The following is a 111072-nucleotide window of genomic DNA, read 5'->3' on the forward strand; positions in this document are numbered from 1 at the left end:
GGGACGCGGAAACACGAAGCGCTCCGGATTGCCGTGCGCGGCAGCGCGCTCGACCTGCGGCCCGCCGGGATAAGGCAGGTCCAGCATCTTCGCGACCTTGTCGAAGGCTTCGCCCATGGCGTCATCGACCGTGGTGCCAAGCCGGACATACTTTCCGACGCCGAGCACCGCCACGATCTGGGTGTGGCCACCCGATGCGAGAAACAGGCAATAGGGAAACATCAGGGGCACGTTGAGGCGAGGGGTCAGCGCATGCGCCTCAAGATGGTTGACCGCGATCAGCGGCGTGTTGTGAACCAGCGAGATCGCCTTCGCCGTGGTCAGGCCGACGATCACGCCGCCGATCAGGCCGGGACCTGCCGCCGCGGCGACGGCGCTGAGATCGCCGAAGCCGACATTCGCCTCTTTCATCGCTGCGCGGATAATACCGTCGAGCATGTCGACATGGGCGCGGGCGGCAATCTCCGGCACAACGCCGCCGAACGGTGCATGTTCATCGATCTGCGAGCGCACGATGTTGGACAGAATTCGCCCCGATCCGTCGCGCTGCCGTTCGATCACGGCGGCCGCGGTCTCATCGCAGGTGGTCTCGATCCCCAACACCAGCTTGCCTGCCAATTTGGTCCCTGCTTTCTTCCAGCTCTTGCTTCGATCGCCGATCCGGCGTCATTCAAGGGGTTCATAACGTGGAATCGTCAGGCGGGCTATCGTGATTCAGCACAGCATCGACCCGCGCGGAGCATCTTGAATGGCCATTCTTGTGACACGTCCCGTTCCGGACAATGAGAGAACGGCGGCTGCCCTGCGGGCGCGGGGCTATGACGCGCTGTTGTCGCCAATGCTGCGGTTCGAGGAAATTCCGTTTCATGATGAAGACGACGCGGTTTATGACGCCGTGATCGTGACCAGCGCCAATGCGATCCGCGCCATCCTGGATCACTCTTCCCGCACCCATCTGTTCGGACTGCCCGCCTTCGCGGTCGGGGAGCATACCGCGTCCGCCGCGCGAGCGGCAGGGTTCCGTGAGGTCGCCAGCGCGCAGGGCAACGCGCAATCGCTCGTCGATCTTGTCATCAAGACGCTGAAGAAAGGGGCGACGCTTTGCTATCTCGCCGGCGCCGACCTCGCGCACGATCTTGCCGCCGATCTTGGTGCGCGCGGATTTACGGTGATCACCCATACGACCTACCGGATGATTCCGGTGACCGGATTTGCCGCGCGCGTCGGTGATGCGTTCCGCGCGGGCGGGATTCAGGCGGTGTTGCATTATTCCCGGCGCAGCGCGCGCGCCTATCTTGATGCGGCGCGGGCAGACGGCGTTGAAATTTCTGCCCTCGCGGTGCCGCAATGTTGCATCTCCGAGACGGTGGCGGGTTTGCTTCGCGAGTCGGGGGCAACGCAGGTGGCGGTGGCGCGTACGCCGGATGAGAATGCGATCTTCGATGTGCTGGACAGGACGCTCAAAGCATCGTCCAACTAGCTTTCAGGTAACCGGCAGGTAACCTTCCGGATGGCTTCTGGACGCGAGCGGCGTTCGCAGAATCTGCTAGAGTCCGCCGCGAGCGTGACAGGAGTGAGTTCCGATGGACGACGACAAGCAGGACAAGGCCGGTATCTTGCCCGGTGGCGATGTCAACAAGCGGCCCCCGCCCACCATCGACCTGACAGCGTCCGACGTATCGGAAAGTCCGTCTGCGCCGGACGCAGATGCCGGCGCGCCGAAGCAGGATCAGTCTGAGCCGTCTTCCGATGCGTCTGCTGAACCTGTTGTTGCGTCGTCGCCCAATCCATCGCGCGTTTCGTCGGTATTTCTTTCCGCTGTTTCGGGCGCGGTGGCCGCGTTGCTTGCGATCGGCGTGGCCACGCTCGCAGGCTGGCCCCCGAAGCCCGCGCCGGTCTCAACCGCGCCGCTCACGGACGGTATCGCAGCGAACACGGCCGACATCACCAATCTTGGCACGCGCCTGGCGAAGGTTGAATCGGATGCGGCAAAGCCCGCGCCGCGTCCGGTTGCCGATCCTGCGATCATCGCGCGTATCGACGCAGTCGAGAAATCGCTGGCATCGTTGCGCAGCGATCTCGCCGCCGTACGCGGGCAAAACGAGAAGGCTGCCGCCGCAATCAGCGAAATCAAGTCCGCATCACCGCAAGGCGTTATGACAGGAGAGCCAAAGACCGCTGCTGTCGATACGTCGGCTATTGAAGAGCGTCTTGCCAAGATCGAACGTGCCACCGCGGCGCTGAGCGCTGCCGCTGTGCCTCCGCCTGCACCGCAACCGCCGGCGGAAGATCCGAAGGTGCGCAAGCTCGATGCGCTGATCCACCTCGATAAAGCCGTGACCCGTGGCTTGCCCTACGCCGCCGAACTTGCTGCTGCGCGTGCTGTTGCCGGTGATGCCGATGCGCTGAGGGCGCTCGACGGCTTTGCGACGGCGGGTCTCCCCACCGACGATGCCCTGAGCAAGGAACTGCTTGCGCTGCTGCCGCAACTCGCGCCGAAGCCCGCAGCACAGCCCGCGCCGTCCGGCATTGTCGAGCGCCTACAGCAAAGTTTCGCAAAGCTGATACGCATTCAGCGCACCGATGCGCTGGCCAGCGGCCCTGCAGGCGTCATCGCGCGTGCAACTGCTGCCGCACAGCGCGGTGATGTGAACGAAGCGAAGCGGGAGCTGCTACAGTTGTCGCCGTCGGATCGCGTCCCGGTGCGGCCTTGGATCGCAAAGGTCGAGGGCCGCGACAAGGCGCGCGCGGCGTTTGAGCAGTTCACCATGGACACACTGGCCGCGATCTCGAAATAGGCAGTTTCATGATCCGTATCATTCTCTTTCTGTTTCTGGTCGGTGTCGTCGCGCTCGGCGCTGCCGTGATCGCCGACCAGACCGGTGATGTCACGCTGTCGTGGAATGCCTGGCGCATCGATACGTCATTGCCCGTGCTTGTGCTGGCGCTCGTGCTGGTCGTGTTCGCTGCGATGCTGGTCTGGGCCATTATCCGTGGCTTCCTGAATGCACCCGAGCGCTTGCGGCGGCTCCGCCGCGAACGCCGTCACGCGAAAGGACGCAACGCCATCACCCAGGGCCTGATCGCAATCGGCACCGGCGATCATTTCGCGGCGCGCCGCCATGCCGATGTCGCCAGGCGGCTGGCGCATCAGGATCCGCTGGCGATGCTGCTGCACGCGCAGTCCGCGCAACTCGATGGCGACCGCGAGGGCGCGCAGCGCGCGTTTCACGCCATGGCGGAGCGCAAGGACACACGGCTGCTCGGCCTGCGCGGATTGTTCGTCGAGGCGCAGCGTCGTGACGATGCTTACGCTGCCGTGGCGCTGGCCGAAGAAGCCCTGAAGACCGCGCCGGCCTCGGCATGGGCATCGCACGCCGTGCTCGGCTTCCGCTGCAGCAAAGGCGACTGGGACGGTGCGCTGAAGATTCTCGAAAACAATCTGGCGGCGGGACTGATCGATCCGGCTCCTTACAAGCGCCAGCGCGGCGTGCTTCTGACCGCGCGCGCGCTCGATCTTGAGACCTCCGATCGCGACCGGGCCCGCGCCAGCGTGACCGAGGCGGTGAAGCTCGCGCCGACGCTGGTGCCCGCCGCGACACTCGCGGCGAAATTTCTCAGCGAGAACAACCAGACCCGCCGGGCCATGCAGGTGATCGAGACGGCGTGGGCCGCACAGCCGCATCCCGATCTTGCGGATGCTTACGCGCATGTGCGGCTCGGCGACTCTGCGGTGCAGCGGCTGGCGCGGGTGGAGAAGCTTGCGGCGCGATCGCCCGGTCACATCGAGGGTGCGCTTGCGGTGGCTCGCGCCGCCATCGATTCCAGCGATTTCGCCCGCGCGCGTGAGGCGCTGGCGCCCTTCATCGATGCGCCGACCCAGCGGGTCGCGATCCTCATGGCCGAGCTGGAGCGGGCCGAGCATGGCGATGGGGGCAGCGCGCGCGTCTGGATGCAGCGCGCGGTGCGGGCCGCGCTCGATCCGGCATGGACCGCCGATGGCTACGTGTCCGAGCACTGGCGTCCGGTGTCGCCCGTGACCGGACGGCTCGATGCGTTCCAGTGGTTAACCCCCGTCGCGGCTCTCCCCTCGGAGAAAGCGCCGGTGCTTGAGGCCGAGGTTGCCGCCGAGCCTGACTTGCCGCCGGTTCTGGAAGCCGGTCCGGCTGTGACGCTGCCGCCGCCAGCCGTCACATTGCAGGATAACGAGCCAGCGTCCGTGACATCATCCCCGGCACCCGCTGCTGTACCGGCAGCATCGCCTCCTGCCGAGGCCGTGACCGCCAATGTGCCGCCACCGGTATTTCGCCCCCGGCGCGAGATTGAGAAGCCGGACGCGCCACGAATCCCCGCCGTTATCCCGATCGTTCGCGCTCCGGACGACCCCGGCGTTGCCGATGAGGCGCGGGATGATGAATTCGACGACCCAGTCCAGCCGGAACCGGCGCAGCCCGGCGGCTGGAAGGGCTTTTTGTCCCGTTTTGTCAGTTGATTAGGAGTTGGCTGGCATAGTTGGCACGGGAGCCGATCTGATGTCAGAAAAGCGCCTCGCGGATGCCGCTGATGTTGCAAAGCGAGGCTCTGGCCAGTATCAGGTGCGGATACAAATTTCGCGTGTTTCGCCGCCTTAGCTCAGCTGGTAGAGCACCTCATTCGTAATGAGGGGGTCGTAGGTTCGAATCCTATAGGCGGCACCACTTCTCCCGGCACCGCAGCACATTCGACTCGCTCATGGGGCGCGTTGCCTGCTCGGCGATCCATCTTCCATTGGAGGAGTGAGGCCGACGCTATCTCGCAAACGAATTCGGCTACCGCAAAGGAACAGCAATGACCGATCGGGAAAAGATTCTGGCCGCCCTTCGCGAGAAGCCGCTAAAGATCTTCGACGTGATGAAGCGCGTCAACATCAAGAATCAGGAAGACTGTCAGGCGCTGCTATTGAAGATGCGCGACGAGGGCCTCGTGCGCTTCGACATTCACAAGGGCGTGTGGCTGATCGGCTGATGCCTGCCGGAACCGCGCTCCTGAATTTTGAGCTGGGTTCTCGTTCGCGGAACGATATTGTGCGAACTGACCGGCGATCAAAGGTGACGTGTCGCTGTCTGCAGATCGCGGCGGATATCCCGATGAAGTTTTCTCAAGCCATAATCATGACGGTCGCCCTGATCGGAGTTTCTCCGGGCCACGCGAAGGTCGAACAGTGCCGCTTCATCGGTCCAAAACCGGAGAGGGAAGCCTGCTACGATCGTCAGGCCAAGGCGCTTGAAGCAAAGAAGGCGGAAGTGGCTGCGAAGGCAACGCCGGCGGTCCCGCTGGAGCGGAGGAGCCCGGAAGATGAAGCGCTTTCGCGCTCTCTCAGGAGCATCTGCCGGGGATGTTGATGGCTGAACGGATCACTTCAGCGGCTCAAGTTCGATGCGCGCCACAGCCACGCCGAGCCACCGGTTGTCGTCGCCCATTCCGGTGTCGCGGGGACGGCGCGTCGCATCGACCTCGAGCGTGATTCCGAAATCGCGATCTGACGGCGGAACATCGGCAACGCGCGCTTCGGCCTCGATGACGAACCCGCCGAGAAGTTTCTTCCGGATGCGATGCGGCAGCGGCTGGTCCCGCAGCAGAACCCGGATTGTCTCGGGCGGCGCCAGCGAATTGACGGCAATGATGCTGATCAGCAGGTCCGTCTCGAAATAAACCGGCAGGTCGATGGTGGAGCGGCGGCTTGGTCCGCTCCACCGGAAGGTTTTGTAACGCGGGTGCCTTTCGACGTGGTACCATTCGAATGGCATGTCCTGCCGGGTCAGATCGAAACGGGTCTTGCCGGTGACGCGCTGCATCTCCGACGCGGAGAACCGGCTGTCGGCCCCCTTGTTCTTGCGGCTGAGGCGCACGGCCGAACCGGGTTCGACGCCTTGCGCCGGCATTTCAATTTTCAGGAACTTGCCTTTGACGACGGCATCCATGATGTCGATCAATTCCCGGGACCGGAAATCGGCATCCGACTGAATCCGTTCCAGCAATCGCTGTTGCTCGTCGGTGGACTTGATCTTGTAGGAATCCCGCCGCCATGCGGCGTTGAACTTGAACGAGGTCAGTTCGCGGGTGGAAGCAAAGCGCTTCGCCGCCATGGCGGCCCGGCTCATGAACAGAGCATCCATCGGCACGGTGACTGAGGCGGGATCCTGCCATTTGATGCCGTCGCCGTAAATCGATGTCTTGTGGGCGAACGCGGACGGCGGCACGAAGTCGCTGGCCGAATAGCTTCCGGACGAGAACAGGCCGGCTATTCCACGGATGCCGGAATCCGGCGGGCCGTAGAGCGCCATCACGCTGGTGATGACTTCGGCGTCATGTTCTTTGGCCGCGCGCAGGATCGCTTCCAGATGCGTCGGGTACCAGATGTCGTCGTGGCCGAGATAGGCGATCCAGTCCGAGGCTGCATGCTCGATCGCGTAATTGTTCGCGGCCCATTGCGAGCCGTAGTTGCGGTCGAGGTTGTGCCAGCGGATGCGGGCATCGCCGAACGACGCCACCACATCCGCCGAATCGTCGGTGCAGCCGTCGCCGACCACCAGGATTTCAAAGTTCTGTTCGGTTTGCAGCAGCACCGAGCGAATGGCGCAGCGAAGTGCGGCGCTCCAGTTATAGGTCGGGATGACGACAGTAATCGCGGGCCGGGTCACCAATGGTATGGCACCGTTGCGGCGGCGGCCTCGGAATCCCACGGCAGGTCGAGGGCATCGGGGCTTTCGTGGTTATACATTCTGTCCGGCATGTTGATGATGAGGGCTTCGGTCTGGCCGATGTTCTTCCAGCCGTGAAACAGATTGGGTGCAATCGTCAGAAGCGCGGGATTGCGTTCGCTGATCATGAAATCGTTAAGCTTGCCGAATGTCGGAGAGTCCTTCCTGCCGTCGAACACGACAATCTTGACGAGGCCCGACACAACAAACAGCCGGTCGGTTGTTTGCTGATGCAGGCCCCAGGCGCGGACGCGGCCGGGAAGCGTTGTGGTGACATGAACCTGGACGATCGGTGACTTGATGATGTCCCAGTTTGCCCGGGCGACCTCGCACATATGGCCGTCGCTATGCGGGACCGGCCGGGCCGGGCGAAATTCGACGCCGTCGATCGGGGCGTCCCGCAACCCGCCCTGTGCATCAACGGCCGACTGCTTGGCCAACATCAGGTCGCTTCCGGCGATCGCGTGTGTCATTGCATCCATCATTCAGCGCGGTTGTTAGCCTGCCTGCTGACTGGACACTATTACGGACTTGCGAGGCGCGCCATCGGCCGTAGCGAACAATGGTCAGGCACGGGAACCCTTTGCGCGTTCCGTGCCCTGCGGTCCTGACAGTCCCGCGATCGGGGCTGATCACGATGTGACCAGCCCGTCGGGGTTAGCCTGCGATTTTGGTGAAGTCGGGCTTTCGGCGCTCGGCGAAAGCGGTGAGTGCTTCGCGCGCTTCCGGTCCCTTGAGCCGTTCCTTGAGCAGGGCGCCTTCGCGACTGATCTGCGCGGTGATCGCGGCGGTATCCCGCATCAGCGCCTTGGTGTGCGACAGCGATCCGGCGGGCTGCTTGGCCAGCTTGAGCGCGGTATCGCGCGCCTTCTTGCGCAGCTCTTCGACGGGAACGACTGCATTGACGAGGCCGAGCGAGACTGCGGTTTCGCCGCTCATGGGTTCGCCCAGCGCGAACATCTCGTAGGCGCGGGCATAACCGATTCGTCCCTGCAGGAGATGGGTCGAGGCCGCTTCCGGCACCAGCGCGATATTCACGAACGGCGTGATCAGCCGGGCCGTCGGCGTGACGTAAACGAGATCGCAATGCAGCAGCATGGTCGTGCCGATTCCGACTGCGTTGCCCTGCACCGCCGCGATCAGCGGTTTGGTGGCGATGCCGAGATTGGTGATGAACCGCGGCGAGTGTGCCACGATGCTGGGATCTTTCGATTGCGCGGCGAAATCGCCCATGTCGTTGCCGGCGGTGAAGTGGTCGCCGTCGCCCTGAAACACAACCACGCGGATCGCCGGGTCCTTTTCCGCCGTTTCCAGCGCGTCTGCGAGAGCGGCATACATCGCGTTGGTGATGGCATTCATTTTGTCCGGACGCGTCAGGGTCAGCGTCAGGACACCGGAATCGAGCTCACTCTTTACGAATTCAGTCATGGTCTGCGTTTCCTTTCATATCGAAATCTAGGAACTGTCCTTCGGGAATTTTGTTTGCAGGCTCAACAGCCAGCGCGAAACGACGTCGATTTCCTTGTCCGTAAAACCTTCCATCAGTGTGCTGTTGACGGCCTGCGCCCGTGTCACGGCGCGTTTGCGGATCTTCTCTCCGGTTTCGGTCAGATAAACGCGCTGCGCACGGCCATCCGCACCGTCGCGTTTTCGCTTGATCAGTCCCGCTCTCTCCATCCGGTCCGCTAGGCCCGTAATGGCGGACGGCACGATATCGAGAGCGGCGGAGATATCGCCGATCAGCGCGCCATCGTTCCGGCCGAGAAAGAACAGCACCCCGGATTGCGCCGAGGTCAGGCCGTCTTCCGTGAGCATGTGCTGTTCGATACCTCGCTGCAGTCTGCGATAACCCACGGTCATCAGAAAAATCAGCCGACGGTCGGTCGTCATGTCGTCTCCTATATATTTCGCATGTGAAATATCAAGTCTCGGCGGTGGCGGAAAGGCCTTTTCATGACAGCTCTGCGTAAGCGGTGCGCAATTGTCCGGCTCCGGAGCGGCGTTCAGCGGGTTCCGTTACCATTGCGCTTGCGCGCGGCCTGTGCCGAAATGAAGGAACCAAGAACAAGCGTGGTCAGGCAGTCGTGATCGGCGTCATGAGCGCGCACTCAGGGAGAATGACCATGCGTTTTGCTGTCGCCGCGTTCGCGGCGCTTTGCCTTGTCTTCCAGACAGTCTCGCCCGGCCGCGCCCAGGATGCCTGGCCGTCGCGCAATGTTACGATTATCGTTCCATTCACGGCGGGCGGCACCGCCGACCTTTTCGCCCGGCTGCTCGCCAGCCACATGCAGGTGACGTTCGGTCAATCCTTTGTGGTTGAAAACCGCGGCGGTGCGGGCGGCAACATCGGCGCGGCTGCGGTCGCCAAGGCGCCGAACGACGGTTACACGCTGCTGCTCGGCACCGTCTCGACCCATGCCATCAACCCGACGCTCTACGCGAACCTGCCGTTCGATGCGGCGAAGGATTTCCAGCCGGTCTCGCTGATTGCGCGGCTGCCGAACATGCTGGTCGTGAAGAATTCGCTGCCGGTGAAGAACGTTGCCGAATTCGTCGCCTATGTGAAAGCGAATCCCGACAAGCTGAATTACGGTTCGTCCGGCGTCGGCACCTCGATTCATCTTGCGGCGGAACTGTTCAAGATCGCGACCGGCACGAAGATGACCCACGTGCCATATCGCTCGTCCAACGAGATCATGCAAAATCTGACCGGCGGTCACATCGATCTCGCGTTCGACAACATCACGCTGGCGTGGCCGCAGGCCAAGGCCGGCACGGTGCGCGCGCTCGGTGTGACAAGCCCGCAGCGCTCTCCAACCGCGCCGGACGTGCCGCCGATCGCCGACACGCTGAAAGGTTTCGACGCGACGTCATGGCACGGGCTGTTCGCGCCTGCCGGAACGCCGCGTCCGGTGGTCGACAAGATGTCGGCGGAAGTGAAGCGCATTCTTGAAATGCCGGACACCGTGACCAAGCTCACCGAGATCGGTGCGGTGCCCTCGCCGATGACCCCTGACCAGTTCACCGCGTTCATTGCGGCCGAGCGCGCGAAGTGGGCCGAGGTGGTCAAGGCCTCGGGCGCCACGGCGAACTGATCGAGACGAATTGAACGGCCGGCGTCCGCTGGGACGCCGGTTGACCATCGGGCTGCCCCAGTTACATGCTGAACAAGGTGATCCCTCGAACTGCGAGGCTGCCATGAGCATTGCCGAAGTCCTGGGCGCACCGGTGCCGCGGCCGCCGCTGGTGCCGCCGCGGCCTCCGCTCGCGCCGGACGATCTGTCCCCGCTTGGCCGTCTCGCCCTGATCCGGCAAAACGCCATCGCCAGCTGGGGACCGCGCGCCTACGAAGAGGATATCGTTCAGGGGCGCTTTTTCGGGCGCAGCAGTTTCATTCTCAACACGCCGGACGCGATCCGGCATGTGCTCGTTGAGAACTATGAAAACTATACCCGCACGCCCGCCGCCTTCCGTGTGCTGCGGCCGATCCTCGGCGAGGGCCTTTTGCTGGCCGAGGGCAAAGCCTGGAAAAACCAGCGCCGCACGCTGGCGCCGGCCTTCGCACCGCGCGCGATTCCGCTGCTGGTGCCGCATATGCTGGCGGCGACCGACGATGCCATTGACGTGTTGCGGGCGCAGACCGGTGTGCCGGTCGATCTCCGCGAGGCCATGCAGCGGCTGGCGCTCGATATTGCCGGGCGCACGATGTTCTCGTTCGAGATCGACAGGCACGGCGCGGCCCTGCGCGGCTTTGTGAACGATTACGGCGAGCGCCTCGCGCAGCCGCGCTTCTTCGACCTGCTGCTGCCGCCGGGCTGGCCAAGCCCGAGCGATATCTCCCGCGCGCTGTTCCGGCGGCGATGGACGCGGTTCATGCGCGGATTGATCATTGAGCGCCGTGCGATGGGCGCGGGCGACGGTGGTGCGCCGCGCGATCTGTTCGATCTCATGGTGGCCGCGCGCGATCCGGAAACCGGCGAGGCCTTTTCCGACGAACAGCTCGGCGATCAGGTCTCGACCATGATCCTTGCCGGCCACGAGACCACGGCGACGGCGCTGTTCTGGTCGCTCTATCTGCTCGCGCTCGACCCGGCGACGCAGGAAGAGTTGGCGGCGGAGGCAGGGGCCGCGCTTGCGTCCGGCACGCTCGATGCCACGCGACTGACGTTCACCCGCGCGGTGCTCGACGAGACCATGCGGCTTTATCCGCCGGCATTCCTGATCGTGCGGGCGGCTGCCGGCCCCGACACCGTGCCCGGCGCCGACGTCGCCGCGAAGGACGTTGTGCTGATCTCGCCGTGGCTGCTGCACCGGCATGAAAAGCTCTGGGACCAGCCGAACGCATTCCGTCCGTCGCGCTTCCTGCCCGGCAGTCCGCCGCCGGACCGGTTTGCCTATCTGCCGTTCGGTGTCGGACCGCGTGTCTGCATCGGCGCGCAGTTCGCGCTGACCGAAGCGACCCTGGCGCTGGCGAGGCTGATCGGCATGTTCAGGGTCGAACTGCTCGACCGCGCGCCGGTGACGCCGGTCGGCGTGGTGACCACTCAGCCGGACCGGTCGCCCATGTTTCGGATCATGCGACGCACGCGATGATGCGTCAGACATCATGCAAGCTGTGCTGCGACGCGGCGAAGCCGGTAAGTCATTAACAAGCGAATGACCGCTCTTATTCCAAAGTCTTAGATGCCATGCGCGCAGGCCGCGTCGAAGAGTCGCATTCATCCGATCATTCTTGCCAAATCTCCCCGCAAGCCTTTGTCTTGCCATCAATCAAAAAAAGGCCGGTTCAAAAAGAGCTGGCCTAGCAGGGGAGAACGCCATGACGAAACGACACAAAGACAAGACTTCCAGCGAGAAGACCTCCAGCCGCCGCAACTTCCTGAAGGTTGCCGCCGCGGGCGCAGCCGCCACGGTTGCGACGCCCGCTCTGGCGCAGACCGGACCGACCAACATGCGCTTCCAGAGCACATGGCCGGCCAAGGACATCTTCCACGAATACGCGCAGGACTACGCCAAGAAGGTCAACGACATGACCGGCGGCGATCTCAAGATCGAAGTGCTGCCCGCGGGCGCGGTCGTTCCCGCCTTCCAGTTGCTCGAAGCAGTGTCCAAGGGCACGCTCGACGGCGGCCACGGGGTGCTCGCCTATCACTACGGCAAGCAGAACGCTTTGGCGCTGTGGGGCTCTGGTCCGGGCTATGCGATGGACGCCAACATGCTGCTCGCCTGGCACAAGTATGGCGGCGGCAAGCAGCTGCTTGAAAAGCTCTACAATTCGATCGGCGCCAATGTCGTCTCGTTCCCGTACGGACCGATGCCGACCCAGCCGCTCGGCTGGTTCAAGAAGCCGGTGACCAAGGCCGATGATCTCAAGGGTGTCAAATTCCGCACCGTCGGCATCTCGATTGACGTGTTCACCGGCATGGGCGCCGCGGTCAACGCGCTGCCCGGCGGCGAAATCGTTGCGGCGATGGACCGCGGCCTGCTCGACGCGGCGGAATTCAACAACGCCTCGTCGGATCGCGTGCTCGGCTTCCCGGACGTCTCGAAAGTCTGCATGCTGCAGAGCTATCACCAGAACGCCGAGCAGTTCGAAATCATGTTCAACAAGGACAAGTACAACGCTCTGCCGGCGAAGATCAGGGCGATCCTTGATAACGCCGCCGAAGCGGCCGGACAGGACATGGCTTGGAAGGCGATCGACCGCTATTCCAAGGACTACGAAGAGATGCAGTCCAAGGACAAGGTGAAGTTCTACAAGACGCCTGACTCGGTGTTGCAGAAGCAGCTCGAGATTTTCGATCAGGTCGCGGAGAAGAAGTCGGCGGAAAATCCGCTGTTCAAGGAAATCGTTGAATCCCAGCTGGCGTTTGCCAAGCGGGCGACCCAGTGGGAGCAGGATACGGTGGTGAGCCGTCGCATGGCTTACAACCACTACTTCGGGCCGAACGCCAAGAAGAAGACCTGACGCAATAATCATTACGAACATGGCATCATCCGGGATGACAATCCCGGGTGGTGCTTTGTATCGTTTCCTAGATTGCTCTGCCCTTCTTCATGACGGATGACGTTCCCATGAGCGCGCAACGTGTGCTGCACACAATCGACGGCATCAGTACGTGGACCGGCAAGGCCGCCGCGTGGCTGATTGTCGGACTGATGCTTCTGGTCTGCGCTGAGGTTTTCAAGCGCTATATGCTGAACATGCCGACGGCATGGATCTTCGATGCCTCGAACATGATGTACGGCACGCTGTTCATGATCGCCGGCGCCTATACGCTGGCGCAGAACGGACATGTGCGCGGTGACTTTCTCTACAGTTCGATGAAGCCGCGCCGGCAGGCGATGCTCGACCTGGTTCTCTATATCCTGTTCTTCTTGCCCGGCATCGCGGCGCTGGTTTATGCGGGCTGGGACTACGCCGTCGTGTCGTGGCGCATCGACGAACACTCCAATGTCACCGCCGACGGGCCCCCCGTCTGGCAGTTCAAGTTCATGATTCCGCTGGCCGGCGCGCTGGTGCTGCTGCAGGGCGCCGCCGAAATCATGCGCTGCATCATTTGCCTCAGGACTGGCGAATGGCCGGAGCGTCTGAAGGACGTGTCGGAAATCGATGTCGTCGGGGAGCAACTCGCCAACAGCGAATACGTCGACGAGGAGTCGCGCAAGATCGCGATCGAGAAGGCGGCGAACATCGAGGAAAGCGCGCGTCAGCGCGGCATGGGCGGAGATCTGTTGAAATGAGCGATCCCGCACTCGGACTTTTGATGCTCGGCCTGATCGTGGTCGTCATCATCATGGGTTTCCCCACGGCGTTCACGCTGATGGGGCTCGGCATGTTCTTCGGCCTGTTCGCCTATCACCGGACAGGCGAGTCGTGGGCCGACAACCACATCTTCGACCTGATGGTCCAGCGCACCTACGGCGCGATGACCAATGACGTCCTGATCTCCATTCCGCTGTTCGTGCTCATGGGTTACGTCATGGAGCGCGGCGCGCTGGTGGACAAGATGTTCTATTCGATCCAGCTCGCGTTCCGGCGCGTGCCCGCCTCGCTCGCCGTGGCGACACTGATCGTCTGTACCTTCTGGGGCATCGCCTCAGGGCTGGTCGGCGCGGTCGTGGTGCTGATGGGCGTCATCGCCTTCAATCCGATGCTGAAGGCCGGTTATGACGTGAAGCTCGCATCCGGCGTCATCACCGCCGGCGGCACGCTCGGCATCCTGATTCCGCCGTCGGTCATGATCATCGTCTATGCGGCGGTCGCCGGCCAGTCGGTCGTGAAGCTCTATGCCGCGACGATGTTCCCCGGCTTCTTTCTGGCGCTGCTGTATCTCGTCTACATCATCGGCTGGGCGATTCTGAATCCGAAGATCGCGCCCAAGCTGAAGGAGAGCGAGACGCGCGTGCCGGTGCGGCCGTGGGTCAGCGAACTGCAGAAATCCTACTCCGACAAGATGCTTCCGGCGTTGCTGACCGCCGCGGTGTTGCCGTCGCGGGCCCTGGCGATCACGGCCGATGGCGTGCGCGTTGGCTACGGCATGCTGCTCAAGAATCTCGGCTATGCGCTGGTGCCGCTGATTCTTACGGTGGGAACGCTGTGGGGCGCGTGGTGGTATGTCGTGATCCACCAGCAGCCCGATGCGCCGCCGCCGCCCGCCGCTGTCAGCCAGCAGCTCGGTGCGGGAGCCTCCACCGCCGAGCCTGCGGAAGAGAAGCTGCAGGAGCTTGGCAGCGCGACCGCTGACGAGCAGAAGAGCGGGCCCGAAACGCTGCAGGAAATGGGCAATGCCGAGTTGCGCGGCCAGCGCACGGCTGCGCCTGCGGAGGCAGGTCCGCCGCCGCAGTTTTACACGTACTTCGCGTTCACCTGCGCGATCTTCGGACTGCTGCTGCTTTACTATTACTGGACCATGGGCGCGGAGCAGTTCGAGGTGCTGCGGCTTCTGGTATCATCGGTGATGCCGCTCGGCATCCTGACGGTGGTGGTGCTGGCGGTGATCCTGCTCGGCATCACGACGGCGACGGAATCCGCCGCGGTCGGTGCTGCGGGCGCGTTCCTGCTCGCCTTCCAGGCGCGCACGCTCGACTGGAAGCGCACCAAGGAGGCGGTGTTCCTCACCGCGAAAACCACCTCGATGGTGTGCTGGCTGTTCGTCGGCTCCGCGCTGTTCTCGGCGGTGTTCGCGATCCTCGGCGGGCAAGCGCTGCTGGAGAGCTGGGTGCTGTCGCTCAACCTGACGCCGGTTCAGTTCATGATCCTGTCGCAGGTGATCATCTTCATCCTCGGCTGGCCGCTGGAATGGACCGAGATCATCGTGATCTTCGTGCCGATCTTCCTGCCGATGCTGAAGCACTTCGGCATCGATCCGGTCCTGTGGGGCGTGCTGGTGTTCGTCAACCTGCAGGCGGCGTTCCTGTCGCCGCCGGTGGCGATGTCGGCGTTTTATCTGAAGGGCGTTGCGCCGAAGCATGTCACGCTCAATCAGATTTTCGCAGGCATGATGCCTTACATGCTGATCGTCATCGTCTGCATGGTGCTGATGTATCTGTGGCCCGCCCTGACCCTGTGGCTGCCGAACTACCTGTACGGAAACTGACGCGAAAACGTGATCGGCCGGGGGAAGTCCCCGGCCAGTCCATCGCAGGCATTACTTGGATACCCGGCCGATCTGCCGTAAACTGCGGCGATGACCGACTTCAATTCTCTGTACGCGACCCTGAAGCAGACCGCCGATCCGAAGGTGGCGGATGCGATCCAGACGTTGGTCGAGACCGGCGCCGATCATGAGCTGAACCGGATCAATCTGATCGAATTCGCCGCCAGAACAGGCCTTGCCGAAGAAAAGGTAATCTCGGGGTTCCTCCACGCCTCGCAGATCGGCATCTTCGATCTGACCTGGAACGTGCTGTGCCCCGGATGCAGCGGTGTGCTCGGCGCGCATGACACGCTCAAGCAGCTTCAGCCCGAGGACTATCATTGCGGTCTGTGCGCCGCTGGCTATCAGGCGTCGATCGACGATCAGGTCGAGGTCGCATTCACGGTCAGCCCGCGGGTGCGCCGGATCGCGGCGCACGATCCGCACACGCTGCCCAGCTGGGATTACTGGCGGCAGATTTTCTGGAGTTCGGGGATCGACATCAACGAGGATTCGTTCGGCCGTCTTGTGAACGAGGCAACGCTGGAAGCGGTGGAACTGGCTGCGGGCGAAAAGGCGGTTGTCTCACTGCAATTGCCGGCGGAGTTCGTCATCGTGTTCGAGCCGGTGACCCATTCGGCGTTGTTCCTCGACGTTAAGGGCGAGCCGACCAAAGAGAAGCAAAATGCATCGCTGACATTTGACGGCGTGCATGCGCCGACCGGCACCGTCGAGATGCGCCCCGGTCCGCTGCGGCTGACGCTGGAAAACCAGTCGAAAAACCGCGTGCTGCCCTCGGTGTGGATCGCCGGCGATGCGCTCCACGACCTGCTCGGCAAGCGCAAGCCGATCGTCACCGCGAAACGCATTCTTGCGAACCAGACGTTCCGCGATCTCTACAAGGCCGACAATCTCAGCATCGACCAGCGTCTCAAGATCACGTCGCTGACGTTCCTGTTCACCGATCTCAAGGGATCGACCGCGCTTTATGAGCGGGTCGGCGACCTGGCCGCTTTCGATCTGGTCCGCGCGCATTTCCGCGCGCTGCTCGAGATCATTGCGTCCGAGGGAGGTGCGGTGGTGAAAACCATCGGAGATGCGGTGATGGCGACCTTCGTCCGCCCCGAGCAGGCGGTCGCGGCCGGCATCCGCATGCGCAAGGCCATGGATGAGTTGAACGAACAGCGCGGGACCAAGGATCTGCTGGTCAAGATCGGCATCCACGAAGGCGCGTGTCTGGCGGTGATGCTGAACGATCGCCAGGATTATTTCGGCCAGACCGTCAATATCGCCGCACGGGTGCAGGGTCAGGCGACCGAGCGGGCGATCAACGCCACCGGCCCGGTGGTCAAATCGGCCGCAGTAATGGAGCTGCTCGACAAGGCGGGACTTACCCCGGCGGAAAAGAGCGTCGAACTGCGCGGAATCGCCGACAAAGTAGTGATTTACGAGATTCCATGACAGCTCTGTGTCGTAAACCGCCCGTTCCCGCGCAAGTCCCCGCCTTCTGCGGGCAATTCGCGGTGAGCGCCGCCCCGGAACCCGGCCAAGATTGCCAGAGTTTCATTTTCAGGCCATAGAACCCGATGATTTTGTGCCCTAGAATTTTGTATGGGCATGATCTCATCCGAAAACCGGTCCCCGCGTTCCGGGGTCATGCTTCGATCTGGTCCCGTTTCCGATAGCAGAGATTGATGCTCGACAAATTACGCCACTTCATTTCGGACGTCGTTTCCCCCGCCGGGCATGAGAACCGCACCTTCGCCGACAATGACTACCGTCTGGCGGCGACCGCGCTTCTTATTCACGTCATCTCTCTCGATGGAGAACCATCGGAGACCGAGAAGCGCAAGCTTCACGCGCTGCTCGAATACCGTTTCGATCTCGATCCTGGAACGGCCGACAAGCTGATCGCGGATGCGACATTGGTCGAAGGCGAGGCGGTTGACCTCTATCACTTCACCAGCGTCATCATGCGCTCGGTCAACGAAGAAGGCCGGCTTCGCATCATCGAAATGATGTGGGAGCTTGTCTTCGCCGATGGCCATGTCACCGAATTCGAGGACAATATTGTCTGGCGCGCAGCCGATCTGCTCGGCATTTCCTCGCGCGACCGTCTTAATCTTAAGCACCGTGTCGCCGACAGCCGGCTTACGCCCGATGAAGCGACATAGCATTTTTTCTTCGCACGATTTTTCTTCGCACTCCGTCCTCATTAAACTCAAGACAACTGAATGCATTCATGACTAAACGCGTCACGTTGATCACGGGTGCCTCGTCGGGCATCGGCGCAGAGCTGGCGCGCATCTTTGCGTCGAACGGCTATAACACCGTGCTGGTCGCGCGCCGCGACGATCGCCTCAAGCTTCTCGCCGATGAGATCGCCGCCGCCGGACACCCGCGGCCCGCTCTCATCACCAGCGATCTGTGTGCCGCCGGTGCCTGCGAGCAGATCGCGGCGGAGCTGAAGGCCATGGATGTCGAGGTCGACACGGTGGTCAACAATGCGGGCTATGGCCTGTTCGGCGAAGCCCTCGAACTCGACCGCGAGCAGCAGCTCGCGATGGTCGACCTGAATGTCCGCGTGCTGACCGACCTGACCCTGCGCTTTGCCGACAGCTTGGTCCGCCATCGCGGCGGCATTCTCAACGTCGCCTCGATTGCCTCATTCCTGCCCGGCCCGCGGATGGCGGTCTATTACGCCACCAAGGCCTACGTCCTGTCGTTCACCGAGGCGATGCGCGGCGAACTCGGGCCAAAGGGCGTGCGGGTCACGGCCTTGTGTCCGGGCCCGGTGCCGACCGAATTCCAGGGCGTGGCCGGGTTCAATCCGGGGCTGGATTCGGCGGTCCTGAACGTGTCCGCCGCGGCGGTGGCGCGGGCGGGCTATCGCGGGCTGATGTCGAACAAGCGGCTGGTGCTTCCGGGCGTCGGGGTGCGCATGATCCCGTTTATGCTCCGTTTCGCCCCTCGCAGCCTGGTACTGGCCTCGGTCGCCAGGGTGCAGCAGAAGCGCTAGGCGAGACGGCCTCGAAAACGGGCAAGCGCGCAGACCACCTGCGCGAAATCCCGGCTCGACGGAGCCGCGGCAACACAATATTTTCAATTTCGGCGTTCAATAGAGGCGCTTGTACTCCGCTGGGGATTGAAAAGACTGAATCCATGCTGCGGCCTGATGGTGATCGACCAAGCGACTTCGGCCTGACAACTTGCGGCCGGTTCACTGCGCTTCCGGTGCTCATCATTCTGCACGGGCCGATGTCCACGCCCGGCCGTGTCGGCAACGCCCTGCGCGCGATGGGTCATCCTCTCGACGTCCGCCGCCCGGTGTTCGGCGATGCCCTGCCCGAAACCCTCGACCACTATGCTGGCGCGATCATGTTCGGCGGCCCGATGAGCGCCAACGACAACGAGGATTTCATCCGTCGCGAGATCGACTGGCTTGCGGTGCCGCTGAAGGAAAAGCGTCCGTATCTCGGAATTTGTCTCGGGGCGCAGATCCTCGCCAAACATCTCGGCGCGAAGGTCGCGCCGCATCCCGAAGGCCGCGCCGAAGTCGGCTATTATCCGATCCGCCCGACCGAAGCGGGCCGGAAAATCTGCTCGCACTGGCCCGACCATGTCTATCAATGGCACCGCGAAGGCTTCGAGCTTCCCGCAGGCACGGAACTGCTGGCCGAGGGTGATGATTTTCCGGTGCAGGCTTATCGCACCGGGCGATGCTTCGGCATCCAGTTTCATCCCGACGTGACCCACGCGATGCTGCATCGCTGGACCACGCGCGGGCATGATCGCATGTCGCTTCCGGGCGCGCGCTCGCGCGCCGAGCATTTCACCGGGCGTATGGTGCACGATCTTGCAGAGCGGGCCTGGCTGACGGCCTTCCTCGATGGCTGGCTGCATCGCCCGCCGCCTGCGCAATCACCGATCGCATCGCTCGCGGCCGAGTGATGGATCAGGACGGCTTCGCGCGCCTGCTGAACGACTTCACGCTGTCAGCGGAATCCGGCGACGGCGCGCGGTTCGCCGCGCATTTCACCGAAGACGCGATCTACTACGATTACATTTACGGCGCGCATACAGGCCGGGCCGAAATCGCACACATGATGGAGCATCTGTTCCATCGCGATGCCGGCGACGACTATCGCTGGGAAATGTTCGATCCCGTCTGCAACGGCGACATGGGTTACGCGTGGTCGCTGTCGAGCTTCACCTCGACGGTGCCGCAGTTCGCCGGCCGGTTCGTGGTGATCGACGGCATGAGCCGGTTCATTATTCGCGACGGCTTGATCGCGGAATACCGCGAGTCGGTGAACGGCGGCGTCGCCATGGCCCAGCTCGGCGTCGAGCCGGAGCGGATGGTGAAAATCCTCAAGCGCTGGTCCGGCTGGCTCAGGGATCGGCCCGAAACCGTCGACTATCTGTCGCGGCCACGGCGCGCGAAGGTGCCGTCGAAATAGCTCCTCACGCTTGGTTCATTATAGCTCAGCAGTTACCCCACCCGGCTGACCCAAGGTCAGCCACCCTCCCCATCGAGGGGAGGGATGGTGCACGTTGTCAGCGCAGAATGTCTTTTTCTCCCTCCCCCTTGTGGGGAGGGGCGGCGCATAGCGCCGGGGTGGGGGTTACCTCGATATAGATCGATGTGACGTGGCTTTACTCCACCGCGCTTGTCACGATCTTGATCTCGGACGTCAGCGTCCGGTGCACCGGGCACTTGTCCGCGATTTCCATCAGCTTCTTGCGCTGCTCGGCGTCGAGATCGCCTTCCATCGCAATGGTCCGGTCGATCTTGCTGATCATGCCTTCCCTGGTTTCGCACTCCTCGCAGTCCTGGGCGTGGATGCGGCTGTGCTTCAGTGTGACGGTGGTGCGCGTAAGCGGAATCGATTTGCGCTCGGCATAAAGCCGCATGGTCATCGATGTGCAGGCCCCAAGCGCTCCGAGCAGGAAATCGTAAGGGCCGGGACCGCTGTCCATGCCACCGACATCGAGCGGCTCATCCGCGAGCACGCGGTGCTTGCCGGCAGCAATTATGTTCTGGAGCTTGCTTGCGCCGGTTTCGCTCACCACGACAATGCCCGCCGCGGGATTTGCGACGGCCGTCTTCGCGGCAGGCTCTGCGTCGAGATAGCGTATCGCCCAGGCCGAGATCATGTCGGCGACATAGATCGCATCCTGCTTCTGCGAGAGCAGATGGTCCGCGCCGGTGAGCGAGACGAAGCTCTTGGGATGCTTCGCCGCGACAAACAGATGCGTCGCATTGTTGATCCCAACAGTATCGTCGGTGGGCGAATGGAAGATCAGCAGCGGCTTATGCAGTTTTGCCACCGTTTCCGTCAGCCTGTGTTCTGCGATGTCATCGAGAAATTCGCGCTTGATGCGGAACGGCCGGCCCGCCAGTGAGACTTCAAGCTCGCCTTTCTCGCGGATCTCCGGAATCTGATCCTTGAACCAGTGCGTGACATGCGAGGGGTCCGATGGCGCGGCGACGGTGGCGACGCATTTTGCCTCGGGGATCAACGATGTTGCCGCCAGAATGGCGGCACCGCCGAGGCTGTGGCCGATCAGGATCGACGGCGCGCGCCGGGTCTTGCGCAGATGGTCCGCCGCCAGCACGAGGTCTTCGATGTTCGAGGAAAAGGTGGTGTTGGCGAATTCGCCTTCGCTGGCGCCGATGCCGGTGAAATCAAACCGGAGCGTCGCGATGCCGTGCTTCGCCAGCCCTTCCGCGATCCGCTTGGCGGCCAGCACATTCTGGCCGCAGGTGAAGCAGTGCGCAAACAGCGCGTAGGCGATCGGTGCGCCGTCGGGCAGGTCCAGCGAGGCGGCCAGCAATTGCCCGTCCGAGCCCGGAAACTGGAATTTTTCGGTTGTCATGGCGGCCTCTCGTTGTGATCGGTGCTGCGCGTTTGTTGCGATCGACAGTAGCATCGTCATGGCCGGGCGTCGTCCCGGCCATCCACGTCTCATCGAGATCAAGCCAAGACGTGGATGCCCGGCACAAGGCCGGGCATGACGGAAAATAGGGCGCATCGCAGCCCTGACTGAAAATGTCGTGGTGTCCGGAGGTGTTGGTGGAGCCAGGCGGGATCGAACCGCCGACCTCGTCATTGCGAACGACGCGCTCTCCCAGCTGAGCTATGGCCCCTTGATCGGCCGGACCGGTGACGGCGGCGGCGGACAAGAGCGGCCATTTACAATCCCGATCATGGCCAAGTCAAGAACGCGCAAAATCGGTGTTTTCGGCAGGTATTCCGGTTGCAAAGCCGATATCGCCGCCGCGGAACATGCGCCGCCAAACGGCCGGGTCCGGGTCACGCCGGGCTGGATCCGGAAGCATTTCAGCCCGGAACCTCCCTTGTTTGCGCCGCCGCGAACCGGTATTGAGGCGGCAGTCCACGGAAGCGAGCCAGCACCCTATGCGCGCCATTCTCGACATCATCAACATCGTTCTGGATCTGTATGTCTGGCTGCTGATCGCCTCGGCGATCCTGTCCTGGCTGATCGCCTTCAACGTCGTGAACACCCGCAACGGGTTCGTCGCGTCGGTGGCGGAGTTCCTCTACAAGATCACCGAGCCGGTGCTGCGGCCGATCCGGAACATCATGCCGAATTTCGGCGGTCTCGATATTTCGCCGATCATCGTCATCCTCATCATCATGTTCATCCAGCGCGTGATTGCCTACTACATCTATCCGAACGTGATCTGACCGCGAGGCCGCTTCCGTTTCCTGACTCTCGCATGAGCTTTCCTTGAGTCTCCCTTGGCGCTTTTCCACTCAAGGCATCAGCGTCGCATTGCGCGTCACGCCGCGCGGCGGAATGGATGCGATCGACGGCATTGAAACACTGGCCAATGGCCGCAGCGTTGTGAAAGTCCGGGTACGCGCCATCGCCGAGGGCGGCGAAGCCAATCGCGCCGTGACTGAACTGCTCGCTCGGGCGCTTCATGTGCCGAAAAGCCATGTGCGGGTTCTCTCCGGCGTCACCTCGCGCCTCAAGCAGGTCGCGGTGGACGGCGATCCGAAAAAACTGGGCGATGCCCTGCAAGCCCTGACGAAGACAACAGACTCCTGACGAAAGACATCTGATGCCGGCCAAGATCATTGATGGAAAAGTCATTGCCGCCGATCTGCGCGCGCGCGTCGCGGATCAAGTGGCGCGCGTCAAGCGCGACCATGGCCTGACGCCGGGGCTCGCCGTTGTGCTGGTCGGCAACGATCCGGCCTCTGAGGTCTACGTCCGCAACAAGGCGAAGCAGACCGAAGCCGCGGGCATGGCGTCGTTCGAGCACAAGCTCGCGGCGGATACCCCGCAGAAGGATCTGCTGGCGCTGATCGCAAAGCTCAATGCCGATCCAGACGTGCACGGCATTCTGGTGCAGCTTCCGCTGCCGAAGGGGCTGGATACGCAGACCGTCATCAACGCCATCGATCCGGCGAAGGATGTCGACGGCCTGCATCCGATCAATGCCGGGCGGCTGGCCAACGGTTTGCCGGCGCTGACGCCGTGCACGCCGCTCGGCTGCATCATTCTCGCCAAGACGGCTCATCCCTCTCTCGAAGGCATGAACGCGGTCATTATCGGGCGCTCGAATCTGGTGGGACGTCCGCTGGTGCAGCTCCTGCTCAATGAAAACGCTACGGTGACCATCGCCCATTCGCGCACGCGCGATCTTGCCGGCATCTGCAAGCGCGCCGATCTGCTGCTCGCGGCGGTCGGACAGCCGGAGATGGTCAAGGCCGACTGGATCAAGCCCGGCGCCACGGTGATCGATGTCGGCATCAATCGCATCCCGGGCGCTGACGGCAAGAACAAGCTGGTCGGCGACGTGGCTTATCAGGAAGCGCTCGGCGTGGCCGGTGCGATCACGCCGGTGCCGGGCGGCGTCGGCCAGATGACGGTGGCGTGCCTTTTGGTGAACACGCTGCGCGCGGCCAGCGCGATCAAGGGGCTCAAGGCGCCGGGCGTGTAAGGCCAGCCAACTGCTTTCCGAGAATTACGGACTCGCCGTGTTCTGCACCAGCCGCCGGTAGAACCGGATCATGTCGGCGTAATTCTTTACGCTGAGCCGCTCATTGGTGCCGTGGAAGCGCGTCAGGTCTTCGGCAGTGGCGCGCACTGGTGAAAAGCGGAAGATGTTGTCGGTGACGTCGAGATAGTTGCGCGAGTCCGTCGCCGCGACCATCAGGCCTGGCACCACAAGGACATCCGGAAAGATTTCGCGGATCGTCCGGTTCACGGCCTGATAGCTCGGGCTGGCGGTGGATGTGACCGGCGGCGGGTTGGTGTTGCCGGGCTTCGGCGTCACCTTGACGCGATCGTCTGCGATGATCGATTTGACGTAGGCGATCACACTCTCCTCAGTCTCGCCCGGCAGCAGACGGAAATTCACCGTGGCCTCGGCGCGGCCGGGCAGCACATTTTCCTTGTTGCCGGCATTGAAGATCGTGATCGCCGTGGTGGTGCGGATCGCGGCCGCGGTCTGTGCGGTCTTCTCCATCTGACGGCGCACGAGCGGTTCGAGCAGCCACAGATTCGACAGCGCGACGCGGCTGCCGAAATCCATTTCGGGTGCGGCGGTTTGCAGGGTCTCGCGCATCACGCCGCTGACCGAGGCAGGAAATGGTCTCTTCTCCAGCCGTGTCAGCGCCGCGCTCAGCTTGCCGATGGCGGTGTCGCGCGGCGGCAATGACGAGTGGCCCGGCGTCGCCGTGGCGGACAGATCGAGGGTGACATAACCCTTTTCGGCGACGCCGATCAGCGCCACCGGCTTGTCGACGCTTTTGAGAATTCCCTCGGTAATCAGCAGGCCTTCGTCGAACACGAAGTCGAGACGCACGCCGCGCGATTGCAGCAGCTTCGACATCGCCATTGCGCCGCGCTTGCCGGAGACTTCCTCGTCATGCCCGAACGCGAGATAGACCGTCCGCTTCGGACGGAAGCCGTCCTTCACAAGCTGCTCGGCCGCCTCGAGCATCGAAAACAGGTTGCCCTTGTCGTCCCACGAGCCGCGGCCCCAGATGAAGCCGTCCTTGACCGCTCCGCTGAACGGCGGCACCTGCCAGTCGCCTTCGGTGCCCGGCGCGATCGGCACCACGTCCTGATGCGCCAGCAGCGCGATCGGCGCGGCCTTCGGGTCGCTGCCTTCCCATGTGTAGAGCAGGCTGTAGTTGGCGACGATTTCGCGCCTGGCGGCGGCGTGAAACGCGGGAAAGCTCGCGGCGATCAGCTCGTGCAGCGCGCGGAAAGCGTCCGCGCTTTGATCGGGATCGGTGACGCTGGCGATGGTCTGCAGCCGGACCGCCGCTCCGAGCCGTTGCGCCGCCGCCTGCTCATCGATGGCGACGGGCGCAACCGGAGGGGCGGCGATCTGCTGCGACGATTTTCGCCACGCATTCGCGACCAGAACGGCTGCGAGAATGACGATGGCGGCGATCAGGAGAAGGACGATGTTGCGGAGGATTCTGATGGAACGGCGCATCGTTTGAATCCCCCAGCCCGATCTTCCTGATTATTTTTTCTTGGCGCGCTCGAGGCCTTCGACAATCAGCTTGCGGGCATCGTCCGCATTGCCCCAGCGCAGCACCTTCACCCACTTGTTGGGCTCGAGATCCTTGTAGTGCTCAAAGAAATGCTGGATTTGTTGCAGGGTGATGTCAGGCAGATCGCTGTAGTTCTGCACCTTGTCGTAGCGCTGGGTCAGTTTCGACGTCGGCACTGCGATGATCTTTTCGTCGCCGCCGGCCTCATCCTCCATGAACAGCACGCCGACCGGGCGCACCGCGATCACCGCACCCGGCACGATGGCGCGGGTGTTGGCGACCAGCACGTCGCACGGATCGCCGTCGTCGGAGAGGGTGTGCGGGATGAACCCGTAATTCCCCGGATAGCGCATCGCCGTGTAGAGGAAGCGATCGACCACCAGCGTGCCGGCCTCCTTGTCCATCTCGTACTTGATCGGCTCGCCGCCGACCGGCACTTCGATGATGACGTTCACTTCATGGGGCGGGTTTTTTCCGATCGAGATCGCGTCGATGCGCATGACAAGGCCTTGGGTTGGTTCAGTCGAACGCGCTGGTTAGCGAATCGGGAGCGGGGCTGGAAGCCCGAAAAAATAGTCAAAAGGATAAGACGGCAGGAAAAAGGAGAGTCGCCTCAGGCCGTCCAGGCAAACGCGACCTTGTCGAGCGACTTGCCGCCGAATCGCTCCGAGGAGCGCGCGACCATGCGGCCGCCGAGGGTCCGGTAGAATTCGACCGCCGGCTCGTTGTCCGAAAGCGCCCAGATCACCATGCTTTTCAGCCCGCTCTGGACCAGATCGCGCTTGGCGGCGGTGAACAGGCGGCGGCCGAAGCCGAGGCCCTGGAATTCCGGCCGCAGGTAGAGTTCGTAGATTTCGCCTTCGAAATGCAGGCTGCGGGCACGATTGCGGCCATAATTGGCATAGCCCGCGACCTTGTCTCCGAACGACAACACGCTGACGCGGCTGCCCTTTCGGATCGCCGAATCCCACCATTGCGGGCCTCGGCGGTTGATCAGCTTTTCGAGTTCGGCACCGGGGATGATTCCCTGGTAGGCCGCGCGCCACGCCTCATCGTGCGTCGCAGCGACTGCGGGCGCATCGGAGGCCTTGGCTGGCCGGACTTCGATAAGGATCGTGCTCATGGTGCAATCAAAGCAACTCGCGGCCCCGCCTTCAAGGTCCATCGTTAATTATCGGTTAATATGTGAGCTTTTTGCATCAGGTCCAAGGCGGCGTTGTACCGAAAGAGGACAGCCAAACGGCTTATGGCCTTGGCTTGGCGGTGCGACGCAGGCAATGATCGCCGCAGATGACAAAAAATGCATTGTTCAAGGTCGCCAGCCTGCTTCTTGCGGTTGGTGTTTTGCCGCAAACACCCGCTTGGGGCGAGAATCAGTTAGGGGCACGCGGCGGCGAAGGTACGCCGAACCGGCGTCAGGAGTGGCTGGTGCCGACGCAGGACCAGATCACACCTTCGCGAGCGGTTCTGTTTCGCCCCGCCGGCAAAGGCCCGTTCCGTCTCGCCGTGATCGCCCATGCCTCGACGCAAAACCGGCTGGCGCGTGCGCAGATGCCGCAGCCGGAATATCCGGCGCTCGCCGCGGCGCTGGTGGCGCGCGGGTTCGCGGTGCTGGTGCCGCAGCGGCTTGGCCATGGCAAGACCGGCGGACCTTATCTCGAAGACCAGGAAGGCTGCGACAACGCCGAATACACAATGTCGGCGCGCACCACCGGCGAGACGATCACGGCTGCGCTCACGTTCATGCGCACGCAGCCGTTCATCCGCAAGGATGCCTCGGTGATTGTCGGGCATTCGGCCGGAGGCTGGGGCGCGCTCGCGCTTGCGGACCAGAGCCCGAAAAGCATTTCGTCGATCGTGGTGTTCGCGCCGGGGCGCGGCGGGCGCAAGGATGACCGCGCGAACAGCATTTGCGCGCCGGACAAACTCATCGCCGGCGCCAAGGAATTCGGCGAAGACGCGCAAGTGCCGGTGACATGGCTGGTGGCGGAAAACGATTCGTATTTTCCGCCGGAGTTCTCAAAAAAAATGGCGGACGCCTTCATCGAAGCCGGCGACGACAAGGTGGATTTTCAGGTGCTGCCGCCGTTCGGCAAGGAAGGCCACTGGCTCGCGGAAGCGGGGGAGGAGGGGGGTATTGGCGCGCTGCTGCCTGTTCAATTGAGCCCTCCGGCTATTGGCGCGGCAACCAAGCGATGACGCTCTATTTCATTCTCAAATACTTGCATGTGCTCGGCGCGATCGTGATTCTCGGCACCGGGGCAGGCATTGCGTTCTTCATGCTGATGGCCCATCGCACTGGCGACGCTGCGTTCATTGCCAAAACAGCAGCAACCGTGGTGATTGCGGATGTAATCTTTACGGCAACCGCTGTCGTGTTACAGCCAATCACAGGTGCATTTCTGCTTGGTGCGACGCTGACGGCGCAGACGGCATTCTGGATCGTAGCGTCGCTGGTTCTCTACGTGGTCGCAGGTCTGTTCTGGATTCCAGTGGTGTTCATGCAGATCGAGATGCGAAATCTGGCGCATGCCGCGGCGGCTAGTGGCGACGTGCTGCCGCCAAGATATTTCAGGCTTTTCCGGCGCTGGTTTTTGTTCGGCATCCCCGGCTTCGGCTCCGTGATGGCGATTCTCTGGCTGATGATCGCGAAACCGGCATGAATACCGGTAAACGCATTCTTGTGCTGGGCGCTTCCGGTCTGATCGGGCGCTTTGTTACCGATGATTTGCGCGCGCGCGGCTTCGATGTGTTCGGCGTGGCGCGTCGCTATTCAGCCGGACAGAAGAATTCCGGATTGGATCACGAAATTCCGATCATGTCGCTCGACACGGCAGCGCTTGCGGAAATGCTGCAGCGATGGCAGATCGATCTAGTGGTCAACAGTCTTGGCGTGCTGCAGGATGGACCGGGCAGCGACACGCGCGCGGTGCATCGCGATCTCGTTGCGCGGCTCGTAAAGGCGATTGGGATGAGCGGTCGCGCCGTCTGCTTCGTCCACATCTCCATTCCCGGCGAGGCGGCGGACGACCGTACCGCCTTTGCGCAAACAAAGCGCGAAGCCGAGCGATTGATCGCTACATCAGGTCTGCGTTATGCCGTTCTGCGGCCCGGTTTTGTCATCGCGCCCGCGGCCTACGGCGGCAGCGCCATGCTCCGCGCGTTGGCCGCGCTGCCGATTGGTCTGCCGGAAGCAGAATCCGCAACGCCATTTCAGGCTGTTGCGGTGGAAGACATTTCCGCGACCGTCGCATGGCTGGCAGATCATGATTTGCCGAAAAACGGCGTGATCTGGGAGTTAATGCAGCTGGAGCCGGTGACCCTCGGCGACATCGTCGCGGAGTTCCGCCGCCCACTCGGAACGCGCGATCGATGGCGCGTCAAACTGCCGTCGTGGCTGCTCGATCTCGGCACAAAATCAGGCGATTTTGCTGCCTGGCTTGGTTGGTCGCCGCCGATGCGCACCACAGCGATTGCTGAATTGCGGCGTGGCGTGTCGGGCGACCCGCAGCCATGGATGACGGCGACCGGCATCGTGCCCCGTACATTGACTGAGAGCGTCGGGCGTGGCCCTGCGACGATCCAAGACAAATGGTTCGCGCGGCTCTATCTCGTTAAGGCGCTCATTATCGCCTCGCTTGCCGTGTTCTGGATTGTGTCGGGCTTTATTGCGGTGGTGATCTCATACGACGCGGCGGCGGGGATTCTGACATCGCATGGTTTGCCGAAGGTATTGGTTGGGCCGGTGACCGTTGGCAGCAGTTTTATGGATATGACCGTCGGCGCTCTGATCGCGTTTCGCCGGACCTGTGCTGCAGGATTAATCTCGGGTATTATCGTCTCGTTCGGCTATATGCTGGGCGCAGCCGTGCTGACGCCGGATTTATGGATCGAGCCGCTCGGGGCGTTGGTGAAGACCGGGCCGGCGATCGTGCTGATGCTGGTCGCACTGCTGACGCTCGATAATCGTTAGGATTTACACATGGTCGAACCGCCACAGTGGCCGGACGACAATGTCATTCTCTATGACGGTGTTTGCGTATTTTGTTCACGCTGGGTCCGTTTTGTCGCTGCGCGCGACACGGTAAGGATATTCCGCTTCACGGCGATCCAGTCGGACTACGGACGCAGGCTGGCTGCAGTATTTCAGATCGATCCGGAAGATCCCGACACCAATGCGGTCGTGTATGATGGAACGGCATTCTTCAAGTCCGATGCGGCGTTGATCGTGTTGAGCCATCTGCCGGGATGGCGCTGGGCGCGCGTGCTGGTGCGGGTGCCGAAATTCCTGCGCAATGCGATTTACAATCTCATCGCTCGCAACCGCTACCGCATTTTCGGCAAGTACGATGTTTGCTACATGGGCGACGAGGAGTTGCGCAGCCGCGTCCTGCAATAGGTCAAGCGCGCGGGATGCCCACCACCTCTTCCGCCGCCCGCACACCCGTCTCCTGCGCGCCGTGTGCGGTGGTGAAGAAGTTCGGTGAGGTCGCTTCGCCCGCAAAGAACAGCCGGTCATCGACCGGCGCGGCGAGCACGGCGCGATCGTCGGCATGTCCGGGAAGCGCGTGTGAATACGATCCGAGTGCAAACGGATCATGCGCCCAGCGGGTTTCTGCAAGCGGTCTCAGCTTGCGGCGAAAGTCTGACCCCAGCAGCATCACCAGCTCATTGATGGCTTGCGCGGCGAGCGCGCCGCTTCCGGCATCCTCAAGCTTGCGTGCGAACGCGCCGCCGAAAAATCCCGAGATGCAGGGCTGGCCCATCGGACGCAGATGATAGCTGCCGGTACCGACACGATCGAGCGCGCCATAGAGATGCCCGTCGCTCGGTAGCGATTCAGGATCGTCCAGCGCCAGCATCACCTTGTCCGCGAGCCCGAGCGGCAGACCCGCCGCAGCGCTCACCTTGCCCGGCAGCGGGGGATGAAAGCGGATCGATTCATTGGCGATCAGGTCGGTCGGTGCGGTGACGATCACCTTGCCTGTGGAGATCGTTCCCTGCGAGGTCTCGATCCTGATGCGCGCGCCGGAATGATCGATCAGCGTCACCTTCGTGTTCAGCGCCACAGGACATGGCGCGCCATACGCGGCGATCAGCGCGCCATAGCCGTGCCGCACCCGCCAGTTGATGCCGGTGTCTTCATACGCATCGAAGTCATAGGTCGAGACGCGATCAAGCTCGGTGCCGTTGATGTAGGTGCTGATCGCATCGATCTGCGCATTCCAGCGATTGCCGGGTTCGAGCCATTTGCTGGCTGGCGTATCGTCCGGCAGATCGGACGCCGCGCTGACACGGGCATCGAAGGCGTCCATCGCCGCGAGGAATTCCTCGCGGGTCTGCGGCGGAAAGCCGGCGTTGAGACTCTGCTCGCGCCAGCGCGGACGCGTCTCGTTGATCTCGAAGCCGAGATCGCGCGCGATCGTCACGAACGAATTTCTGTCGGCGGAATGCAGCCATTCACAGCCGACATCGAACACGATGTCGCCAGGCAGGATCACGGTCTGGCTGCGTCCGCCGATGCGCTCGCGCGCTTCGAGGACGAGAACGGACAGCCCCGAATTTTCCAGCGTGCGCGCGGCAGCAAGGCCGGCCGCACCGGCGCCGATGATCGCAACATCGATATCGGAGGGAAGGGTCATGCACTCGGCTCGATCAGGAAAGACCGTCATGGCCGGGCTTGTCCCGGCCATCCACGTCTTCGCCTGACGTCGAACTATAAGACGGCAATGGCATGCGCAAGACAGATACCGCTTTTCCGCGGAGGGTTCACCAAAACGTGGATGGCCGGGACAAGCCCGGCCATGACGAATTAGTTACAGTATCGCAACACGGAGCGTCGGTCTTAGCCGACCAGCGCTTCCTTGGACTTTTCCGCGCGCTTGCGCTCGTTCGGGTCGAGGTGGCGCTTGCGCAGGCGGATCGACTTCGGCGTGATCTCGACCAGCTCATCATCCTCGATATAGGCCAGCGCCTTTTCCAGTGTCATGCGGATCGGCGGCGTCAGGCGCACCGCTTCATCCTTCGATGTGGTGCGGATGTTGGTGAGCTGCTTGCCCTTGAGCACGTTGATTTCGAGATCGTTCTCGCGGGTGTGCTCACCGACGATCATGCCGCGATACACACGCCAGCCCGGCTCGATCATCATCGGGCCGCGGTCTTCCAGCTTGAACATCGCGTAGGCAACGGCTTCGCCCTGCTCGTTGGAGATCAGCACGCCATTGCGGCGGCCCTGGATTTCACCCTTGTACGGCAGGTAGTCGTGGAACAGGCGGTTCATGATCGCCGTGCCGCGCGTGTCGGTCATCAGTTCACCCTGATAGCCGATCAGGCCGCGGGTCGGCGCGTAGAACACCAGACGCAGGCGGTTGCCGCCGGACGGCCGCATCTCGATCATCTCGGCCTTGCGCTCGCTCATCTTCTGAACGACCACGCCGGAGAATTCCTCGTCCACGTCGATCACGACTTCCTCGACAGGCTCCAGAATCTGGCCGTTCTCGTTCTTGGTCAGCACGACGCGCGGACGCGACACGGAGAGTTCAAAGCCTTCGCGGCGCATGTTCTCGATCAGGATCGCGAGCTGCAATTCGCCGCGGCCCGAGACTTCCATCGAGTCCTTGTCGGCGGCTTCGACCACACGCAGCGCGACGTTGCCTTCGGCTTCGCGGAGCAGGCGGTCGCGGATCAGGCGGCTGGTGACCTTGTCGCCTTCGGTGCCGGCGAGCGGCGAGTTGTTGACGATGAACGACATCGACACGGTCGGCGGATCGATCGGCTGCGCCTGGATCGGCGTCTCAACCGTGGGATCGCAGAACGTATCGGCGACGGTGCCCTTGGTGAGGCCCGCGATGGCGACGATGTCGCCGGCTTCGGCGAGTTCGACCGGCTGGCGCTCGAGACCGCGGAACGCGAGGATCTTGGTGATGCGGCCGGTTTCAACGACCTTGCCGTCACGCGACAGCACCTTCACCGACTGGTTCGGCTTCACCGAACCCGATGCGACGCGGCCGGTGATGATGCGGCCGAGATAGGGGTTGGCTTCGAGAATGGTGCCGAGCAGGCGGAACGGACCTTCTTCCACCACCGGCGGCGCGACGTGCTTGATGACGAGATCGAACAGCGGCTTCATGCCCTTGTCGTTCTCGGTCTCGCTGTTGCCCATCCAGCCGTTCTTGCCGGAGCCGTACAGGATCGGGAAGTCGAGCTGTTCGTCGGTGGCGTCGAGCGCAGCGAACAGATCGAACACTTCGTTGACGACTTCGGTGACGCGCGCGTCGGGACGATCCACCTTGTTGATCGCGACGATCGGCTTGAGGCCGAGCTTGAGCGCCTTGCCGACCACGAATTTGGTCTGCGGCATCGGGCCTTCGGCGGCGTCGACGAGAACGATCACGCCGTCGACCATCGACAGGATGCGCTCGACCTCGCCGCCGAAGTCGGCGTGGCCCGGCGTGTCGACGATGTTAATGCGGGTGTCTTCCCACTCGACCGAGGTGCACTTGGCCAGAATGGTGATGCCGCGCTCGCGTTCGATATCGTTGCTATCCATCGCGCGCTCGACCTGCCGCTGGTTCTCGCGGTAGGTGCCGGATTGCTGGAGCAGCTTGTCGACGAGCGTGGTCTTGCCGTGGTCGACGTGGGCGATGATGGCGATGTTTCGCAAATTCATGTGTCTCAGGTCTTCCAGCTATGGGGCGCGGCGCCGCAGAGGCGGCCAAGTGCAGGTCCGATGTGTCATTGTGCGCGCAGGGCCCAAAAAACGCGGTGCCCGGTTCAAAAGAACCGGGCACACGGGCACTCATTGCGGCGCAATATAGTCAGAATTCGCCGAAAAACAACGGTCCGGGCGGCATTTTATCGGTCCATTTTTGGGTCAAGGTTGATGCCGCAAAGGGCCACATCGGCCCTATCCAGCAATGTTACAGAGCGATGACGGGGCTCCATCGATCGATCACGTCGCCTTCGTCTCGTCCGGATAGACCCCGCGCAGAACTTCGTCGAAATGAGCTTTGACGGCGTCGTTGCAAAGACATGACCGGGCCGCCAGGGCCTCTGGGTTGCGGATCAGGATCGCGCCGCGGCGGGTCTCCAGAATGCCTTCCGCCTTGAAGGCCTGGATGACACGGCTGGTGTAGCTTCGTCCCACACCGAGCATGGTCGATAACTGCTCGTGGGTGAGGGGAACAAGGTCCTCGCCGGTCCGCTCCCGCGCCGACAGGATCCATTTCGCGGTGCGCTGCTCGATCGAATGGATCGCATTACAGGCGGTGGACTGAAAGATCTGCGCCAGCATGCAGTCGGCATAGCGCGCGAAAAGATAACGCAGCGTTGGGGATTGGGTCTTGGCGGCATCGAGCTTTGCGACCCGCAGCCGAACGAAGGGGCCGGCGACCTTGACCGTGATGCGCGTGTAGGCTGGCAGATAGCCCAGGCTGACAATGCCGCCGACCGCGCCTTCGCGTCCGACCAGAATGGTCTCGACATCGCGGCCGTCTTCATTCGCCACGAGGAACGAGACGAGACTGGGACCGCATGGAAAATAGACGGTCTGGACGTCGTCGCCCGGATTGTAGAGCAGGTCGTCCGCCTTGGCGTCCGCGGGTTCCAGGAATGGTTCGATAAGCGCGAAATCTCCGGCGCTCAACCGACGGAGCAGATTGTTGAATGGGCGGCCGTCGCTGACCGCTGCCAGTTGTCGTGTCATGGTCCCCTCGCCAAGCGTCATCGTAGCGCAGGTTCCGGCGTGCCTGTGTTCAAAAGTGCACAGACGCAACGGGTGATTATGTGTTCGGTTCCATGCGGGAACTGGAATGACGGCTCTCTAGCGCCATGACCGGGGTCCCAGCGGACGTATCTCAACCCATCCTCGGACGTGACTCATGAACTCGATCGACCCCCGCGGGCCGGCGGCTGCAAGTCCTGCTGATCTGCCAGAATCCGATCTGCCAAGGGATGTTCTGCTGGTCGAAGACGATCCGTTGATCGCAATGGACTGCGCTGAAACCATCACCGGATTCGGCGTGACCTCGGTGCGGACCGCGCGCAACGTGACCGGAGCCCTGAAGCTGATTGCCGAGCGTGCGCCGGATTTTGTGTTGCTCGATGTCGGCTTGATCCGGGAAAAAAGCTTCGCCGTCGCAGAACAGCTCAAGCGGCAGAAAATCCCATTTTCATTCGTCACCGGATATTCCGGCCCCGCGGGCGTGCCGCCGGCGTTCGGGCGCTATCCCGTGCTGCGCAAACCCTATCTGCGCGAAGAACTTTTGGAGATATTGCGCAAGTGGCGCGATCCGGCATAGTGCGCCGCGCTCAGGCGACCTGACTACGCGCCGGCCGCGTATCTTTCGACGCCATGTCGAGCAGGAACGTCTTGCGATCCGCGACCGCGTTGTGGAACTGCTCGAGCGCGATGCTGAACGCCGTCAGCGATCCTTCCTCGATCGCGCCGTCCTCGAAACAGTGCAGCGTCTCGCGCATGATCTCGTCGGCCTCGGCCTGCATGCCATCAAGCTCGTCGATCGACGTGGTCTTGCGCGCCGTCGTCAGCATTTCCAGCAACCGCTCGCGCAGGTTGGAGTTGGTGACGCGCTCGTCCTTGCGCCAGTAGCTCGCGAACCACGCACCGGCGGAGCCGAGCGCTGACAGCGCCATCAGGCTGCCCCAGATGTAATCGCTGTACCTGTCGAGGAAGGTTTTTTCCTCGCCGTCGACATAAGCGGCCGCGCCGGGATGCGCGGGGATTGCAGCGTCCTTGTCGGTGTCGGGCGTTTCCAGTTTCGCCGTCTGCGGGAATTCGCTCTGGATGGTCTGACGGACCGAGAACAACTGCCGTGTCAGCGTGCCGGCGGTGGCCTCCGACAGCGATTTTCGCGCCACGATATGATGGGCGAACGTGATGGTGTCGATCTTGTCGTCGGGCCGTGCGGGCTTTGCGCCGAACGATCCGGCAGGAATTTCGCCCGATTCATAGACCGGATACTTCTGCGCGATCGCGTCAGCGGTCTCCACCGACAGGAAGGTGGCTTCCTTGCCGCCCTTCGTTGTGGCCGCAACGGCATCGGCCGTGATCTTGCTGTTGAGCGGACCGACGGCGAGGAATGCGTCGAGCTTTTCGTTCTTGATCGCGTCGGCAAATCCGGTGGTGGTGAACTGGACGATCTGGACCTTGGCGGGATCGACGCCGGACTGCGTGAGAATGACCTTCAGCAGATTGACGTTGGCCTGGGTGCGGCCGATGACGCCGATGCGCTTGCCGGCAAGCTGCTCGATCTTCTTGATGGCGCCCTTCTTGCTGCTTCCGTTCAGCGCCCACAGCACCGCGTAATTCTTGCGGATGCTGGCGATCGCCTGCGCGTCCTTCGGCAGTTCGATGTCGCCGCGGATGACCGCAAGGTCGGTGGTGCCTGCATTCAGACTTGCCGCGCTCGAGGATGTCCCGTCGGTGATGATCGGACGCAGCCGGATATACTTCCGGTCCCGCGAAAAGATTTGTGCGATCGACTGAACGACCTTGACGTCGTCGCTGTAGGGCGGGCCGACCGCGATGCGCAGATGGATCGGGCGGTTCATCCAATAGGTCGCGCCGCCGACGGCAGCGACGGTCGCCAGCACGGCGGCGACCACAATCAGCATGGCCTTCATCTTGTGCGGCCGGGGCGTTGCGGAGCCCGGCGGCCGCGGCGCCTCCGTCGCCATCGATCTGGTAAACATGTCGCTGAAGCCCATGGGTTACCGCGCCTCCTGGCGTCTGCCTGCATCATACCAGATCGCCGGTATTTTCGCAGGCTCCAAGTTCAGCATGGTTAGCGGCCCGAGAGCGGCTTTTCCGTGACTGTCACCGGAAAAGGGGTGCCGGCGCGAAACTCGTTCGCGCAGATGTTCAAGGAACCGTTATATTCGAGAATGGGAGGATCGCATGGTTGAACGGCTATCGGCAGATGAACGGCGCGCGGCGCTGGCAAAGCTCACGGGCTGGTCGGAGGTGTCCGGCCGCGACGCCATCGCGCGGACCTTCACTTTCAAGGATTTCAACGAGGCGTTCGGCTTCATGACCCGCGCCGCGCTGGTCGCCGAGAAGAGCGATCACCATCCGGAATGGCGCAATGTCTACCGGACCGTCGAGGTGGTGCTCTCCACCCACGATGCGGGTGGCGTCACTGCGCGCGATATCAAGCTGGCAGAGGCGATGGACAGGATCGCGGGGCTGTGAGGATGCGCACCTCAGGATGACGCCTCCCAAGGACGTCTTGTGGCGGCGGCCGCAGTTCCTACGTAACGTATGCGGCGCGGATCACCGCGCCGGGTGAGGGAACTCGAACCATGATCTCCGACGACACGGCTCATTTTGAACGGGCTGAAAAGCTCGCGAAAGATCCCGAGCGGGTGCGCCGGAAGTTCTGGCTCAAGATCAAACGCGTCGCGGGCAGCCTGCCGTTCACCGAGGATCTGCTTGCGGCGTATTACTGCGCGTTCGACCGCGAGACGCCGCGCCAGGTGCAGGCGGCGCTGCTCGGGGCGATCGCGTATTTCGTGCTGCCGTTCGATTTCCTTCCCGACATGCTGCCGGTGCTCGGCTTCGCCGACGACGCCGCAGTGCTGGCAACCGCGATCCGCATGGTGTCGAGCCACATCACGCCGGAGCATCGCAAGGCGGCGCATGCGGCGCTGACGCGCGGGCTGGAAGATCAAGAAGCGTGATTTAATCGCGAGTCGTCATTGCCGGGCTTGACCCGGCAATCCATCCTTTGAAAATTTTCAAGAAGAATGATGGATGCGCGGGTCAAGCCCGCGCATGACACGTCCTTGCGTTGAACATCACGGATGCAGGATCACCTTGCCCATGGCCTTGCGCTCGGCGAGCACCTTGAGCGCTTCGGTGGTCTTCTCCAGCGGGAAGGTGCTGTCGACGTGGGATGAAATCTTCCCTTCGGCGGCCCACTTCATCAGCTTCTCAAGAGCCGCGCGGCCCTGCTTCGGTTCGCGCTTCATGTGCGCGCCCCAGAACACGCCGCGAATGTCGCAGCCCTTGAGCAGCGCGAGATTGAGCGGAATCTTCGGAATGTCACCGGCGGCGAAGCCGATCACCAGGAAGCGTCCCTTCCAGCCGAGCGAGCGCACGCCGATCTCGGCATAGCTGCCGCCGACCGGATCGAACACGATGTCGATGCCCTTCTCGCCGCCAACCTTCTTGAGTGCGTCCTTCAGGTCTTCCTTGGCGTAGTTGATGGTGAGGTCCGCGCCGTGCTTCTTGGCGAATTCGAGTTTTTCGTCGCTCGAGGCGCAGGCGATCACCTTCAGTCCCAGCACCTTGCCGAGTTCGCAGGCTGCAAGGCCGACGCCGCCCGCCGCGCCGAATACCACGAGGGTCTCGCCGGGCTTCGGGTCGGCACGATCTTCCAGCGCATGCAGCGCCGTGCCGTAAATCACGATGACGCCGGCGGCGCGGTCGAAGTCGAGGTTGTCGGGAATCTTCACGGCCTGCGATGCGGGGATCGCGATCTTCTGCCGCGCACCGTTGTAGCCGCACGACGCCGCGACGCGGTCGCCCGGCTTCAGATCGGTCACGCCCGCGCCGACGCTCTCGACAACGCCGGCGATTTCAGCGGCGGGCGAAAACGGAAACGGCGGCTTGATCTGGTACTTGCCCTGAATCATCAGGAGGTCGAAGAAATTCAGTGCCGCTGCCTTGATGGCGATGACTGCTTCGCCGGGTCCCGCGACCGGATCTGGAATATCGCTCAGCACGAGATCGTCGGGGCCGCAGTATTCCGAGCAGAGAATGGCTTTCATCGAGACACCTGAAGAGTTCATGGAAACAGGTGGACTGTTTGCCGGATTTGGCGCGGCCCTACAATCGCAATTGCGGGCTGGCGATGATGCTTGCGGGATGTAACTATGTTTGAAACACTGAGCTTTCGGAAAGACACCTGCGCGGTCTGCCGCCATCCCGGCCATGGCTCACATGCTCCCGGACGGATGCGGCAAAGCGCAGCGGTGGTGGGTTAACTTTCCAACAAGCGGTTTGGGGTCTATTGCACGTCCGCGCGCAAGTGCGAGCCATCTTGCAGTCACAATATTGAAGGAACCAGTTTTGGTGATGTCCTTGCAGCGAGCGATGGTAATTCTGGTGGCAGCACTGCCGGTTGTCGGCTTTGCAAATGCTGCGTCGGCCCAAACTGCGCAATCCAAAGCCGCCAAGCCCGCGCCGAAAGCAGCCGCGCCTGCGAAAGCTGCACCCAAGAGCGCCGCACCTGCAAAGCCCGCGGCGCCTGCCGCTGCCGGAAATGCCGAGCCGTCACTGATCGGTCAGTTCGGCACCTGGGGCGCCTACACCGCGACACCGAACGGCAAGAAGGTCTGCTTCGCACTCGCCAAGCCGTCGTCGTCGAAAACCAATCCGCCGAACCGCCCGCGCGATCCATCCTATGCATTCATCTCGACGCGGCCTGCGGAGAAGGTGTCGAACGAAGTGTCGATCATGATCGGCTATGCGCTCAAGCCGGGCTCCGAAGGCTCGGTCGAGGTCGGCGGCTCGCGCTTTGCGATGTACTCGCAGGGTGACGGGCTCTGGATCAAGAATGCGGCCGAGGAAGACCGGCTGGTGGACGCCCTGCGCAAGGGCGCGGACGCCGTCGTGAAGGGCACCTCCGCCAAGGGCACCGAGACCACGGACACGTTCCCGCTGAAAGGGCTCGCCCAGGCGCTGGACAAGCTGGCGCAGGAGTGCCGGCGGTAGCCCCGGCATACCGCAAAGACGGTCGCATTTAGCCGATATTGCCTCTATATAGCGGGTCACGGGACCACGGGTTCCGGTGCGAGCGGTTCTGTGCCGCGGCCATTTCCCCGAGACACGTATCGATATGACCATGACCGAAGCGCCAAACATTCTGGAATCAGGCGTCCTCGAAAAAACCGCGCTGGAAACCTACGTGCCGCCTTTGAGGCCTTCGCTGGTGGGGCTGTCGCGCGAGGAACTGGCGCAGCGTCTCGGCGAGATCGGGGTGGCGGAAAAGCAGCGCAAGATGCGCGTGCAGCAGCTCTGGCACTGGATGTATGTGCGCGGGGCACGGAGCTTCGCCGACATGACCAACGTGTCGAAGGACATGCGGGCCGAGCTCGAACAGCATTTCACTGTCGACCGGCCTGAAGTCGTCGCCGAACAGATTTCCAACGACGGCACCCGCAAGTGGCTGCTGCGTTTGCCGAGCGGACACGCCTCCGAGCGTCCGCACGAAGTCGAATGCGTCTACATTCCCGAAACCGACCGCGGCACGCTGTGCGTGTCATCGCAGGTCGGCTGCACGCTGAACTGCTCGTTCTGTCACACCGGCACCCAGCGGCTGGTGCGCAATCTCACCGCCGGGGAGATCGTTGGACAGGTCATGGTGGCGCGCGATCGCCTCAATGACTGGATCGACCGTGAGACGCCGAACGGCAACCGCCTCGTCACCAATGTAGTCATGATGGGCATGGGTGAGCCGCTGTACAATTTCGACGCCGTGCGCGATGCGCTGCTGATCGTGTCCGATAACGAAGGCATCGGTATTTCCCGCCGCCGCATCACGCTCTCGACGTCCGGCGTGGTGCCGAACATCGCGCGCACCGGCGACGAGATCGGCGTGATGCTGGCGATCTCGCTGCATGCAGTGCGCGACGAACTGCGCAACGAACTGGTGCCGCTCAACAAGAAGTATCCGATCAAGGAACTGCTGGACGCCTGCCGCGCCTATCCCGGCTCATCGAACTCACGCCGCATCACCTTCGAATATGTGATGCTGAAGGGCGTCAACGATTCGCTGGATGACGCCAAGCTGCTGGTGAAGCTGCTCAAGGGCATTCCGGCCAAGATCAATCTCATTCCGTTCAATCCGTGGCCCGGCACGAAGTATGAATGCTCGGACTGGGACCAGATCGAAAAATTCTCCGAGTACGTTTTCAACGCGGGCTATTCGTCGCCGGTGCGCACTCCGCGCGGCCGCGACATTCTTGCCGCCTGCGGACAGCTCAAGTCGGAAACCGAGAAATTGTCCGCGCGCGAACGCCAGGCGCTCCGCGCCATGGCAATGACGGATTGAGAATCAGGCTGCAACGGCCCCGATGTTCTCCCTCTCCCCGAGGGGGAGAGGGTTGGGGTGAGGGGCTCTAAATGTCAGACGTAAGATCCGAACCCCCTCACCCGGCGCTACGCGCCGACCTCTCCCCCAAGGGGAGAGGTGACAAACAAACCTTGCATCGCTCTCGGCGAGAAGGACGCGATTCATGGCCGTGATCGGACGTTTCTTCGCTGTCTTCTTCGGGTTTCTCGCCGCGTGCCTTGTCGCCAGCATCGTGGTGCTGTGGGCAATCTTCTTTCCGGAAATGAGCGATGTCTCACTCGACATCGATCAGGGCGCCATCAACATGGTGCTCGGATTCGGCTTTGTGCTGGTCAGCGGTTTCGCATTGCTGCCTGCGCTGATTCTCGCGCTGGTCACCGAAGCCTTTGCGATCCGTCACATCCTCGCCTATGCGGTGATCGGCGGCCTCGCGGGACTGTTCTGCTATCTCGGCTTCATCCCGTTCGACACCGTGAACATGACCTTCAACGGCATTGTGCGCCGCCATCTCGAAGTGATGGTCGGTGCGGGGATTCTCGGCGGCGTGGTCTACTGGATGATCGCGGGCCGCAATGCCGGCGCGTGGCGCGCGTTGCCGCCGCCTCCGCCATCGTTGCCGCCGCTGCCGCGGTAAGCTGGATTCGTTCGTCATTGCGAGGAGCGCAGCGACGAAGCAATCCAATTCTTACTGATACCGATACTGGATTGCTTCGCTTCGTTCGCAATGACGGGAATTATTTCGTCGCCCAGCGCAGCGCCTGCTCGAGGCGGTCATTGCCCCAGAACAGTTCGCCGTCCTGCGTGGTGAAGGTCGGCGCGCCGAAGAACTCGCGCCGCTGGGCTTCCGCCGTCAGTTCGCGCAGCTCCGTCTTGATCTCGTCGGCCTGCGCGCTGGCGAATGTCGCATCCACCGGCACCTTCAGTTTTGTCAGGATCTCGGCGATCACATGTGGCTCCGAGATCACCCGGTTCTCGGCATATTCGGCGTGGAACGCCGCGCGGCTGAAGTCTTCGCCCCAGGTGTCCTTCAGCCCCACCAGTGCGACACGGCTCGCCAGCACCGCCGATTGCGGAAACACATCCGGCCATTGAAAGCCGACGCCGATCTCGTCCGCGCTGCGCTTCACGTCGCGGATCATGTGCTTGCCGCGCAACGGAAACAGATTGAACGGCGAATCCGCCATGCCTTGTGTGGCGAAAATCGGCCCGAGCAGAAACGGCCGCCACCGCACCTGAACACCTGCGGCATCGGCCAGCGGCGCAATGCGCGTCGCGGACAGGAACGAATACACCGAGGCGAAATCGAACCAGAAGTCCAGAACGGGCTTGGGCATGGTCTTGAAGCGCTCCCGGGTTCATTTTGTTTTTGGGTGGCGTTCTGGAGTTTAGCACGGATCGGGGAGGACGCCGGAATGCGGCGTGTGGCCACTTTTATTCCCCTGCCGGCTCGGCTAAACCCCCGCCATGAACCGGACCGGACTCTACATCGCGCTCGCGATCTCGGTGTTTTTCGGATTGCTGTTCGGCCTCTATCCCGAACTCGATCTGAAAGTTGCCGCATTCTTCTACGACGCGACGACCAAAAGCTTTCCGCTGAAATCCAGCACGTGGGCTGCGATCGCCCGCGACGGCGCGATGTGGATTGCGTGGGGTCTGGTGATGCCCGCGCTGGTGTCGCTGGTCGTCAAGCTGATCCGTCCGGTGAAGCCGCTGATGATCTCCGGCCGCGCCATGGTGTTTCTGATCGTCACCATTCTGCTCACGGCGATCGTGCTGTCGAACATCGTGTTCAAAAGCTACTGGGGCCGTCCGCGTCCAGTAGTGGTGACGGAGTTCAACGGGCCGCTTGAATTCAAGGCGTGGTGGGACCCGCGCGGCGCATGCCCGAAGAACTGTTCGTTCTTCTCCGGCGAGGGCGCGACTGCATTCTGGACCTATGCGCCCGCGGCGCTGACGCCGCCGCAGTGGCGTCCGCTGGCCTATGTCGCGGCGACTGCGTTCGGCGTGCTCACCGGCGGCCTTCGCATGTCCTTCGGCGGACATTTTCTGACCGACGTGCTGTTCTCCGGCACGGTCTCGTTCATCGTGATCTGGCTGGCCTATGCCGTGATCTACCGCTGGCCGTCGACGCGGCTGACCGACTACGGCATCGACGCCTGGCTGACGCGCTTCGCATGGCCGGGCTATCGCTGGCGGCAGAAGCGGCTTGGCCGCGACGTCGGCGAGACCCCGCGCATCAGGCCGGGCGCGGAGACCGCTGCGGACGGCGGAGCGCCTGTTCTGCGGCCCTAGCGGAGCGTCCGAGGCCGGTCAGCGCGTGAATGCTCCCTGCGTGTCATTGCCGGGCTTGACCCGGCAATCCATCTTTTTGAATAAGTTCACGTTTTGATGGATCACCGGGTCAAGCCCGGTGATGACGATTGTGTTTGTTGAGGCTCTGTGCCTCATCTTCCCATCGTCCGCCAATCTTTCTATAGAAGCCGGTCTGGTGAGGTTTGTCAGCCGTGCATCCAAACCGCCCAAATGAAATCTCCCGAAGGGAAGTCCCATGACTACGATTCTGAAGAGCCTTCCCAAGGGGGAAAATGTCGGCATCGCTTTCTCCGGCGGGCTCGATACCAGCGCCGCGCTGCTCTGGATGAAGCAGAAGGGCGCGCGCGTCTTCGCCTACACCGCCAACCTTGGCCAGCCGGACGAGGCCGACTACGACGAGATTCCGCGCAAGGCGATGGAGTTCGGCGCCGAGAAAGCGCGCCTCGTCGATTGCCGCACGCAACTGGTTCACGAAGGCATCGCCGCGATTCAATCGGGCGCCTTCCATGTCTCGACCGGCGGCATCGCGTATTTCAACACCACCCCGCTCGGCCGTGCCGTCACCGGCACGATGCTCGTCTCCGCGATGAAGGAGGACGGCGTCAACATCTGGGGCGACGGCTCGACCTACAAGGGCAACGATATCGAGCGGTTCTATCGCTACGGACTGCTGACCAATCCGGACCTCAAGATCTACAAGCCATGGCTCGATCAGCAGTTCATCGACGAACTGGGTGGCCGTGCGGAAATGTCGGCCTTCATGAAGTCCGCCGGCTTCGCCTACAAGATGAGCGCCGAGAAGGCGTACTCGACCGACAGCAATCTGCTCGGCGCGACGCACGAGGCCAAGGATCTCGAACACCTCGACACCGGCATCAAGATCGTCAACCCGATCATGGGCGTGCCGTTCTGGCGTGACGACTGCGCCGTCAAGGCTGAAAAGGTTTCGGTACGTTTCGTGGAAGGCCAGCCGGTTGCGCTGAACGGTCAGACCTTCGCCGATCCTGTCGCGCTGTTCTATGAGGCCAATGCCATCGGCGGCCGCCATGGCCTCGGCATGAGCGACCAGATCGAGAACCGCATCATCGAGGCGAAGAGCCGCGGCATCTACGAGGCGCCCGGCATGGCGCTGCTGCACATCGCCTATGAGCGTCTCGTTACCGGCATCCACAACGAAGACACCATCGAGCAATACCGGATCAGCGGCATGCGGCTTGGCCGGTTGCTGTATCAGGGGCGCTGGTTCGACTCACAGGCCCTGATGCTGCGCGAAACCGCGCAGCGCTGGGTCGCACGCGCGATCACCGGCGAGGTGACGCTCGAACTGCGCCGCGGCAACGACTACTCGATCCTGAACACCGAAAGTCCGAACCTCACCTATGCGCCGGAACGGCTCAGCATGGAGAAGGTCGAGGATGCGGCGTTCACGCCGGGCGACCGCATCGGCCAGCTGACCATGCGCAATCTCGATATTTCCGACACGCGCCGCAAGCTGGATCTCTACACCAAGACGGGCTTGCTGTCGGCCGGAGAGGGCTCTCACATCCCGAAGCTCGACAGCGACAAGAGCTGAAACGGAATTTGGGCTCTGGCCCCGCGCATCTGAAAGTTCATGAGGGCGGACCGCAAGGTCCGCCCTTTCATTTTGCCGCACCCTGTAGTCAAACCGTCATCCTGCGCTCATAATTTCCGCGCTCGCGCCCTGGCGCATATGTGGAAACCTTTATGAGATATTTGATCCTCGCCGCAGCAGTTGCGATTGCCTTCACCCACGGCGCGATTGCGCAGACGATTTACCCGATCGACCGCGCGGACATCCTTGCGGGTGCAAAATTCGACTTCAAGGTCGAGTTTCCCGATCGTGTCGATGCTGCTGCCGTCAGGGTCACTGTCAACGGCGAGGATCATGCCGCCGCCTTCGGCAAGCCTGCGGCCTACATGGAGCGCGAAGACGGCAAGGATCAGTCCGCACTGATCCTGCGCGATGTCACGCTGGCGAAACCGGGCCGCTACACGGTGGAGGCCAGCGACGGCACACGCAGCCGCACGGTCTTATGGACCGTCTACGACACGCCCCCGCGCAAGGCGAAAAACGTGATCCTCTTTATCGGCGACGGTTTGTCGCCCGCGCATCGCGTGGCGGCGCGGCTGCTGTCGAAGGGCATCGCGGAAGGCAAAAGCCTCGGCAAGCTGGCGATGGACGACATGCCGCATATGGCGATGGTGGCGACGGCGGGCTCGGATTCGATTATCACCGACTCGGCCAATGCGGCGAGCGCATTCGCGACCGGTCACAAGACCGCGGTGAACGCCATGGGCGTCTATGCCGACCGGACGGCGAATCCGTTCGACGATCCGCGTGTGGAAACCATCACCAGCCTCGCGCGGCGCAAGCTCGATCTGGCCATCGGCATTGTCACCAACACCGAGGTCGAGGACGCGACGCCAGCGGCAATGATCGCGCATACCCGCCGCCGCCTGACCTATAACGACATCGTCGATCAGTACTTCGCCGCGAAACCGGATGTGCTGATGGGCGGCGGCATGGCGAACTTCCTGCCGAAGGGCGCGCCGGGCTCGAAGCGCGCGGATGAGACCGACTATGTCGCGAAATTCAAGGAGGCCGGTTATGCCTATGCGGCGACCGCCGCCGAACTCGCCGCCGCGGCGAACAAGGCTGATACGCGCAAGCTGCTCGGCCTGTTTGCGCTGGGCAACATGGACGGCGTGCTGGACCGCAAATTCCTCAAGGGCGGCGGCGTTGCGAAATCGCCGGACCAGCCTGACCTGACGCAGCAGGTGCAGGTCGCCCTCGATGTGCTGGCGAAGAACGAGAACGGGTTTTTCCTGATGGTCGAGTCGGGTCTGATCGATAAATATGCCCATGCGCTCGATTTCGACCGCGCGGTGTACGACACCATCATGCTCGACAACGCGGTCCGGCTTGCACGCGACTGGTCGCAGCGCAACGGCGACGAGACGTTGATCCTGGTGGTGGCCGATCACAACCACCCCAACGGTCTTGTCGGCACCGTCAATGACGACATGAGCACGATTCCGAACGCGCCGCTGCGCGAGCGGATCGGTGTCTACGACAAGGCGGGCTTCCCGAACTATCCCGCGCCGGACGCGGAGGGTTATCCCGCGCGGATCGATGTCAGCCGGCGTCTGGCGATCTTCTCGGCGAGCTTGCCCGATCACTACGAGACGATGCGGCCCAAGCTCGATCATCCGAACGAGCCGACGCAGAAGGCCGACGAGCCCAACACCTACAAGGCCAACGACAAGCACAAGGATCTGCCTGGCGCGGTGCTGCGGCTCGGCAACCTGCCGGCGATGATGGGCGCCAGCGTTCACTCCGGCGAGGACGTCATTCTCACAGCGACAGGCCCCGGCAGCGATCGGGTGCGCGGCTCGATGGACAACACCGAGGTCTTTCGCGTGATTGCCGATGCGCTGGGGCTTGCGGAACCGAAGCAATAAACATGCACGACAAACAAATACGGCCGGGACATTGTCCCGGCCGTTTTCTTTTTCGACTCGCCTTGCCTTAGCGCCGCGGCGGCGCGGTGCCTGCCGGCGGGGCCGGCAGCGAGGCCTGGCCGCCGTTGAGCAGCGGCGTGATGTTGCGGATGGTGACGCGGCGGTTGCGCCGCTCCGGTCCGTCCGTCGGCACCTTCAGGTACTGTTCGCCGTAACCCTGCGACGTCAGGTTTTCCGCAGGCACGTTGAACTGCTGGGTCAGCAGCGTGGCCGCCGATTCGGCGCGGCGATCCGACAGCGACAGGTTGTCGACGTCGCTGCCGACCGCATCGGTGTGGCCCTCGATCAGGAACACCGTCTGCGGATTGCGTTGGATGGCGCGGTTGATGCCGTCGGCAATCACCTGCAGCTTCGCGGCCTGATCCGGCGGGATTTCCCACGATCCGGTCTCGAAGTTGATGCTGTCGACGTCGATGCTCGGCATGCGCTGGCGCACCGAGGGGCTGTAGCGGATTTCATCGAGCGAGTAGGGCCGCTCGATGCGCTCCACCGGAGGCGCCATCAGCGTGTCATAGATCACATCCGGCGGCGCATCCTCCGCTTCGACGATGTAGCGGTTCTCCGGAATGCGCAGGACCGGCGGCGGCAGTGACACGAAGTAGCCGCCGATGGCGCCGGCAACCACACCGGCGGCGAGACCGGCGCCGAAACCGGGTCCGCGCCGGTTGTCGATGATGATCACCTCGCGTCCGCGTTCGTCGCGGCGGATGCGCCTGAGCAACCGGCCGTCGCGGTCGTTGACCGTGATGATCTGCGTGCCGTCGGGCCGCACCACGACAGTCCGCGTGTCGTTGCCGTCACGCGTCACGCGCACGTCGCGCGCGCCGTAACGGAAACGATCGACGTCGTTGTGACGGACGAAGGACTGTCCGTTCGGATCCTGAACGATGACGCGTCCAGGTTCGCGAATAATCGTGCGGCCGCCTTCCGTGGTCTGCTGACGCTGGCTGCGGAAGTCATCGATACGTCCGACCGGACGCATGCCGGGCTGCTGGACCGGAATCGGCGTGGCCTGAATCGCCGGTGGAGGAGGCAGCGGCGCGGCGACGGGAGCCGTGGCCGGTGCGGCGGGCGTGCCGGCGGGAAGACCCGGAGGCGGACCCTGACGCTGGCCGCGGCGATCGCCGAAGCCCGGCTGTCCCGGCGCTGGCGGCTGGCCGGGTGCAGGTGCTGCGCCTGGCGTCGCAGGCGGTGTCGCGCCCGGTGTGGCAGGAGGCGTTGCTCCCGGTGTTGCGGGTGGCGTTGCAGGAGCCGTTGCAGCAGGAGGTGTTCCCGGTGCCGGTGGTGTGCCGGGCGCTGGCGGGCGCGCACCTTCAGGACGCGTCGGCGTGACATCACGCATGCCCGGCGCAACCGGAGGCGCACCCGGCGGACGCTGAGGTGCAGGCGCAGTTGAAGGCGCCCCGGCTGGAGGCGTTGTGGTCGATGGTGCCGGTGCAGCGCCTGGAGCTGGTGGAGGCGGCGTTGCCGGGCGTGCAGCCGGAGGAGCGGTTGGTGCAGGCGGTGGGGTTGGCGCAGCCTTCGGCGCTGCCGCAGGTGGCGGCGGAGGAGGTGCCGCTTTCGGTGCGGCGGGAGGCGGCGTCGGCGCAGCCTTGGGTGCAGCCGGAGGTGGCGGCGGCGGTGGTGCTGCCTTCGGAGGTGCGGGTGGCGGAGGCGGAGCTGCCTTCGGCGGAGCTGGCGGCGGCGGAGGCGCAGCGCGCGGCGGTGCCGGCGGCGGCGGAGGAGCGGCTCGCGGCGGAGCGGGTGGCGGAGGCGGTGCGGCCTTCGGCGGGGCCGGCGGCGGTGCCGGTGCAGCCTTCGGAGGCGCGGGTGGAGCTGCCTTCGGCGGGGCCTTCGGTGCATTCGGGTCTGCAGGCGCGGGTGCGGCCTGTGCGATGACGATCGACGATGTCTCGGCATGCGCCGGTGCTTGCGAAAGCTGGATCGCAGCGATCGCTGTCGTCGTCAGCAGGATGAGTCGAATGTTCTTCATGAGTCCTCTGGGGTGTGAAGAAAGTAAAGCAGCGGTGAAGCTGTCGCCCGTCGCAACGAAGTGAGTAACGATCAGTGATTAGTGATTAGGCGGTAATGTGGCGAAGCCAGAACGCTTGGAACTATTTCACATCACACGGCGAATCGGCTCGCCGAGAATGAATGGACGTTAAGATACGCTTCGAATCTGCCACTGCAAAATACGTATCTGCCAAGCACAGTTGCGGTGCACCACAAGCTGTGCCGCAGATCAACGCTGCGGCGTTTTCACCGGCGCCTCGTCCCGCGCGTTCGGAGGAAGCTCGCGCGGCGCGTCCGGCTCGACCGGATCGTGCATCGGCGGCGGCACTCCGGGGCGCGGGTTGCCGGTCGGATTTTCCACCGGAGGCGCGGTGGGCGTCCCCGGCGTCGCGGGCGGAACCTCCTGCGGCTCGCCGGGGATCTGAGAAAATCGCTTTGTCACATTGCGACCTTGCGGTTTTCGCCGATGTCGGGACGGCCGCCTGTCGCGGCAGCGACAGCCATCTTGATCGAACTGATCACCTTGCCGGGCGTGTCCCAGTACTGAGCTTCGGTCGGCACGACCTTCAGCACGCAGACGTTCGGATCGTCGGGGGACTCCCACCAGGCCTTTGCCCACGCGGTCCACAGCTCCTTGATCTTGGCGCGATCGCTGGAGACCGAAGCTTCACCTGAAATGGATACGTACTTGTGGTCGCTGGCATCGGCGAAGGCGAGGCACACGGTCGGAAATTTCCTGATGTCCTCGTCCTTGTGATGACGTTTGTCCGCCAGAAAATAAAACGCGTTCTCCTCGCGCGCGATATGCGCGCTCATCGGCCGCGCATGCGGATTTTGGCCGTCCCATGTCGCCAGCATGGCAACCGAAATTTTCTCCGCAAGATCCCATACGCGGGCCGTGTCGTCTGTCGCTGCCATTCCCAAAACTCCCTGAATCACAAGCCTGTTCAACAAACGCAACGAACGGAGCAAAGCTATGTTCCGTTGCGGACAATGCGAAGACAGCGGGTTCCCGCGTATTGACAGCGGGACGTGAACCCACGGAGATAGCGGAACAGATATCCGGGGGATTCCGATGCCGCTCGCCTACTGGTGCGTCCTGATCGCCGCGCTGCTGCCCTATGTGCTGGGCAAATACGCCAAGCGGGGCGTCGAGAGCGACAATCGGTATCCGCGCGAGGACTATGACAACCTTCCGCCGAGAAACCGCCGCGCCTATGCGGCGCATCAGAACGCGCTGGAGACGTTTCCGTTCTTTGCGGTCTCGGTGATCATTGCGCTCACCATGGGTGCGCCGGTCTATCTGGTGAACGTGCTCGCGGTGCTGTACATCGTGCTGCGCATTGCCCACGCGCTGCTGTACATCTTCAATCAGCCCACCGCGCGCTCGATGGTGTTCGCCGTGGGAATGGCGGTCAATGTCGCGATCTTCGTGCTGCCCGTTTTCAGATAAGGATGATTCAATAAGGGGTTGATCGACCCGTCGTCATTGCTTCGTCGCAAAAGCTCCTCGCAATGGCGATGAGAGACTCCCCTATCTCCGCACCAGCAGGGTGTTGCTGCGGGTCTTGCCGGCAATGCCGTAGCCGAGGCCGGTCATGTCCTTGATGCAATCGTGCAGCCATTCCTTGCGCTCGAGATGCTCGATGGCGACGGCCTTCGGCCACAGCGATTCCGGGGCCTCGCGGAAAAACGGCGTCAGCACGCGGTCCTCATAGCCTTCGACGTCGATCTTGAGAGCGTCGATCTGCGTCACATTGGCGTCGCGCAGGATTGTCAGCAGGCGATGCGCCGGCACCTTGATGCCGCCGGTGGTGGAGATGTGGCTGGCGCCGAGATTGTCGCCGTCGGTCTCGATCATCAGTTCGCCGTCGATGTCGCCGGCAGCCGCCTTGACCAATGTGAGATTGGTCAGCTTCGAGGCGCTCGCGTTGAAGGCGAGCCGCGCATTGCTCACCGGATGCGGCTCGATGGCGATCACGCGTCCGCGCTCGCCGACATGCTTCGCCAGCGCCACCGCGTAGGTGCCGACATTGGCGCCGACATCGACAAAGGTGCCGCCGCGCGGCGCATGTTCGCGGAGGAAGTCCAGCTCCGGAAGGTTGTAGTCCGGATTGAACAGCGCGCCGCGCTCGGTGCCGCTCGCCAGATGATGCAGCCGGAACGATGCGCCCTGATAGCTGGCGTCGATCGGCCCGGAGCCGAACAGATGCACAATCCGCGACAGCCATGGCCGGAACGCGCCGCGCTTGAGGCCGGAGCCGTGCGCGGCCGCGATCACCGCGCGTTGCAGGGCGTTGGGGGCATAGGTGCCGAAAGGCTTCTGATCGTCGCTCATGCGCCAGTCATCGCGCACCTGCCCCGCCGTTTCAAGACCGATCCGGCGAGATCGCTGTCCCGAGCTATTTCAGGCTTTTCAGGAAGGACAGCAGATCGTTGATCTGATCGGGCTCAAGCGTGAACACCGGCATGGTGGGATGGCCGGTATCGATGCCTTCGGCAAAGGCTTCCGAGAGCGTATCGAGGGGATACTTCTTGGGCAGCGTCCTGAACGGCGGAGCGATCGCGAGGGGGCTCGGCGTATGGCGATCGATCGAATGACAGCGCGCACAGTTGGTCTGCGCGAAGGCGCGTCCGCGCAGTTCGGCGGGCGAGGCGGCCATGGCCGAACTCGTCATCGCAAAGGCGAACAGCGCAAAACTCAGAATCAGGGCGACGGGCATGCATCCATGCTGGAGCTTCTGCGCGAAAGTGCGTTGACCTGCATCAACCCGCCGGGCGCTTGCGATCCTGCAGATACCGCTCGAACCGGCTCGCGGCCTGTCCATCGGACCTGATGCCGGGATCGATGGTGTACAGTTCCTGCGCGCGTCCGATGCCGCGCAGTGCATAGCGCCCGGTCGAAACGAAATGTCCATTGCCCGGCGCATCGAGGCCGTCGAAAAACGCCGAGGACACAAGAAGCTCCCGTTCGACCGAGCGGCACATCGATGCGATGCGGCTGACCTCGTTCACCGCCGGTCCGACCACGGTGAAGTCGAGCCGCTCCTCGCTGCCGATGTTGCCGTAGAAAACCTCACCGACATGCAGGCCCACATAGGCCGAGGTGACCGGCCTGTTCTCGGATGCGCGCCGCTCGTTGAGAACCTGGATGTTCTTTCTGAACTGGTTTTCCGCGCGCAATGCCGCGCGGCGCGCCGCGCCCATGTCGTCCTCATTGAAGATCGCCAGCACGCCATCGCCGATCAGCTTGAGAACGTCGCCGCCTTCATCGTGAATGGCGTCAATGGCCGCGCCGGCATAGTCGTTGAGAAAGGGAATGAACTCGGCAGGGTCCATCCCTTCGCCGAGGCGGGTCGACCCGCGCAGGTCCGAAAACCACAGCACCGCATTGATGCGGTCGGCGACGCCGCGTGAAATACGCCCGCTCAGCACGCGCTCGGCGGCATCGCGGCCGAGATAGACGTGACCGATGGTGCGGGCAATCCGGGCATGCGCGGCCGATTTTATCGCAAGGCCCAGCACCGGGACGAGTTCACGCATTGCGTCCATCGCGGATTCATCGAAGCCGTCGTGGCGGCGCATGCACCAGATGGAATAGACGCAGTCCATCTCGCCGATGATGCCGGTCTCGCCGAAGCGGTGAATGAACGTCGCGAAGTGCCTGTGACCGTCACCAATAAGTTTCGACGTCATCTTGAAATGGTCATCGGTATGGCCGATGCGCATTTCTGTCTGCCCGTTCTGAAGCATCGCGTAGAACGGCGAACGCTGCCAGTTTTCGGCGGCCTCACCTTCGCTGGTCGAGCCATACTCGAAGGTGTCGCTCTCGTTCGATTCGATGTCGCTCCAGCGGAAACCCTGGCCCTCGAAAACCGGATGCAGCGTGTCGATGAATACGAGGCCGCGCGACAGCTCCAGCCCTGCGGCCCTGCTGCGTTCGCAGAACCCGCGTACGAGGTCCGTTTCAGCAACGCCGGCGAGGCCGGCGCCGGCCAGCCAGTTCATGATGTCGAGGCGGGACGATAAATCCATACGGATTCATCGCGCGGGATTGGCGATGTTTCAAGGCAGTATCCGGGAAAGTGCGGCGAAAACGCTACTTCGCCGCGCCCTTCGTTCCCTTGATGAGATTGTTGCGCAGCTTGACCACGCTCTTCTGGATCAGCGCGAACTCCTCGGGCGTGAGCTGCGTTTCCCGTACCAGATTGAGCGGCAGGGCCTTCTCGCGCACCCGGCGGCCGGCCTCGGTGAGGCTGATCAAAACCTTGCGCTCGTCCTTGGGATCGCGCTGCCTTCGGACATAGCCCATCGTTTCGAGATTCTTCAGGATCGGCGTCAGCGTGTTGGATTCGAGAAACAGCTTCTCGCCAAGGCTGCTGACGGTCTGGTTGTCCTCTTCCGACAGAGCCACGATGGTGATGTACTGTGTGTAGGTCAGGCCAAGTTCATCGAGGATCGGCTTGTAGGCCCGCCCGTAGGCGAGGTTGGCCGAATAGATCGCAAAGCAGAGGAAATTCTCGAGCTTCGGGCCGGCTGCTTTCGGAGATGTTTGTTTTAGCTTCGTCATGGCCGCCTCCGTCACACGGGATCGTGATGTCTCGCATCCATATATATCGTATCCGATTAAATCGGAAGGGTTGACTTCGCAGGAGGCGGGGCTATTTAGATCGCATTCGATTGCATCGGATGCGATTTAAGTAGGAAAGGACATGCCATGATCACCCAGATCGAAAAGGTACTCTACACCGCTAAGACCCACACCACCGGCGGCCGCGAGGGCGCGTCGCGCTCGTCAGACGGTCAGCTCGACGTCAAGCTTTCGCCTCCGGGCTCGAACCGCGCCGGCACCAACCCTGAGCAGCTTTTTGCCGCCGGCTGGTCGGCCTGCTTCGAGGGCGCGATGGGGCACGCGGCACGGGCCATGAAGGTCAAGCTTCCTGCCGATCTCGCTGTCGATGCCGAGGTCGATCTCGGCACTGCGGGGGATCAATACTTCCTTCAGGCCCGTCTCAACGTCAGCTTGCCGGGCCTCGATCGTGAGGTCGCCCGCGCCGTGGTCGACGCTGCGCATCAGACGTGTCCGTACTCCAAGCTCACGCGCGGCAATATCAACGTCGAACTGAATCTGGTGTGAGCCGGATTGTCACATCGCGGACGTGGCCTGCACGCACTGTCGGCAGGCCGCGCCGCGAAGCGGCGAAAAGCCATCATTCGCTGCTGTCTAATGTCGACCCAAGGAGATTTTTATGTCCGGCCTCATCAACGCCAACCGCCGCAACTTCCTTCAGGCGGCGGGCAGCGGCGTCGCCGCGCTCGCCGCGTCACAGCTTGGTCTGATTCAATCCGCTGTCGCCCAGACCGCAACAGCTTCCCCGGCGCCGCTGGGCCCGATCAGGCAGATCAATGCCGGCACACTCAATGTTGGCTATTATGAAACCGGTCCCGCCACCGGGCCTGTCGTCATCCTGCTGCACGGCTGGCCCTACGACATCCACAGCTTCGCCGAGGTCGCGCCGCTGCTGGCGGCAAAGGGTTATCGCGTGATCGTTCCGCATCTGCGCGGCTACGGCACCACCACGTTTCTGTCCGCCGACACGCCGCGCAACGGCCAGCAGGCCGTGCTTGCGGCCGACATCATCAATCTGATGGATGCGCTGAAGATCCAGAAGGCGCTGATCGCCGGTTACGACTGGGGTGCACGCACCGCCAACATCGTTGCGGCGCTGTGGCCGGAGCGCGTCAAGGCGATGGTGTCGGTGAGCGGTTATCTGATCGGCAGCCGCGAGGTGAACAAGAAGCCGCTGCCGCCGAAGGCCGAACTGCTGTGGTGGTATCAGTTCTACTTCACCACGGAACGCGGCCGTCTCGGTTATCAGCAGAACACCCACGACTTCGCGAAGCTGATCTGGCAGCTCGCATCGCCGAAGTGGAACTTCAGCGACGAGACGTTCGCGCGCAGTGCGAAGTCGCTCGACAATCCGGATCATGTCGCGATTTCGATTCACAATTATCGCTGGCGGCTCGGCCTTGCGGAAGGCGAAGCGAAGTACGACGATCTGGAAAAGCGGCTGGAGCAGGGGCCGCTGATCACCGTGCCGACCATCACCATCGAGGGCGATGCCAATGGCGCGCCGCATCCCGAGCCGGCGTCTTACGCGAAGAAGTTCACCGGCAAGTATCAGCACCGGCTGCTGACCGGCGGCGTCGGGCACAACCCGCCGCAGGAAGTGCCGCAGGCGTTCGCGCAGGCCGTTATCGATGTCGACGCGTTCTGATCCACGTCGCGCATGAAAGAAAAAGGCCCGCCAAATTCCGGCGGGCCTTTTTAACAGGGAAGCGGCGGGGATCAGACCTGCCGTTCGACCATCTTCGCCTTGAGATCGGCGATGGCTTCCGACGGGTTGAGACCCTTCGGGCACGCCTTGGCGCAGTTCATGATGGTGTGGCAGCGATACAGCCGGAACGGATCTTCGAGGTTGTCGAGACGCTCGCCGGTGGCCTCGTCGCGCGAATCCTTCACCCAGCGGTCGGCGGCGAGAAGCGCGGCCGGGCCGAGGAAGCGATCGCTGTTCCACCAGTAGCTCGGGCACGAGGTCGAGCAGCAGGCGCACAGGATGCACTCGTAAAGGCCGTCGAGCTTGGCGCGGTCTTCCGGCGACTGCCGCCATTCCTTCTGCGGGGTTGCGGTGGTGGTGTGCAGCCACGGCTCGATCGAGGCGTACTGCGCGTAGAAATTGGTCAGGTCCGGCACAAGATCCTTCACCACCGGCTGATGCGGCAGCGGATTGACCTTGATCGGACCGGCTTCGACCTCGTCCATCGCGCGGGTGCAGGCCAGCGTGTTCTGGCCGTCGATGTTCATGGCGCAGGAGCCGCAGACGCCTTCGCGGCAGGAGCGGCGGAAGGTCAGCGTCGGGTCGACGTTGTTCTTGATCCAGATCAGCGCGTCCAGAATCATCGGACCGCAGTCGTGGGTGTTCACGTAATACGTATCGATGCCGGGGTTTTTGCCGTCGTCCGGATTCCAGCGATAGACCTTGAACTCGCGCAGCTCGGTTGCGCCGGCCGGCTTCGGCCATTCCTTGCCGCCGCTGATTGTCGAATTCTTCGGCAGTGTGAACTGAACCATGGTCTCGAACCTTCGCTTGTTCGCTTAATTCTGTGCGGCGATCAGTAAACGCGCGCTTTCGGCGGGATGTACTGAACGTCGTTGGTCATCGTGTAATCGTGCACCGGGCGGTAATCGAGGGTCGTGGCGCCCTTGTCGCTGCTCCACGACAGGGTGTGCTTCATCCACTGCTTGTCGTCGCGGTCCGGGAAATCCTCGCGGGCGTGAGCGCCGCGGCTCTCGGTGCGGTTGGCAGCCGAATCCATCGTCACCAGGGCCTGAGAAATCAGGTTGTCGTATTCGAGGGTCTCGATCAGGTCCGAATTCCACACCAGCGAACGGTCGGTGACGGCGATGTCGTCGGTGCCGCCGTAAACCTTGTGGATCAGCTCCTGGCCTTCCTTCAGCACGTCGCCGGTGCGGAACACCGCGCAGTTGTTCTGCATCACGCGCTGCATGTTGTCGCGCAGTTTCGCGGTCGGCGTGCCGCCGGAGGCGTTGCGGAAATGGTCGAGGCGGCTGAGCGCGAGATCGGCGGAATTCGCCGGCAGTTCAGGCTGCCGTGCGTTCGGCTGCAGCTTCTCGGCGCAGCGCAGAGCAGCAGCGCGGCCGAACACCACGAGGTCGATCAGCGAGTTGGAGCCGAGGCGGTTGGCGCCATGCACCGACACGCAGGCAGCTTCGCCCACAGCCATCAGGCCGGGCACGATCGCGTTGTCGTCGCCGCCCTTCTTGGTGACGACTTCGGCGTGGAAGTTGGTCGGGATGCCGCCCATGTTGTAGTGAACGGTCGGCAGCACCGGGATCGGCTCGCGGGTCACGTCGACGCCGGCGAAGATCTTCGCGGATTCCGAGATGCCAGGCAGGCGCTCATGCAGGATCGCCGGATCGAGATGGTCCAGGTGCAGGAACAGATGGTCCTTGCCCTTGCCGACGCCGCGGCCTTCGCGGATTTCGATGGTCATCGCGCGCGAGACGACGTCGCGCGAGGCGAGATCCTTCGCGGACGGCGCATAGCGCTCCATGAAGCGCTCGCCTTCCGAGTTCGACAGGTAGCCGCCTTCGCCGCGCGCGCCTTCGGTAATGAGGCAGCCCGCCGGGAAGATGCCGGTCGGATGGAACTGCACGAATTCCATGTCCTGCAAGGGCAGGCCGGCGCGCAGCACCATGCCGCCGCCGTCGCCGGTGCAGGTGTGCGCCGAGGTGCAGGACAGGTAGGCGCGGCCATAGCCGCCGGTGGCGAGAATGGTGGTCTGGCCGCGGAAGCGGTGCAGCGTGCCGTCGTCCATCTTCAGCGCGATGACGCCGCGGCAGACGCCCTGATCGTCCATGATCAGGTCGATGGCGAAGTATTCGATGAAGAATTCGGCCTGATGGCGAACCGCCTGACCGTACATGGTGTGCAGCATCGCGTGACCGGTGCGGTCGGATGCGGCGCAGGTGCGCTGGGCCTGGCCCTTGCCGTAGTCGAGGGTCATGCCGCCGAACGGGCGCTGATAGATCTTGCCGTCTTCGGTGCGCGAGAACGGCACGCCCCAGTGTTCGAGTTCGTAGACGGCGTCGGGCGCGTTGCGCACCATGTATTCGATCGAGTCCTGATCGCCGAGCCAGTCCGACCCCTTCACGGTGTCGTACATGTGCCAGCGCCAGTCGTCCTTGTGCATGTTGCCGAGCGAGGCGGAGATGCCGCCCTGCGCTGCGACCGTGTGCGAGCGCGTCGGGAAAACCTTGGTGATGCAGGCGGTGCGCAGGCCCGCTTCCGAGCAGCCGACCACCGCGCGCAGACCCGCGCCGCCGGCGCCGACAACGATCACGTCATAGGTGTGATCTTCGATCGGATAGGCTTGACCGTTCGCGCCGGGCGCGCTCTTGCCGTTCGCGGCCATGCGTCAGACTCCAGAAGACAGTTTGAAAATAGCGTAGATCGAGGCGAGGCCGACGGCGATGCAGAAGAAGGTGTTGGCGATGATCGCGACCAGCTTGATCTTCTCGTCGGTGATATAGTCTTCCAGCACCACCTGCATGCCGATCTTCATGTGCCAGACGCTGGCGATGATGAAGAGGATCATGATGATCGCGATCAGCGGCGAGCCGAGAATCTGCGCGGCGCCGGCCTGATTGCGGCCCAGCAGCGACAGGATGACGACAATCACCGGCACGATCAGCAGCACCAGCGCAACCGCGCTGACGCGCTGACGGAAGAAATCCGACGTTCCGCCCTTGGCGGAGCCGAGACCGCGGACGCGCTTGAGCGCGGTGCGGATCGATGTATTCGAATGACCCTGCGCGCTCATCGGCCGCCTCCCACGACGTAGGCGATGATCCAGACCAGCACCGTCGCCGCAATGCCCGCGATCAACGCCGCCCAGGTGAGGGATTCGCGTTCGGTCGGCGAGAAGCCGTAGCCGAGATCCCAGACAAGATGACGAATGCCGCTGAACAGGTGGTGCATCAGCGCCCAAGTGTATCCGAACACGATGACGCGCCCGATCCAGCTCGAGGTGAAGCCCTGGATATTGGCGTAGGCGCCGGGACCAGACGCCGTGGCGATCAGCCACCACGCCATCAGCAGTGTTCCGACATAAAGACCGATGCCGGTGATGCGATGAACGATGGACATCGCCATCGTCAGCGTCCAGCGGTAGGTCAGAAAAGGTGAAAGCGGACGGTCGATCCTGGGTGCCATGCGCGACTTTAATGGTTTGCGGCAGAGGGAAGTTGCCGTCTTTTTATGCGGGACCGGGTTCTTAGAGGGCTTCTATTTACGGAGAAGGCGGAACGAGCGCAACGCAGAATCGATCAAACTATGAATCGTAAAGCATTGCTTGATCTGCGCTTTAGCCCTTCTGGTATACCTGTTTTTCGTATACCACAGATGAAGGTGATCACTTCTGAAGCGTGATTCACCTCCTGTCATGAAACCGATAGAAGCGCCCCAGCATCCCCTTCACGCGAGACCGCCGCATGATCGCCGGCCTGACGACGTCCCAACTGCTTGAACTTGTTCTGTTGCTGGTGGTGACCGGAGCGTTTGCCGGGTTCCTCGCCGGAATCTTCGGCATCGGCGGCGGCGCGGTGCTGGTGCCGGTACTCTACGAATGCTTCCGGATCGCGGGCGTGCCGCTGGATGCACGGATGCCGCTCTGCATCGGCACATCACTCGCCATCATCATCCCGACCTCGATCCGCTCATGGCAGGCCCACCACAAGCGGGGCAGTGTCGACATGGACATCCTCGTGAGGTGGGCGGTGCCGGTGCTGCTCGGCGTCATGCTGGGCAGCGTGATCGCGCGTTATGCGCCGGAGAAGCTGTTCAAGGTTGTGTTCGTCGGCGTCGCCTGGTCCGCGGCGGCGCGGCTGCTGCTCGGAAAAGAAAACTGGCGGCTGGGTGACGAAATGCCGAAAGGCATCTTCATGCGGGCCTACGGATTCTTCATCGGCCTGCTCTCGACGCTGATGGGAATCGGCGGCGGGCTGTTCTCGAATCTCTTGATGACGTTCTATGGTCGTCCGATTCATCAGGCGATCGGCACCTCGGCGGGCCTTGCGGTGCTGATCTCGATTCCCGGCGCGATCGGCTACATCTATGCGGGATGGCCCGCAGCGGCGCGCTTTCCGGACGTGGCCGCGCTGCAGCTGCCGTTTGCGATCGGCTACATCTCGCTGATCGGTGCGTTGCTGGTGATGCCGACCAGCTTGCTGGTCGCGCCGCTCGGTGTGCGCGTCGCGCATTTCATGACCAAGCGGAAACTCGAAATCGCGTTCGGGATCTATCTCTTGGTGGTCAGCTCGCGCTTCGTGGTCAGCCTTGCGACCGGCTACTAGAAAACGGTCGCGACTTCTCAGCCGTCATTGCGAGGAGCATGGCGACGAAGCAATCCATCTTCCTGCGTTTGCAATGACGGGAGCCCCGCCGCGACGGTTGTGGATGTCTAGTCGCGCTCGCGCTTCATGTAGAACTTCCGGTCATCCTCATCGATGATGTGGAAGCCCAGACGTTCATAGAGTTTCAAAGCGCGATTGCTGCGCACCACGGCAAGTGTCATCGGCTGACCCGCGCGCGTCGCCTGATCGATCAGATCGGTAATCAGCCGGGTGCCGATGCCGCGTCCCCGGAACGGAGCGTCGACGAAAATCTGCTCCAGATGCAGCGTGGAATCCTGCACCGCGATCTGAATCCAGCCGACGTCACAACCATCGAGTGTGACGATCTGCACCTGATCCGCCTCCCAGAGATGACGCAGGTTTTCCTCCTGCCGCGTCACGTCGAGATTCAAATCCCGGATGATGTTGGCCATCGCGGAGAGATAAAGCCTGACGCAAAAGGCGAAGTCCTCGCTGCGGGCCGGACGAAGCACGATCGGGATGACGGCATCAGCCCTTATGATGTGGCGTGCGGCGGCGCGGACCATGTTCTGCAAACGTGTCATTTCTTGTAAATTTCGGAATAGGTGTCGCGCAGCACGTTCTTCTGCACCTTGCCCATGGTGTTGCGCGGCAGGTCGTCGACGAACAGCACGCGCTTGGGCATCTTGAATTTCGCCAGCCGTCCGTCGAGCGCATGCAGCACGGTGGCTTCATCAAGTGGCGTTTTCTTGTCGCCGACCACGACCGCCGTGACGCCCTCGCCGAAATCGGCATGAGGCACGCCGATCACGGCGGATTCGGTGACGCCGGGAATGGCGTCGATCTCGCTTTCGACTTCCTTCGGATAGACGTTGAAGCCGCCGGAGATCACGAGGTCCTTGCCGCGTCCGAGAATATGGACATAGCCGCGCGGATCGATCTTGCCGAGATCGCCGGTGATGAAGAAACCGTCGGCGCGGAATTCGGCCTTGGTCTTGTCCGGCATCCGCCAGTAGCCCTTGAACACGTTCGGGCCCTTGACCTCGATCATGCCGATTTCGTCGCGCGCGAGTTCGTCGCCGGTTTCGGGGTTGGTCACGCGCACCGAGACGCCCGGCAGCGGGAAGCCCACCGCGCCCGGCACGCGGTCGCCGTCGTAAGGGTTCGACGTGTTCATGTTGGTTTCGGTCATGCCGTAGCGCTCCAGCACCGCATGGCCGGTGCGCGCCGACCATTCACGATGGGTCTCCGCCAGCAGCGGCGCTGAGCCCGAAATGAACAGCCGCATGTGCGACGTGGAGTCCCTGGTCAGGTTCGGGCTTTGCAAGAGCCGCGTGTAGAACGTCGGCACCCCCATCAGCACGGTGGCGCGCTGCATGAGCTTGATGATCAGTTCGGGATCGAGCTTCGGCAAAAAGATCATCGACGCGCGCGCGAACAGCGTGACGTTGCTCGCCACGAACAGGCCATGGGTGTGATAGATCGGCAGCGCGTGGATCAGCACGTCGTCCTGCGTGAAGCGCCAGTAGTCGACAAGGCTGTGCGAGTTCGACGCCAGGTTGTCGTGGGTCAGCATCGCGCCCTTGGAGCGGCCGGTGGTGCCTGACGTATAAAGAATGGCGGCGAGATCGTCGCCCGCGCGCGGCACGGTTGCAAAGTCCCCAGATGCTTTCGCGGCGCCGTCGCTCAGCGATCCCTTGCCGTCGGCATCGAGCGTCTCGACCTTCGCACCGGATTTGGCGGCAAGCTTGCCGATGCCCTCGGCCTTCGACGGATCGCACACGATCAGCGACGGCTCGGCGTCGCCGATGAAATATTCAAGTTCGTTGAGCGTGTAGGCGGTGTTCAGCGGCAGGAACACCGCGCCGGCGCGCACGGTTGCCAGATACAGCACCAGCGCCTCGACCGACTTTTCCGTTTGCGCTGCAACACGGTCGCCGGGCTTCACGCCGCGCGAGACGATGAAGTTCGCGGTGCGTCCCGCCTGCGCGATCAGATCGGCATAGCTGATGCGCGTTCCACCAGATGTTTCGATGGCAAGCCTGCTGGTGTCTGCAAGCCCGTCAAACAGGCGAGAAAACAGGTTGGCGTTCGCGCTGGCGTTCATGCAACACTTCCATCGGGATCGGATTTTTCCGGTTTTGAGTACACCAAAACCACAACGCGCAGCAACGGAGACAACCCGGCATGAGCAATAACAAGAAACGTGTGGCCTGGATCACGGGTGGGGGAAGCGGCATCGGTCTCGCCGGTGCACAGGAACTCGCCAAGGAGGGATGGACGGTCGTGATCTCGGGGCGCCGCAAGGATGTGCTCGATGAGGCCGTTGCAAGCATCGCCGAATCCGGCGGCAAGATCGAGGCGATCGTGCTGGATGTCTCAAGCGCCGCGGATGCCGAGAAGGTGGCGAAGGAGATCGTCGCCAAACACGGGCGGATCGATCTTCTGGTCAACAGCGCCGGCGTCAACGTGCCGAAGCGGAGCTGGGACGACATCACCACCGAAGGCTGGGACAAGCTGGTCGATATCAATCTGTCCGGCGTGATGTACTGCATGCGCGCGGTGCTGCCGACGATGCGTGCGCAAAAGGATGGCGTCATCATCAACGTCGCCTCGTGGGCGGGCCGTCATGTCTCGAAGATGACCGGACCGGCTTACACCACCACCAAGCACGCGGTGCTGGCGCTGACCCATTCGTTCAACATGGATGAATTCAAGAACGGCCTGCGCGCCTGCTGTCTCTCTCCCGGCGAAGTCGCGACGCCAATCCTGAAGCTGCGGCCGGTACCGCCTTCGGCCGAGGACATGGCAAAGATGCTGCAGCCGGAAGATCTCGGCCGCACCATCGCGTTCGTCGCCAGCATGCCCGCGCACGTCTGCATCAACGAGATCCTGATCTCGCCGACGCACAACCGCAGCTTTGTGACACCGACGATGTTGTAAGAGATGCGGCAAATGTCGGGGCGACGGGTCTATTCCCGCGTCGTCCCGGCGAATGCCGGGACCCATAAACACTGTATTCGCAATTGAACGCTGAATGACCACCAGCTTATTCTATCCGCATGTACCACGTTTACATGCTTGCCAGCGATCGTCATGGAACACTCTATGTCGGCATCACCAATTCGATGCGGAGTCGGCTTGAGCAACATCGCGCGGGCACCGGCTCAGCATTCGTCGCGAAGTATAAAGTTCATCGCCTGGTCTATTTGGAAAGCTATGAAAACCCCGAGGATGCCATTCGAAGGGAGAAGCAATTCAAAAACTGGAAACGCGATTGGAAAATCCGGTTGATTGAGGACGACAACCCAGAATGGGCGGATCTTAGCCATTTGATAGTCGAAAGCTAAAATTGGCTTTTCATTTTCGCTGTCACCTCGCTGTCAACTGCGCCGACAGAGGTGATGGGTCCCGGCCTGCGCCGGGACGACGAGAGATTAGAGCGACGCCGCCCCACGTACCCCGTCCGGAAAAGTTTCAAATTCCCGAAAATTTATTTCCTGAAACGCGTCGCGGAAGCCGCCGTAGCTCGGCCAACGACGGCGCAATGATCTGCAATCCCTGACGATCAGCGCCATCGTCCGTTCCGGCGGATGGTCGCCGGAATTTCCAATTCATCGGGAGACGACACATGTTCAAGATCAACTCCACCCGCATCGCCCTGTTGTCCGCCGCCGCGATCGGCGCGCTGGCTCTCACCGCTGCCGTGACTGCGCCGGTCCAGGCGCAGGACAAGATGATGAAGAGCGAAATGTCCGGCGAGAAGACCGTGATGGTCGGCGGCGCCGCGATGTTCCCCTCGAAGAACATTGTTCAGAACGCGGTCAACTCCAAGGATCACACCACGCTGGTCGCGGCGGTGAAGGCCGCGGGTCTGGTCGATACGCTCTCCAGCAAGGGCCCGTTCACCGTGTTCGCGCCGACCAACGCCGCATTCGGCAAGCTGCCGGCCGGAACGGTCGACACGCTGGTGAAGCCTGAGAACAAGGCGACGCTGACCAAGATTCTTACCTATCACGTCGTTCCCGGCAAACTGAACGCCGCTGACCTGACCGACGGCAAGAAGCTGACCACGGTGGAAGGCGAACCCCTCACCGTGAAGCTCGACGGCAAGAAGGTCTGGCTGATCGATGCCAAGGGCGGCAAGTCGGCCGTCACCATTGCCGACGTCAATCAGTCCAACGGCGTCATCCATGTCGTCGACACCGTGTTGATGCCGGCGTCGTAAGATCGAACGAGCTGCTCCCTCTCCCACAAGCGGGAGAGGGAGTGGAATTCGGGCGTAGTCCTTTCGGGCTATGGAACGGGCACGATCTGCATCGCGTTGATTCTCCGGTCACTTCGATGCGAAGCCGCAGATGAGCGCACAGCTGGAGGTTCTCGGTGAGATCCTCGCGCGATTGATCCGGGACAAGGAAAAGTTCGAGAAGCTGCTTGAGAATCCGGTCGATGCTCACTCGGACGAGTGCGCCCGTCAGGCACTCGCCGGCACCGAACTGCTGATCGCAGACGTGCATGTGCAAATCTACAAGCTGTCGGCGGATGACCGCGAAGCCGCGCCCGGCAGCGAACCGGACAGCCCGCCGCCGGCCACCTGGTTCCGCATCATTGAATAGCCGGGCGGCGCGGGCTTGCCTCGCGGTTTTGTGAACGGCCATCGTGGCGTTCGTTGCGGCCTTGACCCGTGAAATTTGCGATGCGGGGCGTAACACGGACTAGAATGCCCCGTATGGTGTTTGTGACATCGTGAAACCGGAAACGCTCATGTCCAGCATCTCAGCCGATCATTCGGCAGCAGCACCGGCCGCAGCCAAGGTCATTCAGCCCGCCTGGGTGCGGATCGTGCACTGGATCAACGCGGTGGCGATGGTCCTCATGATCATGTCCGGCTGGCAGATCTACAACGCCTCGCCGCTGTTCAATTTCACCTTCTCGCGCTCGATCACGCTGGGCGGCTGGCTCGGCGGCGCGCTGCAATGGCATTTCGCGGCAATGTGGCTGCTGATGGTCAATGGCCTTCTCTATCTGACGCTGGGTCTGGTCACCGGCCGCTTCCGCCGGAAGCTGCTGCCGATCACCGTCGACGGCGTCGTCGGCGATACCAAGGCCGCGCTGACCGGCAAGCTCTCCCATGCCGATCTCACCACCTACAACTATGTGCAGAAGCTGCTGTATGCCGGCATCATCGTGGTCGGCATTCTGATCGTGCTGTCGGGATTGGCGATCTGGAAGCCGGTGCAGCTGCAATGGCTGACCGCCGTGTTCGGCGGCTACGACGTGGCGCGTTACGTCCACTTCTTCTGCATGGCCGCGATTGTCGGATTTCTGGTGATCCATGTCGCGCTGGCGCTTTTGGTGCCGAAGAGCCTGCGCGCCATGATCATCGGCAGATAAGGGAGACGCATCATGGGCCGCATGCGCAAACTTCTGATCCCCGGCGTCGACAAGCAGTTGCTGGTCAAGGATGCGACGAAGCTGATGCCGGATCTGTCACGCCGCCGCTTCATCGCGGGCGGCGCCAGTCTCGGCGCGCTGACGCTGCTGACCGGCTGCGATGTCACCGACAGCTTCTCCGCCGAATCGATGCTGACGCAGATTTCGAAATTCAACGACGCGGTGCAGGCCAAACTGTTCAATCCGAACACGCTGGCGCCGACCTTCCCGGAAAGCGCGATCACGCGGCCGTTCCCGTTCAACGCTTACTACGCCCTCGACGATGCGCCGACCATCGACGGCAAGGACTGGAAGCTGGAAGTGCGCGGCCTTGTCGAGAACAAGAAATCCTGGACGCTCGAGGAGCTTTACAAACTGCCGCAGGAAAAGCAGATCACGCGCCACATCTGCGTCGAGGGCTGGAGCGCGATCGGAAGCTGGACCGGTGTACGGCTCAGTTACTTCCTGCAACTGATCGGCGCCGACACCAAGGCGAAGTACTGCTGGTTCCAGTGCGCGGATTCCGATGGCTATAACTCGCCGCTGGACATGGCGAGCGCGCTGCATCCGCAGACCCAGATGACCTTCAGGTTCGACAACGAAATCCTGCCGCGCGCCTACGGCTACCCGATGAAGATCCGGGTGCCGACCAAGCTCGGGTTCAAGAACCCGAAATACGTGGTCTCGATGGAAGTCACCAACGACTACAAGGGCGGTTACTGGGAAGACCAGGGCTACAACTCGTTCAGCGGCAGTTAGACCTCTGTCGTCCCGGCAAGCGAAGCGCTAGCCGGGGCGACGCGCAGGGCCGGGTTCCCGATCCATGCGAAAAACGCAGCCCTGAATCGCGATTGCCGCCAAAGCAGGCATTTGCCGTACCTGCATACTTTTGCCTCAAAAGCAGTCATGACCTCACATGCCGCTGACGGAATTGTGAGCAGTCTTAACGGCTGTTAACCTCTTTAAAAACAGTAGGTTATCCAAGGCGCGACATCGGGTCACCCCGTGGGAATGTTGCGATGCACACCGGCATGATTCATGCTGAGGACCCTAGCCAAGGATCGTGAATCAGGTCGCTTCTCAGCGGTTGATCCCGGTCATTCTGGTTTCGGTTATGCGAAATAAGAAGGATACGACATGCGCCCGCGTCCCCACGCGATGACCTCTCTGGCCCTGCTTTTTGGGGCCGCCGTTCTGCTCTCGGGCTGCAACGACCAGAGTGTCGCCTCCGCCCAGCCGCCCGAGCCCCCCGAAGTCAGCATTGTCACCGTCAAGGCATCGCCGCAGGCCATCATCCGCGAACTTCCGGGTCGCATCGCGCCGCTGCGGGTCGCCGACGTGCGCCCGCGGGTGTCGGGCATTATCGTCGAGCGCCTGTTCGAGCAGGGCTCCGAGGTGAAGGCCGGCGACGCGCTGTACCAGATCGATCCGAAACCGTTTGAAGTCGAACTGCAGGCGGCGGAAGCCGCGCTCGCCAAGGCCGAAGCGGCGCTGCAGCAGGCGTCGCAGCACGCGGTGCGCATCGAGACGCTGACCAAGAGCCAGGCGGCTTCGGCGGCCTCCAATGAAGTTGCGATCGCGAACCTGGCGCAGGCCAAGGCCGAAGTCGCGGCGCGCACCGCCGACGTCTCGCGCGCGCGCCTCAATCTCGGCTACGCCACGATCCGCGCGCCGATCAGCGGCATCATCGGCGCGGCGCTGCTGAGCGAGGGCGTTCTTGTCGTGCAGAACGAAACCCACGCGCTGGCAACGATCCAGCAGCTCAATTCCGTCTATGCCGACTTCACCCAGTCGGTGAACGACATGAACCGGCTGCGCCGCGATTTCGAGCGCGGCGACCTCGACCGTGTTTCGGAAGACGCGGCCAAGGTCCGCCTCGTGCTCGACGATGGCCAGCCGTATCCGCTCGCCGGCAAGCTGCTGTTCTCCGACACCAAGGTCGACGCCGGCACCGGACAGGTGACGCTGCGCGGCGAGTTCAAGAATCCCAGCCGCGAACTGCTGCCCGGAATGTTCGTGCGCGTGCTGATCGAGCAGGGCCGTGATCCTGACGCCATCGTGGTGCCGCCGCAGGCGATCCAGCGCAATTCGTCCGGTGCCAGCGAAGTCTTTCTGGTGAAGGACGACAACCGCATCGTCGCGCAGCCGGTTCGCACCGGCGGCCTCATCGACGGCCAGTGGCTGATCACCGAAGGCCTCAAGCCCGGCCAGCGCGTGGTGGTCGAGGGCTTCCAGAAGTTCGCCGTCGGCGACGCCGTCAAGGCCAGCGACTGGCGGGTGTCCGGAGAGACCGGCCGCCATCTCGACAAGTCGGCGGCCGCGGCCGCTCCTGCGCAATCGCAAGTCCGCTAACCGCGACGACAGAAATGCGCCCTCTCCGGTGCGGAGAGGGTTGGGGTGAGGGGCGTGACTGCCCGGATTGAAATCGGATCCTCCTCACCGCGAGCCATGCTCGCTGCCTCTCCCATTTGGCGAGGTGAAGACATCAAGAGTTGATGCGTCTGCGCCGGTCCGAAGCAGATTCCTGGAACCAGATTCGAGAGAGCGACGTCCATGCCCGCCTTTTTTATCGACCGCCCGATTTTCGCTTGGGTGGTTGCGCTGTTCATTTGTCTGATCGGACTGATCTCGATTCCGTTTCTGGCGATTGCGCAGTATCCGATCATCGCGCCGCCCTCGATCTCGATCTCGACCAGCTATCCCGGCGCGTCGCCGGAAGAGCTCTACAACTCGACCACCCGGCTGATCGAGGAAGAACTGAACGGCGCGTCCGGCATTCTCAATTTCGAATCCACCTCCGACTCGCTGGGTCAGGTGGAAATCATCGCCAACTTCGTTCCGGGCACCGATTCCAATCTCGCGTCGGTTGAAGTGCAGAACCGCATCAAGCGCGTCGAGGCGCGCCTTCCGCGTGCGGTGATCCAGCAGGGCATCCTCGTTGAGGAAGCGTCCAGCGCGGTGCTGCAGATCATCACGCTGAAATCGACCGACGGCAGCCTCGATGAAGTCGGCCTCGGCGACTTCATGATCCGCAACGTGCTCGGCGAAATCCGCCGCATTCCCGGCGTCGGCCGCGCCACGCTGTATTCGACCGAGCGTTCGCTGCGCATCTGGATCGATCCGGTCAAGCTCGTCGGCTACAACCTCACCGCGGACGATGTGACCCGCGCGATCACCGCCCAGAACGCGCAGGTCGCCTCCGGCAGCGTCGGCGCCGAGCCGAGCCGCAAGGATCAATCGATTTCCGCGCTCATTCTGGTGAAGGGCCAGCTCACTTCCGCCGACGAGTTCGGCGCCATCGTGCTGCGCGCCAATCCGGACGGCTCGACTGTCAGATTGAGAGACGTCGCGCGCATCGAGATCGGCGGCATGGGCTATCAGTTCACTACCCGGCAGGACGGCAAGGCGATTGCCGGTCTCTCGGTGCTGCTCGCGCCGACCGGCAACGCGCTGGCGACCGCCAGCGCGGTGCAGGCGAAGATGGACGAACTGTCGAAGTTCTTCCCGTCCAACATCACCTACGACATTCCCTACAACATCACGCCGGTGGTCAAGGCGTCGATCTCCAAGGTCGTGCAGACGTTGATCGAGGCCGTGGTCCTCGTCTTCATCGTGATGTTCCTGTTTCTGCAGAACTTCCGCTACACGCTGATCCCCACCATCGTGGTGCCGATCGCGCTGCTCGGAACGTGCGTCGCGCTCTACATGTTCGGATACTCCATCAACATGCTGACCATGTTCGGCATGGTGCTGGCGATCGGCATTCTGGTGGACGACGCCATCGTGGTGGTCGAAAACGTCGAGCGCATCATGTCCGAGGAAGGACTGTCGCCGAAGGAGGCGACGCGCAAGGCGATGTCGCAGATCACCAGCGCCATCATCGGCATCACGCTGGTGCTGATCGCGGTGTTCGTGCCGATGGCGTTCTTCCCCGGCTCGGTCGGCATCATCTACCGCCAGTTCTCGGTGACCATCGTGGCCGCGATCTCGTTCTCGGCGCTGATGGCGCTCTCGCTGACGCCGGCTTTGTGCGCCACCTTGCTCAAGCCGGTGAAGGCGGGACACGGTCACGCCAAGACCGGCGTGTTCGGCTGGTTCAACAAGCGCCTTGATGGCGCGCGGGACGGCTATGGCCGCGTGGTCGGCTGGTCGATCCATCGCACCGGTCGTTTGCTGATCCTGTACGCGGTGCTGCTCGGTGCTCTGGTGTTCGGCTTCTCGCGCCTGCCCGGCGGCTTCCTGCCGGTGGACGATCAGGGCTTCATCACCGTGGACGTCCAGACGCCGCCGGAATCCTCGTTCAATCGTACGCAGGCTGCGGTGGAGAAGGTCGAGCAGTATCTGGCGAAGCGCTCGGGCATCGAGGACGTGACCTTCCTCACCGGCTTCAGCTTCTTAGGGCAGGGCCAGAACACGGCGCAGGCGTTCGTCACGCTGAAGGACTGGTCGGAGCGCGGCCCGAATGATTCCGCCGCCGCCATCGTGGCGGACATCAATAACTCGCTGAAGTCGATCCGTGACGCCAAGGTCTCCGCGCTGCAGCCGCCGCCGATCGACAACCTCGGCAACTCGTCCGGCTTCTCGTTCCGTCTGCAGGATCGCGGGCAGAAGGGCTATGCCGCGCTGATGCAGGCAAAGGAGCAACTCCTGGCCGCTGCGAAGCAGAGCCCCGTGTTGCAGAATGTCTACGCGGAGGGCCTGCCCGAAGCGCCGCAGGTCCAGCTTGTGATCGACCGCGAACAGGCGGCCGCGCAGGGCGTCACCTTCGCCGACATCAACAGCACGATCTCGACCAATCTCGGCTCGGCTTACGTGAACGACTTCCCGAACCGGGGCCGCATGCAACGCGTGATCGTGCAGGCCGACAGCGTCGGCCGCATGAACGCGCAGGACATCCTGAAGTACAACGTCAAGAACAGCCGCGGCGACCTGGTGCCGCTGTCGTCGTTCGCGACCATCAAGTGGATGGTCGGCCCGACGCAGATCGTCGGCTTCAACTACTATCCGTCGGTGCGTATCTCCGGCGAAGCCAAGCCTGGCTATACCTCGGGCGACGCCATCGCCGAGATGGAGCGGCTGACCGAGAAGCTGCCGCGCGGCTTCGGCTTCGAATGGACCGGACAATCGCTTCAGGAAAAGCTGTCGGGCTCGCAGGCGCCGTTCCTGCTCGCGCTCTCGGCGCTGATCGTGTTCCTGTGTCTGGCCGCGCTCTATGAGAGCTGGACCATTCCGCTGGCGGTGCTGATGACGGTGCCGCTCGGCATTCTCGGCGCGGTGGTGGCGGCGATGTCGCGCAGCCTGTCGAACGACGTCTATTTCACGGTGGCGCTGATCACGATCATCGGCCTCGCCGCGAAGGATGCGATCCTGATCATCGAGTTCGCCAAGGATCTGCGCGCGAAAGGCACGCCTCTGATGCAAGCGACCATGGAAGCGTGCCATCTGCGTTTCCGCCCGATTCTGATGACGGGCCTCGCATTCGTCTGCGGCGTGCTGCCGATGGTGATTGCAAACGGCGCAGGCGCAAAAAGTCAGCAGGCGCTCGGCACCACGGTGATGGGCGGCATGATCGCGGTCGTGGTGCTGGCGCTCTTGATGGTGCCGGTGTTCTTCGTCGCGGTGACGAAGTTCTTCTCGAAGAACGAGCGCGACGGTGAGGCGACGCCTGCGAAGGGATCGAAGCTGGAGCGGCTGCGCGGCATGTTCCGGCGCGAGCGTTCGGCGGAGAACCCGGCGGGGTAAACAACAACGTCATTCCGGGGCGCGAGCAACGCGAGCGAGCCCGGAATCCATCTCCACCATGTCTGGATTCCGGATCGGCTCGCTTCGCGAACCGTCCGGAATGACGGTTGCTACACCTTCACCGGCCTTTGAAACGCGCACAGCAGCGCACCCAGCGCCAACGCGGCGGTGGAAACCCGAAGCGCGTAGGGCAGGCCCATCACGTCGGTAATCGCGCCGGTGACGAACGGGCCGAGTGTCTGGCCGAGGCCGAAGGTGATGGTCATCACACCGATCACCCTGGCCCAGGCTTCCGGCGGATAATTCAGCCGGGTGAAGACGGTGGTGGCGGCCACCACGGGAAAGAACGACAGGCCGAACACGAAAGCCGATGCCATCAGCAGCAGCGGCGACGTGCCCAGCTGCGCGATCAGCGTGCCGACGCAGGTCACGGCGATCATGGTGGCGATGGTGATGCCGCTGTTGCCCCGCGCCATCAGTCCCCGCCACAGCCACGAGCCCGCGAACGACATCAGTCCGATCAGGCACCAGAACGCGCTCTGCGCCGCCGCGCCGCCGCCGCCGTCGCGGACATAGGCGATCATGAAGGTCATGTAGGCGATGTAGCCGGCGCCGAACAGGAAGTAGCCGGCGAGATAGATCGCGATCGGGCGCAATGCCACCGGTGCTGCCGCCGCCGATGTTTCGCTGGCGGCGACGTCGATCGGATTGAGCATCAGCGGAATCATCATCAGGCCGGAGATGATGGTCAGCGCCACCCACACGATCCACCACGAGCCGGAGCCGAAGTACTGCAACAGGAATGGCGCGGCGAGGCCCGAGACGATCAGCCCGGTGCCGGGGCCGGTGTAGAACAGGTTGAGCAGAAGCGCCGATTTCATCGGCCGCGATTGCGCGATGGTCGCCGCCAGTGTGCCGCCGCCGACAAAGGTCGTTGCCGCGCCGAGGCCCGACAGCAGGCGTCCGAAGCCGAACATCAGCACATTGCCCGACAGCGCGCAGATCCCGAGCGAGACGACGCAGGCCAGCGCGCCGATCCAGACCGAACGGAATACGCCCACACGGCGGATGAAGGCGGCTGCGCCCAGCGCGCCCGCGAGATAGCCGATGGCGTTGATCGTGTTCATGAAGCCAGCGGTCGAATACGACCAGCCGAGCGAGTCGCGCATGTCGGGCAGCACCAGCGTATAGCCGAAGCGGCCGATGCCGAGTCCGATGGCCGGCGCCAGCGCGAGGATCAGGATCATGCGCATTGGGCGCGCGAACGGGGCGGCGGATTCGGAGGATGTCACGGGGCGGCTCCGGGAGGGCCGCCAACATGGCAGTTTCCACCGGATTTGACCAATCGCAACGGGGCAATGGTGTCTTGCCAATTCTGCAAGGGCGTTTTAGCAAGTTCGCGCAAATTCCGTACGTTTCGTCATGCCTGCGCTTGTCGCGGGCATCCACGTCTTTCTGAAACTTCGTAAGCAGACATGGATGGCCGGGACAGGCCCGGCCATGACGAGCAACACTGATCGAGGCAATCATCATGGCATCGCACAAACTTCTCCTTCTCCCCGGCGACGGTATTGGCACCGAAGTGATGGCGGAGGTGAAGCGCGTCATCGACTGGTTCGGCAAGCGCGGCATCGCGAAGTTCGAAACCGAGACCGGTCTCGTCGGCGGCTCGAGCTACGACGCCGACAAGGTTGCGATCACCGATGCCACCATGGCGCTGGCGCAGGCGGCGGATGCCGTGATCTTCGGCGCGGTCGGCGGACCGAAGTGGGCGGACGTTCCTTATGAGGCACGCCCCGAAGCGGGCCTGCTGCGTCTGCGCAAGGACATGGCGCTGTTCGCCAACCTGCGTCCGGCGATCTGCTATCCGGCGCTGGCGGATTCATCGAGCCTCAAGAAGGATGTCGTCGAAGGCCTCGACATCATGATCGTGCGCGAATTGACCGGCGGCGTGTACTTCGGTGAGCCGAAGACCATCACCGATCTCGGCAACGGCCAGAAGCGCGCCGTCGATACGCAGGTCTACGACACCTACGAGATCGAGCGCATCTCGCGCGTCGCCTTCGAGCTGGCGCGCAAGCGCCGCAACAAGATGACGTCGATGGAAAAGCACAACGTCATGAAGAGCGGCGTGCTCTGGAAGGAAGTCGTGACGCAGGTGCATGCGCGCGAATACAAGGATGTCGAGCTTGAACATCAGCTCGCGGATTCCGGCGCGATGCAGCTCGTGCGCTGGCCGAAGCAGTTCGACGTCATCGTCACCGATAACCTGTTCGGCGACATCCTCTCTGACATCGCCGCGATGCTCACCGGCTCGCTCGGCATGCTGCCGTCGGCGTCATTGGGCGAGGTCGACCCGAAGACCCAGAAGCGCAAGGCGCTGTACGAGCCGGTGCATGGCTCGGCCCCCGACATCGCCGGCAAGGGCATGGCCAATCCGGTTGCGATGCTGACGTCGTTCGGCATGGCGCTGCGTTATTCCTTCGACATGTCGAAGGAAGCGGACCTGATCGATCAGGCCATCGCGGCGACTTTGGCGAAGGGCCTGCGTACCGGTGACATCAAGTCGGAAGGCTCGACCGTGGTCTCCACGTCGCAGATGGGCGAGGCGATTGTGAAGGAACTGGACGCGCTGACGAAGTAAGAGGGCTCGTTCGGGGCGGAAGGCGGCTTGCCGTCATTCCGCCCTTTGCGCCGAAGTCCGTCACCGGTTTGCCTTATGCAAATCGGCATAAAAATGCCCGGCATGTGCCGGGCATTTTGGTCGCGCATGATCCCGAAAAGTGGAAACCGGTTTTCGGATCAGATCACGCGAAGATTTCTCGCTGAAGATCAGTAGAGCGGAAACGGGAACGGCGTGCCGGTGTCCCACTGGTCGCCGAGCGGGCGGCGGCTGGTGTAGAGCCGGTCGATCTGCTGGCCGTAGGAGTAGCCCGGCGGGAAGGCGTAGTCGGTGAACTTGCGCTCGCCTGGCCGCACTTCGGTACCGGCATCGAGCCACGAGCGGCGGGTCACGTAAACGCGGGTCCGGCCACGCTGGTAGACGCGGTTTTCCGCCCGGCGCGGAGGGCCGTCATAGGTCGGGTCTTCCACCGCGACGCGCTTCCGGGTCTGGGCATCGGCGGCAGTGACGCCGAATCCGGCGGTCACGATCGCGGTCGTCGCCAGCAGCATCGCCAGTGTTTTCGCGCCCGGGTACTTCAAAGCCATTGAATCCTCGTCACATTCCCAATTGCGCCGCACCATACCCCTGTCCGGCGGTCTCCCACAAGGACGAATGGGCCACACTTGCCGGATGATCGTCGCGCGATACTCAGATAAGGCGGGAACGGCGCGATTCCAGCCTTCAGAGCCGGCGGGGCGGGCGCGGCGGTCTGGTGTCGGTGGTCTGCGAGACCGGCTCGGCACTGCAACGCGGCGAACGCTTCATCCGTTCCTCGAAGAACGTCTGTGCGGCCGGCGTCGGCAGTACGCCCTTCAACGTGATGCGGTCGAGGATGCAGGCCAGCGTATGGAAATTCGGGCGCGCGCCGCTGGCCTCGCAATACCAGCCCTTGAGATACACCGCCGTGGTTTCGAAGCGGCTGAGATAGGACACGCAGAGCTTGATCTGGCCGTCGGAATTGACCTGGAAATTCGCGGCGCGGACCGGGCCGAAGCGGGTCTGCAAATCGTAGTAGGTATTGGAGCCGATATAGGCCGTGCGCAGCAGCGGCCTCAGGCTGGACATCTCGTAGGAATAGTCGCGGACAACCGGTGTGTCCGGATTGGCCGGCATGTTGATCACAAGCGTGAAGTCGGTGTTGCGATCGTAAACCTGGCCGTATTGCAGGATCTCCTGCCAGCCTGCGTTGAATCGCGCGGAGTTGGCCGTCGGCGACAATCGCGTGAGTTCGGGCGCGCTGATCTGGAACGATGCCTTGGCGCTCACGCGGCTCGGCTGATCGAAAAAGCTGGTGACACGCACAACCACAATGCCGATGAGAGCCAGGACAATCGTCCCCACCGCGTAGAATGAATAGCGCACCATCTTCCCGGCGTAGTTGCCGGCGGTTGAGATGTGACTGTGATCGAAGGACATTTCTGAATTCCCGGTGTGCAGTTTCTGACTGATCGTCTCAATCCTGTGTGAGCGGGCCGCGTAACTGCGGAGCGTCGCCGGAGACGATCCAGTTCGCGGAAGCGGTGGTTGTCGTCGTGGTACAGGTGTCGCGCCTGAGTTCGGCGCGCGCGAATAGTTCGGCGATCTTCGGATCGTTGCCGGCCGAGAGCAGGGTCAGCCGGTTCAGCGTGCAGCCGAGGAACGCGCGCTGCGCGGCCAGCGAATCGGCCTGACAGGACCACCCGCTTATTCTGACGCTCGGGCTTGAGAAGGTTTTCACAAAGCCAAGACAGTCCTGCCGGCCGGGGAGGGCAGCCCCACTGAAACGGAGCAGGCTGACCGGGCCGAACTTGGTGTCGACGAACCCCGCAGGTTCGACCTCGGCCGGGCGCCCTCCGGCCATCCGGGCTGCGACATCGGCATCGGCCGCTGCAAACGCATCCAGTTCGCCGCCGGCGCGGTAAATCTCGATCTCAGCGGTGGGCGCCTCGCCGGCATGAGCGGCCCAGCGCAGGATATCCCTGCGGCCGCCTTCCGGGTGCCGCAAGATTTCATAAGTATTTGTTTTATCTGATAAATCAAGCTTGCTGATGGCGAAGGCCGGATGCGGGCGACTGGCCGGAACCCAGCTCGGCTGAGCGGGGAGGACAAGATCTCCGGTATTGGGGGCAACCGGAACCGCAGACACCAGATCTACCGCGATTACCGCCAGCACGGCGAGGCCGCAGATATAGGCGAAGATGCGAACCGCCACGGCGCTGCACTCGTCGGCAAAGCTGCGCAGCGCCGGATGAATGCCGGAGGTCCTCGGAAGGGGCTGGTCGAGCAGGATCGGGTTCATATCTGACTCGTCGGACGTTCTGTTCCGTTCTCGAAAACGGGAACGAGCTTCCGCCGTGGTCATGGCCACAAGACCTGCCACCACTTGACGTCACCTGCCCCCGCAGTTGCTTCTGCGTTGTATTTGGGCCGTTTTTCGCATAGAAGCGCTGCCTCTTCCCTTTCTACAGACAGCGAGGGCGAGGCATTTTTCTTCGGAGAGTCAACGATGGGTTACAAGGTTGCGCTAGTTGGAGCGACCGGCAACGTAGGCCGGGAGATGCTCAACATCTTGGACGAACGCAGTTTTCCGGCTGACGAGGTGGTCGCTTTGGCCTCCCGCCGCAGCATGGGCGTCGAAGTGTCCTATGGCGACCGCACCCTGAAATGCAAAGCGCTCGAACATTACGATTTTAGCGATGTCGATATCTGCCTGATGTCGGCCGGCGGTGCCGTGTCGAAGGAATGGTCGCCGAAGATCGCCGCCGCGGGCGCTGTCGTGATCGACAATTCGTCGACGTGGCGGATGGATCCGGACGTCCCGCTGATCGTACCGGAAGTGAATGCGGATGCGGTCACCGATTTCCGCAAGAAGGGCATCATCGCGAATCCGAACTGCTCGACCGCGCAGCTCGTCGTTGCGCTGAAGCCGCTGCACGATGCGGCGAAGATCAAGCGCGTCGTTGTCTCGACCTACCAGTCGGTCTCGGGCGCCGGCAAGGACGCGATGGACGAACTGTTCTCGCAAACCAAGGCCGTCTACACCAACGACGAACTGGTCAATAACAAATTCCCGAAGCGGATCGCCTTCAACGTCATCCCGCAGATCGACGTGTTCATGGAGGACGGCTTCACCAAGGAAGAGTGGAAGATGATGGCGGAGACCAAGAAAATTCTTGATCCCAAAATCAAGCTGACCGCGACCTGCGTGCGCGTGCCGGTGTTCGTCGGCCACTCGGAAGCCGTCAACATCGAGTTCGAGAATCCGATCTCTGCGGATGAAGCGCGCAACATCCTGCGCACTGCGCCGGGCTGCCTCGTGATCGACAAGCGGGAACCGGGCGGCTACGTCACGCCGTACGAATCCGCCGGCGAGGACGCCACCTACATCAGCCGTATCCGCGAGGATGCGACGGTGGAGAACGGTCTTGTGCTGTGGTGCGTGTCGGACAATCTGCGCAAGGGCGCTGCGCTGAACGCAGTTCAGATCGCGGAATGCCTGGTCAACCGCAAGCTGTTGCAGCCGAAAAAGAAGGCGGCCTGAGCCGCCTGATGTGAGCAGGAAAACGGGGGCCGGGAATTCAGGATGACAAGCGAGCCATCTGAGCACCGGCCCTCTCCTGCGGAATACCGGCCAAATCCAAAGCTGAAGCGTGCGGAGCACGCATTCGAATCCCTGCTGTTCAACAGCCGCTGGCTGATGGCGCCGTTCTATCTCGGCCTCGTCATCAGCCTCCTCGTGCTGTTGTTCAAGTTCGTCGCGCTGCTGGTCGAGTTTATCGCTCACGCCGCCCTGGCGAAGGAATCGGACATCATTCTCGGCGTGCTGTCGCTGATCGACGTGTCGCTGACCGGCAATCTGGTTCTGATCGTGGTGTTCTCGGGCTATGAGAATTTCGTCTCGCGGATCGATCCGCGCGGCCATCCCGACTGGCCGGAATGGATGACCAAGGTCGACTTCGCCGGGCTGAAGCAGAAGCTGCTGGCGTCGATCGTCGCGATCTCGGCGATTCAGGTGCTGAAGGCGTTCATGAATATCGATGTGGCGTTCGACGCCCAGAAGCTCGCCTGGCTCGCCGGCATCCATCTCGTATTTGTCGTCTCAACGCTGCTGATCGTGTGGTCGGACAAGCTCGGCGATCACGGGGCGTCGAACAAGGCCAGCCACTGACCGGCCATCCTAGCCGACCAAGGTCGGCTGGTAGACGCGGCTGAATTCGTTCGTGCTCTGGTCGACGATGGACAGCGAGCCTTCGGCTACGCCGAAATAGGCGCCGTGGAGCTGCAACTCGCCGCTCTCGACCCGGTTCTTCACGAACGGAAATGTCATCAGGTTTTCCAGGCTGCGCAGGACCGCGGCCTTCTCGATCCTGGTGACGAACTGCTGCATCGTTTCGTGGTCGCGCTGCGCGACCTTCTCGCCCGGCTTGACGAACATCGACATCCATTTGCCGATGAAGTCGCCGGGGGACAGCGGTGCGCTGTCGTCGACGAAGGCGCGAATGCCGCCGCACTGCGCGTGCCCGAGCACGACGATGTGCTTTATCTTCAGGACCTGGTTTGCATATTCCAGCGCTGCCGAGACGCCGTGCGCGTTGTTGTCGGGCTGGAACACCGGCACCAGGTTGGCGACGTTGCGGACAACGAACAGTTCCCCCGGTCCGGCGTCGAAAATCACCTCCGGCGAGACACGGGAATCGCAGCAGCCGATCACCATGACCTCGGGGGATTGCCCCTTTTGCGACAGTTCGCGGTAGCGCGACTGTTCGGTGGGCAGGCGCTGGGTGACGAAGGTCTGGTAGCCGGCGAGCAGGTGTTCGGGAAATGGTGACATAGGAGGCCTCGCAAGTTCGTACCAAGGGAGCGCGCAGGGGTTGGCTAACCTACGAGAGCCATCCGAACAAGCCTTTCGGGCGCGGGACGGAAGTGCTACTCAGGCTGCTTCCCCAATGGAAACCAGACCATGATCCGTCCGCGCCGCAGTGTCCTGTTCATGCCCGGCTCGAATGCCCGCGCGCTCGACAAGGCGCGGAACCTGCCCTGCGACGCCGTCATCCTCGACCTTGAGGATTCGGTTGCGCCTGACGCAAAATCGATGGCGCGCGATCAGATCGCACAGGCCGTCGCCGCCGGCGGCTTCGGCAAGCGTGAGATCATCATCCGCATCAACAATCTGGAATCGCCGTGGTGGGAGGACGACCTGACCATGGCCGCCAGAGCGAAGCCCGACGGGATTCTGGTGCCCAAGATTTCACGCCCCGCCGATATCAAGAGGCTGGAGGAGCGCCTTCGCATGCTCAAGGCTGATCCCGGCATCGTGCTGTGGGCGATGATCGAATCCCCGCTTGGCGTTCTTTCGGCACAAGAGATCGCCGCGACCGCGCGCGAAGGCGACAAACGCCTCACCGGCTTCATCATGGGGCCGAACGATATCGCGCGCGAAACACGAATGCGGATGCTGCCGGGCCGCGCGGCAATGCTGCCGCTGTTCACGCATTGCATCCTCGCGGCGCGTGCCTATGGCCTTGAGATTCTCGACGGCCCCTACAACGACATCAGCGATGTGGCCGGATTCGCGAAGGAGTGCGCGCAGGGCCGCGACATGGGCTTCGACGGCAAGACGCTGATCCATCCGGGCCAGATCGATGCTGCCAACGCGGCCTACACGCCGCCCGCTGAAGAGATCGCCCGCGCGCGCAAGATCATGGGTGTGTTCGATCTGCCGGAGAACGCCAGCAAAGGCGTGGTGCAACTCGACGGCCAGATGGTCGAGCGGCTGCATGTCGAGATGGCAAAGCGCACCATTGCGATTGCAGATGCGATCGCGGCGCTCAAGACGGCGTAGCTGACGCCGAAAAGACAATGGCCGGGAACAAGCCCGGCCATAGTCCAAATTCAAAGATAGCGCGACTCGCTCACAGCCATGGGCGCTCGGCTTTTTCCTTCGCCTCGAACACGTCGATCGACTTGCCCTTTTCCATGGTCAGGCCGATGTCGTCGAGACCGTTCAGCATGCAGTGCTTGCGGAACGGATCGATCTCGAACTTGATCGTGCCGCCGTCGGGGCCGCGGATTTCCTGCTTCTCAAGATCGACCGTCAGCGTCGCGTTGGAGCCGCGGTCGGCGTCGTCGAACAGCTTGTCGAGTTCGTCCTGCGAGACGCGGATCGGCAGAATGCCGTTCTTGAAGCAGTTGTTGTAGAAAATGTCGCCGAACGAGGTCGAGATGATGCAGCGGATGCCGAAATCGCCGAGCGCCCATGGCGCGTGCTCGCGGCTCGATCCGCAACCGAAGTTGTCGCCGGCCACGAGAATCTTGGCCTTGCGGTAGGACGGCTTGTTGAGCACGAAATCCGGGTTCTCGCTGCCGTCGTCCTTGTAGCGCTGCTCGGAAAACAGTCCCTTGCCGAGGCCGGTGCGCTTGATGGTTTTGAGATACTGCTTGGGAATGATCATGTCGGTATCGACATTGATGATCTTCAGCGGTGCGGCGACGCCCTCGAGGGTCGTAAACTTGTCCATGATGTTCCCGTGAACCGGCTACAGTTTGAGGTGTTCTAAATATATCATCAACGCCGTCAAGGCTATGCGCTGAGGGGGGGGACACATCATGAACGCCATGCGCCGATTGCTGTCCGCAGGGCTGGTTTTGGCCGCCGGCGCGGCCGTTCTGGCGGTGCCGACCGGGGTCCGCGCCGAAATGTGGTGCATCCGCGATTTCGGCGCTGACCGGCCGGTGTGCGTGTTCGCCACGGCGCAGGACTGCACGTCGGCTGCGGTGATCCGGGGCGGCATCTGCGAACGCGAACGCTTGGGAAGTGCCGCCGCGGCTCAAGACCGGAAGCCTGCCTCGCATGTCAGGTAACGGTAGCCTCGATCGCTTCCATGTCGTCGTCCGACAGTCCAAAATGGTGACCGATCTCGTGCACCAGAACATGCGTCACGACATGACCCAGGGTCTCGTCGTGCTCGGCCCAGTAATCGAGGATCGGACGGCGATAGAGCCAGATCATGTTCGGCATCGGAGCGATGTCGCCGCTTGACTGGAATGGCAGGCCGACGCCTTGGAACAGGCCGAGCAGATCGAATTCGCTCTCGGCCTTCATCTCCTCAAGAACGTCCTCCGACGGGAAGTCGTCGATCTGGATGATCAATCCCTCGCAGAGATCGCGAAAGTGTTTCGGCAACCGCGCGAAGGCGTCATGCGCGATCGCTTCCATGTCTTCAAGGGTGGGGGATTTTGCAGTCGGCCACATCGCTCCTGTTTAAAGGGCTTGTCCACCGGGGCCAAGGGTTTCGAAGAGCACTTCAAAAAGGGTTGGCATGACGCCGAACTCCCCCTCTGCGTGTTCATGGTGTTGACGGGCGCGCCTCAATCGGAGACGTTGCCGCCCATCGACTGAACTTATGGATACGGGACGGCGCTTCATGACGCGGGCAGGGATTTCGGCCATTCTGGGCCTCTTTGCAGGCCTGATTGTTTGGGCGTTGCCGGGTATGGCACAGGCTCAATCTGCTTCGACGGCTGTCCATCATGGGCTGACCGCCGAGGAATTTTCCGCGCAGAGCCGTGAGGTCATTCGCCGCACGCCGCGCCGCATCCGGATTTATCGCGGCTCGAACTATCCCGGTCCGAACTCCAAGCGTGTCTGCAATGCGCACTACGAGCATGAGTATCGCCCGAGCGGAACGGTGATCGTGCCGCGCGTGAACTGCTATTGGAGCGGCTGACTTTCGGCGAGCGGTTCAGTTTTTTCTGAATGCGCCGATCGTCGGCGGCGAATACCGTGGCACACAATCCATCGATACCAATTGTCATCGTCGCCTGCGGCGCGATGCCGCGCGAGCAAATCTGTTCATCAATGCGGCGCAGACATTCAGCGCGCATTCACGTCATTCTTCCTAGCCTGATGCAAACGAACTTCGGACAGAAACACGCGCCGGAATTCGTTCAAGCTCACGAGGAGAGAGTGTTCATGAAGATGAATGTCAGAACGATTTTTGGTCTCGCAGCCGTCGCCGGGCTGCTCGCGGTTGCAGTACCCACGGGCGGCGCGCAGGCGTTGTCGCTGATGAATCCGGCTGCGAGTTCGTCCGCGAAACAGGCATCCGAGCCCATGGCAACGCAGGTTCACTGGCGCCGTCATCACCATCACCGCTGGCATCGCCACCATGGTTGGCGTCGCCATCACGGCTGGCATCATCACCATGGTTGGCGCCACCATCGCCGTCATCATTGGTATTAAGTTAAGCTTCGATCAACGATGCGGATCGACCAGAATTGATCAAATCCGCACGTCATGATCTTGCTCCAAACTCGACGTCATCCTTATTTTAGGCAGGGCCACCCGCTATGGCCCTGTCTGGTTCGCAGGGCCAACGCAGGCCATTGACGGACGGATGAACGTAAATCGGTGATGCGCGTTATCTTTAACGTGTCGAGCAACGATTGGAGGAGAACTGCAATGAGAAAGCTTGTGGGAGCCGCGGCGGTTGCTGCCGCTCTTTCAATTGCCGGCTGGATGTCGCTCGCGCCTGCGAGCGCCGCATCACCGGCCACGACGGCGTCGCGTGACGCGCGTCCGGCGGAAGCCCAGCCGACCGATGTCAGTGCGCGTCGCCGCTATTACCGGCGCTACGGTTACTACGGCCCGCGCTATTACAGGCCGTATTATCGGCCCTACTATCGCCCTTACTACCGACCGTATTACGGGTATGGCTATGGTTATCGTCCGTACTATCGCCCCTATTATTATCGGCCGGCCTATTACCGGCCTTACGGTTACGGCTACGGCTATCCCTATGGTGGTTATGGTTACGGCTATGGCGGTCCCCGTTTCTATGGACCGGGCCTCAGCATCGGCTTCGGCTGGTAAGTCTGGCGCGAGCAAAACAAAACAGGCGCTCTTTCGAGCGCCTGTTTTTATTTGATCGGTCGATGTCGATGCGAATGGCTCAGGTCGAATGCCATTCGCGGATATCGACGAAGTGTCCGGCGATCGCTGCGGCTGCGGCCATCGCGGGCGACACCAGATGGGTGCGGCCCTTGAAGCCCTGACGGCCCTCGAAGTTGCGGTTCGACGTCGACGCGCAGCGTTCTTCCGGCGCCAGCTTGTCGGGATTCATCGCAAGGCACATCGAGCAGCCCGGCTCGCGCCACTCGAAGCCGGCCTTGATGAAGATCTTGTCGAGCCCTTCGGCTTCCGCCTGCTCTTTCACAAGGCCCGAACCCGGCACGATCATCGCATTGACATTGCCATTGACGTGGTGGCCGGCGACGACCTTCGCTGCCGCGCGCAAATCCTCGATGCGCCCGTTGGTGCATGAGCCGATGAAGATGCGATCAAGCTTGATGTCGGTGATCTTGGTGCCCGCCTTGAGGCCCATGTAAGCCAGCGCGCGCTCCTTCGACAGGCGCTTCGCCTCGTCTTCGATCTTCGCAGGATCAGGTACGGAGCCGGTGATGGAAATCACGTCCTCGGGCGAAGTGCCCCAGGTCACGATCGGCGGCAGCTTCGCGGCATCGAGACGAATCTCGTGATCGAAATGCGCACCCTCGTCGGTGCGCAGCGTGTTCCAGTAGCGCAATCCGGCGTCCCATGCCTCGCCGGTCGGTGCCATCGGACGGCCCTTGAGGAATTCATAGGCCTTTTCATCCGGCGCAATGAGGCCGGCGCGGGCGCCGCCCTCGATCGACATGTTGCAGACCGTCATGCGGCCTTCCATCGACAGCGAACGGATCGCGTCGCCGGCGTATTCCAGCACGTAACCTGTGCCGCCCGCGGTGCCGATCTCGCCGATGATGGCAAGGATGATGTCCTTCGCAGTGACGCCGTCGGGCAAGGTGCCGTCGACGGTGGCGCGCATGTTCTTGGCCTTCTTCTGGATCAGCGTCTGGGTGGCGAGCACATGCTCGACTTCCGACGTGCCGATGCCGTGCGCCAGCGCGCCGAACGCGCCGTGCGTCGAGGTGTGGCTGTCGCCGCAGACGATCGTCGTGCCGGGCAGCGTGAAGCCCTGCTCAGGACCGATCACGTGCACGATGCCCTGACGCTTGTCGTACTCGTTGAAATACTCCACGCCGAATTCGCGCGCGTTCTCGGCGAGCGTCGCGATCTGCTCGGCGCTTTCCGGATCGGGATTAGGCTTCGAGCGGTCGGTGGTCGGAACGTTGTGATCCACCACGGCCAGCGTCTTCTTCGGGGCGCGAACCTTGCGGCCCGAGGTGCGCAATCCTTCAAAGGCCTGCGGCGAGGTGACTTCATGGACAAGATGGCGGTCGATGTAGAGCAGACAGGTGCCGTCGGGCTGCTCATCAACCAGATGGTCGTTCCAGATCTTGTCGTAGAGAGTGGTCGCTTTGGCCATGTTCGTCGTCCGATTTTACTGCCCGCATGGGTATTTAGGGGCCTTTGGGGCCGCCGGTAACATAGGCGGCCTTTTTACTCGCTTAACCTTCGAGGGGAAAGTATCCTGACCACATAATAGCTTACGCAGGATGGCACAATGTCTTCACGCCCGCCGGTTGCACCGTATCTGACTGTTTCACCTGCGGCCGGAGCGATCGCTTTTTACACCGCCGCCTTCGACGCCAAGCAGAAGGCGCTGATGCCGGCGATGGACGGCCTGCGCATCCTGCATTGCGAACTCGAAATCAACGGCGGCGCGCTGTTTCTGTCCGACGCGTTTCCCGAATTCGGCACTGCGCGGATGCCGCTGCCGGGCGAGCCGGTGACCATGTCGGTCAGTCTCGAATTCGCAACCGCTGACGAAGTCGACGAAGTCTTCACGCGCGCCACCAAGCTCGGCGCGAAAGGCGAGGTGACACCGACCTATTCGTTCTGGGGCACGCGAACCGCGATCCTGCGCGATCCGTTCGGCCACCGCTGGATCATGAACGGTCCGCTGACGCAGAAGTAGGCGCGAGCGACCTGCCGAAAACAAAAAAGCGCGGTGAGGCACCGCGCTTTTCTTAAATCATCGAGTGTTGCGCGATTACTCGCCCGAAGCAGCCTTCAGCGATTCTTTTTCGCGGTTGTCCTGCTTCTCGACGATGCGCGCCGACTTGCCGCGCAGACCGCGCAGGTAATACAGCTTGGCGCGGCGCACCTTGCCGCGGCGCACGAGCTTGATCGAGTCGATCATCGGCGAGTAGATCGGGAACACGCGCTCCACGCCTTCGCCGTAGGAAATCTTGCGGACGGTGAAGCTCTCATGGATGCCACCGCCGTTGCGGCCGATGCAGACGCCTTCATAGGCCTGCACGCGCGAACGCTCGCCTTCGACAACCTTGACGTTGACGACGACCGTGTCGCCCGGTCCGAAATCCGGAATCGTCTTTCCTGCGGAAAGCTTTTCCAGCTGCTCTTTGTCGAGCTCTTGAATGAGGTCCATCACAAAACTCCATCGGCGGCGCGCCCGGAAGGGGCTGCGCGGAAATTCGTATCCAGCATCTGCACGGATTGGCCGGTGCTATACGCCAAAGCCGCCCGGTTGTCACCCTTTTGTCGTGTCTTTTCGTATGCCGGGCGCGATGTTTTGAGTGGCCGTTTGAACGGTCTTGGCCGCCCAGAGGTCCGGGCGCCGGGCGCGGGTCAGGGCTTCGGCTTCCGCCCGCCGCCAGGCCTCAATCCGGGCATGGTCACCCGAGACCAGCACATCCGGGATGGTTTGGCCCTCGAACTCCTGGGGGCGGGTGTATTGGGGGTATTCAAGTAGTCCATCCGAGAAACTTTCGTCCATTCCGGAGCTTAGCTTCCCCATGACGCCCGGCAGAAGCCGCACGCAGGCGTCTATCAGGGCCAGGGCTGCGATTTCGCCGCCCGAGAGCACGTAGTCCCCCAGGGAGATTTCCTCGAGCCCACGGGCCTCGATGACCCGCTGATCGATCCCCTCGAAGCGCCCGCAGACGATCAGCGGGCCGGGCCCGGAGGCGAGTTCCATGACCTTTTTCTGGGTCAGGGGGGTGCCGCGCGGGCTCATCAGGAGGCGCGGGCGCTCCGGGGCGATCTGTGCGGCGTCAATCGCAGTGGCCAGCACATCGGCGCGCAGCACCATGCCGGGGCCGCCGCCCGCCGGCGTGTCATCGACGCTGCGATGCCTGTCTGTGGCGGCGTCGCGAATGTCGCGGGCCTCCAGTGCCCAGACGCCCGACGCAAGCGCCTTCCCCGCAAGGCTGACGCCGAGCGGGCCGGGAAACATCTCCGGAAACAGCGTGAGCACGGTGGCGCGCCACATGGTCGGGTATCCCGGTTCAGATGTCCGCGTCGGACGGAGAATCGCCTTCAATCTCTTGCGGCATCACGATCACCACATGGCCGCCGGCGAGATCCACCGTCGGCACCACCGCGTCGGTAAACGGCAGCAGCAATGTCGGCCCCTGCGGCGGCGCGATTTCAATGATGTCGCCTGCGCCAAAATTATGGATCGCGAGCACCTTGCCGATCGCGGTGCCTGCCGGATCGAGCGCGCGCAGTCCGATCAGGTCGGCGTGATAGTATTCGCCTTCGTCCGTCTCGGGCAGCTTGTCGCGGGAAATATAAAGCTCAAGGCCATTGATGCGCTCGGCATCTTCGCGGGTCGTGATGCCCTTGAGCACCGCAACCAGATGATCCTTGGCAATCCGGGCGCGCACCACTTCAAACTGACGCAGGCCGTCTTTGGTCGAGAGCGGCCCGTAATCGATCACCGCCATCGGATCTTCGGTGAACGGCCACAGCCGCACCTCGCCGCGCACACCGTGCGCGGCGCCGATTCTTGCAACGCAGATTTGCGCTGCTTTTGTCATGCTAGTGTCCTGCATCCGAAGTTCGCCTCATGTGCGGCACCTTCCCCAGCGAACTTCGGATGCGAAAGGACACTAGCCAAATATAATTACAGTGTGGCTTTGGTTTACAAGTCCGCAAACGAAACGCGCTGCGCGAACGATGCGGAGTTGTAAACCGCCACACTGTTTGCTTACGCCTTGGCGGCGGCTTCAGCGTTGGCCTTGCGTTCCTTGCGCGGCACGGCTTTCTCCGGATTCTTGCGCGGCTCACGCTTCTTCACGCCGGCGGCGTCGAGGAAGCGCATCACGCGGTCCGACGGCTGCGCGCCCTTGGCGAGCCAGGCCTTGACCTTGTCCATGTCGAGCTTGAGGCGGGTCTCGTTGTCCTTCGGCAGCAGCGGGTTGAAGTGGCCGAGACGCTCGATGAAACGGCCGTCGCGCGGAAAGCGCGAGTCGGCGACGACGACGTGATAGACCGGACGCTTCTTGGTGCCTGCGCGAGCAAGGCGGATAACGACTGACATTCTCTTCTCCGTTGGTGTGTTTGAATTTCGTGAAAACTGTTTCGGCTATTTCTTCTTGCCGATCCCCGGAAATCCGCCGAGGCCTGGCAGTGTCGGTTTTCCAAGACCCGGCAGGCCAGATCCTGGAAGATTTGGAAAATCTTTCGGCAGCGTCGGTGCGCCTTGCGGAATTCCTCCGGGCATCTTCGCTGCCAATTCCTTCATCGCGTCGGCTGACGGCATGCCGCCTCCGCCGAAGCCCATCGCCTGCGCCATGCCCGCGAGCGGGCCGCGCTTGCCCTGACCCATGGCCTTCATCATGTCGGCCATGTTCCGGTGCATCTTGAGCAGCTTGTTGACTTCCTCGACCTTGAGGCCCGCGCCGGCGGCAATGCGCTTCTTGCGGCTGGCCTTGAGGATGTCGGGATTTTTGCGCTCCTCGCGCGTCATGGAGTCGATCACCGCCATCTGGCGCTTCACGACCTTGTCGTCGAGGTTCGCGGCCGCGATCTGGTTCTTCATCTTGGCGATGCCGGGCATCATGCCCATCAGGCCGCCGAGACCGCCCATGGTCTGCATCTGCTGCAACTGATCGCGCAGGTCGGCAAGGTCGAACTTGCCCTTGCGCATCTTCTCGGCGACACGCGCGGCCTTCTCGGCGTCGATATGCGCCGCGGCTTTTTCAACGAGCGAGACGACGTCGCCCATGCCGAGGATGCGGCCGGCGATGCGCGAGGGATGAAAATCTTCCAGCGCATCGGTTTTTTCGCCGGTACCGATCAGCTTGATCGGCTTGCCGGTGACAGCGCGCATGGAGAGCGCGGCGCCGCCGCGTCCGTCGCCGTCCACGCGTGTCAGCACGATGCCGGTGAGGCCGACACGCTGATCGAACGCGCGCGCGAGATTGACGGCGTCCTGGCCGGTCAACGAGTCCGCGACCAGCAGCACTTCATGCGGCTTAGCGGCGGTTTTCACCTCCGCGGCTTCCGTCATCATCTCTTCGTCGAGGGTGGTGCGGCCCGCGGTATCGAGCAGCACGATGTCGTAGCCGCCGAGCTTGCCAGCTTGCAGCGCGCGCTGCGCGATCTGCACCGGCTTCTGACCCGCGACGATAGGAAGGGTTTCGACCGAGAGATCGCGGCCCAGAACTGCGAGCTGTTCCTGCGCAGCCGGGCGATAGACGTCGAGCGACGCCATCAGAACTTTTTTCTTGTCGCGCTGGGTCAGGCGGCGCGCCAGTTTCGCGGTGGTGGTGGTTTTGCCGGAGCCCTGCAGGCCGACCATCATGATGGCGACAGGCGCAGGCGCATTGAGATCGATCTGCTGGCCGTCGGAGCCGAGGGTCGCGACCAGTTCGTCGTGGACGATCTTCACGACCATCTGGCCGGGGGTGACCGACTTCACCACGGTGGCGCCGATCGCCTGCTCGCGCACCTTGTCGGTGAACGAGCGCACCACGTCGAGCGCGACGTCGGCCTCAAGCAGCGCGCGGCGCACTTCGCGCATGGCGGCGTCGACATCGGCCTCCGACAGCGCACCGCGCCGTGTCAGCCGATCGAGAATGCCTCCAAGCTTTTCCGACAAATTGTCGAACATCGCCGAACCGTATCCCGTTGCTCATGTCCCGTTGGGGACGTGAAATTCCAAACACGTTTACGCCCGAGGGCGCACAGCGCTGTCGGGCGTTGGCCTCCGGCATCCGGTGCCGGGCGGCGGGTCGAAAAGAACGTCTTTTCGAGAATTGCGGCGTTTAAACCGCTCAAAGCCCGAAAAGTCAAGAAAAGACCGGAAAATGCTGATTCTGGGGCATGTTGCGGATGGTCTGTGGGGAACCTAAGTGTTGCCCACACCGGCCATTTCAGGCCAATCGAGGCCCATGACCATTTCCCGCCGCCGCTTTTTTGCCCTGTTCGCAGGTGCCGCCCTCGCCGTGGGTCTGCCGTCCGTCTGGATATCCCGCATGAAAACCTATGCCGGCCCCCCGTCCGATCATTTCGACGGCACCTATTTTTTTGACCCCGATGGTTCTCCGCCGAAGAAGCTCTGGGAGGTTCTGCGCTGGCAGATCACCAAGCAGGCGGCAAAATGGCCCGAACGCGCGCCTTCGCCCTATGCCGACACGCCGCCGCAGCAGGTGACGGGCAACAAGGTGCGGTTCTCCTATGTCGGCCACGCAAGCTGGCTGATCCAGACCGCGGGCCTCAACATCCTGGTCGATCCGGTATGGTCGGAGCGCGCGTCGCCTGTGAGCTTCGCGGGACCGAAGCGCGTCAACGATCCCGGTATCGATTTCGACAAGCTGCCGACCATTGATGTGGTGCTGGTCTCGCACGGGCACTACGATCATCTCGATGCGCGAACCCTGTCGCGGCTTGCCGCGAAATTCTCACCGCGCGTCGTCACCCCGCTCGGCAACGATGTGACGATGGCGTCGAACGACCCGGCGATTCGTGCCGAAGCGTTTGACTGGAACGAGCGCGTCGAGATCGGCAACGGTGTCGCGGTCACCCTGGTGGCGACGCGTCACTGGACCGCGCGCGGGCTGTTCGATCGCAACAAGGCGCTGTGGGCGAGCTTTGTGCTGGAGACGCCGGCCGGAAAACTCTATCTCGTCGCCGATTCCGGCTATGGCACCGGCGCGCATTTCCGGCGTGTCCGCGACGCGCATGGCCCATTGCGCGCTGCGATCCTGCCGATCGGCGCCTATGAGCCGCGCTGGTTCATGCGCGAGATGCACATGAATCCTGAAGATGCGGTGAAGGCGCTGGCGGATTGCGGGGCCGAGATGGCGCTGGCGCATCATCACGGCACGTTTCAGCTGACCGATGAGGCGATCGACGCGCCGGTCAATGATCTAGCGACGGCGCTCGATACAGCAGGTGTTGCGCGCGACAGGTTTGTCGCGCTCAAGCCCGGTCAGGTGTTCGAGATATGAAGCCGGCCACGTCGCACATCTGTCATTGCCGGGCTTGACCCGGCAATCGATCTTTCAAGATTCGTTTTCAGATGGATGCCCGGGTCAAGCCCGGGCATAACAATCGTTATCGGGGTGCGCCTCGCATTCATGCGCAGGAATTACTGCGCCTTTTGCTTGAGCTCGTAAGACACGCTCACCGAGACACGCAGCGTTTCCTGGCCCTGTGCCACCGGCGCGGATGCGGCCATGTCGGCGGCCATCTTGCGATACGGCACCGGGCCCGGCGCGGTTTCTTCAGAGATGCTGATCGGTGCGCCGAGCGAGATGTTCGCGGCCTTCGCATAGATCTCCGCCTTGCGCCGTGCATCGGCGACGGCCTCGGAGCGTGCGTCGTCCAGCAGCTTCGAGGCTTTCGACACCATGAAGCTGATGCCGCTGATCTCGTTGGCGCCGGAGCCCACCAGCACGTCGATGGTGTCGGCAACCTTGGTGATGTCGCGAATGGTGACGGTGACACGGTTGCTGGCGCGGTAACCGACGATCAGGAACGGCGCATTGGCATTGCGATTCGGCGCGCTCTGCGGCGACAGCGACAGGCGCGATGTCTGGATATCTTTTTCGGCGATGCCGGCGGTTTTCAGCGCCTGCAGGACGACGCCCATCGCCTTGTTGTTGGCTTCGGAGGCCTCGCGCGCAGTCTTCGCTTCGGTGGTGACGCCGCTGTCGATCTGCGCCAGATCCGGCGGCACCGAGATCGAGGCTTCGCCGGTGACTGAGACGGTCGGCGGCAGGGACTGTCCGGACGCGGACGATGCCATGGTGGCGATGGCGATCGCGGCGAAAACGGTGCGGGCACGCATTATGAAACTCCAGATTCGATTTGAGCGGCAGTTCTACTTCAGCGGGACGTAGACATTGATGATGAGGTTGTCTTCGGTCGTCGTCAGTGGATCGGTGATGTACTCTTCGATGAACGTATCTTTGGCCTCCAGCTTCTTGTCATCGAGGTGGTTGGTGATCGCCTCATAGGTGTTGTCCATGTTGTCGTATGAACCGCGATGGACGAACTTCAGTGTCGGGCCTTCGGGCGATGTGCCGATGCTCATGCCCCTGCCAAGATTCTTCGGGTCCTGTTCGACCGGAATTTCAGCCTGATAGGTGAAACCTGCGTCGTCGGTTGAGGTGTAGACGATCAGCGACGATCCGGCGGGCTTGATGCCCTGCTTGTCGAGAAAGCCCGCTAGCGTTTTCAGGGATCCGACCAGCGTTTCGAACGCGTTATCCCAGGCCGCGCTGCCTCTCAGCATCACGACCTTTTTGGCGGTCAGGCTCTGTTGCTCCCCAAACGGATCGGCGGTTTTCACACTTGGCGCGGCTGGCGTCGCGGGTGCCTCTGCCGCAGGAGCCGATGGAGTCGCGGGCGGTGTTGCCGGTGCCTGCGCGCTGGCCGGCGGGGTTTCCGCGGCCGGCGCAGACGGGGCCGCCGGGCTTGCTGTTGAAGCCGGAGGAGTGGGGGGCGTCGGCGTGGCGGTCTCGGGCGCTGCGGGTGCGGCCGAAGGCGCCGGAGCCGGGGTTGCCGGGGGGACCGCCGTGGCTGCCGTATTTGCCGGCGGCGACTGGACCGGTACCGGCCCCATCGGCAGCTTGATCCAGACCGCTGCCGCAACGACCAGCGCCAAGGCGACCAAAACGGCAACGCGGGTATTACTCATTCATGGTCTCCGAGGCGTCAGCGGGGGTAAATCTTGTCCGGCGGCGAAGCAGACACAGTTTACCACGAACCGCTCGGAACTGGCATGCGTTCCAAACTTGGCAATCGCGAGGCAGGCGCTCACTCTGGTCAAGTCGCTCTGCATTCGCCATATAGGCTGGGACAATGAGCACACTCGCCAACCATAGCTTTGCCAAGATGAACGGCATCGGCAACGAAATCGTCGTGGTCGATCTGCGCGATTCTGCCGCAACCGTCACGCCGGATGAGGCTCGCGCGGTCGCGTCGCCCGCGGGCGTGCCCTATGATCAGCTGATGGTGCTGCATCCTCCGCGCGTTCAGGGGACCAGCGCCTTTATCCGCATTTACAACAATGACGGCTCGGAGGCCGCCGCCTGCGGCAACGGCATGCGCTGCGTCGCCCGGCAGGTGTTCGAGGAAACCGGCAAGAATGCGCTGACCTTTGAGACCCGTGCGGGCCTTTTGAATTGCTGGCAGGGACCGTCGCCCGGCCTCTATACAGTCGACATGGGCGTACCGAAGTTCGGCTGGCAGGATATTCCGCTGGCCGAGGAATTCCGCGACACACGTTACATCGAATTGCAGATTGGACCGATCGATGCGCCGATCCTGCATTCGCCGTCGGTCGTCAGCATGGGCAATCCGCACGCGATTTTCTGGGTCGACGACATCGAGGCTTACGATCTCGAACGGTTCGGCCCGCTGCTTGAAAATCACCCGATCTTTCCGGAGCGCGCAAACATCACGCTCGCCCATGTGGTCGACCGCGAGCATATCGTCATGCGCACCTGGGAGCGCGGCGCGGGTCTGACCCGGGCTTGCGGGTCGGCGGCGTGCGCAACTGCAGTGGCGGCGGCGCGGCTGAAGCGCACCGAACGTACTGTTCACATGACGCTGCCCGGCGGCGACCTCACCATCGAATGGCGTGCGCAGGACGATCATTTGCTGATGACCGGTCCCGCGGCCTTCGAGTTCGAGGGCCGCTTCGATCCGGCGCTGTTCGCCAACGTTGCATGATATGTCCGTCGATGTCGTCACTTTCGGCTGCCGGCTGAATACGTTCGAGTCGGACGTGATCCGGCGCGAAGCAGAGGCTGCGGGCCTTCAGAACACTGTCGTCGTCAACACCTGCGCCGTCACCAATGAAGCCGTCGCGCAGGCCCGCCAGACCATCCGCAAGCTGCACCGTGAACGGCCGGGGGTGCGCATCGTGGTCACGGGCTGCGCCGCTCAGACCCAGACCCAGATGTTCGCGCAGATGAGCGAAGTCGATCGCGTGCTGGGCAATGACGACAAGATGCGCGGTGATGCGTGGCGCGAGACCCGCTCGGCGTTCGAGGTGCCGGGGGACAAGATCGCCGTCTCGGACATCATGGCGGTGACCGAAATGGCGCCGCATCTCGCCGCCGGTTTCCAGAGCGGGCTGCCGCGCGTGTTTGTGCAGGTTCAGAATGGCTGCGATCATCGCTGCACCTTCTGCATTATTCCCTATGGCCGCGGCAATTCGCGCTCGGTCGCGATGGGCGCGGTGGTCGATCAGGTGCGCGCGCTGACCGAGGCGGGCCATGCCGAGATCGTGCTGACCGGCGTCGATCTCACGAGCTATGGCGCGGACCTGCCGGGTGCACCCCAACTCGGAAGACTGACGAAGCAGATTCTCAAGCATGTGCCGGACTTGAAGCGGCTGCGCATCTCGTCAATCGATTCCATCGAAGCGGATCGCGATCTGCTCGACGTGATCGCAACCGACGACCGGCTGATGCCGCATCTGCATCTGTCATTGCAGGCCGGCGACGATCTCGTTCTCAAGCGCATGAAGCGGCGGCATACGCGCACCGACGCCATCGCGTTTTGCCAGCAGGTCAGGCGGTTGCGGCCGGACATCGCCTTCGGCGCGGATATCATTGCGGGTTTTCCCACCGAGACCGAGGAGATGTTCGCGCGTTCGCAGGAACTCGTCGACGAATGCGACCTGACATTCCTCCACGTGTTTCCTTATTCAAAGCGTCCCGGCACCCCGGCGGCGCGCATGCCGCAGGTCGAGGGTCGCGTGATCAAGGAGCGCGCCAAACGGTTGCGCACAACGGGTGAGGCCGCGCTGCGACGAAGGCTTGCGTCGGACGTCGGAACGACGCGCCATGTCCTGATCGAAAGCGCGACGCAGGGACGCACCGAACACTTTGTGCCGGTCGCAATCGCGGGCGGCGTGCAAGGTCATGTGACGGCGCTCAGGATCGCCGGCCATGACGGTGAGCGATTGCTTGCGCAGAATGCGTAGTTGACGTGCCGATTGTGTTGTCTTCAATTTGCGTCGCAATTGATGTAATGAAGTAACCATGCATCAAGGCTGCACTCGCAAAAGCGCGGGATAACTTTTCAGAGCAACGATCGTCACGCCCGTTGCAAAGTATCTGATGCTTGAGGAGAAAATCCATGTCGCTCGATTCCGATGTGATCGTTGATCGCCGCCGCATTCGCCGCAAGCTGACGTTCTGGCGTGTGGTGGCCGCGCTTGGCGTCATTGCCGCCGTGGTTGCGGTGGCCGTGCTGGCGTCACCGGCGAGCCGCAGCGCGATAACCGGATCGGGCGCGATCGCACGTGTAAAGATCGATGGTCTGATCCGCAGCGATCAGGCGCGTGTCGAAGCGCTCGAACGGCTGGAGAAGTCATCCGCCGCCGCCGTCATCGTGCACATCAATTCGCCGGGCGGCACGACAGCTGGTTCCGAGCAGCTCTTCGATGCGCTGACGCGCCTGAAGGCAAAGAAGCCGCTGGTCGTGGTGGTGGAAGGTCTCGCGGCATCGGGTGGATACATCGCAGCGCTTGCGTCGGACCAGATCATCGCACAGCAGACGTCGCTGGTCGGCTCGATCGGCGTGCTGTTCCAGATTCCGAATGTGTCCGATCTGCTCAAGACCGTCGGCGTCAAGGTCGAAGAGGTGAAGTCGTCGCCACTCAAGGCGGCTCCCAATGGTTATGAGCCGACCAGCCCGGAAGCGCGTGCGGCGCTCGATGCGCTGGTGAAGGATTCCTACGCCTGGTTCCGCGGTCTGGTAAAGGATCGCCGCAACATGGATGACGCAACGTTGCAGACGGTGGCGGATGGCCGTGTGTTCACAGGCCGTCAGGCGGTGGGTCTCAAGCTGGTGGACCAGCTCGGCGACGAGAAGACCGCCGTTGCGTGGCTCGTTGCACAAAAGAAGGTCGGGCCGGACGTGCCGGTGAGGGACTACAGGCTCGCCCCGCGCTTTGGCGACATGACTTTTTTGCGGGCAACCGCGTCGGTCGCTCTCGATGCAGTGGGCCTTGGAGCGATTTCACGGCGGCTTGAGCAGTCCGGCGTCACGCAGGCGGTCGATCGCTTCGGCCTCGACGGTATGTTGGCGCTTTGGCAGCCGTCATCGGCGAACTGATTGTCATGAATCCGCTTTCAGGTGTTTTTCGCCGCATTGCGGTTGCCGGTGCAACAACGAAACTGGACATTTGTCACGCGATTTAGCCATCCTCCGATTTGAATTAGCGACTTGACAGTTCAAGGCTTTTTCACGGAAATGTCTCACCGCACGTCACGGGCACAGCATTCAATGATCAAATCAGAACTCGTTCAGCGCATCGCCGAGCATAACCCGCATCTCTATCAGCGGGATGTCGAGAACATCGTGAACGCAATTCTCGACGAAATCGTTGCAGCGCTCGCACGCGGTGACCGCGTCGAACTGCGCGGTTTTGGGGCTTTTTCGGTCAAGCATCGCCCCGCGCGCGCGGGGCGCAATCCGCGCACCGGGGAGCATGTTCCTGTCGAGCAGAAGAGTGTGCCGTTCTTCAAGACCGGCAAGGAAATGCGCGAGCGGCTGAACCGCGAAGGCGGAGCGGATACGACCGCCGCGACCTGATCCGGCTCCCTGTAACTCTTCCAGGGAGTGGCCGCTGATATCTGCGGACCGGCTTTTGAAGCAGACAGCGCCCGAAGCCGTCGTCCTCAAAACGGAAACCTGTCGCGAGGACGCACCATGCTCCGCAAGATTTTCAACGCTCTCGTGATCCTGCCGCTTGCGATCCTGTTCGTCGTGTTTGCGGTCGCGAACCGTCATATGGTCACGCTGTCGTTTGATCCGTTCAACTCCAGTGATCCGGCGCTGGGCGTCTCGCTGCCGCTGTTCGTCGTCATTATCGCTGTCGCCATGTTCGGGGTGATTGCCGGGGGCATCGCGACCTGGTTCGGCCAGCACCGCTGGCGCCGGGCGGCCCGGCAGCATGAAGCGGATGCGCGCCATGCCCGCGCCGAACTGGCCGATTTGCGCGAACGGCTGCAGGTTGCGTCGCGCACCGGCGAAAACCAGGTTCCGGCGCTCGGCTCCGCCCCGGGCCTGACCCCCTCTTATCTGGCCATCGGGCGAGACAAGCACGGCGCGGCGTTGTAGAACCCGCCCGGCTGTTCCGAAGCCTGTTGTCCGGCCGCCGATCTGCGGCCCAACCACGCCATGAGACCATGTCATTCGCGGTAAAGATTTGCGGCCTGTCCACGCGCGAGACCCTTGAGGTCGCGCTGGATGCTGGCGCGGATATGGTGGGCTTCGTGTTCTTCGAAGCATCGCCCCGCCACCTCAGCCTGGGCACTGCACGCGAGCTTGGCCGGCTGGTCAGGGGCCGCGCCGTCAAGGCCGCGCTGACCGTGGATGCGGACGACGCGTCGCTCGAGAACTGCATCGAGGCCTTGCAGCCTGGATTGCTGCAGCTTCATGGCTCCGAGAGCATCGCGCGGGTGCGGGACATCAAGCAGAAGTTCGGATTGCCGGTGATGAAGGTGCTGCCGGTGGCGACGGCGGCCGACCTCGCGGAGCTCCCGGGCTATGCGGCGGTGGCCGACCGCATCCTGTTCGATACGCGTGCGCCGAAGGATGCCACCCGTCCCGGCGGCCTTGGCGTACCGTTCGACTGGCATCTGCTTGAAAACATCAAGCTGGCAATTCCGTTCATGGTCGGCGGCGGGCTCAATGCCGGCAACGTTGCCGAGGCTGTTCGTGTCACCCGCGCGAATGGCGTCGATGTATCGTCCGGCGTCGAAAGCGCGCCGGGCATCAAGGACCCCGATATGATCCGTGCCTTCATCCGCGCGGCGCGTGAGGCGGAGCGTGCGATGACATCTTCCAGGATTGCGAGCAGCGTATGAGCGTTCAACTTCCCAATTCCTTCCGTTCCGGCCCCGACGAGCGCGGACACTTCGGCATTTTCGGCGGACGTTACGTTGCCGAAACGCTGATGCCGCTGATCCTCGATCTGGAAAAGGCCTATGCGGAGGCCAAGGCCGACCCGTCGTTTCAGAAGGAAATGGACGGCTACCTGAAGGACTATGTCGGACGGCCGTCGCCGCTGTATTTCGCGCAGCGCCTGACCGAGCATCTCGGCGGCGCGAAGATCTACTTCAAGCGCGAAGAGCTGAATCACACCGGTTCGCACAAGGTCAACAACGTGCTGGGCCAGATCATGGTCGCGCGGCGCATGGGCAAGAAGCGCATCATCGCGGAAACCGGCGCGGGCCAGCACGGCGTCGCCACCGCGACGCTCTGCGCGCGCTTCGGACTTGAATGCATCGTCTATATGGGCGCGGTCGACGTCGAGCGGCAGCAGCCGAACGTGATCCGCATGGAAATGCTGGGCGCCAAGGTGGTGCCGGTGCAGTCCGGTTCGCGCACGCTGAAAGACGCGATGAACGATGCCTTGAGAGATTGGGTGACCAATGTCGCGGACACGTTCTATTGCATCGGCACGGTAGCGGGTCCGCATCCGTATCCGATGATGGTGCGTGACTTCCAGTCGATCATCGGCACCGAGACGCGGGCGCAGATGATGGAGGCCGAAGGCCGCCTGCCGGATTCGCTGGTCGCCTGCATCGGCGGCGGCTCCAATGCGATGGGGCTGTTTCATCCGTTCCTCGACGATCCCGGCATCGAGATCTTCGGCGTCGAGGCCGCGGGTCATGGCCTGACACAGCTTCATGCAGCATCGATCGCGGGTGGGCGTCCCGGTGTGCTGCACGGCAATCGCACCTACTTGCTGATGGACGACGATGGCCAGATTCAGGACGCGCATTCGATTTCAGCAGGTCTCGATTACCCCGGCATCGGCCCGGAGCATTCCTGGCTTCATGAGACCGGCCGCGTAACGTACCTGTCGGCGACCGACGATGAAGCGCTGGCGGCGTTTCAGTTGCTCTCCCGCCTTGAAGGCATCATCCCGGCGCTGGAGCCCGCGCATGCCATCGCGAAAGTCATGGACCTCGCGCCGAAGCGGCCGAAGGACCATCTGATGGTGGTCAATATGTCGGGCCGCGGGGACAAGGACGTGCCGCAGGTGGGCGATATTCTGAAGGGCAAGAAGAAGTGACCACGCGCATCGACACACGTTTCGCCGAACTGAAGAAGGAAGGCCGCGCGGCCTTCGTCACCTTTGTGATGTGCGGCGACCCGGATCTGGCGACCTCGCTCGAGATCATCAAGGCACTGCCGAAGGCGGGCGCCGACATTATCGAGATCGGCATGCCATTCACCGATCCGATGGCCGATGGTCCCGCGATTCAGGCGGCGGGTCTGCGTGCGTTGAAGGCTGGCACCACGCTGAAGAAAACGCTCGGCGTTGTGCGCGATTTCCGTGCGGGCGACAACACCACACCGATCGTGTTGATGGGTTACTACAACCCGATCTACATCTACGGCGTCGACAAGTTTCTTGCGGATGCAAAGTCCGCCGGTGTCGATGGCTTGATCATCGTCGACCTTCCGCCCGAGGAAGATACCGAACTCTGCATCCCTGCGATGCAGGCCGGGCTGAATTTTATTCGCCTTGCCACGCCGACCACCGACGACAAGCGGCTTCCGGCCGTGCTCGCGAACACTTCGGGCTTCGTTTATTACGTCTCGATCACCGGCATCACTGGCTCGGCGAGCGCGGACACCGCACAGGTGTCGGCCGCTGTGGCCCGCATCAAGCGTCATACCCAGTTGCCGGTCTGTGTCGGCTTCGGCATCCGCACGCCGGACGCCGCGCGCGGCATCGCGCAGGCGGCGAACGGCGCCGTGGTAGGTTCGGCATTGATCGATGCCCTGCGTGCGACGCTTGATCCGGATGGCCGCGCCACGGCGAAGACGGTTCCTGCGGTCGCCGATCTTGCGGCGGCACTGGCGCAGGGCGTACGGGGCGCAAAGCAGGCGGCGGAATAGCGCGGCTTTCAACAGCGATATTTGGGCGAAGCCGGGTTGCCCGGCTTCGCCCGGACGTCCATATATCCATTTCACCGAGGCGGAGCCCGTCATGAACTGGTTGACCAACGTTGTCCGGCCGAAGATTCGCAGCATCCTTAAGCGCGAAACGCCGGAGAATCTCTGGATCAAGTGCCCGGATTCCGGGCAGCTCGTGTTCTACAAGGATGTCGAACAGAATCAGTTCGTGATTCCGGGTTCGAATTATCACTTGCGTATGGGCGCGACGGCGCGGCTGAAGTCGATCTTCGACAACGAAACCTGGTACGATGTCGCGCTTCCGGAAGTGACTGCCGATCCGCTGAAGTTTCGCGACGAGCGGAAATATGTCGACCGCATCAAGGATGCACGCGCCAAGACCGGCATGAACGACGCGGTGAAGGTCGGCTACGGCAAGCTGGAAGGCAATGCCGTCGTGGTTGCCGTGCAGGATTTCGATTTCATGGGCGGGTCGCTCGGCATGGCGGCGGGCGAAGCCGTCGTAAAGGGCCTCGAACTCGCGGTCGAGAAGAAGTCGCCCTTCATCATCTTTGCTGCTTCCGGCGGCGCACGCATGCAGGAAGGAATTCTCTCGCTGATGCAGATGCCGCGCACCACGGTCGCGATCCAGATGCTGCGTGAGATCGGTCAGCCCTACATCGTGGTGCTGACCAATCCGACCACCGGCGGCGTCACCGCCTCGTATGCAATGTTGGGCGACGTGCAGATCGCCGAGCCGGGCGCACTGATCGGCTTTGCCGGCGCGCGCGTGATCGAGCAGACCATCCGTGAAAAGCTCCCCGAGGGCTTCCAGCGGGCCGAATATCTGAAAGAGCACGGCATGGTGGACATGGTGGTCCATCGCCATGATCTGCGCGCGACTCTGGGGCGGCTCTGCCGGCTGCTGACCAAGGCGCCTGCCGCCGAAGGCTTTGAATCGCGGACCGCGCCGCTCCCCGTCGATCTGCCTGCGGCTGCGTCGCCCGCGTGACGTCGCCTGCGGCCAGGGAACCATCGCGCTCCTACGACGACATTCTCGCGCGTCTGGCGTCGCTGCATCCCAAGCGCATCGATCTGACGCTGGACCGGATGTGGCGCATTCTTGAGCGCCTTGATCATCCCGAACGCCGCATTCCGCCTGTCATTCATGTCGCCGGCACCAACGGAAAGGGTTCGACGGTCGCGTTCCTGCGCGCCATTCTCGAAGCTGCGGGCCTGCGGGTTCACGCCTACACTTCGCCGCACCTTGTGCGGTTCAACGAACGCTTCCGCCTCGGCAGGGTCGGCGGCGGCGCCCTTGTAACGGACGATCAGTTGCGCGCCGCGCTCGATCACTGCGAGCGTGTCAACGGCGGCGAGCCGATCACGATTTTCGAGATCGAGACCGCAGCGGCGTTTCATCTGTTCGCTGAGCATCCGGCTGATGTTGTGCTGCTCGAGGTCGGCCTCGGCGGGCGGCTCGATGCGACCAACGTGATCAATGCACCGCTCGCCAGTGTCATCACGCCGATCGGCATGGATCATGTCGAGTTTCTCGGTGACACACTGATCAAGATCGCCACCGAAAAGGCGGGCATCATCAAGAAGAACGTTCCGGTGATCTGCGCGGAACAGATTGCCGAAGCAACCGCCGTGATCGAGCAGACGGCAAAGCGCGCCCGTGCGCCGCTGCACGCTGCGACCCAGGACTGGCACGTCAATGTGGAGCGCGGGCGGCTGGTGTATTCGGACGAGCGCGGTCTGCTCGATCTGTCCGCTCCGCGCCTGTTCGGGCGGCATCAATTCGACAATGCCGGGCTCGCGATTGCGGCGCTGCGCGCCATCGAGTCCCTCAAGATTGAACCGTCGGCATTTGAGCAGGGTATCGCGCGCGCCGAATGGCCGGCGCGGATGCAGCGTCTGACATCGGGCAAGCTGGTCGACGCCGGACCGAAGGACGCCGAGGTGTGGCTCGACGGCGGTCACAATCCCGACGGTGGGCGCGTGGCGGCTGCCGCACTCGGCGATCTTGAAGAGCGGGTGTCGCGTCCGCTCGTGGTGATCGCAGGCATGATGGGCAACAAGGACGCCGGCGGTTTTCTTGCCAATTTTGCCGGGCAGACCCGCCACATCATCGCGGTGAAGATTCCCGATCAGGATAATGCCATGCCGCCGGATGTGCTGGCCGACAGCGCACGGCAACTCGGCATGCGGGTCGAAACCGCTGCGAGCGTCGAGACGGCGCTGCGTGCCATTGCTAAGCTTGCCTATGATGTCCCGCCGCGCATCCTCATTACCGGCTCGCTCTATCTGACCGGGCATGTGCTGGCGGAAAACGGAACGCTGCCGCAGTAGACGGAATTCTCATGATGCGCTTTGCCGCCATCGCGGATGTTCATGGCAACTATCTCGCGCTGGAAGCGGTGATCGCCGATATTCGCGCGCAGCGGATCGACAGGATTGTCAATCTCGGCGACATGGCGAGCGGCCCGCTCGACGGGCGGCGGACGATGGACATGCTGATGGCGCTCGATGCCGTCCATGTTCTCGGCAACCACGATCGTTACCTGATGGATCGCGCGCCGGAAGAGATGGGATCGTGGGATCGGCCTGTTCACGCGCAACTGGATGCGGGTCATCTCGCCTGGCTGCGGAATATTCCGTCAACGCAGGTGGTTGAGGATGCGGTTTACCTCTGCCATGCGACGCCGTCGAACGATGAAACCTACTGGCTCGAAACTGTCCGGCCCGACGGGACGGTCTGCATGTCGGCCATCGCGGATATTGAGCGCGCTGCCGCAGGCATCCCGCAGTCGCTGATCCTGTGCGGGCATACGCATGTCGCGCGGGCAGTGCGCCTTGGCGATGGACGTATGATCGTCAATCCCGGTAGCGTGGGATCGCCCGGTTATCGCGACATCGTGCCGTTTCGCCATATGATGGAGGCAGGGTCACCCGATGCGCGCTATGCGATCCTCGAACAGCGCGGAGGCCAGTGGCATGTGACATTCCGTCATGTGCCGTATGACCACGAGGCGATGGCGGCATTGGCGCGGCAGAACGGTCATCCCGACCTGGCGAACGCGCTGGCGACCGGCTGGATCAGGTAGGGCTTTCACCCAACAAAAGCGGCCAGCTTTCGCTGGCCGCTTCGGCATCCACTGAAATGTGCAATCAGACCGCAGCGGTGATCCACTGCTGCAGCTTGGCCTTCGGCGCGGCACCGACCTGACGCGAAGCCATCTCACCGCCCTTAAAGATCATCAGGGTCGGGATCGACATCACGCCGTACTTCGAAGCGGTCTTCGGGCTCTCGTCGACATTGAGCTTCACGATCTTGACCTTGTCGCCCATGGCACCGGCGATCTCGTCGAGTGCGGGCGCGATCATGCGGCACGGGCCGCACCATTCCGCCCAGAAATCGACCACCACGGGGCCGTCCGCCTTGAGAACTTCCGCATCGAAATCGGTGTCCGAAACCTTACCCACACTCATGTGATCTGCCTCGTTGGATGAAAGGCGCGGGATCTGAGAATCGCGCGCTGAAAACGTAGGATCAACCTATGAATGCACCCTTGCGCGGTCAAGGCTGGTCACCGGGACGTGTTCCATCGGCTGCGAAGCGGGAGCCTCGGGAATCGGTCCCGATTCAAGGGGTTAGCTCCTGACCACGACGAAGGTTGGACGGCAGGTGACGCTCAGGAAACAAGCGATTGCAGCTCTGCGTCCAGCGCGGAGGCCGGAATCTCCATCAGGGCGGACGTCTCTGTCCACAGCAATGCACAGCGCACCGGCCGGCCGGGGTAGAGCCGCTGCAAAACGTCGCGATAAAGCGCGAGCTGCCGGACATAGGCCTGGGGTGCCTCGGCGGCGGCCTGCGGCGGAGCGTGGTTGGTCTTGTAGTCGACGATCAGTACGCCATCCGGCGTCACCACCAGACGGTCGATCTGGCCTGACACCAGTGCGGGCGGCCGTCCCTGTCTGGCGACACGGCCCGCGATCGAGACTTCGGCGCGGCTGCCCTCGGCAAACAGCGGCGCGAATGCGGGCGTTGCGATCAGCGCCGTGACCTGCCGCGCCAGCGCGGTGCGCTCGTCGTCCGTGAACCATTGCTGCGCATTGCGCTGGAGAAAATCGCGCGACGCACCTTCGCGTCGCTCAGTGGTGACGTCCGGCAGCGATTGCAGCAGCCGGTGGATCAGCGTTCCGCGCTTCCGCGCTCGCTCGCGCGCAAGGCGCGTTTCGTCGGTTACGGTTGCGTGTCCTTCGGTATCGTTCTCCGCGGCATCGGATGGACGCAGCAGGATATCCGCAGGCGTTTCCCTCGGTGCATCGGTTCTCAGCCAGCCAGGGAAGTGCTCCAATGCCAACGCACCCTGAATCGGTGCGGCTGTGTCCGCCGGGAATTGCGCGTCCTCCGGTCGCGAATAGCGCTTCACCGGCCCGAAACCGGTCTCGATCGTTTCGCATTTCAGGCTCAAATCCGGATGCGTCAGGCCCTTTTGAATAAGGTCGTACCAGGACAACGGGCGCACCGCATTGCGGCCTCCGGGCAGCACGCCGCCGACAATCAGGCGATCCGCCGCGCGGGTCATCGCGACATAGAGCAGCCGCCGGTATTCGTCTTCGGTGTCTTTCTTCATGGCCGTGCGCGCGGCGGCCACCACGGGAAGATCGCTCGCCTTCTTGCCGGCCCAGAGCACGACCGCCGGCGCGTTCGGCGCGGCGTTGCCTTGCGGCAGGCGAATGAGATTCATGCGCTGGGTGTCTGCCGGTGAAGTGGTGGTGTCGACGAGGAACACCACGGGGGCTTCGAGTCCCTTCGCGCCATGGACGGTCATCACGCGAATCTCGTCGCGGGCAATTTCCATGTCGCGTTTGACTTCAGTATCTGCGGCACGCAGCCACGCCATAAAGCCCTGCAATGAGGCGGGCGCCTTTCGCTCATAGGTCAGCGCGAGTTCAAGAAACTCGTCGAGTGCGTCGTCGGCCTCCGGTCCCATCCGTGCGAGGATGCGCGCACGGCCGCGATCGCCGCCGAGCAGCCACGCATAGAACGTGAACGGCGTTTCACGGGCGAAGCGCCGCTCGCAATCCTCCAGCCGCCTCATTGCCCCCGACAGCCTGTCGCTGGTCTTGGCGTGCTCGGTCAACGCGTCGCGCAACGTGCCCTTGCGATGGGGCGCGAGGATCTGAAGGTCGTTGTCATCGAGGCCGAACAACGGGCTCTTGAGTGCGGTCGCCAAAGCCAGGTCGTCGCGCGGAAGCAGCAGCGCATCGGCCAGGTTCATCAGATCGATGACCGCGATATGCTCGGTGAGCTTCAACCTGTCGGCGCCGGCGACGGGAAGGCCGGCATGCTTGAGCGCCTGAATGATAGCGTCGAAGGCCCTGCCGCGCCGCCGCACCAGCACCAGCATGTCGCCATAGCGCAGCGGCCGGCGTTTGCCATGCGGACCGGTCATGGTGCGGTTCGCGATCAGCGATTTGATCTCGGCCTGGATGCGCCGCGCCAGCCGCACTTCCGGGCTTGTTTCGGAAATATGATCGAGTGCGGCTCCCCAGCCCTCGACATCTTCCCGATCGTCGGGCGTTTCAATATCCCACAGGTCGACCAGCGCCGGTGCGGCATCGCTGAGCGCATCATGGATGGGGTGCGCGTTCTCCAGTGCATGAATGCTCTCGTAGATCGCCGGATCGCGGAACACGAAGTCGACGGACTGAAGAATCGTCCAGCCGGACCGGAACGAATGTTTGAACGAGACCGGCTCGAAGGCGAGCCCGGCGCCCCTGAACCGCCTTTCGATGTCACGCCTGCGGCTGTCGAATTCACGCGGCGCTGCGCCCTGAAACGAGAAGATCGACTGCTTCTCGTCGCCGACCGCGAAGATCGTGCGCTTGATACCGTCGCGTGCGCCCGCGCCCGAGGTGAATTCCGAGGTGAGCCGCTCGATGATGTCCCATTGCCGCGGGCTGGTGTCCTGCGCCTCGTCGATCAGGACATGATCGATGCCGCGGTCGAGTTTGAAATGAACCCAGCCGGACGAGACGCTGGTGAGCATCTCGTAAGTCTTGTCGATCAGGTCGTTGTAGTCGAGCAGGCCTCGCTCGCGCTTTTCGCGACGGTAATTCGCGGCCACGGCGCTGGCGATGACAAGAAGCGCATAGGCGCGGTCGCGCTGCATGACCGCGCGGCGCTTTTCATCCAGAGCGACGATTCTCGTCTGTTCTGCATCGAGCCGTGCTGCGAAGACAGACTGCAGCTTGGCGAGCGGTTTCGTCATTAACGTCTTGCGCGGGCCGATCACGCCTTTGTTCTCGGTCAGGAAAACATCAAGATAGGCTTCGACCTGCGCGCGGTCGGTCACGCCGTCGGCAATCCGGAAGCGCTCGGCCTGGGAGATATCGGCGGCGCTGCCGCCATCGAATGCCGCTGCTATCGCCGGCCAGTCGCGGCGGGGCAGATTTGGCCCGTCGACGATCTCGCGCTCGATATCTTCAATCCGCTCATTGGCGCCGACCCCGAGCGCGGCCGTGATCTGCGCCATCGCCGCCTCAGTGGTGCCTGCGCTGTCGGACCATTCCATGAAGTGGTCACGGCTCAGACAGGCCTCGCGCACCACATCCTTGAACGTGACGTCGGCGGCGGCGGACATCGCGATATTGAGAGCGCGGCCTGTCTCGCTGTCCGGGGCGCGGGCGGCTTCCAGCAGAACCGCGAGGTTGGCGCGCTCCATCATGTCGTTCTGGTCGCGGTCGTCGAGCACCGAAAAACGCGCCGGCACATTGGCCTCGAACGGAAACTGCTGAAGCAGTCGGGTGCAGAGCGCGTGAATGGTCTGCACCTTCAGGCCGCCCGGAGTTTCCAGCGCACTGGCGAACAGCTTGCGTGCCCGCAGGCGTGTGCTGGCGCTGATCGGCGCGCCCACATTGCGGATTGCCTCATCGAGTTGCCGGTCGGGCAGCGAAACCCAGCGGCCGAGCGTCTCGAACACACGCTGCGCCATGTTGGCGGCCGCAGCCTTGGTGAAGGTGATGCAGAGAATCTTTTCGGGCGGTACGCCGTTGAGCAACAGGCGGATGACGCGGTTGACCAGCACATGGGTCTTGCCCGACCCGGCATTGGCCGCCACGAAGGCGGACGCTTCCGGATTGGAGGCGCGCGCCTGTGCGTCGCGCACGGCATCGGGAATGTTGGGGCGCGGTGAACTCATTCCTCGTCCTCCCCGTTGCCGCCGGCGGACCACTCCTTGATGCGTGCGAGATCGTCGTAGTTGCCGTAACGGTTTTCCCACATCGGCAGCACCACAGAGCGATAGGGCGTGTCCTTGTCCTCGAACATGCGGATCAGGCCTTCGAGCTTTTGCAGGGCTTCGTCTGCGGCTTCATCGGGTTGCTGCGGCGTGTCGCCCTTGTTGACCTTAAGCTCCAGAACGGTCGCCTTGCCGGGCGGATTGTTGCCGCTCAGCCTGACATAGACCAGTTCGCTGACGGAGGAGCCCGCAGCAATGGTTTCGAATCCGCCTTTGCGCAGGATCGCGCCTTCCAGCGTCAACTGCGGCGAGAGGCCGAGGCGCACCTGCTTGGCGCTTGGCGGCTGGCCGGTCTTGTAGTCGAGAATGGCGTAGGTGCGATCGGAGCGATGCTCGATACGATCGGCGCGGGCTGAGAGAGCGAAGGCGCGGCCGTTGCCGAGCTGAATGGAAATCTCGCCGCGTGTTTCGGCATCGACCCGCAACACATCGAGCCGCCGCCGCGCCTCCCAGCCGGCAAACCAATCGGCGATGCGCAGGAATCGCGGCCACCACAGCGCACGCGCTTCCGGGCGCTCCATCAGGGGCGCGAAGTGCTTGTCGCCGATCTTCCGCAAGGCGTCGGCAATATCGTCCGGGAGTTCGGCTGCGAACCGCGTGGTGAATTCGCCCAGCGCTTCGTGGATCGCGGAGCCGCGATCCGCCGCCGTCAGCGGCATGTCCACGGGGTCGAGCGGGGTCAGCCTGAGAATGCGTTTTGCATAGATCGTGTAAGGATCGCGCAGCCAATCTTCGATCTCGGTGACCGACATCCTGAGCGGGCGCAGCGCGACATCCGGCTTTGGCTCCGGTCGCGGCGCTGGCATGACATGTTGGGGCCGGTCCAGCTCATTGGCGTAGCGAACATAGGTCGCGCCCTTGTCCGTAGCGTTCTTCCACGAATCCGCTCCGGCCACAGCTTCGAGCCGGTGCAGGAAGCGCGACGCCACCGCCGGCGCGCCGCCGACCTTCGCGGCACGCGACAGGATCACCTCACGCGTGCCAAGGAGTTGCGCGAAATCGTGCGCCGACAGTCCGATGCGCCGCTCCGGCAGATCGAGCCCAAGTTGATGCCGCATCGGGCGACTCAGCCACGGATCGATGCGCGGCGCCGGCGGCCAGACGCCCTCGACAAGTCCGCCGAGAATGACACGGTCACATTCGGTGAGGCGGGCTTCGAGCGGGCCATAGATGCGAAGACGCGATGCCGCCAGTTGCGGCCGCCGCACCATGCGGTCGCCGAATGCCGTCTGAAAGACGTCCGGATACTCGCTGAGGTCGAGAACGAGCCCGCTCGGCAACGGCTTGTCACTGTCCGCGGGTGCGCTCGCCTGAAACAGATCATCGAACGCCTTCGACAGCCCATTGCCGTCGGGGCCATCGAACGCAACGAGCATGCCGGTGTCGTCGGCCGAGAGGCGCTTGATGACTTCGTAGTGGCATGCAGCGAAGTCGGTGAGATCATGCGGCCTGCCGCGCCGGATGGCTTCAAGTGGCGACAGTGCGGCTGACAGTTGTCCGATCAGGGTGCCGACCGCATCGAGATCGGCATCGGTCAGTTTCCGCCGCGGGTCGGAATGATGCAGATTGGTGATGCTGTTGCGAAACGCGGCAAGATCCTGCTTCAGCCCGGCGCTCCCCGGCGCAGGCCGTGTACCGCGCAGCAGGGCCAGTTCAAGGTCGCCGATTGTCTTTGCAAAAGCGCCTTGCGCCTGGCCGAGGCGGAACAGCGGATGTTTCAGCAGCGCCAGCAGGGCTGGAGGAGCCAGTTCCTCTGCAACTGTTTGTGCTGCAAGCCGCGCGAAAATTCCGGCCGGCGTGTCCATCAGGGAATCGCCGCCGGAGTCGTCGTATTCGAGTTTCCAGCGATCGAGCGACGCCATCACGCGGCGCGCCAGCGCGCGGTCCGGCGTCACCAACGCGGCGGTGAGATTTTGTTCGCGCGCCTCGCGCATCGCCACTGCGATCGCCAGCGCCTCCATCTCGGGATTGGCGGCCTCGATCAGCGTCACGCCTTCCATGCCGGAGGCAATTCGCTGCGCGACAGCCTTGTCGCCAAGCCTTGCGTGCCATTGCTCGCTCGATGTGGCAGGACGCATCGCTTCGGATGCAAGCACCTCGCGGCCATGTCCGGCAGGAACCGCCAGCGGCTCCACGTCGCGCCGCGTGATGCCGAACCGCGCAAGCAATCCGTGCAGCGCCACTTGGGGATGGCTCCAGGCCGCGGGTGTCGCAATGAGATCGCCGGCCGCAACAGCGCCGCCGATCGAGTCCCACGCAGCATCGTCAAGATCGGTGTCGAGGCCGGGCAGCACAACCGCACCTCGCGGAAGCTGCGCGATGGCATGCAGAAATGTCGCCGTCGCCGGCATCGAGCCCGTCGAGCCCGCAGCGATCACCGGACCCTTCTGCTGCGCTCTGAGCCGCTTTGCCTCGGCCGCGATCAGCATGTCGCGCCGGGCAGCCGGCTCGATTCTATCGATGGCTTTCAGATAATCCGGCCAGGTTTCCTTCGCGATCTTGAGAAACTTCAGCGTGTGCTGCCAGTAGATATCGAGGTCGTCGGGCACGATGCCGTCCAGGGCGTCCCAGCCGACGCCGCGCGTCACCATGTCGTCCATCAACCGCGCCAGATCGCCCGCCAGCGCCAGTGTCGAAGCGGGGCTCCCGACAACAAGCGACGATGGTTGAAGTTTGGCCCAGGCAGCCACCAGTTTCGCCAGGGTCAGCCTGCGTTCGAGATCGTCCAGTTTCGGCGGAAGCACGAATGCATCCGGGCCGCCAAGTTGCCCATCGGCGGAAAACTCCAGTTCGTCCTCGTCGACGCTGCCGAGCGCGACGATGCGCGGCAGCACCGCGGCGTCGGTTTGCAGTACGTCGAGAAATACCTCGCGCGCCATGCGGCCCGCGCGGCGGGTTGGCAGATAAAGCGTGACGTCGGCCAGCCGTTCGGGAGCCGTTCGCGCGTCAAATCCTTCGACGAGCCGGCCGTCGACTAGCGCTGCGATGACCGTGTGGAGAAACGGCGCAGACGGGGGAACGTTGAAAACGCGCATGAACTATCCGATTCGCGATCGGCGGCATCATGGCACGCGGAGGGGGAATGAGGGGAGTCTCGACCCCGGCTTCAGGCGACGCTGGCGAGCAGTGCTTCTTCGGCCGCCTGCACCGCATCGGGGGTCCCGACATGCATCCACAGGCCGTCAAGCCGCAGTCCGAACAGCCGTTCCTGCTCGTTGGCGGCGTCAAATATCTTCGTCAGCGAGAATTCGCCGGCCGGCGCATTCCTGAAGATCGCGGGCGACATGATCGCAGCGCCGGCATAGACGAACGGCACCACCTGGTGCTCCTTGCGCTTGCGCAGTGCGCCATCGGTCAGCATGGCGTAGTCGCCGCAGCCGGAATAGCCAATGCTGTGCGAGGTCGGCGCCATCAGCAGCAGGATGTCCATCCGCGCGGGATCGAACGCCTCCGCGAGGCGCGCGAGGTTTGACTGCACGCCATCGATCCACATCGTGTCCGAGTTCAGATGGTAGAACGGCGCGTCGCCCAGCAGGGGCAGCGCCTTCACAACGCCGCCGCCGGTGCCGAGCACCACGTCGCGTTCGTCGGAGATGATGACGCGGGGGGCGGTCCGGTCTTTGACATGCTGAACGATCTGATCGGGGAGATAGTGGACGTTGACCACTGCGGTGGTCACGTTCACCTCCGCAAGCCGGTCGAGCACATGATCGAGCAGTGGCTTTCCGGCGACCGAAACGAGAGGCTTTGGCATTTTTTCCGTCAGCGGCCGCATCCGAACGCCGAGACCGGCGGCAAGAACCATGGCAGAGACGGGTTTGGTGGGCATCGGCGCGTTATCTCAATTGGTCCGCAGCAGCCCAAGGCCGGCCGCGAAGTCTGGCGGATGCCGAGCATAGCATCCGAATCGGCGCCGCGCGCCGGCGGCTCAGGCTGTAGTCGCACTTTGTGACATCGGTGCGACTCACGGGGGCGCGGTTCCGGCCGCCCGGCGCAATCAGACTTCCACAATCTGCGAGCCGGCGGAGCGGCGTGCAGGCTTTTTCTTGGCATCCGGCTTCAGGAAGCCCGCGCCAATCTGTTCACCATTGACCCATGCCAGTTCGCAGCGGCGGTATGCCAGGCCGGTCGAGGACAGCAGCAAAAAGAATTCCTTGAGGTTCAGGCCTTCGACCGAGCCTTCGACGGTCAGCTTCGCACCGGTCTCGGAAATATCCTCGACCAGGCAGTTGCGCCGCCATGTTCCGTCAATGCCCATCAGGTGAGCTGCAAAACCGCGCTCGAAAACCACGCGGTCGCCCACGCGTCGTTCCGTTGCCATCAATTGTTACTCCGCTCGCTGCTTTCGATGTCGTGCGTTGCATCGCCGGGGCTGAGCGCCGCACAGTCGTCGGAACCCAAATTACGAGAGGGCTGGCTAACAACCGGTAAAGGCAATGGTCTCAAGTGGCGGCTTTGCCTAGGCCGCCGGCGGCGGGACATGGGCCATGCACCATTCCCGATAGGTCTCAAGCGAGGGATGGGCGAGGGCCCGGTTGAGATACGTCCAGATTCTCGGCTGATGTCGCAGATACTGCGGCTTGCCGTCGCGGCGGTTTAGCCGCGCGAAGGTCCCCAGCAGCCGCGTGTTCCGCTGCGCCGACATGATGGCATATTGCTGCACAAAGGCGGCTGGATCGAAGGTGTCGTCCGCAGCCCGCCGTGCACCGGCGTAGCGGGTCAGCATCGCGATCTCGGTCTTCTCCGGGATGTCGATCCGGGCGTCCTGCAGCAGCGAGACCAGATCATAGGCCGCCGGACCCATCACGGTGTCCTGAAAATCGAGGATGCCGACGCGGCCGATGTCCTTGCGGTGTTCGAGCCAGATCAGATTGGGCGAATGGAAATCGCGCAGCATCCAGGTTCTCGGAGCGTCGGCGAGCTTTGCCAGCAGGTCACGCCAGATCAGCAGGAAGTCCGCCTGCATGTTGCTGGACAACGTGACGCCCTTGTCGGGCAGATACCATTCCAGCATCAGGCCGACTTCGATCATCATCGCCTCGTCATCGAACGGCGGGATGATGTAGTCGAGGTGCGGCGCCAGAGGAAGCACCTCGGGTAATTGAGTCCGATGGAACGCCGCCAGCATATCGACCGCGGCCTGGTAGCGTTCGGCGATCGGCTTCGGCGGATCGCCTTCGATGAAGGTGACGCGGCCGAAGTCTTCGGTAATGAGAAAGCCTTCATCCAGATCGGCATGATGGATCGCAGGCGCCGAGTAGCCGCGCTCGCGCAGCCCGTTGGCGATGGCGACGAACGGCTTGACGTCTTCGGCCAGATGGACGGCCTCGCTGTAAGACTTGCCGTCATACAGCGACGGCCCGTCAGGGCGGCGCGGCGAATTCATCAGGATGGTGGATTGCTCGCCCTTGATCAGCCGCGCGTAGGAGCGCGTTGAAGCGTCGCCCGGCATGCGCTGCCGCCTCGCGTCAAGGCTGCCCGAGAGTTCGAGAAAATGCCGAAGCGCGGCCAGGCGCTCGACCTTCGCAGCCAGCCTGCCGAATCCTGTGATCTCGGCCGCGCGTGCGCTGGTGCCGAGCGACGGCCGGTGGCTGAATGCAATGTCGATCCGGTCAGGCGGCAGCATGTCCGGCGCACGCTCCGGCCATTCGATCAAGGCCACGGTGCCGTCGGGCAGCGGCGACAATCCGATCTCTTCGAGCTCATCAGGATCGTTGACGCGATAGAGATCGGCATGCAGCAGTGGAAACGATGGAAGGTCGTAAGTCTGTGCCAGCGTAAAGGTCGGACTCGGAACCTCAAGTTCGTCGTCCTGCGCGAGATAGCGGATCAGTGCGCGGGCGGCAGCGGTTTTTCCGGCGCCAAGGTCTCCGGACAACGTGATGACATCGCCTGCGTTCATCAGCAGCGCGAGGTCCGCCATCAAATGGCCGGTTGCGGCCTCATTCGCCAGCGCGACATGGAATGTCGAGAGATCGCTCATT

The 111072-nt window shown here is 62.9% G+C and carries 117 protein-coding genes and 2 tRNA genes (2 of these 119 cut by a window edge); 66 read left to right on the top strand and 53 right to left on the bottom strand.

What is annotated here, in order from left to right; all coding sequences use genetic code 11:
- On the bottom strand, nt 1–618 hold the 5' portion of the coding sequence (tsaD, locus tag I554_RS0110635; RefSeq protein ID WP_029659488.1) for a tRNA (adenosine(37)-N6)-threonylcarbamoyltransferase complex transferase subunit TsaD. The gene continues 465 nt to the left of window position 1, outside the view; only the first 618 of its 1083 coding nucleotides appear in the window; its start codon is at nt 616–618; its stop codon lies off the left edge, out of view.
- Nucleotides 619–748: 130 nt separating this feature from the next.
- On the opposite strand from tsaD, the gene I554_RS0110640 reads away from it, so the two are divergent.
- The 6 genes from I554_RS0110640 (at nt 749) to I554_RS0110665 (ending at nt 5381) form a co-directional block, all read left to right on the top strand.
- Nucleotides 749–1480, top strand: a complete 732-nt coding sequence (locus I554_RS0110640) for a uroporphyrinogen-III synthase (RefSeq protein ID WP_024576846.1) — start codon at nt 749–751, stop codon at nt 1478–1480.
- Nucleotides 1481–1583: 103 nt separating this feature from the next.
- Nucleotides 1584–2798 carry a hypothetical protein gene (locus I554_RS0110645; protein WP_024576847.1) on the top strand — a complete coding sequence of 405 codons (1215 nt, stop codon included), beginning with the start codon at nt 1584–1586 and terminating at the stop codon, nt 2796–2798.
- Nucleotides 2799–2806: 8 nt separating this feature from the next.
- A complete protein-coding gene (locus tag I554_RS0110650; protein WP_024576848.1) occupies nt 2807–4492 on the top strand; it encodes a heme biosynthesis HemY N-terminal domain-containing protein in 1686 nt (561 codons plus the stop codon).
- Nucleotides 4493–4621: 129 nt separating this feature from the next.
- A tRNA-Thr gene (locus I554_RS0110655) sits at nt 4622–4697 on the top strand.
- 130 nt (nt 4698–4827) lie between these two features.
- A complete protein-coding gene (locus tag I554_RS27255; RefSeq protein ID WP_192817739.1) occupies nt 4828–5004 on the top strand; it encodes a hypothetical protein in 177 nt (58 codons plus the stop codon).
- A 122-nt stretch (nt 5005–5126) separates the two neighbouring features.
- The gene (locus I554_RS0110665) at nt 5127–5381 is read left to right on the top strand and encodes a hypothetical protein (protein ID WP_024576849.1); all 255 of its coding nucleotides are present in this window, start codon (nt 5127–5129) and stop codon (nt 5379–5381) included.
- Nucleotides 5382–5393: 12 nt separating this feature from the next.
- Here I554_RS0110665 and I554_RS25980 read toward each other — a convergent pair whose 3' ends face one another.
- The 4 genes from I554_RS25980 to I554_RS0110685 all read right to left on the bottom strand — a co-directional run bounded on the left by I554_RS25980 (nt 5394) and on the right by I554_RS0110685 (nt 8630).
- Nucleotides 5394–6680 carry a glycosyltransferase family A protein gene (locus I554_RS25980; protein ID WP_192817740.1) on the bottom strand — a complete coding sequence of 429 codons (1287 nt, stop codon included), beginning with the start codon at nt 6678–6680 and terminating at the stop codon, nt 5394–5396.
- Nucleotides 6677–7213 carry a dTDP-4-dehydrorhamnose 3,5-epimerase family protein gene (locus I554_RS0110675; RefSeq protein WP_192817741.1) on the bottom strand — a complete coding sequence of 179 codons (537 nt, stop codon included), beginning with the start codon at nt 7211–7213 and terminating at the stop codon, nt 6677–6679. The genes I554_RS25980 and I554_RS0110675 overlap by 4 nt, the downstream gene beginning before the upstream one ends.
- 184 nt (nt 7214–7397) lie before the next feature.
- Complete coding sequence (locus I554_RS0110680) at nt 7398–8168, bottom strand: enoyl-CoA hydratase (protein ID WP_024576852.1); 771 nt, start codon at nt 8166–8168, stop codon at nt 7398–7400.
- A gap of 27 nt (nt 8169–8195) precedes the next feature.
- Nucleotides 8196–8630: a MarR family winged helix-turn-helix transcriptional regulator gene (locus tag I554_RS0110685; protein WP_024576853.1), complete on the bottom strand. Its 435-nt coding sequence runs from the start codon at nt 8628–8630 to the stop codon at nt 8196–8198.
- 233 nt (nt 8631–8863) lie between these two features.
- Between I554_RS0110685 and I554_RS0110690 the strand changes: the two genes are divergently transcribed.
- The 10 genes from I554_RS0110690 to I554_RS0110735 all read left to right on the top strand — a co-directional run bounded on the left by I554_RS0110690 (nt 8864) and on the right by I554_RS0110735 (nt 19839).
- Complete coding sequence (locus I554_RS0110690; RefSeq protein WP_034461830.1) at nt 8864–9835, top strand: tripartite tricarboxylate transporter substrate binding protein; 972 nt, start codon at nt 8864–8866, stop codon at nt 9833–9835.
- 103 nt (nt 9836–9938) lie between these two features.
- Entirely contained in the window at nt 9939–11333 is a 1395-nt protein-coding gene (locus I554_RS0110695; RefSeq protein WP_024576855.1) for a cytochrome P450, read from the top strand.
- 226 nt (nt 11334–11559) lie between these two features.
- Complete coding sequence (locus tag I554_RS0110700; RefSeq protein ID WP_024576856.1) at nt 11560–12708, top strand: twin-arginine translocation signal domain-containing protein; 1149 nt, start codon at nt 11560–11562, stop codon at nt 12706–12708.
- A gap of 107 nt (nt 12709–12815) precedes the next feature.
- A complete protein-coding gene (locus I554_RS0110705; RefSeq protein ID WP_024576857.1) occupies nt 12816–13484 on the top strand; it encodes a TRAP transporter small permease subunit in 669 nt (222 codons plus the stop codon).
- The gene (locus I554_RS0110710; protein WP_024576858.1) at nt 13481–15340 is read left to right on the top strand and encodes a TRAP transporter large permease subunit; all 1860 of its coding nucleotides are present in this window, start codon (nt 13481–13483) and stop codon (nt 15338–15340) included. Before I554_RS0110705 ends, I554_RS0110710 begins: the two co-directional genes overlap by 4 nt.
- Nucleotides 15341–15430: 90 nt before the next feature.
- On the top strand, nt 15431–16840 hold the full coding sequence (locus I554_RS0110715; protein WP_024576859.1) for an adenylate/guanylate cyclase domain-containing protein: 1410 nt from the start codon (nt 15431–15433) through the stop codon (nt 16838–16840).
- 233 nt (nt 16841–17073) lie between these two features.
- Complete coding sequence (locus I554_RS0110720; RefSeq protein WP_024576860.1) at nt 17074–17553, top strand: TerB family tellurite resistance protein; 480 nt, start codon at nt 17074–17076, stop codon at nt 17551–17553.
- Between the two features lie 68 nt (nt 17554–17621).
- Complete coding sequence (locus tag I554_RS0110725) at nt 17622–18398, top strand: SDR family oxidoreductase (RefSeq protein WP_024576861.1); 777 nt, start codon at nt 17622–17624, stop codon at nt 18396–18398.
- Nucleotides 18399–18541: 143 nt separating this feature from the next.
- Nucleotides 18542–19330 carry a glutamine amidotransferase gene (locus tag I554_RS0110730; RefSeq protein WP_029659493.1) on the top strand — a complete coding sequence of 263 codons (789 nt, stop codon included), beginning with the start codon at nt 18542–18544 and terminating at the stop codon, nt 19328–19330.
- A complete protein-coding gene (locus tag I554_RS0110735) occupies nt 19330–19839 on the top strand; it encodes a nuclear transport factor 2 family protein (protein ID WP_024576862.1) in 510 nt (169 codons plus the stop codon). The genes I554_RS0110730 and I554_RS0110735 overlap by 1 nt, the downstream gene beginning before the upstream one ends.
- A gap of 196 nt (nt 19840–20035) precedes the next feature.
- Here the strand turns inward: I554_RS0110735 and I554_RS0110740 are convergent, their stop codons facing one another.
- Both I554_RS0110740 and I554_RS0110745 read right to left on the bottom strand, forming a co-directional pair.
- Nucleotides 20036–21259 carry a bifunctional alpha/beta hydrolase/OsmC family protein gene (locus I554_RS0110740; RefSeq protein ID WP_024576863.1) on the bottom strand — a complete coding sequence of 408 codons (1224 nt, stop codon included), beginning with the start codon at nt 21257–21259 and terminating at the stop codon, nt 20036–20038.
- Between the two features lie 195 nt (nt 21260–21454).
- A tRNA-Ala gene (locus I554_RS0110745) sits at nt 21455–21530 on the bottom strand.
- Between the two features lie 271 nt (nt 21531–21801).
- Between I554_RS0110745 and I554_RS0110755 the strand changes: the two genes are divergently transcribed.
- Genes I554_RS0110755 through folD form a run of 3 tightly spaced genes read left to right on the top strand, consistent with a single transcriptional unit; the run spans nt 21802 to nt 23357 of the window.
- Entirely contained in the window at nt 21802–22092 is a 291-nt protein-coding gene (locus I554_RS0110755; RefSeq protein WP_024576864.1) for a YggT family protein, read from the top strand.
- A 43-nt stretch (nt 22093–22135) separates the two neighbouring features.
- Entirely contained in the window at nt 22136–22459 is a 324-nt protein-coding gene (locus I554_RS0110760; RefSeq protein ID WP_024576865.1) for a DUF167 domain-containing protein, read from the top strand.
- Nucleotides 22460–22472: 13 nt separating this feature from the next.
- Complete coding sequence (folD, locus tag I554_RS0110765; protein WP_024576866.1) at nt 22473–23357, top strand: bifunctional methylenetetrahydrofolate dehydrogenase/methenyltetrahydrofolate cyclohydrolase FolD; 885 nt, start codon at nt 22473–22475, stop codon at nt 23355–23357.
- Nucleotides 23358–23381: 24 nt separating this feature from the next.
- Here the strand turns inward: folD and I554_RS0110770 are convergent, their stop codons facing one another.
- From I554_RS0110770 to I554_RS0110780, 3 genes are all read right to left on the bottom strand, one after another.
- Nucleotides 23382–24866, bottom strand: a complete 1485-nt coding sequence (locus I554_RS0110770; RefSeq protein WP_024576867.1) for a M20 family peptidase — start codon at nt 24864–24866, stop codon at nt 23382–23384.
- Between the two features lie 30 nt (nt 24867–24896).
- On the bottom strand, nt 24897–25427 hold the full coding sequence (gene ppa, locus I554_RS0110775) for an inorganic diphosphatase (protein WP_024576868.1): 531 nt from the start codon (nt 25425–25427) through the stop codon (nt 24897–24899).
- Nucleotides 25428–25540: 113 nt separating this feature from the next.
- Complete coding sequence (locus tag I554_RS0110780) at nt 25541–26050, bottom strand: GNAT family N-acetyltransferase (RefSeq protein ID WP_024576869.1); 510 nt, start codon at nt 26048–26050, stop codon at nt 25541–25543.
- A gap of 167 nt (nt 26051–26217) precedes the next feature.
- Here I554_RS0110780 and I554_RS0110785 point away from each other — a divergent pair, with 167 nt between their 5' ends.
- The 4 genes from I554_RS0110785 to I554_RS0110800 are packed head-to-tail and all read left to right on the top strand — an operon-like array spanning nt 26218 to nt 29326.
- The gene (locus tag I554_RS0110785) at nt 26218–27126 is read left to right on the top strand and encodes an alpha/beta fold hydrolase (RefSeq protein WP_024576870.1); all 909 of its coding nucleotides are present in this window, start codon (nt 26218–26220) and stop codon (nt 27124–27126) included.
- A complete protein-coding gene (locus I554_RS0110790; protein WP_024576871.1) occupies nt 27123–27590 on the top strand; it encodes a DUF2269 domain-containing protein in 468 nt (155 codons plus the stop codon). The genes I554_RS0110785 and I554_RS0110790 overlap by 4 nt, the downstream gene beginning before the upstream one ends.
- Nucleotides 27587–28900: an SDR family oxidoreductase gene (locus I554_RS0110795; protein WP_024576872.1), complete on the top strand. Its 1314-nt coding sequence runs from the start codon at nt 27587–27589 to the stop codon at nt 28898–28900. The genes I554_RS0110790 and I554_RS0110795 overlap by 4 nt, the downstream gene beginning before the upstream one ends.
- Before the next feature lie 9 nt (nt 28901–28909).
- Complete coding sequence (locus I554_RS0110800) at nt 28910–29326, top strand: DCC1-like thiol-disulfide oxidoreductase family protein (protein WP_024576873.1); 417 nt, start codon at nt 28910–28912, stop codon at nt 29324–29326.
- A 1-nt stretch (nt 29327) separates the two neighbouring features.
- Here the strand turns inward: I554_RS0110800 and I554_RS0110805 are convergent, their stop codons facing one another.
- The 3 genes from I554_RS0110805 to I554_RS0110815 form a co-directional block, all read right to left on the bottom strand.
- Nucleotides 29328–30569: an NAD(P)/FAD-dependent oxidoreductase gene (locus I554_RS0110805; protein ID WP_024576874.1), complete on the bottom strand. Its 1242-nt coding sequence runs from the start codon at nt 30567–30569 to the stop codon at nt 29328–29330.
- Nucleotides 30570–30772: 203 nt separating this feature from the next.
- Nucleotides 30773–32596 (bottom strand): translational GTPase TypA, encoded by a 1824-nt coding sequence (gene typA, locus I554_RS0110810; RefSeq protein ID WP_024575561.1) that lies wholly within the window; start codon nt 32594–32596, stop codon nt 30773–30775.
- Nucleotides 32597–32878: 282 nt separating this feature from the next.
- The gene (locus tag I554_RS0110815; RefSeq protein ID WP_024575562.1) at nt 32879–33631 is read right to left on the bottom strand and encodes a Crp/Fnr family transcriptional regulator; all 753 of its coding nucleotides are present in this window, start codon (nt 33629–33631) and stop codon (nt 32879–32881) included.
- A 175-nt stretch (nt 33632–33806) separates the two neighbouring features.
- Here I554_RS0110815 and I554_RS0110820 point away from each other — a divergent pair, with 175 nt between their 5' ends.
- On the top strand, nt 33807–34226 hold the full coding sequence (locus tag I554_RS0110820; RefSeq protein WP_024575563.1) for a response regulator: 420 nt from the start codon (nt 33807–33809) through the stop codon (nt 34224–34226).
- A gap of 10 nt (nt 34227–34236) precedes the next feature.
- On the opposite strand, the gene I554_RS0110825 is transcribed toward I554_RS0110820, so the two are convergent.
- Nucleotides 34237–35652 carry a TAXI family TRAP transporter solute-binding subunit gene (locus I554_RS0110825; RefSeq protein ID WP_024575564.1) on the bottom strand — a complete coding sequence of 472 codons (1416 nt, stop codon included), beginning with the start codon at nt 35650–35652 and terminating at the stop codon, nt 34237–34239.
- 190 nt (nt 35653–35842) lie between these two features.
- Here I554_RS0110825 and I554_RS0110830 point away from each other — a divergent pair, with 190 nt between their 5' ends.
- Complete coding sequence (locus tag I554_RS0110830; protein WP_024575565.1) at nt 35843–36136, top strand: 4a-hydroxytetrahydrobiopterin dehydratase; 294 nt, start codon at nt 35843–35845, stop codon at nt 36134–36136.
- Nucleotides 36137–36246: 110 nt separating this feature from the next.
- Nucleotides 36247–36624 carry a YkvA family protein gene (locus tag I554_RS0110835; RefSeq protein WP_024575566.1) on the top strand — a complete coding sequence of 126 codons (378 nt, stop codon included), beginning with the start codon at nt 36247–36249 and terminating at the stop codon, nt 36622–36624.
- Nucleotides 36625–36741: 117 nt separating this feature from the next.
- Here I554_RS0110835 and I554_RS0110840 read toward each other — a convergent pair whose 3' ends face one another.
- The gene (locus tag I554_RS0110840) at nt 36742–37716 is read right to left on the bottom strand and encodes an NADPH:quinone oxidoreductase family protein (RefSeq protein ID WP_024575567.1); all 975 of its coding nucleotides are present in this window, start codon (nt 37714–37716) and stop codon (nt 36742–36744) included.
- Nucleotides 37717–38023: 307 nt separating this feature from the next.
- Here I554_RS0110840 and I554_RS0110845 point away from each other — a divergent pair, with 307 nt between their 5' ends.
- The 3 genes from I554_RS0110845 to I554_RS0110855 all read left to right on the top strand — a co-directional run bounded on the left by I554_RS0110845 (nt 38024) and on the right by I554_RS0110855 (nt 40656).
- Entirely contained in the window at nt 38024–38662 is a 639-nt protein-coding gene (locus tag I554_RS0110845; RefSeq protein ID WP_029659418.1) for an invasion associated locus B family protein, read from the top strand.
- A gap of 124 nt (nt 38663–38786) precedes the next feature.
- Nucleotides 38787–40001 carry a 23S rRNA (adenine(2503)-C(2))-methyltransferase RlmN gene (rlmN, locus tag I554_RS0110850; protein WP_024575569.1) on the top strand — a complete coding sequence of 405 codons (1215 nt, stop codon included), beginning with the start codon at nt 38787–38789 and terminating at the stop codon, nt 39999–40001.
- Nucleotides 40002–40185: 184 nt separating this feature from the next.
- Nucleotides 40186–40656 carry a hypothetical protein gene (locus I554_RS0110855; RefSeq protein ID WP_024575570.1) on the top strand — a complete coding sequence of 157 codons (471 nt, stop codon included), beginning with the start codon at nt 40186–40188 and terminating at the stop codon, nt 40654–40656.
- Between the two features lie 100 nt (nt 40657–40756).
- On the opposite strand, the gene I554_RS0110860 is transcribed toward I554_RS0110855, so the two are convergent.
- The gene (locus I554_RS0110860; protein WP_024575571.1) at nt 40757–41356 is read right to left on the bottom strand and encodes a 2-hydroxychromene-2-carboxylate isomerase; all 600 of its coding nucleotides are present in this window, start codon (nt 41354–41356) and stop codon (nt 40757–40759) included.
- Between the two features lie 130 nt (nt 41357–41486).
- Here I554_RS0110860 and I554_RS0110865 point away from each other — a divergent pair, with 130 nt between their 5' ends.
- The 3 genes from I554_RS0110865 to I554_RS0110880 all read left to right on the top strand — a co-directional run bounded on the left by I554_RS0110865 (nt 41487) and on the right by I554_RS0110880 (nt 45818).
- Nucleotides 41487–42314 carry a phosphatase PAP2 family protein gene (locus I554_RS0110865; protein WP_024575572.1) on the top strand — a complete coding sequence of 276 codons (828 nt, stop codon included), beginning with the start codon at nt 41487–41489 and terminating at the stop codon, nt 42312–42314.
- Between the two features lie 256 nt (nt 42315–42570).
- Complete coding sequence (gene argG / locus I554_RS0110875) at nt 42571–43908, top strand: argininosuccinate synthase (protein ID WP_024575574.1); 1338 nt, start codon at nt 42571–42573, stop codon at nt 43906–43908.
- 152 nt (nt 43909–44060) lie between these two features.
- The gene (locus tag I554_RS0110880) at nt 44061–45818 is read left to right on the top strand and encodes an alkaline phosphatase (RefSeq protein WP_024575575.1); all 1758 of its coding nucleotides are present in this window, start codon (nt 44061–44063) and stop codon (nt 45816–45818) included.
- A gap of 67 nt (nt 45819–45885) precedes the next feature.
- Here the strand turns inward: I554_RS0110880 and I554_RS26330 are convergent, their stop codons facing one another.
- Complete coding sequence (locus I554_RS26330) at nt 45886–47220, bottom strand: OmpA family protein (RefSeq protein ID WP_343205827.1); 1335 nt, start codon at nt 47218–47220, stop codon at nt 45886–45888.
- A 38-nt stretch (nt 47221–47258) separates the two neighbouring features.
- Here I554_RS26330 and I554_RS27775 point away from each other — a divergent pair, with 38 nt between their 5' ends.
- Together I554_RS27775 and I554_RS27580 are read left to right on the top strand one after the other, a co-directional pair.
- Entirely contained in the window at nt 47259–47756 is a 498-nt protein-coding gene (locus I554_RS27775; protein ID WP_051358646.1) for a hypothetical protein, read from the top strand.
- Complete coding sequence (locus I554_RS27580) at nt 47753–47914, top strand: hypothetical protein (protein ID WP_244432741.1); 162 nt, start codon at nt 47753–47755, stop codon at nt 47912–47914. The genes I554_RS27775 and I554_RS27580 overlap by 4 nt, the downstream gene beginning before the upstream one ends.
- 185 nt (nt 47915–48099) lie before the next feature.
- Here I554_RS27580 and I554_RS0110895 read toward each other — a convergent pair whose 3' ends face one another.
- Together I554_RS0110895 and I554_RS0110900 are read right to left on the bottom strand one after the other, a co-directional pair.
- Nucleotides 48100–48312, bottom strand: coding sequence for a hypothetical protein (locus tag I554_RS0110895; RefSeq protein ID WP_024575579.1), 213 nt, complete (start codon nt 48310–48312; stop codon nt 48100–48102).
- Entirely contained in the window at nt 48309–48788 is a 480-nt protein-coding gene (locus tag I554_RS0110900) for a pyridoxamine 5'-phosphate oxidase family protein (RefSeq protein WP_024575580.1), read from the bottom strand. Before I554_RS0110900 ends, I554_RS0110895 begins: the two co-directional genes overlap by 4 nt.
- A gap of 157 nt (nt 48789–48945) precedes the next feature.
- On the opposite strand from I554_RS0110900, the gene I554_RS0110905 reads away from it, so the two are divergent.
- Entirely contained in the window at nt 48946–49323 is a 378-nt protein-coding gene (locus I554_RS0110905) for an MAPEG family protein (protein WP_024575581.1), read from the top strand.
- Between the two features lie 81 nt (nt 49324–49404).
- Here the strand turns inward: I554_RS0110905 and I554_RS0110910 are convergent, their stop codons facing one another.
- The 4 genes from I554_RS0110910 to I554_RS0110925 all read right to left on the bottom strand — a co-directional run bounded on the left by I554_RS0110910 (nt 49405) and on the right by I554_RS0110925 (nt 52440).
- The gene (locus tag I554_RS0110910; protein ID WP_024575582.1) at nt 49405–50208 is read right to left on the bottom strand and encodes an FkbM family methyltransferase; all 804 of its coding nucleotides are present in this window, start codon (nt 50206–50208) and stop codon (nt 49405–49407) included.
- A gap of 64 nt (nt 50209–50272) precedes the next feature.
- Complete coding sequence (locus tag I554_RS0110915; RefSeq protein WP_024575583.1) at nt 50273–50593, bottom strand: cytochrome c; 321 nt, start codon at nt 50591–50593, stop codon at nt 50273–50275.
- Between the two features lie 43 nt (nt 50594–50636).
- The gene (locus I554_RS0110920; RefSeq protein WP_024575584.1) at nt 50637–51905 is read right to left on the bottom strand and encodes an adenylate/guanylate cyclase domain-containing protein; all 1269 of its coding nucleotides are present in this window, start codon (nt 51903–51905) and stop codon (nt 50637–50639) included.
- A gap of 64 nt (nt 51906–51969) precedes the next feature.
- On the bottom strand, nt 51970–52440 hold the full coding sequence (locus I554_RS0110925; protein ID WP_024575585.1) for a MarR family transcriptional regulator: 471 nt from the start codon (nt 52438–52440) through the stop codon (nt 51970–51972).
- A gap of 150 nt (nt 52441–52590) precedes the next feature.
- Here I554_RS0110925 and I554_RS0110930 point away from each other — a divergent pair, with 150 nt between their 5' ends.
- Nucleotides 52591–53007: an organic hydroperoxide resistance protein gene (locus tag I554_RS0110930; protein WP_024575586.1), complete on the top strand. Its 417-nt coding sequence runs from the start codon at nt 52591–52593 to the stop codon at nt 53005–53007.
- A 112-nt stretch (nt 53008–53119) separates the two neighbouring features.
- A complete protein-coding gene (locus I554_RS0110935; RefSeq protein WP_024575587.1) occupies nt 53120–54148 on the top strand; it encodes an alpha/beta hydrolase in 1029 nt (342 codons plus the stop codon).
- Nucleotides 54149–54219: 71 nt separating this feature from the next.
- Here I554_RS0110935 and I554_RS0110940 read toward each other — a convergent pair whose 3' ends face one another.
- From I554_RS0110940 to sdhC, 4 genes are read right to left on the bottom strand one after another with little or no spacing between them, the layout of a single operon-like run.
- Nucleotides 54220–55002, bottom strand: coding sequence for a succinate dehydrogenase iron-sulfur subunit (locus I554_RS0110940; RefSeq protein WP_006023450.1), 783 nt, complete (start codon nt 55000–55002; stop codon nt 54220–54222).
- Nucleotides 55003–55043: 41 nt separating this feature from the next.
- Complete coding sequence (gene sdhA, locus I554_RS0110945; RefSeq protein ID WP_024575588.1) at nt 55044–56867, bottom strand: succinate dehydrogenase flavoprotein subunit; 1824 nt, start codon at nt 56865–56867, stop codon at nt 55044–55046.
- 3 nt (nt 56868–56870) lie between these two features.
- Nucleotides 56871–57275 (bottom strand): succinate dehydrogenase, hydrophobic membrane anchor protein, encoded by a 405-nt coding sequence (sdhD, locus tag I554_RS0110950; protein ID WP_024575589.1) that lies wholly within the window; start codon nt 57273–57275, stop codon nt 56871–56873.
- Nucleotides 57272–57667 carry a succinate dehydrogenase, cytochrome b556 subunit gene (gene sdhC, locus I554_RS0110955; RefSeq protein WP_024575590.1) on the bottom strand — a complete coding sequence of 132 codons (396 nt, stop codon included), beginning with the start codon at nt 57665–57667 and terminating at the stop codon, nt 57272–57274. The genes sdhD and sdhC overlap by 4 nt, the downstream gene beginning before the upstream one ends.
- 278 nt (nt 57668–57945) lie before the next feature.
- On the opposite strand from sdhC, the gene I554_RS0110960 reads away from it, so the two are divergent.
- Complete coding sequence (locus tag I554_RS0110960) at nt 57946–58806, top strand: sulfite exporter TauE/SafE family protein (RefSeq protein WP_024575591.1); 861 nt, start codon at nt 57946–57948, stop codon at nt 58804–58806.
- Nucleotides 58807–58913: 107 nt separating this feature from the next.
- On the opposite strand, the gene I554_RS26000 is transcribed toward I554_RS0110960, so the two are convergent.
- Both I554_RS26000 and I554_RS0110970 read right to left on the bottom strand, forming a co-directional pair.
- Complete coding sequence (locus tag I554_RS26000) at nt 58914–59411, bottom strand: GNAT family N-acetyltransferase (RefSeq protein ID WP_024575592.1); 498 nt, start codon at nt 59409–59411, stop codon at nt 58914–58916.
- Nucleotides 59408–60934 (bottom strand): malonyl-CoA synthase, encoded by a 1527-nt coding sequence (locus tag I554_RS0110970; RefSeq protein ID WP_024575593.1) that lies wholly within the window; start codon nt 60932–60934, stop codon nt 59408–59410. The genes I554_RS26000 and I554_RS0110970 overlap by 4 nt, the downstream gene beginning before the upstream one ends.
- An 80-nt stretch (nt 60935–61014) precedes the next feature.
- Between I554_RS0110970 and I554_RS0110975 the strand changes: the two genes are divergently transcribed.
- Nucleotides 61015–61770 (top strand): SDR family oxidoreductase, encoded by a 756-nt coding sequence (locus I554_RS0110975; RefSeq protein ID WP_024575594.1) that lies wholly within the window; start codon nt 61015–61017, stop codon nt 61768–61770.
- Nucleotides 61771–61889: 119 nt separating this feature from the next.
- Entirely contained in the window at nt 61890–62177 is a 288-nt protein-coding gene (locus tag I554_RS0110980) for a GIY-YIG nuclease family protein (protein ID WP_024575595.1), read from the top strand.
- Between the two features lie 87 nt (nt 62178–62264).
- On the opposite strand, the gene I554_RS27260 is transcribed toward I554_RS0110980, so the two are convergent.
- The gene (locus tag I554_RS27260) at nt 62265–62405 is read right to left on the bottom strand and encodes a hypothetical protein (protein WP_155848257.1); all 141 of its coding nucleotides are present in this window, start codon (nt 62403–62405) and stop codon (nt 62265–62267) included.
- 53 nt (nt 62406–62458) lie between these two features.
- Here I554_RS27260 and I554_RS0110985 point away from each other — a divergent pair, with 53 nt between their 5' ends.
- From I554_RS0110985 to I554_RS0111010, 6 genes are all read left to right on the top strand, one after another.
- Nucleotides 62459–63055, top strand: coding sequence for a fasciclin domain-containing protein (locus I554_RS0110985; protein ID WP_024575596.1), 597 nt, complete (start codon nt 62459–62461; stop codon nt 63053–63055).
- Between the two features lie 130 nt (nt 63056–63185).
- Nucleotides 63186–63443: a hypothetical protein gene (locus I554_RS0110990; protein ID WP_024575597.1), complete on the top strand. Its 258-nt coding sequence runs from the start codon at nt 63186–63188 to the stop codon at nt 63441–63443.
- Between the two features lie 148 nt (nt 63444–63591).
- Nucleotides 63592–64221: a cytochrome b/b6 domain-containing protein gene (locus tag I554_RS0110995; protein WP_024575598.1), complete on the top strand. Its 630-nt coding sequence runs from the start codon at nt 63592–63594 to the stop codon at nt 64219–64221.
- A 12-nt stretch (nt 64222–64233) separates the two neighbouring features.
- Nucleotides 64234–65019: a molybdopterin-dependent oxidoreductase gene (locus I554_RS0111000; protein WP_024575599.1), complete on the top strand. Its 786-nt coding sequence runs from the start codon at nt 64234–64236 to the stop codon at nt 65017–65019.
- A 378-nt stretch (nt 65020–65397) separates the two neighbouring features.
- The gene (locus I554_RS0111005) at nt 65398–66612 is read left to right on the top strand and encodes an efflux RND transporter periplasmic adaptor subunit (RefSeq protein ID WP_024575600.1); all 1215 of its coding nucleotides are present in this window, start codon (nt 65398–65400) and stop codon (nt 66610–66612) included.
- Nucleotides 66613–66813: 201 nt separating this feature from the next.
- Nucleotides 66814–70002: an efflux RND transporter permease subunit gene (locus I554_RS0111010; RefSeq protein ID WP_024575601.1), complete on the top strand. Its 3189-nt coding sequence runs from the start codon at nt 66814–66816 to the stop codon at nt 70000–70002.
- Between the two features lie 110 nt (nt 70003–70112).
- Here the strand turns inward: I554_RS0111010 and I554_RS0111015 are convergent, their stop codons facing one another.
- Entirely contained in the window at nt 70113–71255 is a 1143-nt protein-coding gene (locus tag I554_RS0111015) for a YbfB/YjiJ family MFS transporter (protein WP_051358645.1), read from the bottom strand.
- Between the two features lie 278 nt (nt 71256–71533).
- On the opposite strand from I554_RS0111015, the gene leuB reads away from it, so the two are divergent.
- Nucleotides 71534–72646 (top strand): 3-isopropylmalate dehydrogenase, encoded by a 1113-nt coding sequence (gene leuB / locus I554_RS0111020; protein ID WP_024575603.1) that lies wholly within the window; start codon nt 71534–71536, stop codon nt 72644–72646.
- Between the two features lie 188 nt (nt 72647–72834).
- Here the strand turns inward: leuB and I554_RS0111025 are convergent, their stop codons facing one another.
- The 3 genes from I554_RS0111025 to I554_RS0111035 form a co-directional block, all read right to left on the bottom strand.
- Complete coding sequence (locus tag I554_RS0111025) at nt 72835–73212, bottom strand: hypothetical protein (RefSeq protein ID WP_024575604.1); 378 nt, start codon at nt 73210–73212, stop codon at nt 72835–72837.
- 136 nt (nt 73213–73348) lie between these two features.
- Nucleotides 73349–74083 (bottom strand): hypothetical protein, encoded by a 735-nt coding sequence (locus I554_RS0111030; RefSeq protein WP_024575605.1) that lies wholly within the window; start codon nt 74081–74083, stop codon nt 73349–73351.
- Nucleotides 74084–74120: 37 nt separating this feature from the next.
- Nucleotides 74121–74945 carry a hypothetical protein gene (locus I554_RS0111035; protein ID WP_024575606.1) on the bottom strand — a complete coding sequence of 275 codons (825 nt, stop codon included), beginning with the start codon at nt 74943–74945 and terminating at the stop codon, nt 74121–74123.
- Nucleotides 74946–75152: 207 nt separating this feature from the next.
- On the opposite strand from I554_RS0111035, the gene I554_RS0111040 reads away from it, so the two are divergent.
- A complete protein-coding gene (locus I554_RS0111040; RefSeq protein ID WP_024575607.1) occupies nt 75153–76187 on the top strand; it encodes an aspartate-semialdehyde dehydrogenase in 1035 nt (344 codons plus the stop codon).
- 42 nt (nt 76188–76229) lie between these two features.
- Nucleotides 76230–76814, top strand: a complete 585-nt coding sequence (locus I554_RS0111045; protein WP_024575608.1) for a TIGR00645 family protein — start codon at nt 76230–76232, stop codon at nt 76812–76814.
- Nucleotides 76815–76823: 9 nt separating this feature from the next.
- Here the strand turns inward: I554_RS0111045 and I554_RS0111050 are convergent, their stop codons facing one another.
- Nucleotides 76824–77477 (bottom strand): carbonic anhydrase, encoded by a 654-nt coding sequence (locus I554_RS0111050; protein ID WP_024575609.1) that lies wholly within the window; start codon nt 77475–77477, stop codon nt 76824–76826.
- Nucleotides 77478–77606: 129 nt separating this feature from the next.
- Between I554_RS0111050 and I554_RS0111055 the strand changes: the two genes are divergently transcribed.
- Nucleotides 77607–78488 (top strand): CoA ester lyase, encoded by an 882-nt coding sequence (locus tag I554_RS0111055; RefSeq protein WP_024575610.1) that lies wholly within the window; start codon nt 77607–77609, stop codon nt 78486–78488.
- A 70-nt stretch (nt 78489–78558) separates the two neighbouring features.
- Here the strand turns inward: I554_RS0111055 and leuD are convergent, their stop codons facing one another.
- Complete coding sequence (gene leuD / locus I554_RS0111060; RefSeq protein WP_024575611.1) at nt 78559–79164, bottom strand: 3-isopropylmalate dehydratase small subunit; 606 nt, start codon at nt 79162–79164, stop codon at nt 78559–78561.
- A gap of 88 nt (nt 79165–79252) precedes the next feature.
- Between leuD and I554_RS0111065 the strand changes: the two genes are divergently transcribed.
- Complete coding sequence (locus I554_RS0111065) at nt 79253–79507, top strand: hypothetical protein (protein ID WP_024575612.1); 255 nt, start codon at nt 79253–79255, stop codon at nt 79505–79507.
- On the opposite strand, the gene I554_RS0111070 is transcribed toward I554_RS0111065, so the two are convergent.
- Nucleotides 79500–79898: a metallopeptidase family protein gene (locus I554_RS0111070; RefSeq protein WP_024575613.1), complete on the bottom strand. Its 399-nt coding sequence runs from the start codon at nt 79896–79898 to the stop codon at nt 79500–79502. The genes I554_RS0111065 and I554_RS0111070 overlap by 8 nt on opposite strands.
- A gap of 172 nt (nt 79899–80070) precedes the next feature.
- Between I554_RS0111070 and I554_RS0111080 the strand changes: the two genes are divergently transcribed.
- Nucleotides 80071–80373 carry a hypothetical protein gene (locus I554_RS0111080; RefSeq protein WP_024575614.1) on the top strand — a complete coding sequence of 101 codons (303 nt, stop codon included), beginning with the start codon at nt 80071–80073 and terminating at the stop codon, nt 80371–80373.
- 146 nt (nt 80374–80519) lie between these two features.
- On the opposite strand, the gene I554_RS27265 is transcribed toward I554_RS0111080, so the two are convergent.
- Nucleotides 80520–80879, bottom strand: coding sequence for a hypothetical protein (locus tag I554_RS27265; protein WP_024575615.1), 360 nt, complete (start codon nt 80877–80879; stop codon nt 80520–80522).
- A 228-nt stretch (nt 80880–81107) separates the two neighbouring features.
- Between I554_RS27265 and I554_RS0111090 the strand changes: the two genes are divergently transcribed.
- Complete coding sequence (locus I554_RS0111090) at nt 81108–81518, top strand: hypothetical protein (RefSeq protein ID WP_024575616.1); 411 nt, start codon at nt 81108–81110, stop codon at nt 81516–81518.
- 79 nt (nt 81519–81597) lie between these two features.
- Here the strand turns inward: I554_RS0111090 and leuC are convergent, their stop codons facing one another.
- A complete protein-coding gene (gene leuC, locus I554_RS0111095) occupies nt 81598–83010 on the bottom strand; it encodes a 3-isopropylmalate dehydratase large subunit (protein ID WP_024575617.1) in 1413 nt (470 codons plus the stop codon).
- Between the two features lie 138 nt (nt 83011–83148).
- Between leuC and I554_RS0111100 the strand changes: the two genes are divergently transcribed.
- On the top strand, nt 83149–83562 hold the full coding sequence (locus I554_RS0111100) for a VOC family protein (RefSeq protein WP_024575618.1): 414 nt from the start codon (nt 83149–83151) through the stop codon (nt 83560–83562).
- A gap of 75 nt (nt 83563–83637) precedes the next feature.
- Here the strand turns inward: I554_RS0111100 and rplS are convergent, their stop codons facing one another.
- The 5 genes from rplS to ffh all read right to left on the bottom strand — a co-directional run bounded on the left by rplS (nt 83638) and on the right by ffh (nt 87507).
- Entirely contained in the window at nt 83638–84036 is a 399-nt protein-coding gene (rplS, locus tag I554_RS0111105; protein ID WP_024575619.1) for a 50S ribosomal protein L19, read from the bottom strand.
- Nucleotides 84037–84138: 102 nt separating this feature from the next.
- A complete protein-coding gene (gene trmD, locus I554_RS0111110) occupies nt 84139–84879 on the bottom strand; it encodes a tRNA (guanosine(37)-N1)-methyltransferase TrmD (RefSeq protein WP_024575620.1) in 741 nt (246 codons plus the stop codon).
- Nucleotides 84880–84895: 16 nt separating this feature from the next.
- Nucleotides 84896–85429 (bottom strand): ribosome maturation factor RimM, encoded by a 534-nt coding sequence (rimM, locus tag I554_RS0111115; protein ID WP_024575621.1) that lies wholly within the window; start codon nt 85427–85429, stop codon nt 84896–84898.
- Nucleotides 85430–85599: 170 nt separating this feature from the next.
- The gene (gene rpsP, locus I554_RS0111120; protein WP_006023486.1) at nt 85600–85932 is read right to left on the bottom strand and encodes a 30S ribosomal protein S16; all 333 of its coding nucleotides are present in this window, start codon (nt 85930–85932) and stop codon (nt 85600–85602) included.
- 45 nt (nt 85933–85977) lie between these two features.
- Nucleotides 85978–87507, bottom strand: a complete 1530-nt coding sequence (gene ffh / locus I554_RS0111125) for a signal recognition particle protein (RefSeq protein ID WP_024575622.1) — start codon at nt 87505–87507, stop codon at nt 85978–85980.
- A 280-nt stretch (nt 87508–87787) separates the two neighbouring features.
- On the opposite strand from ffh, the gene I554_RS0111130 reads away from it, so the two are divergent.
- Nucleotides 87788–88846 carry an MBL fold metallo-hydrolase gene (locus I554_RS0111130; RefSeq protein ID WP_024575623.1) on the top strand — a complete coding sequence of 353 codons (1059 nt, stop codon included), beginning with the start codon at nt 87788–87790 and terminating at the stop codon, nt 88844–88846.
- Nucleotides 88847–88986: 140 nt separating this feature from the next.
- Here I554_RS0111130 and I554_RS0111135 read toward each other — a convergent pair whose 3' ends face one another.
- Both I554_RS0111135 and I554_RS26340 read right to left on the bottom strand, forming a co-directional pair.
- Complete coding sequence (locus tag I554_RS0111135; RefSeq protein ID WP_024575624.1) at nt 88987–89688, bottom strand: SIMPL domain-containing protein; 702 nt, start codon at nt 89686–89688, stop codon at nt 88987–88989.
- Nucleotides 89689–89721: 33 nt separating this feature from the next.
- Nucleotides 89722–90540, bottom strand: a complete 819-nt coding sequence (locus I554_RS26340; protein ID WP_024575625.1) for a GyrI-like domain-containing protein — start codon at nt 90538–90540, stop codon at nt 89722–89724.
- A 164-nt stretch (nt 90541–90704) separates the two neighbouring features.
- Here I554_RS26340 and dapF point away from each other — a divergent pair, with 164 nt between their 5' ends.
- The 11 genes from dapF (at nt 90705) to I554_RS0111195 (ending at nt 100885) form a co-directional block, all read left to right on the top strand.
- The gene (gene dapF / locus I554_RS0111145; protein ID WP_024575626.1) at nt 90705–91577 is read left to right on the top strand and encodes a diaminopimelate epimerase; all 873 of its coding nucleotides are present in this window, start codon (nt 90705–90707) and stop codon (nt 91575–91577) included.
- 1 nt (nt 91578) lies between these two features.
- Nucleotides 91579–92838: a tRNA (N(6)-L-threonylcarbamoyladenosine(37)-C(2))-methylthiotransferase MtaB gene (mtaB, locus tag I554_RS0111150; RefSeq protein WP_024575627.1), complete on the top strand. Its 1260-nt coding sequence runs from the start codon at nt 91579–91581 to the stop codon at nt 92836–92838.
- A gap of 155 nt (nt 92839–92993) precedes the next feature.
- Nucleotides 92994–93974 (top strand): signal peptide peptidase SppA, encoded by a 981-nt coding sequence (gene sppA / locus I554_RS0111155; protein ID WP_024575628.1) that lies wholly within the window; start codon nt 92994–92996, stop codon nt 93972–93974.
- Nucleotides 93975–94145: 171 nt separating this feature from the next.
- Nucleotides 94146–94454, top strand: a complete 309-nt coding sequence (locus I554_RS0111160; protein ID WP_024575629.1) for an integration host factor subunit beta — start codon at nt 94146–94148, stop codon at nt 94452–94454.
- Nucleotides 94455–94571: 117 nt separating this feature from the next.
- Nucleotides 94572–94982: a LapA family protein gene (locus I554_RS0111165; RefSeq protein WP_024575630.1), complete on the top strand. Its 411-nt coding sequence runs from the start codon at nt 94572–94574 to the stop codon at nt 94980–94982.
- Nucleotides 94983–95050: 68 nt separating this feature from the next.
- Entirely contained in the window at nt 95051–95731 is a 681-nt protein-coding gene (locus I554_RS0111170; RefSeq protein WP_024575631.1) for a phosphoribosylanthranilate isomerase, read from the top strand.
- Nucleotides 95728–96945: a tryptophan synthase subunit beta gene (gene trpB, locus I554_RS0111175; RefSeq protein ID WP_024575632.1), complete on the top strand. Its 1218-nt coding sequence runs from the start codon at nt 95728–95730 to the stop codon at nt 96943–96945. The genes I554_RS0111170 and trpB overlap by 4 nt, the downstream gene beginning before the upstream one ends.
- A complete protein-coding gene (gene trpA / locus I554_RS0111180) occupies nt 96942–97778 on the top strand; it encodes a tryptophan synthase subunit alpha (RefSeq protein ID WP_024575633.1) in 837 nt (278 codons plus the stop codon). Before trpB ends, trpA begins: the two co-directional genes overlap by 4 nt.
- 91 nt (nt 97779–97869) lie before the next feature.
- Entirely contained in the window at nt 97870–98787 is a 918-nt protein-coding gene (accD, locus tag I554_RS0111185) for an acetyl-CoA carboxylase, carboxyltransferase subunit beta (protein ID WP_024575634.1), read from the top strand.
- 98 nt (nt 98788–98885) lie between these two features.
- Nucleotides 98886–100130: a folylpolyglutamate synthase/dihydrofolate synthase family protein gene (locus I554_RS0111190; RefSeq protein WP_244432738.1), complete on the top strand. Its 1245-nt coding sequence runs from the start codon at nt 98886–98888 to the stop codon at nt 100128–100130.
- 14 nt (nt 100131–100144) lie between these two features.
- Nucleotides 100145–100885: a metallophosphoesterase family protein gene (locus tag I554_RS0111195; RefSeq protein ID WP_024575636.1), complete on the top strand. Its 741-nt coding sequence runs from the start codon at nt 100145–100147 to the stop codon at nt 100883–100885.
- Nucleotides 100886–100949: 64 nt separating this feature from the next.
- Here the strand turns inward: I554_RS0111195 and trxA are convergent, their stop codons facing one another.
- The 7 genes from trxA to I554_RS0111230 form a co-directional block, all read right to left on the bottom strand.
- Nucleotides 100950–101270 (bottom strand): thioredoxin, encoded by a 321-nt coding sequence (gene trxA, locus I554_RS0111200; RefSeq protein WP_006023502.1) that lies wholly within the window; start codon nt 101268–101270, stop codon nt 100950–100952.
- A 203-nt stretch (nt 101271–101473) separates the two neighbouring features.
- Complete coding sequence (addA, locus tag I554_RS0111205; protein WP_024575637.1) at nt 101474–104989, bottom strand: double-strand break repair helicase AddA; 3516 nt, start codon at nt 104987–104989, stop codon at nt 101474–101476.
- Nucleotides 104986–108123, bottom strand: a complete 3138-nt coding sequence (addB, locus tag I554_RS0111210; protein WP_024575638.1) for a double-strand break repair protein AddB — start codon at nt 108121–108123, stop codon at nt 104986–104988. The genes addA and addB overlap by 4 nt, the downstream gene beginning before the upstream one ends.
- 71 nt (nt 108124–108194) lie before the next feature.
- Complete coding sequence (locus I554_RS0111215) at nt 108195–108917, bottom strand: nucleotidyltransferase family protein (protein ID WP_024575639.1); 723 nt, start codon at nt 108915–108917, stop codon at nt 108195–108197.
- 168 nt (nt 108918–109085) lie between these two features.
- Nucleotides 109086–109409 (bottom strand): hypothetical protein, encoded by a 324-nt coding sequence (locus I554_RS0111220; RefSeq protein WP_006023506.1) that lies wholly within the window; start codon nt 109407–109409, stop codon nt 109086–109088.
- Nucleotides 109410–109547: 138 nt separating this feature from the next.
- The gene (gene tsaE, locus I554_RS0111225; protein ID WP_024575640.1) at nt 109548–111071 is read right to left on the bottom strand and encodes a tRNA (adenosine(37)-N6)-threonylcarbamoyltransferase complex ATPase subunit type 1 TsaE; all 1524 of its coding nucleotides are present in this window, start codon (nt 111069–111071) and stop codon (nt 109548–109550) included.
- Nucleotides 111068–111072, bottom strand: the end of a protein-coding gene (locus tag I554_RS0111230; RefSeq protein WP_024575641.1) for a PAS-domain containing protein. Its footprint extends 2524 nt past the window's final position; the window shows 5 of its 2529 coding nt (coding positions 2525–2529); its start codon lies beyond the right edge, outside the window; the stop codon is at nt 111068–111070. Before I554_RS0111230 ends, tsaE begins: the two co-directional genes overlap by 4 nt.

The organism is Afipia sp. OHSU_II-C1 (genome assembly GCF_000497575.1).
GTDB lineage: Bacteria > Pseudomonadota > Alphaproteobacteria > Rhizobiales > Xanthobacteraceae > Afipia.

Coding starts and splice junctions, on each gene's coding strand:
- I554_RS0110795 (WP_024576872.1), top strand. CDS start 27,587: ATGAATACCGGTAAACGCATTCTTGTGCTGGGCGCTTCCGGTCTGATC.
- I554_RS0110990 (WP_024575597.1), top strand. CDS start 63,186: ATGAGCGCACAGCTGGAGGTTCTCGGTGAGATCCTCGCGCGATTGATC.
- I554_RS0111050 (WP_024575609.1), bottom strand. CDS start 77,477: ATGTCACCATTTCCCGAACACCTGCTCGCCGGCTACCAGACCTTCGTC.
- leuC (WP_024575617.1), bottom strand. CDS start 83,010: ATGGCCAAAGCGACCACTCTCTACGACAAGATCTGGAACGACCATCTG.
- I554_RS0110780 (WP_024576869.1), bottom strand. CDS start 26,050: ATGAGCACGATCCTTATCGAAGTCCGGCCAGCCAAGGCCTCCGATGCG.
- I554_RS0110910 (WP_024575582.1), bottom strand. CDS start 50,208: ATGAGCGACGATCAGAAGCCTTTCGGCACCTATGCCCCCAACGCCCTG.
- I554_RS0110905 (WP_024575581.1), top strand. CDS start 48,946: ATGCCGCTCGCCTACTGGTGCGTCCTGATCGCCGCGCTGCTGCCCTAT.
- I554_RS0110785 (WP_024576870.1), top strand. CDS start 26,218: ATGACAAAAAATGCATTGTTCAAGGTCGCCAGCCTGCTTCTTGCGGTT.
- I554_RS0111045 (WP_024575608.1), top strand. CDS start 76,230: ATGACAAGCGAGCCATCTGAGCACCGGCCCTCTCCTGCGGAATACCGG.
- I554_RS0111065 (WP_024575612.1), top strand. CDS start 79,253: ATGAACGCCATGCGCCGATTGCTGTCCGCAGGGCTGGTTTTGGCCGCC.
- I554_RS0110815 (WP_024575562.1), bottom strand. CDS start 33,631: ATGACACGACAACTGGCAGCGGTCAGCGACGGCCGCCCATTCAACAAT.
- I554_RS0110700 (WP_024576856.1), top strand. CDS start 11,560: ATGACGAAACGACACAAAGACAAGACTTCCAGCGAGAAGACCTCCAGC.
- I554_RS0110880 (WP_024575575.1), top strand. CDS start 44,061: ATGAGATATTTGATCCTCGCCGCAGCAGTTGCGATTGCCTTCACCCAC.
- I554_RS0110980 (WP_024575595.1), top strand. CDS start 61,890: ATGTACCACGTTTACATGCTTGCCAGCGATCGTCATGGAACACTCTAT.
- I554_RS0110695 (WP_024576855.1), top strand. CDS start 9,939: ATGAGCATTGCCGAAGTCCTGGGCGCACCGGTGCCGCGGCCGCCGCTG.
- I554_RS0110925 (WP_024575585.1), bottom strand. CDS start 52,440: ATGACGAAGCTAAAACAAACATCTCCGAAAGCAGCCGGCCCGAAGCTC.
- I554_RS26000 (WP_024575592.1), bottom strand. CDS start 59,411: ATGACACGTTTGCAGAACATGGTCCGCGCCGCCGCACGCCACATCATA.
- I554_RS0110975 (WP_024575594.1), top strand. CDS start 61,015: ATGAGCAATAACAAGAAACGTGTGGCCTGGATCACGGGTGGGGGAAGC.
- I554_RS27265 (WP_024575615.1), bottom strand. CDS start 80,879: ATGATGACGGCGATGGTGGCGCCAACCATGGTGATGATGCCAGCCGTG.
- I554_RS0110960 (WP_024575591.1), top strand. CDS start 57,946: ATGATCGCCGGCCTGACGACGTCCCAACTGCTTGAACTTGTTCTGTTG.
- folD (WP_024576866.1), top strand. CDS start 22,473: ATGCCGGCCAAGATCATTGATGGAAAAGTCATTGCCGCCGATCTGCGC.
- I554_RS26330 (WP_343205827.1), bottom strand. CDS start 47,220: ATGCGTGATGTCACGCCGACGCGTCCTGAAGGTGCGCGCCCGCCAGCG.
- I554_RS0110825 (WP_024575564.1), bottom strand. CDS start 35,652: ATGGGCTTCAGCGACATGTTTACCAGATCGATGGCGACGGAGGCGCCG.
- rlmN (WP_024575569.1), top strand. CDS start 38,787: ATGACCATGACCGAAGCGCCAAACATTCTGGAATCAGGCGTCCTCGAA.
- rplS (WP_024575619.1), bottom strand. CDS start 84,036: ATGGACCTCATTCAAGAGCTCGACAAAGAGCAGCTGGAAAAGCTTTCC.
- ppa (WP_024576868.1), bottom strand. CDS start 25,427: ATGCGCATCGACGCGATCTCGATCGGAAAAAACCCGCCCCATGAAGTG.
- argG (WP_024575574.1), top strand. CDS start 42,571: ATGACTACGATTCTGAAGAGCCTTCCCAAGGGGGAAAATGTCGGCATC.
- I554_RS0110970 (WP_024575593.1), bottom strand. CDS start 60,934: ATGAACGCCAGCGCGAACGCCAACCTGTTTTCTCGCCTGTTTGACGGG.
- rpsP (WP_006023486.1), bottom strand. CDS start 85,932: ATGTCAGTCGTTATCCGCCTTGCTCGCGCAGGCACCAAGAAGCGTCCG.
- I554_RS0110730 (WP_029659493.1), top strand. CDS start 18,542: ATGCTGCGGCCTGATGGTGATCGACCAAGCGACTTCGGCCTGACAACT.
- I554_RS0110845 (WP_029659418.1), top strand. CDS start 38,024: ATGTCCTTGCAGCGAGCGATGGTAATTCTGGTGGCAGCACTGCCGGTT.
- mtaB (WP_024575627.1), top strand. CDS start 91,579: ATGTCCGTCGATGTCGTCACTTTCGGCTGCCGGCTGAATACGTTCGAG.
- ffh (WP_024575622.1), bottom strand. CDS start 87,507: ATGTTCGACAATTTGTCGGAAAAGCTTGGAGGCATTCTCGATCGGCTG.
- trpB (WP_024575632.1), top strand. CDS start 95,728: ATGAGCGTTCAACTTCCCAATTCCTTCCGTTCCGGCCCCGACGAGCGC.
- I554_RS0110645 (WP_024576847.1), top strand. CDS start 1,584: ATGGACGACGACAAGCAGGACAAGGCCGGTATCTTGCCCGGTGGCGAT.
- I554_RS0111160 (WP_024575629.1), top strand. CDS start 94,146: ATGATCAAATCAGAACTCGTTCAGCGCATCGCCGAGCATAACCCGCAT.
- I554_RS0110770 (WP_024576867.1), bottom strand. CDS start 24,866: ATGCGCCGTTCCATCAGAATCCTCCGCAACATCGTCCTTCTCCTGATC.
- I554_RS0110995 (WP_024575598.1), top strand. CDS start 63,592: ATGTCCAGCATCTCAGCCGATCATTCGGCAGCAGCACCGGCCGCAGCC.
- sdhA (WP_024575588.1), bottom strand. CDS start 56,867: ATGGCCGCGAACGGCAAGAGCGCGCCCGGCGCGAACGGTCAAGCCTAT.
- rimM (WP_024575621.1), bottom strand. CDS start 85,429: ATGACAAAAGCAGCGCAAATCTGCGTTGCAAGAATCGGCGCCGCGCAC.
- I554_RS0111100 (WP_024575618.1), top strand. CDS start 83,149: ATGTCTTCACGCCCGCCGGTTGCACCGTATCTGACTGTTTCACCTGCG.
- I554_RS27580 (WP_244432741.1), top strand. CDS start 47,753: ATGACGATCGACGATGTCTCGGCATGCGCCGGTGCTTGCGAAAGCTGG.
- I554_RS0111190 (WP_244432738.1), top strand. CDS start 98,886: ATGTGGCGCATTCTTGAGCGCCTTGATCATCCCGAACGCCGCATTCCG.
- I554_RS0111220 (WP_006023506.1), bottom strand. CDS start 109,409: ATGGCAACGGAACGACGCGTGGGCGACCGCGTGGTTTTCGAGCGCGGT.
- I554_RS0110665 (WP_024576849.1), top strand. CDS start 5,127: ATGAAGTTTTCTCAAGCCATAATCATGACGGTCGCCCTGATCGGAGTT.
- I554_RS0110860 (WP_024575571.1), bottom strand. CDS start 41,356: ATGCCCAAGCCCGTTCTGGACTTCTGGTTCGATTTCGCCTCGGTGTAT.
- I554_RS0110740 (WP_024576863.1), bottom strand. CDS start 21,259: ATGACAACCGAAAAATTCCAGTTTCCGGGCTCGGACGGGCAATTGCTG.
- I554_RS0111035 (WP_024575606.1), bottom strand. CDS start 74,945: ATGAACCCGATCCTGCTCGACCAGCCCCTTCCGAGGACCTCCGGCATT.
- I554_RS0110940 (WP_006023450.1), bottom strand. CDS start 55,002: ATGGTTCAGTTCACACTGCCGAAGAATTCGACAATCAGCGGCGGCAAG.
- I554_RS0110680 (WP_024576852.1), bottom strand. CDS start 8,168: ATGACTGAATTCGTAAAGAGTGAGCTCGATTCCGGTGTCCTGACGCTG.
- I554_RS0111005 (WP_024575600.1), top strand. CDS start 65,398: ATGCGCCCGCGTCCCCACGCGATGACCTCTCTGGCCCTGCTTTTTGGG.
- I554_RS0111025 (WP_024575604.1), bottom strand. CDS start 73,212: ATGGCTTTGAAGTACCCGGGCGCGAAAACACTGGCGATGCTGCTGGCG.
- I554_RS0111170 (WP_024575631.1), top strand. CDS start 95,051: ATGTCATTCGCGGTAAAGATTTGCGGCCTGTCCACGCGCGAGACCCTT.
- I554_RS0110790 (WP_024576871.1), top strand. CDS start 27,123: ATGACGCTCTATTTCATTCTCAAATACTTGCATGTGCTCGGCGCGATC.
- I554_RS0110855 (WP_024575570.1), top strand. CDS start 40,186: ATGGCCGTGATCGGACGTTTCTTCGCTGTCTTCTTCGGGTTTCTCGCC.
- I554_RS0111015 (WP_051358645.1), bottom strand. CDS start 71,255: ATGCGCATGATCCTGATCCTCGCGCTGGCGCCGGCCATCGGACTCGGC.
- I554_RS0110675 (WP_192817741.1), bottom strand. CDS start 7,213: ATGACACACGCGATCGCCGGAAGCGACCTGATGTTGGCCAAGCAGTCG.
- I554_RS0110710 (WP_024576858.1), top strand. CDS start 13,481: ATGAGCGATCCCGCACTCGGACTTTTGATGCTCGGCCTGATCGTGGTC.
- I554_RS0110935 (WP_024575587.1), top strand. CDS start 53,120: ATGTCCGGCCTCATCAACGCCAACCGCCGCAACTTCCTTCAGGCGGCG.
- I554_RS0110735 (WP_024576862.1), top strand. CDS start 19,330: ATGGATCAGGACGGCTTCGCGCGCCTGCTGAACGACTTCACGCTGTCA.
- tsaE (WP_024575640.1), bottom strand. CDS start 111,071: ATGAGCGATCTCTCGACATTCCATGTCGCGCTGGCGAATGAGGCCGCA.
- I554_RS0111195 (WP_024575636.1), top strand. CDS start 100,145: ATGCGCTTTGCCGCCATCGCGGATGTTCATGGCAACTATCTCGCGCTG.
- I554_RS0110705 (WP_024576857.1), top strand. CDS start 12,816: ATGAGCGCGCAACGTGTGCTGCACACAATCGACGGCATCAGTACGTGG.
- I554_RS0110805 (WP_024576874.1), bottom strand. CDS start 30,569: ATGACCCTTCCCTCCGATATCGATGTTGCGATCATCGGCGCCGGTGCG.
- sdhC (WP_024575590.1), bottom strand. CDS start 57,667: ATGGCACCCAGGATCGACCGTCCGCTTTCACCTTTTCTGACCTACCGC.
- I554_RS0111135 (WP_024575624.1), bottom strand. CDS start 89,688: ATGCGTGCCCGCACCGTTTTCGCCGCGATCGCCATCGCCACCATGGCA.
- I554_RS0110685 (WP_024576853.1), bottom strand. CDS start 8,630: ATGACGACCGACCGTCGGCTGATTTTTCTGATGACCGTGGGTTATCGC.
- I554_RS0110915 (WP_024575583.1), bottom strand. CDS start 50,593: ATGCCCGTCGCCCTGATTCTGAGTTTTGCGCTGTTCGCCTTTGCGATG.
- addB (WP_024575638.1), bottom strand. CDS start 108,123: ATGCGCGTTTTCAACGTTCCCCCGTCTGCGCCGTTTCTCCACACGGTC.
- sppA (WP_024575628.1), top strand. CDS start 92,994: ATGTCGCTCGATTCCGATGTGATCGTTGATCGCCGCCGCATTCGCCGC.
- I554_RS0110900 (WP_024575580.1), bottom strand. CDS start 48,788: ATGGCAGCGACAGACGACACGGCCCGCGTATGGGATCTTGCGGAGAAA.
- I554_RS26340 (WP_024575625.1), bottom strand. CDS start 90,540: ATGAGTAATACCCGCGTTGCCGTTTTGGTCGCCTTGGCGCTGGTCGTT.
- I554_RS0110835 (WP_024575566.1), top strand. CDS start 36,247: ATGATCTCCGACGACACGGCTCATTTTGAACGGGCTGAAAAGCTCGCG.
- I554_RS0110640 (WP_024576846.1), top strand. CDS start 749: ATGGCCATTCTTGTGACACGTCCCGTTCCGGACAATGAGAGAACGGCG.
- I554_RS0110720 (WP_024576860.1), top strand. CDS start 17,074: ATGCTCGACAAATTACGCCACTTCATTTCGGACGTCGTTTCCCCCGCC.
- trxA (WP_006023502.1), bottom strand. CDS start 101,270: ATGAGTGTGGGTAAGGTTTCGGACACCGATTTCGATGCGGAAGTTCTC.
- I554_RS0111010 (WP_024575601.1), top strand. CDS start 66,814: ATGCCCGCCTTTTTTATCGACCGCCCGATTTTCGCTTGGGTGGTTGCG.
- leuD (WP_024575611.1), bottom strand. CDS start 79,164: ATGGACAAGTTTACGACCCTCGAGGGCGTCGCCGCACCGCTGAAGATC.
- I554_RS0110800 (WP_024576873.1), top strand. CDS start 28,910: ATGGTCGAACCGCCACAGTGGCCGGACGACAATGTCATTCTCTATGAC.
- typA (WP_024575561.1), bottom strand. CDS start 32,596: ATGAATTTGCGAAACATCGCCATCATCGCCCACGTCGACCACGGCAAG.
- I554_RS0110715 (WP_024576859.1), top strand. CDS start 15,431: ATGACCGACTTCAATTCTCTGTACGCGACCCTGAAGCAGACCGCCGAT.
- I554_RS0111040 (WP_024575607.1), top strand. CDS start 75,153: ATGGGTTACAAGGTTGCGCTAGTTGGAGCGACCGGCAACGTAGGCCGG.
- I554_RS0111090 (WP_024575616.1), top strand. CDS start 81,108: ATGAGAAAGCTTGTGGGAGCCGCGGCGGTTGCTGCCGCTCTTTCAATT.
- leuB (WP_024575603.1), top strand. CDS start 71,534: ATGGCATCGCACAAACTTCTCCTTCTCCCCGGCGACGGTATTGGCACC.
- I554_RS0111130 (WP_024575623.1), top strand. CDS start 87,788: ATGACCATTTCCCGCCGCCGCTTTTTTGCCCTGTTCGCAGGTGCCGCC.
- accD (WP_024575634.1), top strand. CDS start 97,870: ATGAACTGGTTGACCAACGTTGTCCGGCCGAAGATTCGCAGCATCCTT.
- I554_RS0110725 (WP_024576861.1), top strand. CDS start 17,622: ATGACTAAACGCGTCACGTTGATCACGGGTGCCTCGTCGGGCATCGGC.
- I554_RS0111215 (WP_024575639.1), bottom strand. CDS start 108,917: ATGCCCACCAAACCCGTCTCTGCCATGGTTCTTGCCGCCGGTCTCGGC.
- I554_RS0110920 (WP_024575584.1), bottom strand. CDS start 51,905: ATGGATTTATCGTCCCGCCTCGACATCATGAACTGGCTGGCCGGCGCC.
- I554_RS27255 (WP_192817739.1), top strand. CDS start 4,828: ATGACCGATCGGGAAAAGATTCTGGCCGCCCTTCGCGAGAAGCCGCTA.
- I554_RS0110820 (WP_024575563.1), top strand. CDS start 33,807: ATGAACTCGATCGACCCCCGCGGGCCGGCGGCTGCAAGTCCTGCTGAT.
- dapF (WP_024575626.1), top strand. CDS start 90,705: ATGAGCACACTCGCCAACCATAGCTTTGCCAAGATGAACGGCATCGGC.
- I554_RS0111070 (WP_024575613.1), bottom strand. CDS start 79,898: ATGTGGCCGACTGCAAAATCCCCCACCCTTGAAGACATGGAAGCGATC.
- I554_RS0110985 (WP_024575596.1), top strand. CDS start 62,459: ATGTTCAAGATCAACTCCACCCGCATCGCCCTGTTGTCCGCCGCCGCG.
- I554_RS0110650 (WP_024576848.1), top strand. CDS start 2,807: ATGATCCGTATCATTCTCTTTCTGTTTCTGGTCGGTGTCGTCGCGCTC.
- I554_RS0111165 (WP_024575630.1), top strand. CDS start 94,572: ATGCTCCGCAAGATTTTCAACGCTCTCGTGATCCTGCCGCTTGCGATC.
- I554_RS0110690 (WP_034461830.1), top strand. CDS start 8,864: ATGCGTTTTGCTGTCGCCGCGTTCGCGGCGCTTTGCCTTGTCTTCCAG.
- I554_RS0111080 (WP_024575614.1), top strand. CDS start 80,071: ATGACGCGGGCAGGGATTTCGGCCATTCTGGGCCTCTTTGCAGGCCTG.
- I554_RS0111000 (WP_024575599.1), top strand. CDS start 64,234: ATGGGCCGCATGCGCAAACTTCTGATCCCCGGCGTCGACAAGCAGTTG.
- I554_RS0111055 (WP_024575610.1), top strand. CDS start 77,607: ATGATCCGTCCGCGCCGCAGTGTCCTGTTCATGCCCGGCTCGAATGCC.
- sdhD (WP_024575589.1), bottom strand. CDS start 57,275: ATGAGCGCGCAGGGTCATTCGAATACATCGATCCGCACCGCGCTCAAG.
- I554_RS27260 (WP_155848257.1), bottom strand. CDS start 62,405: ATGGCGCTGATCGTCAGGGATTGCAGATCATTGCGCCGTCGTTGGCCG.
- I554_RS0110755 (WP_024576864.1), top strand. CDS start 21,802: ATGCGCGCCATTCTCGACATCATCAACATCGTTCTGGATCTGTATGTC.
- I554_RS0110830 (WP_024575565.1), top strand. CDS start 35,843: ATGGTTGAACGGCTATCGGCAGATGAACGGCGCGCGGCGCTGGCAAAG.
- trmD (WP_024575620.1), bottom strand. CDS start 84,879: ATGTGGCGCGCCACCGTGCTCACGCTGTTTCCGGAGATGTTTCCCGGC.
- I554_RS0110840 (WP_024575567.1), bottom strand. CDS start 37,716: ATGAAAGCCATTCTCTGCTCGGAATACTGCGGCCCCGACGATCTCGTG.
- I554_RS0110865 (WP_024575572.1), top strand. CDS start 41,487: ATGAACCGGACCGGACTCTACATCGCGCTCGCGATCTCGGTGTTTTTC.
- addA (WP_024575637.1), bottom strand. CDS start 104,989: ATGAGTTCACCGCGCCCCAACATTCCCGATGCCGTGCGCGACGCACAG.
- I554_RS0111030 (WP_024575605.1), bottom strand. CDS start 74,083: ATGTCCTTCGATCACAGTCACATCTCAACCGCCGGCAACTACGCCGGG.